This is a genomic window from Terriglobus tenax (assembly GCF_025685395.1).
GTDB classification, from domain to species: domain Bacteria; phylum Acidobacteriota; class Terriglobia; order Terriglobales; family Acidobacteriaceae; genus Terriglobus; species Terriglobus tenax.
Genome location: NZ_JAGSYA010000004.1, coordinates 2177980 through 2292699, shown reverse-complemented (window position 1 = coordinate 2292699; position 114720 = coordinate 2177980). Strand labels below are relative to the sequence as shown.

At 60.2% G+C, this 114720-nt stretch carries 107 protein-coding genes and 1 pseudogene (2 of these 108 cut by a window edge); 67 read left to right on the top strand and 41 right to left on the bottom strand.

All coding sequences use genetic code 11. The features are described from left to right. Together OHL13_RS15170 and OHL13_RS15165 are read right to left on the bottom strand one after the other, a co-directional pair. Nucleotides 1–131 carry the beginning of a DUF2461 domain-containing protein gene (locus OHL13_RS15170; protein WP_263410968.1) on the bottom strand. 565 nt of this gene lie to the left of the window's left edge, so only the first 131 of its 696 coding nucleotides appear in the window; its start codon is at nt 129–131; the stop codon falls past the left edge of the window. A 102-nt stretch (nt 132–233) separates the two neighbouring features. Beyond that, on the bottom strand, nt 234–1238 hold the full coding sequence (locus tag OHL13_RS15165; RefSeq protein WP_263410967.1) for a zinc-binding alcohol dehydrogenase family protein: 1005 nt from the start codon (nt 1236–1238) through the stop codon (nt 234–236). Between the two features lie 104 nt (nt 1239–1342). Here OHL13_RS15165 and OHL13_RS15160 point away from each other — a divergent pair, with 104 nt between their 5' ends. From OHL13_RS15160 to mnmE, 4 genes are read left to right on the top strand one after another with little or no spacing between them, the layout of a single operon-like run. Beyond that, on the top strand, nt 1343–1678 hold the full coding sequence (locus tag OHL13_RS15160) for a winged helix-turn-helix transcriptional regulator (protein WP_263410966.1): 336 nt from the start codon (nt 1343–1345) through the stop codon (nt 1676–1678). 49 nt (nt 1679–1727) lie between these two features. Then, nucleotides 1728–2159: a thioredoxin TrxC gene (gene trxC / locus OHL13_RS15155; protein WP_263410965.1), complete on the top strand. Its 432-nt coding sequence runs from the start codon at nt 1728–1730 to the stop codon at nt 2157–2159. Between the two features lie 49 nt (nt 2160–2208). Further along, nucleotides 2209–3147 carry an SPFH domain-containing protein gene (locus OHL13_RS15150; protein WP_263410964.1) on the top strand — a complete coding sequence of 313 codons (939 nt, stop codon included), beginning with the start codon at nt 2209–2211 and terminating at the stop codon, nt 3145–3147. A gap of 9 nt (nt 3148–3156) precedes the next feature. After that, nucleotides 3157–4494, top strand: coding sequence for a tRNA uridine-5-carboxymethylaminomethyl(34) synthesis GTPase MnmE (gene mnmE / locus OHL13_RS15145; protein ID WP_263410963.1), 1338 nt, complete (start codon nt 3157–3159; stop codon nt 4492–4494). A gap of 128 nt (nt 4495–4622) precedes the next feature. Here mnmE and ruvA read toward each other — a convergent pair whose 3' ends face one another. Genes ruvA through OHL13_RS15130 form a run of 3 tightly spaced genes read right to left on the bottom strand, consistent with a single transcriptional unit; the run spans nt 4623 to nt 6261 of the window. Further along, nucleotides 4623–5219: a Holliday junction branch migration protein RuvA gene (gene ruvA, locus OHL13_RS15140; protein ID WP_263410962.1), complete on the bottom strand. Its 597-nt coding sequence runs from the start codon at nt 5217–5219 to the stop codon at nt 4623–4625. 30 nt (nt 5220–5249) lie between these two features. After that, nucleotides 5250–5507: a hypothetical protein gene (locus tag OHL13_RS15135; protein ID WP_263410961.1), complete on the bottom strand. Its 258-nt coding sequence runs from the start codon at nt 5505–5507 to the stop codon at nt 5250–5252. A 4-nt stretch (nt 5508–5511) separates the two neighbouring features. Continuing rightward, on the bottom strand, nt 5512–6261 hold the full coding sequence (locus OHL13_RS15130) for a hypothetical protein (protein ID WP_263410960.1): 750 nt from the start codon (nt 6259–6261) through the stop codon (nt 5512–5514). Between the two features lie 24 nt (nt 6262–6285). Between OHL13_RS15130 and OHL13_RS15125 the strand changes: the two genes are divergently transcribed. Together OHL13_RS15125 and OHL13_RS15120 are read left to right on the top strand one after the other, a co-directional pair. Then, entirely contained in the window at nt 6286–6585 is a 300-nt protein-coding gene (locus OHL13_RS15125; protein WP_263410959.1) for a hypothetical protein, read from the top strand. 159 nt (nt 6586–6744) lie between these two features. Beyond that, the gene (locus tag OHL13_RS15120; RefSeq protein ID WP_263410958.1) at nt 6745–8502 is read left to right on the top strand and encodes a M20/M25/M40 family metallo-hydrolase; all 1758 of its coding nucleotides are present in this window, start codon (nt 6745–6747) and stop codon (nt 8500–8502) included. A gap of 283 nt (nt 8503–8785) precedes the next feature. On the opposite strand, the gene OHL13_RS15115 is transcribed toward OHL13_RS15120, so the two are convergent. Further along, nucleotides 8786–9238 carry a hypothetical protein gene (locus tag OHL13_RS15115; protein ID WP_263410957.1) on the bottom strand — a complete coding sequence of 151 codons (453 nt, stop codon included), beginning with the start codon at nt 9236–9238 and terminating at the stop codon, nt 8786–8788. A 247-nt stretch (nt 9239–9485) separates the two neighbouring features. Here OHL13_RS15115 and OHL13_RS15110 point away from each other — a divergent pair, with 247 nt between their 5' ends. Beyond that, nucleotides 9486–10334 (top strand): winged helix-turn-helix domain-containing protein, encoded by an 849-nt coding sequence (locus OHL13_RS15110; protein ID WP_399255867.1) that lies wholly within the window; start codon nt 9486–9488, stop codon nt 10332–10334. A gap of 347 nt (nt 10335–10681) precedes the next feature. On the opposite strand, the gene OHL13_RS15105 is transcribed toward OHL13_RS15110, so the two are convergent. Further along, nucleotides 10682–10957 (bottom strand): hypothetical protein, encoded by a 276-nt coding sequence (locus tag OHL13_RS15105; RefSeq protein WP_263410955.1) that lies wholly within the window; start codon nt 10955–10957, stop codon nt 10682–10684. A 166-nt stretch (nt 10958–11123) separates the two neighbouring features. Beyond that, nucleotides 11124–11591, bottom strand: coding sequence for a Cif family virulence factor (locus tag OHL13_RS15100; RefSeq protein ID WP_263410954.1), 468 nt, complete (start codon nt 11589–11591; stop codon nt 11124–11126). A gap of 60 nt (nt 11592–11651) precedes the next feature. Between OHL13_RS15100 and thrS the strand changes: the two genes are divergently transcribed. From thrS to OHL13_RS15080, 4 genes are read left to right on the top strand one after another with little or no spacing between them, the layout of a single operon-like run. Next, nucleotides 11652–13700: a threonine--tRNA ligase gene (gene thrS, locus OHL13_RS15095; protein ID WP_263410953.1), complete on the top strand. Its 2049-nt coding sequence runs from the start codon at nt 11652–11654 to the stop codon at nt 13698–13700. Further along, the gene (locus OHL13_RS15090) at nt 13700–14410 is read left to right on the top strand and encodes a phytanoyl-CoA dioxygenase family protein (RefSeq protein WP_263410952.1); all 711 of its coding nucleotides are present in this window, start codon (nt 13700–13702) and stop codon (nt 14408–14410) included. Before thrS ends, OHL13_RS15090 begins: the two co-directional genes overlap by 1 nt. 12 nt (nt 14411–14422) lie before the next feature. Further along, nucleotides 14423–14902 (top strand): SRPBCC family protein, encoded by a 480-nt coding sequence (locus tag OHL13_RS15085; protein WP_263410951.1) that lies wholly within the window; start codon nt 14423–14425, stop codon nt 14900–14902. 12 nt (nt 14903–14914) lie between these two features. Beyond that, nucleotides 14915–15832 (top strand): NADP-dependent oxidoreductase, encoded by a 918-nt coding sequence (locus OHL13_RS15080; RefSeq protein WP_263410950.1) that lies wholly within the window; start codon nt 14915–14917, stop codon nt 15830–15832. A gap of 79 nt (nt 15833–15911) precedes the next feature. On the opposite strand, the gene OHL13_RS15075 is transcribed toward OHL13_RS15080, so the two are convergent. From OHL13_RS15075 to rpmH, 5 genes are all read right to left on the bottom strand, one after another. After that, on the bottom strand, nt 15912–16508 hold the full coding sequence (locus OHL13_RS15075; protein ID WP_263410949.1) for a Jag family protein: 597 nt from the start codon (nt 16506–16508) through the stop codon (nt 15912–15914). A 26-nt stretch (nt 16509–16534) separates the two neighbouring features. Then, nucleotides 16535–18271 carry a membrane protein insertase YidC gene (yidC, locus tag OHL13_RS15070; protein WP_263410948.1) on the bottom strand — a complete coding sequence of 579 codons (1737 nt, stop codon included), beginning with the start codon at nt 18269–18271 and terminating at the stop codon, nt 16535–16537. Between the two features lie 118 nt (nt 18272–18389). Continuing rightward, a complete protein-coding gene (gene yidD, locus OHL13_RS15065; protein WP_263410947.1) occupies nt 18390–18629 on the bottom strand; it encodes a membrane protein insertion efficiency factor YidD in 240 nt (79 codons plus the stop codon). Further along, entirely contained in the window at nt 18626–18988 is a 363-nt protein-coding gene (gene rnpA / locus OHL13_RS15060; RefSeq protein WP_263410946.1) for a ribonuclease P protein component, read from the bottom strand. The genes yidD and rnpA overlap by 4 nt, the downstream gene beginning before the upstream one ends. A gap of 306 nt (nt 18989–19294) precedes the next feature. Continuing rightward, nucleotides 19295–19450 (bottom strand): 50S ribosomal protein L34, encoded by a 156-nt coding sequence (gene rpmH, locus OHL13_RS15055; RefSeq protein ID WP_263410945.1) that lies wholly within the window; start codon nt 19448–19450, stop codon nt 19295–19297. 432 nt (nt 19451–19882) lie between these two features. Between rpmH and dnaA the strand changes: the two genes are divergently transcribed. Beyond that, nucleotides 19883–21298, top strand: a complete 1416-nt coding sequence (gene dnaA, locus OHL13_RS15050; RefSeq protein WP_263410944.1) for a chromosomal replication initiator protein DnaA — start codon at nt 19883–19885, stop codon at nt 21296–21298. A 255-nt stretch (nt 21299–21553) separates the two neighbouring features. Here the strand turns inward: dnaA and OHL13_RS15045 are convergent, their stop codons facing one another. The 3 genes from OHL13_RS15045 to OHL13_RS15035 form a co-directional block, all read right to left on the bottom strand. Next, nucleotides 21554–22558, bottom strand: coding sequence for a hypothetical protein (locus OHL13_RS15045; protein ID WP_263410943.1), 1005 nt, complete (start codon nt 22556–22558; stop codon nt 21554–21556). A 442-nt stretch (nt 22559–23000) separates the two neighbouring features. After that, the gene (locus OHL13_RS15040) at nt 23001–23432 is read right to left on the bottom strand and encodes a hypothetical protein (protein ID WP_263410942.1); all 432 of its coding nucleotides are present in this window, start codon (nt 23430–23432) and stop codon (nt 23001–23003) included. Between the two features lie 30 nt (nt 23433–23462). Continuing rightward, entirely contained in the window at nt 23463–23840 is a 378-nt protein-coding gene (locus OHL13_RS15035; RefSeq protein ID WP_263410941.1) for a hypothetical protein, read from the bottom strand. Nucleotides 23841–23937: 97 nt separating this feature from the next. Between OHL13_RS15035 and mutM the strand changes: the two genes are divergently transcribed. From mutM to OHL13_RS15005, 6 genes are all read left to right on the top strand, one after another. After that, nucleotides 23938–24732 carry a bifunctional DNA-formamidopyrimidine glycosylase/DNA-(apurinic or apyrimidinic site) lyase gene (gene mutM, locus OHL13_RS15030; protein WP_263411671.1) on the top strand — a complete coding sequence of 265 codons (795 nt, stop codon included), beginning with the start codon at nt 23938–23940 and terminating at the stop codon, nt 24730–24732. A gap of 707 nt (nt 24733–25439) precedes the next feature. Continuing rightward, a complete protein-coding gene (locus tag OHL13_RS15025) occupies nt 25440–26480 on the top strand; it encodes a response regulator (protein WP_263410940.1) in 1041 nt (346 codons plus the stop codon). A 196-nt stretch (nt 26481–26676) separates the two neighbouring features. Beyond that, the gene (locus OHL13_RS15020) at nt 26677–27903 is read left to right on the top strand and encodes an alpha/beta hydrolase family protein (protein WP_263410939.1); all 1227 of its coding nucleotides are present in this window, start codon (nt 26677–26679) and stop codon (nt 27901–27903) included. Between the two features lie 67 nt (nt 27904–27970). Continuing rightward, on the top strand, nt 27971–28771 hold the full coding sequence (locus tag OHL13_RS15015) for a hypothetical protein (RefSeq protein WP_263410938.1): 801 nt from the start codon (nt 27971–27973) through the stop codon (nt 28769–28771). Nucleotides 28772–28876: 105 nt separating this feature from the next. Further along, the gene (locus OHL13_RS15010; RefSeq protein ID WP_263410937.1) at nt 28877–29260 is read left to right on the top strand and encodes a BlaI/MecI/CopY family transcriptional regulator; all 384 of its coding nucleotides are present in this window, start codon (nt 28877–28879) and stop codon (nt 29258–29260) included. Between the two features lie 33 nt (nt 29261–29293). After that, entirely contained in the window at nt 29294–31177 is a 1884-nt protein-coding gene (locus tag OHL13_RS15005; RefSeq protein WP_263410936.1) for a M56 family metallopeptidase, read from the top strand. A 21-nt stretch (nt 31178–31198) separates the two neighbouring features. Here the strand turns inward: OHL13_RS15005 and OHL13_RS15000 are convergent, their stop codons facing one another. From OHL13_RS15000 to OHL13_RS14980, 5 genes are all read right to left on the bottom strand, one after another. Further along, complete coding sequence (locus OHL13_RS15000; RefSeq protein ID WP_263410935.1) at nt 31199–31996, bottom strand: TIGR03435 family protein; 798 nt, start codon at nt 31994–31996, stop codon at nt 31199–31201. A 73-nt stretch (nt 31997–32069) separates the two neighbouring features. Next, on the bottom strand, nt 32070–33206 hold the full coding sequence (locus tag OHL13_RS14995; protein WP_263410934.1) for a TIGR03435 family protein: 1137 nt from the start codon (nt 33204–33206) through the stop codon (nt 32070–32072). A gap of 62 nt (nt 33207–33268) precedes the next feature. Beyond that, the gene (locus OHL13_RS14990) at nt 33269–33772 is read right to left on the bottom strand and encodes a hypothetical protein (RefSeq protein ID WP_263410933.1); all 504 of its coding nucleotides are present in this window, start codon (nt 33770–33772) and stop codon (nt 33269–33271) included. Nucleotides 33773–33784: 12 nt separating this feature from the next. Beyond that, entirely contained in the window at nt 33785–35464 is a 1680-nt protein-coding gene (locus OHL13_RS14985) for a metallopeptidase TldD-related protein (protein ID WP_263410932.1), read from the bottom strand. Then, nucleotides 35465–37162 (bottom strand): TldD/PmbA family protein, encoded by a 1698-nt coding sequence (locus OHL13_RS14980; protein WP_399255857.1) that lies wholly within the window; start codon nt 37160–37162, stop codon nt 35465–35467. A 108-nt stretch (nt 37163–37270) separates the two neighbouring features. Here OHL13_RS14980 and OHL13_RS14975 point away from each other — a divergent pair, with 108 nt between their 5' ends. Further along, on the top strand, nt 37271–38578 hold the full coding sequence (locus OHL13_RS14975) for a M48 family metalloprotease (protein ID WP_263410930.1): 1308 nt from the start codon (nt 37271–37273) through the stop codon (nt 38576–38578). Nucleotides 38579–38673: 95 nt separating this feature from the next. Next, nucleotides 38674–39018, top strand: a complete 345-nt coding sequence (locus OHL13_RS14970; RefSeq protein ID WP_263410929.1) for a histidine triad nucleotide-binding protein — start codon at nt 38674–38676, stop codon at nt 39016–39018. Between the two features lie 6 nt (nt 39019–39024). On the opposite strand, the gene OHL13_RS14965 is transcribed toward OHL13_RS14970, so the two are convergent. Then, a complete protein-coding gene (locus OHL13_RS14965; protein WP_263410928.1) occupies nt 39025–40176 on the bottom strand; it encodes a GGDEF domain-containing protein in 1152 nt (383 codons plus the stop codon). 202 nt (nt 40177–40378) lie between these two features. Beyond that, nucleotides 40379–41356, bottom strand: coding sequence for a GlxA family transcriptional regulator (locus OHL13_RS14960; protein WP_263410927.1), 978 nt, complete (start codon nt 41354–41356; stop codon nt 40379–40381). Between the two features lie 116 nt (nt 41357–41472). Here OHL13_RS14960 and OHL13_RS14955 point away from each other — a divergent pair, with 116 nt between their 5' ends. The 5 genes from OHL13_RS14955 to OHL13_RS14935 all read left to right on the top strand — a co-directional run bounded on the left by OHL13_RS14955 (nt 41473) and on the right by OHL13_RS14935 (nt 46341). After that, nucleotides 41473–41751 (top strand): DUF4242 domain-containing protein, encoded by a 279-nt coding sequence (locus tag OHL13_RS14955; protein ID WP_263410926.1) that lies wholly within the window; start codon nt 41473–41475, stop codon nt 41749–41751. Nucleotides 41752–41799: 48 nt separating this feature from the next. Next, nucleotides 41800–42198, top strand: coding sequence for a ribosomal maturation YjgA family protein (locus OHL13_RS14950; protein WP_263410925.1), 399 nt, complete (start codon nt 41800–41802; stop codon nt 42196–42198). 73 nt (nt 42199–42271) lie between these two features. Next, nucleotides 42272–44842, top strand: a complete 2571-nt coding sequence (locus tag OHL13_RS14945; RefSeq protein WP_263410924.1) for a DUF3536 domain-containing protein — start codon at nt 42272–42274, stop codon at nt 44840–44842. Between the two features lie 186 nt (nt 44843–45028). Beyond that, the gene (sseA, locus tag OHL13_RS14940; protein WP_263410923.1) at nt 45029–45862 is read left to right on the top strand and encodes a 3-mercaptopyruvate sulfurtransferase; all 834 of its coding nucleotides are present in this window, start codon (nt 45029–45031) and stop codon (nt 45860–45862) included. Continuing rightward, complete coding sequence (locus OHL13_RS14935) at nt 45862–46341, top strand: cupin domain-containing protein (RefSeq protein ID WP_263410922.1); 480 nt, start codon at nt 45862–45864, stop codon at nt 46339–46341. The genes sseA and OHL13_RS14935 overlap by 1 nt, the downstream gene beginning before the upstream one ends. Here the strand turns inward: OHL13_RS14935 and OHL13_RS14930 are convergent, their stop codons facing one another. From OHL13_RS14930 to OHL13_RS14910, 5 genes are all read right to left on the bottom strand, one after another. Next, nucleotides 46342–47748, bottom strand: a complete 1407-nt coding sequence (locus OHL13_RS14930) for a hypothetical protein (protein ID WP_263410921.1) — start codon at nt 47746–47748, stop codon at nt 46342–46344. It lies immediately after the preceding gene. A 176-nt stretch (nt 47749–47924) separates the two neighbouring features. Further along, nucleotides 47925–48986, bottom strand: coding sequence for a SurA N-terminal domain-containing protein (locus OHL13_RS14925; RefSeq protein WP_263410920.1), 1062 nt, complete (start codon nt 48984–48986; stop codon nt 47925–47927). 20 nt (nt 48987–49006) lie between these two features. Further along, on the bottom strand, nt 49007–49981 hold the full coding sequence (locus tag OHL13_RS14920) for a DsbA family protein (protein WP_263410919.1): 975 nt from the start codon (nt 49979–49981) through the stop codon (nt 49007–49009). Continuing rightward, entirely contained in the window at nt 49884–50405 is a 522-nt protein-coding gene (locus OHL13_RS14915) for a VOC family protein (RefSeq protein ID WP_263410918.1), read from the bottom strand. Before OHL13_RS14915 ends, OHL13_RS14920 begins: the two co-directional genes overlap by 98 nt. Nucleotides 50406–50444: 39 nt before the next feature. Next, complete coding sequence (locus tag OHL13_RS14910) at nt 50445–51143, bottom strand: hypothetical protein (protein ID WP_263410917.1); 699 nt, start codon at nt 51141–51143, stop codon at nt 50445–50447. Nucleotides 51144–51264: 121 nt separating this feature from the next. On the opposite strand from OHL13_RS14910, the gene OHL13_RS14905 reads away from it, so the two are divergent. From OHL13_RS14905 to OHL13_RS14875, 7 genes are all read left to right on the top strand, one after another. After that, complete coding sequence (locus OHL13_RS14905) at nt 51265–51519, top strand: hypothetical protein (RefSeq protein ID WP_263410916.1); 255 nt, start codon at nt 51265–51267, stop codon at nt 51517–51519. Beyond that, nucleotides 51465–52937: a M48 family metalloprotease gene (locus OHL13_RS14900; protein ID WP_263410915.1), complete on the top strand. Its 1473-nt coding sequence runs from the start codon at nt 51465–51467 to the stop codon at nt 52935–52937. Before OHL13_RS14905 ends, OHL13_RS14900 begins: the two co-directional genes overlap by 55 nt. A gap of 72 nt (nt 52938–53009) precedes the next feature. After that, a complete protein-coding gene (locus tag OHL13_RS14895) occupies nt 53010–53756 on the top strand; it encodes a hypothetical protein (protein ID WP_263410914.1) in 747 nt (248 codons plus the stop codon). A 247-nt stretch (nt 53757–54003) separates the two neighbouring features. After that, nucleotides 54004–55629 (top strand): hypothetical protein, encoded by a 1626-nt coding sequence (locus OHL13_RS14890; protein WP_263410913.1) that lies wholly within the window; start codon nt 54004–54006, stop codon nt 55627–55629. Between the two features lie 330 nt (nt 55630–55959). After that, the gene (locus tag OHL13_RS14885; protein WP_263410912.1) at nt 55960–58056 is read left to right on the top strand and encodes a radical SAM protein; all 2097 of its coding nucleotides are present in this window, start codon (nt 55960–55962) and stop codon (nt 58054–58056) included. A 75-nt stretch (nt 58057–58131) separates the two neighbouring features. After that, nucleotides 58132–58824 (top strand): HNH endonuclease, encoded by a 693-nt coding sequence (locus tag OHL13_RS14880; protein ID WP_263410911.1) that lies wholly within the window; start codon nt 58132–58134, stop codon nt 58822–58824. 121 nt (nt 58825–58945) lie between these two features. Then, entirely contained in the window at nt 58946–59635 is a 690-nt protein-coding gene (locus tag OHL13_RS14875) for an aspartate/glutamate racemase family protein (RefSeq protein WP_263410910.1), read from the top strand. 3 nt (nt 59636–59638) lie between these two features. Here the strand turns inward: OHL13_RS14875 and OHL13_RS14870 are convergent, their stop codons facing one another. Further along, nucleotides 59639–60397, bottom strand: a complete 759-nt coding sequence (locus OHL13_RS14870) for a 3-keto-disaccharide hydrolase (RefSeq protein WP_263410909.1) — start codon at nt 60395–60397, stop codon at nt 59639–59641. Nucleotides 60398–60527: 130 nt separating this feature from the next. On the opposite strand from OHL13_RS14870, the gene OHL13_RS14865 reads away from it, so the two are divergent. Next, entirely contained in the window at nt 60528–61193 is a 666-nt protein-coding gene (locus OHL13_RS14865) for a Type 1 glutamine amidotransferase-like domain-containing protein (protein ID WP_263410908.1), read from the top strand. Nucleotides 61194–61198: 5 nt separating this feature from the next. On the opposite strand, the gene OHL13_RS14860 is transcribed toward OHL13_RS14865, so the two are convergent. Together OHL13_RS14860 and OHL13_RS14855 are read right to left on the bottom strand one after the other, a co-directional pair. Then, nucleotides 61199–61615 carry a secondary thiamine-phosphate synthase enzyme YjbQ gene (locus OHL13_RS14860; RefSeq protein ID WP_263410907.1) on the bottom strand — a complete coding sequence of 139 codons (417 nt, stop codon included), beginning with the start codon at nt 61613–61615 and terminating at the stop codon, nt 61199–61201. A 22-nt stretch (nt 61616–61637) separates the two neighbouring features. Beyond that, a complete protein-coding gene (locus OHL13_RS14855; RefSeq protein ID WP_263410906.1) occupies nt 61638–62498 on the bottom strand; it encodes a TIGR03435 family protein in 861 nt (286 codons plus the stop codon). A 51-nt stretch (nt 62499–62549) separates the two neighbouring features. Here OHL13_RS14855 and OHL13_RS14850 point away from each other — a divergent pair, with 51 nt between their 5' ends. Then, nucleotides 62550–63491 (top strand): 3-keto-disaccharide hydrolase, encoded by a 942-nt coding sequence (locus OHL13_RS14850; protein WP_263410905.1) that lies wholly within the window; start codon nt 62550–62552, stop codon nt 63489–63491. 217 nt (nt 63492–63708) lie between these two features. Continuing rightward, nucleotides 63709–64422, top strand: coding sequence for a hypothetical protein (locus OHL13_RS14845; RefSeq protein WP_263410904.1), 714 nt, complete (start codon nt 63709–63711; stop codon nt 64420–64422). Here OHL13_RS14845 and OHL13_RS14840 read toward each other — a convergent pair whose 3' ends face one another. Both OHL13_RS14840 and OHL13_RS14835 read right to left on the bottom strand, forming a co-directional pair. Then, entirely contained in the window at nt 64423–65211 is a 789-nt protein-coding gene (locus OHL13_RS14840) for a hypothetical protein (protein ID WP_263410903.1), read from the bottom strand. Between the two features lie 143 nt (nt 65212–65354). Continuing rightward, on the bottom strand, nt 65355–65885 hold the full coding sequence (locus OHL13_RS14835; protein ID WP_263410902.1) for a hypothetical protein: 531 nt from the start codon (nt 65883–65885) through the stop codon (nt 65355–65357). 107 nt (nt 65886–65992) lie between these two features. Between OHL13_RS14835 and OHL13_RS14830 the strand changes: the two genes are divergently transcribed. Continuing rightward, nucleotides 65993–66892, top strand: coding sequence for a LysR family transcriptional regulator (locus OHL13_RS14830; protein WP_263410901.1), 900 nt, complete (start codon nt 65993–65995; stop codon nt 66890–66892). 41 nt (nt 66893–66933) lie between these two features. Here OHL13_RS14830 and OHL13_RS14825 read toward each other — a convergent pair whose 3' ends face one another. Beyond that, nucleotides 66934–67344, bottom strand: a complete 411-nt coding sequence (locus OHL13_RS14825; RefSeq protein WP_263410900.1) for an OsmC family protein — start codon at nt 67342–67344, stop codon at nt 66934–66936. Nucleotides 67345–67479: 135 nt separating this feature from the next. Here OHL13_RS14825 and OHL13_RS14820 point away from each other — a divergent pair, with 135 nt between their 5' ends. Next, complete coding sequence (locus tag OHL13_RS14820) at nt 67480–68463, top strand: amidohydrolase family protein (RefSeq protein ID WP_263411670.1); 984 nt, start codon at nt 67480–67482, stop codon at nt 68461–68463. A gap of 56 nt (nt 68464–68519) precedes the next feature. Here the strand turns inward: OHL13_RS14820 and OHL13_RS14815 are convergent, their stop codons facing one another. After that, nucleotides 68520–69293 (bottom strand): M15 family metallopeptidase, encoded by a 774-nt coding sequence (locus tag OHL13_RS14815; RefSeq protein WP_263410899.1) that lies wholly within the window; start codon nt 69291–69293, stop codon nt 68520–68522. Between the two features lie 42 nt (nt 69294–69335). Between OHL13_RS14815 and OHL13_RS14810 the strand changes: the two genes are divergently transcribed. The 3 genes from OHL13_RS14810 (at nt 69336) to OHL13_RS14800 (ending at nt 74931) form a co-directional block, all read left to right on the top strand. Then, the gene (locus OHL13_RS14810) at nt 69336–70118 is read left to right on the top strand and encodes an AAA family ATPase (RefSeq protein ID WP_263410898.1); all 783 of its coding nucleotides are present in this window, start codon (nt 69336–69338) and stop codon (nt 70116–70118) included. A gap of 248 nt (nt 70119–70366) precedes the next feature. After that, nucleotides 70367–73225, top strand: a complete 2859-nt coding sequence (gene bamA, locus OHL13_RS14805) for an outer membrane protein assembly factor BamA (RefSeq protein ID WP_263411669.1) — start codon at nt 70367–70369, stop codon at nt 73223–73225. A 206-nt stretch (nt 73226–73431) separates the two neighbouring features. After that, the gene (locus tag OHL13_RS14800; RefSeq protein WP_263410897.1) at nt 73432–74931 is read left to right on the top strand and encodes a succinate CoA transferase; all 1500 of its coding nucleotides are present in this window, start codon (nt 73432–73434) and stop codon (nt 74929–74931) included. A 75-nt stretch (nt 74932–75006) separates the two neighbouring features. Here the strand turns inward: OHL13_RS14800 and OHL13_RS14795 are convergent, their stop codons facing one another. Continuing rightward, nucleotides 75007–76200 carry an RDD family protein gene (locus tag OHL13_RS14795; RefSeq protein ID WP_263410896.1) on the bottom strand — a complete coding sequence of 398 codons (1194 nt, stop codon included), beginning with the start codon at nt 76198–76200 and terminating at the stop codon, nt 75007–75009. 259 nt (nt 76201–76459) lie between these two features. Here OHL13_RS14795 and OHL13_RS14790 point away from each other — a divergent pair, with 259 nt between their 5' ends. From OHL13_RS14790 to OHL13_RS14780, 3 genes are all read left to right on the top strand, one after another. Continuing rightward, nucleotides 76460–78808: an LPS-assembly protein LptD gene (locus OHL13_RS14790; protein ID WP_263410895.1), complete on the top strand. Its 2349-nt coding sequence runs from the start codon at nt 76460–76462 to the stop codon at nt 78806–78808. A gap of 122 nt (nt 78809–78930) precedes the next feature. Next, nucleotides 78931–79125 carry a hypothetical protein gene (locus OHL13_RS14785; protein ID WP_263410894.1) on the top strand — a complete coding sequence of 65 codons (195 nt, stop codon included), beginning with the start codon at nt 78931–78933 and terminating at the stop codon, nt 79123–79125. Beyond that, nucleotides 79122–79895, top strand: coding sequence for a septal ring lytic transglycosylase RlpA family protein (locus OHL13_RS14780; protein WP_263410893.1), 774 nt, complete (start codon nt 79122–79124; stop codon nt 79893–79895). Before OHL13_RS14785 ends, OHL13_RS14780 begins: the two co-directional genes overlap by 4 nt. Before the next feature lie 16 nt (nt 79896–79911). Here the strand turns inward: OHL13_RS14780 and OHL13_RS14775 are convergent, their stop codons facing one another. Then, on the bottom strand, nt 79912–80499 hold the full coding sequence (locus tag OHL13_RS14775) for a TetR/AcrR family transcriptional regulator (RefSeq protein WP_263410892.1): 588 nt from the start codon (nt 80497–80499) through the stop codon (nt 79912–79914). 119 nt (nt 80500–80618) lie between these two features. Between OHL13_RS14775 and OHL13_RS14770 the strand changes: the two genes are divergently transcribed. From OHL13_RS14770 to OHL13_RS14760, 3 genes and pseudogenes are all read left to right on the top strand, one after another. Further along, on the top strand, nt 80619–81245 hold the full coding sequence (locus tag OHL13_RS14770; protein ID WP_263410891.1) for an FMN-dependent NADH-azoreductase: 627 nt from the start codon (nt 80619–80621) through the stop codon (nt 81243–81245). 12 nt (nt 81246–81257) lie between these two features. Beyond that, nucleotides 81258–81638, top strand: a complete 381-nt coding sequence (locus tag OHL13_RS14765; RefSeq protein WP_263410890.1) for a hypothetical protein — start codon at nt 81258–81260, stop codon at nt 81636–81638. Between the two features lie 211 nt (nt 81639–81849). Next, nucleotides 81850–82278, top strand: a pseudogene (locus tag OHL13_RS14760) (DUF4349 domain-containing protein); the annotation flags it as partial. A 263-nt stretch (nt 82279–82541) separates the two neighbouring features. Here the strand turns inward: OHL13_RS14760 and OHL13_RS14755 are convergent. Continuing rightward, on the bottom strand, nt 82542–83252 hold the full coding sequence (locus OHL13_RS14755; RefSeq protein WP_263410889.1) for a DNA-3-methyladenine glycosylase family protein: 711 nt from the start codon (nt 83250–83252) through the stop codon (nt 82542–82544). 403 nt (nt 83253–83655) lie between these two features. Here OHL13_RS14755 and OHL13_RS14750 point away from each other — a divergent pair, with 403 nt between their 5' ends. From OHL13_RS14750 to OHL13_RS14675, 16 genes are all read left to right on the top strand, one after another. Beyond that, nucleotides 83656–84498 (top strand): cytochrome c3 family protein, encoded by an 843-nt coding sequence (locus OHL13_RS14750; RefSeq protein ID WP_263410888.1) that lies wholly within the window; start codon nt 83656–83658, stop codon nt 84496–84498. 20 nt (nt 84499–84518) lie between these two features. Then, a complete protein-coding gene (locus OHL13_RS14745) occupies nt 84519–87608 on the top strand; it encodes a TAT-variant-translocated molybdopterin oxidoreductase (RefSeq protein WP_263410887.1) in 3090 nt (1029 codons plus the stop codon). Next, entirely contained in the window at nt 87609–89027 is a 1419-nt protein-coding gene (nrfD, locus tag OHL13_RS14740; protein ID WP_263410886.1) for an NrfD/PsrC family molybdoenzyme membrane anchor subunit, read from the top strand. Beyond that, nucleotides 89027–89569, top strand: coding sequence for a DUF3341 domain-containing protein (locus OHL13_RS14735; protein ID WP_263410885.1), 543 nt, complete (start codon nt 89027–89029; stop codon nt 89567–89569). The genes nrfD and OHL13_RS14735 overlap by 1 nt, the downstream gene beginning before the upstream one ends. Further along, a complete protein-coding gene (locus OHL13_RS14730; protein WP_263410884.1) occupies nt 89569–90654 on the top strand; it encodes a c-type cytochrome in 1086 nt (361 codons plus the stop codon). Before OHL13_RS14735 ends, OHL13_RS14730 begins: the two co-directional genes overlap by 1 nt. Nucleotides 90655–90690: 36 nt before the next feature. Then, nucleotides 90691–92013 (top strand): hypothetical protein, encoded by a 1323-nt coding sequence (locus tag OHL13_RS14725; protein WP_263410883.1) that lies wholly within the window; start codon nt 90691–90693, stop codon nt 92011–92013. Beyond that, nucleotides 92003–92662 (top strand): hypothetical protein, encoded by a 660-nt coding sequence (locus OHL13_RS14720; protein ID WP_263410882.1) that lies wholly within the window; start codon nt 92003–92005, stop codon nt 92660–92662. Before OHL13_RS14725 ends, OHL13_RS14720 begins: the two co-directional genes overlap by 11 nt. A 2-nt stretch (nt 92663–92664) precedes the next feature. Further along, entirely contained in the window at nt 92665–93567 is a 903-nt protein-coding gene (locus OHL13_RS14715) for an SCO family protein (RefSeq protein WP_317889930.1), read from the top strand. 10 nt (nt 93568–93577) lie between these two features. Continuing rightward, nucleotides 93578–94621 carry a cytochrome c oxidase subunit II gene (coxB, locus tag OHL13_RS14710; RefSeq protein WP_263410881.1) on the top strand — a complete coding sequence of 348 codons (1044 nt, stop codon included), beginning with the start codon at nt 93578–93580 and terminating at the stop codon, nt 94619–94621. Then, nucleotides 94618–96279: a cytochrome c oxidase subunit I gene (gene ctaD, locus OHL13_RS14705; RefSeq protein WP_263410880.1), complete on the top strand. Its 1662-nt coding sequence runs from the start codon at nt 94618–94620 to the stop codon at nt 96277–96279. Before coxB ends, ctaD begins: the two co-directional genes overlap by 4 nt. Further along, nucleotides 96272–96991 (top strand): cytochrome c oxidase subunit 3 family protein, encoded by a 720-nt coding sequence (locus tag OHL13_RS14700; RefSeq protein WP_263410879.1) that lies wholly within the window; start codon nt 96272–96274, stop codon nt 96989–96991. The genes ctaD and OHL13_RS14700 overlap by 8 nt, the downstream gene beginning before the upstream one ends. Continuing rightward, nucleotides 96991–97332, top strand: a complete 342-nt coding sequence (locus OHL13_RS14695) for a cytochrome C oxidase subunit IV family protein (protein ID WP_263410878.1) — start codon at nt 96991–96993, stop codon at nt 97330–97332. The genes OHL13_RS14700 and OHL13_RS14695 overlap by 1 nt, the downstream gene beginning before the upstream one ends. Before the next feature lie 61 nt (nt 97333–97393). Beyond that, complete coding sequence (locus OHL13_RS14690; RefSeq protein WP_263410877.1) at nt 97394–98836, top strand: deoxyribodipyrimidine photo-lyase; 1443 nt, start codon at nt 97394–97396, stop codon at nt 98834–98836. Between the two features lie 34 nt (nt 98837–98870). Continuing rightward, the gene (locus tag OHL13_RS14685) at nt 98871–99845 is read left to right on the top strand and encodes an SDR family oxidoreductase (RefSeq protein ID WP_263410876.1); all 975 of its coding nucleotides are present in this window, start codon (nt 98871–98873) and stop codon (nt 99843–99845) included. A gap of 29 nt (nt 99846–99874) precedes the next feature. Continuing rightward, nucleotides 99875–101269, top strand: coding sequence for a nucleotide sugar dehydrogenase (locus OHL13_RS14680; RefSeq protein WP_317889947.1), 1395 nt, complete (start codon nt 99875–99877; stop codon nt 101267–101269). A 385-nt stretch (nt 101270–101654) separates the two neighbouring features. After that, nucleotides 101655–105932, top strand: coding sequence for a choice-of-anchor D domain-containing protein (locus OHL13_RS14675; protein WP_263410875.1), 4278 nt, complete (start codon nt 101655–101657; stop codon nt 105930–105932). 1 nt (nt 105933) lies between these two features. Here the strand turns inward: OHL13_RS14675 and OHL13_RS14670 are convergent, their stop codons facing one another. Beyond that, nucleotides 105934–107073, bottom strand: a complete 1140-nt coding sequence (locus OHL13_RS14670) for a BaiN/RdsA family NAD(P)/FAD-dependent oxidoreductase (RefSeq protein ID WP_317889946.1) — start codon at nt 107071–107073, stop codon at nt 105934–105936. 20 nt (nt 107074–107093) lie between these two features. Next, nucleotides 107094–108761: an NAD-dependent malic enzyme gene (locus OHL13_RS14665; RefSeq protein ID WP_263410874.1), complete on the bottom strand. Its 1668-nt coding sequence runs from the start codon at nt 108759–108761 to the stop codon at nt 107094–107096. Nucleotides 108762–108802: 41 nt separating this feature from the next. Between OHL13_RS14665 and OHL13_RS14660 the strand changes: the two genes are divergently transcribed. The 4 genes from OHL13_RS14660 to OHL13_RS14645 all read left to right on the top strand — a co-directional run bounded on the left by OHL13_RS14660 (nt 108803) and on the right by OHL13_RS14645 (nt 113551). After that, the gene (locus OHL13_RS14660; protein ID WP_263410873.1) at nt 108803–109996 is read left to right on the top strand and encodes a class I SAM-dependent rRNA methyltransferase; all 1194 of its coding nucleotides are present in this window, start codon (nt 108803–108805) and stop codon (nt 109994–109996) included. A 125-nt stretch (nt 109997–110121) separates the two neighbouring features. After that, complete coding sequence (locus OHL13_RS14655) at nt 110122–110505, top strand: BlaI/MecI/CopY family transcriptional regulator (RefSeq protein WP_263410872.1); 384 nt, start codon at nt 110122–110124, stop codon at nt 110503–110505. Nucleotides 110506–110532: 27 nt separating this feature from the next. Further along, nucleotides 110533–112773: a M56 family metallopeptidase gene (locus OHL13_RS14650; protein ID WP_263410871.1), complete on the top strand. Its 2241-nt coding sequence runs from the start codon at nt 110533–110535 to the stop codon at nt 112771–112773. Nucleotides 112774–112786: 13 nt separating this feature from the next. Next, complete coding sequence (locus OHL13_RS14645) at nt 112787–113551, top strand: hypothetical protein (protein WP_263410870.1); 765 nt, start codon at nt 112787–112789, stop codon at nt 113549–113551. 55 nt (nt 113552–113606) lie between these two features. On the opposite strand, the gene OHL13_RS14640 is transcribed toward OHL13_RS14645, so the two are convergent. Next, on the bottom strand, nt 113607–114122 hold the full coding sequence (locus tag OHL13_RS14640; protein ID WP_263410869.1) for a GNAT family N-acetyltransferase: 516 nt from the start codon (nt 114120–114122) through the stop codon (nt 113607–113609). Nucleotides 114123–114208: 86 nt separating this feature from the next. On the opposite strand from OHL13_RS14640, the gene OHL13_RS14635 reads away from it, so the two are divergent. Then, nucleotides 114209–114720, top strand: the 5' portion of a protein-coding gene (locus OHL13_RS14635; protein ID WP_263410868.1) for a LysR substrate-binding domain-containing protein. 388 nt of this gene lie beyond the right edge of the window; only the first 512 of its 900 coding nucleotides appear in the window; the start codon lies at nt 114209–114211; its stop codon lies off the right edge, out of view.

Sequence of the window (114720 nt, the reverse complement as noted above, 5' to 3'; positions counted from 1 at the left end):
ATCAGCGCGAGCATGGGCGCCTTGATCTCGCGCTCAAAAATCTCTTTGCGCGGCTGGAACCAGTCCCGGTCGTTGTTGCGCTTCAGGTCGCGGAGAAACTTAAGGGCAGCGGGAGTGAAATGCGTCGCCATGGCTGCTGATGATAGTGCGTTGCTTTGTGGATACGCACCTATCGCCGCGCACATAGAACAAAGGGCACAGCCGAAGCCGTGCCCTTTGTGTGTTCAAACAACTTACTTCTCCCAGCCGCTCAGCACCATCTTGCCGCGCACCTTGCCAGTGGCAATACGCTCATGCGCGGTGCGCAGGTTGGCTGCGTTGATCGGGCCAAGGTTGTCGTCCGCCGTGGTGCGCAACGTGCCGGCATCCACCAGCGCGGCAACGCGCGTCAGCAACTCATGCTGCCGGATCATGTCAGGCGTCTGGAAGATGGAGCGCGCAAACATGAACTCCCAGTGCAGCGAAGCGGACTTACGCTTCAGTGGTTTGGCATCAAGCGTTGCCGGATCATCGATCACGCCAATGGCTCCCTGCGGAGCCAGTGCCTCCACCAGCTGCGCGTAGTGCTCGTCGGTCGCGGTCAGGCTGGCGATCAGCTCCGCCTGCCTGCCTCCAAGCTGCGCCGCAAGCGGTTGCGAGTGGTCAATCACCTGGTGAGCGCCAAGCTCAAGCGCCCACTTCTTCGTCTCTTCACGGGATGCCGTGCCTACAATGGTCAGCCCGGTAAGCTGGCGTGCAAGCTGCACCAGGATGGAGCCAACGCCACCGGCTGCGCCTGTCACCAGCAGTGTGCGCTTGTCGTTCTGGTCATCCGGCATCACGCCCAGGCGGTCAAACAGCAGTTCCCACGCGGTTACGGCGGTCAGTGGCAGCGCCGCCGCATGCGCAAAGTCCAGCGACTTCGGTTTCAACCCGACAATGCGCTCATCGACCAGGTGCAGCTCTGCATTCGTTCCCTGGCGCATCAGCGTGCCGGAGTAGTAGACCTCGTCGCCCGGCTTGAACAGCGTTACCTCTGGTCCTACGGCCTTCACCACGCCGGCAGCATCGTAACCCAATACACGGTATTCATTGCCGTCGACAGGCTTCTGCGATGCGCGCACCTTCATGTCCACCGGGTTGACGGAGACAGCCTTCACCTCCACCAGAAGATCGCGACCGGCCGCCACCGGATCGGGCAGCGTAATGTCGGTCAGTACTTCAGGGGCTCCGGGAACCTTGTATCCAATCGCTTTCATCTCTGTGTCACCTCACAGGAAAAATCATGGCACTATTGTCCTGAAGATACTAGTACGCACATTTTCTGTATGTAGTATCCAAAAGTGAACTATTGGAGCTCTGTATGAAGAAGAACAAGAAATACGACTGTGCCATGGGCTGCCCGGTGGAGGCTACGCTGGACCTGATCGGCGGCAAGTGGAAGGGGGTTGTGCTTTATCACCTGGTGGACGGCACGTTGCGCTTCAACGAGCTGCGGCGCAGGCTGAACGGTGTGACGCAGCGCATGCTGACAAAGCAGCTCCGCGAACTGGAAGAGTGCGGCCTGGTCGTCCGTAAGGTTTACGCAGAGGTTCCGCCACGCGTTGAGTACAGGTTGTCGAAGCAGGGGGAAACGCTGAAGCCGATTATTGCCGCACTGGCAGACTGGGGCAAAAAGCGGCTGGCCGCTGCCGCGTGATTCCCGCAGCGCACTCAACGCATCTAACCGGTAGCAGAAGGAAGAGACCATGATTCGCGCGTGTCACAACTGTGGGCAGAAGAACCGTATTCCGGCAAAGCACCTGGCTGACATTGGCCGTTGCGGCGCCTGCAAGTCGCCGCTGCCGCCGGTGGCTGAGCCTATCAACGTGGGCAGCCTCGAAGAGTTCGACACGCTGGTGAAGGAAGCGCGCGTTCCCGTGCTGGTCGATTTCTGGGCGGCGTGGTGCGGCCCCTGCCGCATGGCAGCTCCGTATGTTGCCGAAACGGCAAGCCACATGGCCGGCAAGGCGATTGTCCTCAAGGTCGATACCGAAGCACTGCCGCAACTGAGCGCGCGCTACAGCATCCGCGGCATTCCTAACTTCATGGTCTTCAAAGACGGCAAGGTACTCGCGCAGCAGGCAGGCGTGGTTCCGGCGGAGCAGATGATGCAGTGGCTGCAGTCGGCGGCGGTTTAACGTTTCCTTTCCCGCGGCACGGAGTATCCTCATTCACGGAGGGCCGCTCATGGACGCTGCCGCTACCTTTCTGCTGTTTATTGCCATCCTTGTTGGTATTGTTCTGCTGGTCACGGTGCTCAAAACGCTCTACACCGTGCGCACCGCATCCGCGGGCGTGGTGGAACGCTTTGGCAAGTTCAACCGCATCACCAAGCCGGGCCTGCACTTCCTTATTCCGTATGCGGAGAAGGTCTTCTTCGTGGACCTGCAGGTACAGCAGGCGCAGTTCTCGGTTGAGACCAAGACGCGCGACAACGTCTTTGTACAGATCCCCGTCAGCGTGCAATACCAGGTGCTGGAAGAGCGGCTGTTCGATGCCTTTTACAAGCTCTCGCGCCCGCAGAAGCAAATTGAGTCTTTCGTCTTCAACTCCATCCTCGGGCACGTTCCCAAGCTCACGCTCGATGAAACCTTTGAGCAGCAGAGCGGCATCTCCGTCGCCGTAAAGGTTGAGCTCGACACCATCATGAGCGGCTTCGGCTTCAACATCCTTACCGCGCTGGTGACGGACATCATCCCCGATGCGAAGGTGAAGACCGCGATGAACGACATCAACGCAGCGCAGCGTTCGCAGGTGGCCGCGCAGGCGCGCGGCGAGGCGGACAAGGTGCTGAAGGTGAAGCAGGCTGAAGCCGAGGCACAGTCGAAAGCTCTGCAGGGCCAGGGCATTGCGGCAGAGCGGCAGGCCATCATTGACGGTCTGCGCAGCTCCATCGAACATTTCCGCGAGGCCGTACCCGGCACCACGGCGGAAGATGTGATGGCGCTCGTGCTGCTGACGCAGTACTTTGACACGTTGAAGGACATCGGCATGAAGGGTGGCAGCAGCACCATCTTCCTGCCCAACAATCCCGGTGCGGCCAATGATTTTCTGCAACAGATCGTTGCTGGGTTGCGTGCCGGCCGTACGCCTGAAGATATCGTCGCAGGCCAGCAGAAGAAGTAAGGACCGCACTTGGAACAGGAGACCATCGTAGCCATTGCAACGCCGCCCGGCCGCGGCGGCATCGGTATTGTGCGCCTCAGCGGGTCACTGGCAAAGCAAATTGCCGAGCCCATGCTGCAGTTGCGCGCGCCGCTTGAAGCCGGCCGCGCACGCTTTGGCGAACTAGTGGACGAGCAGGGCGAAAAGCTGGATGAGGTGGTTGCCACCTTCTTCGCCGCGCCGCATTCTTACACCAGTGATGACGTCGTGGAGATCGCCGCACACGGTGCGCCCGTGGTGCTGGAAGCGATCGTGCGCCGGGCCATTGCCTCCGACGCGCGGCTGGCGCGGCCTGGCGAATTTACAGAGCGGGCCTTTCTCTCCGGGCGTCTTGATTTGACGCAGGCTGAGGCTGTGCGCGACCTGATTGAAGCGCAGACCTTGCACCAGGCACGGGTTGCGGCGCAACAGCTTGGCGGCGCGCTGGCCGAGCGCGTTCGTCCTGCCAAGGAAGCCCTGGTGCAGTTGATCGCTGGTCTTGAAGCAGGCATCGACTTTGCGGAAGACGATGTGGATGTGATGCCGCAGGAAGCCATCCTCATCGCGCTGGCCAACGTGCGTGCACCGCTGGTAGAGCTCGCCGCAAGCTACGCGCAGGGTCGCATGGTGCGCGACGGCATCACCATGGCCATTGTTGGCAGACCGAACGCAGGCAAAAGCTCGCTCTTCAATCGACTGGTGGAACGCGAGCGCGCCATCGTCACCTCCATTGCAGGCACCACGCGCGACCTTGTCACGGAGCGCGTTTCGCTCGGCGGCATTCCCGTGGAACTGGTCGATACGGCCGGCATCCGCGAGAGCAGCGACGAAGCAGAGAGCATCGGCATCCGCAAATCACGCGAGGCCATGGCAGACGCTGACCTGGTGCTGCTGGTGCTCGACGCAACGCAGCCTATCAGCCAAGAAGAACGCACGTGGATGGAAGAGTTATCGGCGCGTGAAGCTGTGGTTGTGTGGAACAAGATTGACATGCAGGGAACAGGCACCAGGGAACAGGCAATAGTGGGTGTCTCTGCTCTTACGGGCGAAGGCATTGTGAAGCTACGTTCGTTGCTGCTCGCAAAGCTGAAGGCCGGAGCCATCACCAGCGAGACAGCGATGCTCACCAACCTGCGCCAGCAGCAGGCGGTACAGCAGGCCATCGATGGACTGGACAACGCCATCACCGCGGTGGGCGCGGCAATTCCGCATGAGATGGTGTTGCTGGATATCTACAGTGCGCTGCGAGGTCTGGATGAATTGACCGGCGCAACCACGGCGGATGATGTGTTGAATTTGATCTTTTCCAGCTTCTGCATCGGGAAGTAAGCAGCACAAAAGAGTAAAAAGCAGATCTCTCCGCTACGCTGCGAGATGACAAACAAGAAGGGTCTTTTTTCTTTGTCACGCTGTAGTGCCAAACTACCGGGTGCCCCACTTGATCTGAAACGAATACCCTATCGGATCGCAGCCAGCGTAGCGCGGAACAGTTGCTCGAAGTCATCCTGAATCCCAGGCTCTTTCTTCAGCGCATTCTCCATCGCCTTCTCGGCCGCGGGCTTCTGGTAGCCAAGGTTCGTCAGAGCAGACAACACATCTTCCGTCGCCGCACCTACGGGCACGTGCGACACATGGGCAGAGCTCAGCGCGAACTCATCCAGCTTGTCCTTCAGCTCCAGCACCACGCGCTCGGCGGTCTTTTTGCCGATGCCCGGAACCTTGGTCAGCGTGGCGTGGTCCTGCGCGCGGATGGTGGCAATCAGCCGATCAGAGCTGATACCACTCAGCACGGTGATAGCCAGCTTCGGTCCAATGCCACTCACGGTCGTCAGCTTCTCGAACAGGCGCTTCTCGTCCTTCTGCGCAAAGCCGAACAGCGCAATGGCGTCCTCGCGCACATGCGTGTGGATGTGCAGCTTCACCTCGCTGCCTTCAGCGGGCAGATGCGTGAAGGTTTCAATCGAGATAGTGACGTCATAGCCAACACCGGCAGCCTCAACAATGGCCTGATTCGGATGCTTGGCAAGCAGGGTTCCGCGAAGGTGAGCAATCATATCGAGTCGTCAGTGCTCTGTTCTCTGTTGTCAGTCTTTATATAGCAGTTGAGACAATGCGTAGCCGAAGAGGCCGTACAGAAGCACATTCGCCACCAGCAGCAAAGGCCACCACGCGGTGTGCGTGTACAGCAGCATCACCGGCGGACACACCGCACCGGTCAGCAGCTTCCAGTTATGGCTCAGCACCACGCCATAGCGAATGGAGTTACCCACGGCCCACAGGCTGAAGGTGCCGGCAAACAGGCCAAAGAAAGCAAAGACTCCGGTTGTGATCTTTGTGCGCATCAGTCTAGCGACGGCGGTACTTGATGACGAACTCGTATCCCGGGTTCGGTGGGAACAGCGATGCCACCAGCTTCAGGCGCTCGGCCAGCGCAGGGGCCGCCAGCAGCGGATACTCGCGTTCGCGCAGCTCGGCATAGTCAAAGTCAATAGAAAGCGAAAGCAGGTAGATGGCGATGGCATCGGCAAAGGCAAACTCGGTGAAGTCCTTGCGTGCCTTTTCATCGTTGTTGGTGCGGGCCAGCTTGCGGCTCTCATGAGCGTCCTGGCTGGTCTCGCCGCGTGTGTCGGCCAGGGCCTGCTTCCACACCAGCTCGCTAAAGCTTTCCGGCACACCGGCCTTGTCCACAAAGGCATGGCCCACGTTGATAAAGAACTCAAAGGCCAGGGCGAAGCGGTCATGCATCAGGCGTGCGGAGATGAAGACGCCTTCGCTGGTGCCAAAGTCCACATTGCGATGACAGGTGGCGCGATCGCCCAGCTCGGTGGTGAACTCGGCGGAGATCATCATGTCGTCCGGTAGCGCCGGGCGGGAGGGCTGGTCGCTGATAGCCAGCGGAACAAAGTAGTACGCCTTGCGCTTCAGGGCGTCGGCCATGCTGAGCGGCACGGCGTTGATGATCTGCTCCAGTTCCGGTTCATTGATCTTGGTTTGCCCATACAGGGCGTAACAGACACCGTTGCCGCCCTGGCGCACAGCGGCCTCCCGGGCCACTTGCGAGGCGGTAATCAACTGCGACTGCACATGTTCGACCATCAGGTTTATTCTAAAGGAGCAGCCATGGCACAGACACAGCAAATCCCGGGTAGTCCGCAGGGCCGGATCTTCGGCGTTCCTTTTGGTGATCTCGGCTGGTTTGCCAGCCTGTTGATGACGCTGGCCTGCGGGTTCATCACCTTCTTCGCGGCCACCTTCCTGGGCATCTTCAGCCTGCTGTTCTACAACGTCTTCACCCATAACCCGGTGAACTACGGCATTACCTACCGCTACTTCGGCCTCCCGGCCGGCCTGTTGGCCCTGCTTATCGTGGGCAGCTTCCTGGGCACCCTGTGGGCCAGGCGCATCTCCCGCAGAGCGTAACCGCAGCACTTCTCCAGCAAAAAGAGCCCTGCGTCGATTGCCGTCCGGCACTCTTCCCGGCGTGGGCCTTTTCCCACCCCATGGGGACTGGTAGCATCCGCATAGCAAAAAATAGATTCCCCTGACAGTCCCTGGCGTTCATTCGTGGAGGTTCAAACCATGCCATTCGTACGTACTGTTGCGCGCTGGAGCATGCCCGTTGTGGCACTCAGCGCCTTTGCGCTGCCGTCTCTGGCGGCAGACAAAAAGCCCGCGGCCGCACCGTCCGCCACCACCAAGCCGTGGGAGGCGGAACAGCCCGCGGTCGAAAAGATCGACCTCGATGCCTACATGCGCATCCGCCAGGAGGGCATGCAGCATGGCCGCGTCATGCAGTTTGCCTCCGCCCTGGTTGACGGTATCGGCCCTCGCCTGACCGGATCGCCCAACATGGCCAAGGCGAACGAATGGACCAGGGAGACCCTGAGCAAGATCGGTCTGGAAAACGCGCACCTTGAAGACTGGGGCGAGTTCGGCATGGGCTGGCAGCAGATCAACAGCTGGGCGCGCCTGGTTTCGCCCGACCCGGAGCCGCTGTGGATTCAGGCCGCTCCCTGGTCGCCGGCCACCAAGGGCTCTGTCAGCGGACAGGCCATCCTGGTGGATGTCAATGAAATGAAGGACATCGAGAAGTACAAAGGCAAGCTGGCCGGCAAAATCGTGCTCTTCGGCGCTCCGCGCGCTGTGCCTGACCTGGATAAGCCGCTCTTCCACCGCTACACCGACGAAGAGCTGAAAGAGATGGAGAGCTATCCCGCCGCCCGTACTGGCGGACCGAACCCACTGGCGGCAGCAGCCGAACGCGCCCGCATCCGCACCGAGGCCCTGAAGCTGATGACCGAAGAGGGCGTTGCGGCGATCATCACCCCCAGCCGCGACGGTTCCAACGGCGGCGGCACCGGCATCATCTTTGACGACAACGGAGCTAACCTTGTCCGCGGCGCGCAGAACGCCGCTACAGCAGTAAAGATTCCCAACGCCGTCATGACCATTGAGAGCTACGGCCGCCTGGCGCGCCTGCTGGGAGCCAGCGTGCCCGTTGAGCTCGAGGTCAATATCGAAACCAGGTTCACCGGCGACCACGAGCACGGCTTCAACACCGTGGCCGAGATTCCCGGCACCGATCCCAAGCTGAAGGACCAGGTCGTCATGGTAGGCGGCCACCTGGATAGCTGGGTCAGCGCCACAGGAGCCACGGACAACGCCGCCGGCTCCGTCGTCGCGATGGAGGCCATGCGCATCCTGAAGGCCATCGGCTACAAGCCCAAACGCACCCTCCGCATCGCCCTGTGGAGCGGTGAGGAGCAGGGCCTCTGCGGCTCGCGTGCCTACGTTCATACGCACTTCGGCGGACCGGAAGGCTCCCCCACGCCGGTCTGCGGCGCAGCGCCCAGCCCGAACGCGGCGCCCGCGGCCATCAAGACCACCAAAGAGTGGGAGACGCTGGATGGCTACTTCAACGTGGATAACGGCACCGGCAAGCTGCGCGGCGTCTACACGCAGGAGAACTACGCCATCGGCAACGTCTTCGCGCAGTGGATCGCTCCGCTGAAGGACCTGGGACTCACCACCATCAGCTACCGCAACACCGGCGGCACTGACCACCAGTCCTACGACGCCGTGGGCCTGCCCGGCTTCCAGTTCATCCAGGACCCCATGGACTACGGCAGCCGCACCCACCACTCCAACATGGATACCTATGAGCGCCTGCATGAGGCCGACCTGGAGCAAGCGGCCATCGTCGAGGCAATCTTCCTCTACAACACCAGCGAGCGCGAAGCCATGCTGCCTCGCAAGACCTTCCCGCACCCTGAGTTGAACAAGCAGAAGGACGCGCCCATCCCGGGCCTGTTCCCCAATGCAGTGGAGAAGAAGTAAGCCGGTTGGTAGTAAGTAACAACGGCGGAGGCCTGAAGAGGCGTCCGCCGTTTTTGTTTGTGAATGTGACGAAGTAAATGCTCTCGAAACTTTTGATAACCGCGTTTATCGTTACGAATCATTCCCTTGCATACTGAGCAGCACTTGCTGAGCGCATTGGCCTGTTCTCGTCAGTTGAGAATCGCACCGCTTCCGCCGACTTTCCGCCGACGTCTACGCGACGATGGCAGCGATCAGCAGTGAACATGATGGAAGTAAATGTAGAGTGCAGCCACTGCTCTACTCATCTTGCGAATCGCCGGACGCTGTAGGCAATCGGCAGCCCCATAACCACCATGTGTACTGCGAGTCCTTGAATAAGGTCACGAAGTTCGTAGGGCCCTTTGGCGTGCAGCGCCGACAGCGGCAAAACAACCAGGTTCATGACCTCTTCAACCGCAGCTCCATAGAACAAGCCACAGATCAGAGGGTATTCCATCATGAAAGGTAGCCTGCGACTTGCCGTGTAGTAAAAGGCTGCAAACGAAAGCGCAATAAAGAAGTGAAGTAGAACACCCAAGGCATAAGTGCCAATCCCCCCATGCTCAGCCTTCGGTCCCAGCAGCCCACCGGCAATCGAAAGCGGAACATCCCATCCGAACAGGATGCAAGCCTGCAAAATATCCAGGGTTCCGGCGATTAAGCCGCCAGCCGCAATCGCCAACAGTGCATTCCCTTTTCCCGACAAACTGGCCACAGCGTTTCCATTCATCCGATTTCTCCCTTTGAGCCGGCTTACCCTTCTCCAGTGCATGGGCCCGGCAAGGGTTTACGATAACCAAGAGAGTGAAGGAAGTCCTGAACTTGATCTGAAGCGCCCTGAATCGTTCTGAAAATCCTGCATGGAACGACCTACAATGCTCCGCATCGGCGATTGGTGTGTGGATCCAGGCTCCGGCCAGATCTCACGCGCCGGCGAGACTGTCCGCCTGGAAGTGCGAAGCATGCGTCTTCTGTTGTGCCTCGCGGACCGTGCGGGTGACGTCGTCAGCATCGATGATCTGCTCGACCAGGTCTGGTCAGGGGTGGCCGTATCGCCCGATTCCGTTTACCAGGCTGTGGCCTCTCTTCGCCGCTCACTCGGCGACGACCCCAGGCAGCCCACGTATATTGCCACGGCGCCGCGTCTTGGTTATCGGCTCGTGGCGGCGGTTGCTCCCTGCGCCAATCAAGACCACCCACAGATTCAGGATGACCCAGTCCCGGAGAGCGGACTGCCGAATCCGGTAACCGAGACGCGCGCCAGAATCAACCCCAGATACGTGGTCATTGCGGCCATGGTCCTTCTTGTTTTCGTGGTTGGGACGGGTGTTTTTCTGGTGTACGGCAGGAGCATGCATCGTGCGGCCGTCCCAGTTATTGTCCCGCAGTCGCAAGAATCGATTGCGGTGCTGCCTTTTCTCGACTTGACCGAAGGGATGAAGGAGGAGGAATTCGCCGATGGCATGACTGAGGAACTGATCGACAGACTCAGCAAGATCCCGGACCTGCGGGTGCCATCGCCCACCTCTTCTTTCTACTTCAAGGGCAAGCAAGTTTCTATTCCGGAGATCGCTAAGGCTCTTGGCGTGGCATACGTGCTCGATGGGAGCGTTCGCAAGTCGGGTTCCCGGCTGAGGATTGCCGCACGTCTCATTCGCGCAGACAGCGGATATGTGATCTGGTCTGAAACCTACGACCGCCCGTCCGGCGATGCATTGATGGTTCAGGATGACATTGCGGGCAAGGTCGCCAAAACGCTCAGTCGGTTGAGTTCGGTTCGACGAGCCACCGATATTCCTCCTCATCGGTAATCTCAATGAGCTCGTCATCGCCAATGCACTCACCGATCCCGGACTAGTAACGAGAAGTCGGCTTCCCGGAATGAATCAATATACCCGCACTTGCCGGTTACCCCATATCTGCACGCCAGATATGGGCATCACGCAAACCGGGTCCAGGTCCACTTGCCGGCTGGGGGTGAAAAGCGCGACCTGTCTCGTTAAGGAGACGGCTTCAAGCCGTGTCGCACACATCTTCCCCAAGAAACACCAACGCTGGCCTCGATGGCCGGCGTCCCTATAGACATCCGCTCTAAACGAAAACAGGCACAGACCCGTGGGGTCTGTGCCTGCCACTCCCTGAGAGAAGTGGGAGAAACTTATGCTGCCTGGAACGCTGCCTTGGGTGCGTTCCCTAACAGAGCCGCGCCGGAGTACCGGGGCGATCCGTTCCATTCCGGTACGTTGAAGCACGCCTTGTGGGCGTCTGTTCCGTGGTTGGAGGTGTGCTGCTCGGCCAGGGCACTCAGAATCTGCTCGCGGGCGGCCTCCCGCTCAGCCGGATTCGTGCGCTCCCAGTACACCTGGAAGTTCTGTCCGCAAACACTGCACTGAATATCACCTGCCGCTGAGGATGCTTTGCAAAGTACCTGCATGGTCCGCTCCTTGAGAAATCCTTGGAAGTGCCTTCCAATTCGTTGAATCTGTAACTGATTGACGAGGTTGAATGTACGCCGCAGGGTGGCTGACTTCCATGCCACAAGAGCGTCGACGAATACATCGTTTGGGGGAGAAGATCCTCGAAAGGGGAGAGCGGATGGTCTAGTCCGCGCCTCCATCCCATATGAAACGCCAGGAACCGTCTTTTTGTTGCCTCCACACGGTTAAATAATGTGTGGTTTTTATAGTGTCCTTCCCCTGGGAATCGGGTTGGTGCCACTCTGCGGTGCCGCTGGTGATTACCAATGTTCCAAACTGTTGCGCTGAAGTGGGCCACCACACCACCCGGAAGCCGGGCTGAGCGTAATTGGGCTTCAGAGCATCGCGCAGTGCCTCCCGGGAGGGTGAGGCCTTCGTAGCAAAGCGCTCGTCGGCAAACTTGTACCACGCCTCCGCGCCGGTTTTCTGGCTGTCGTCGTTGAAGGCGCAGTCGGTTTCAGCCGCCGCTTTCACATCCCCTGTCCAGGTGGCCGGAATGCGGGTCTGGCAGGTGGCAGCGGTCTGTCCGATACAGTGGCTAGACAATACACCCACTGCAAAGATCGCCGCAACTGCAAATTTGGGGTTCATCGGTATCTCTCAGCCTATCAACCTCGACGCTAAGGAGTACAAACAAATATTCTGTTTAACGTGAGTTCCCAAACCAGTTCCAACGTCATTCGCGTCCAGCTTCCCGATGGTTCGGTCCGCGAGGTGCCTCAGGGCACAACGCCGTTCGATGTCGCCAACAGCATCTCGCCCCGTCTTGCCGCCGCCGTGGTGGTCGCCAGGATCAAGCCGCTGACCGCCGCGACCACTGCCACGGAAGCCGAAACGACCGAGACCGCCAGCGAAGACGCCATGTATGCCGCGCACGAAGCCGGCGAGCGCATTGTCGACCTCTCCACGCCGCTGACGGAAGATGTGGCCCTGTGGCTGCTGAAGGAAGATGCGCCCGAGGCGCTGAAGGTCGTTCGCCACTCCGCCGCGCACGTCATGGCCACGGCCGTGCTGGAGCTTTATCCCGAGACCAAGCTGGGTCACGGCCCCGCCACGGACGCAGGCTTCTTCTATGACTTCTACCGCGAGAAGGCCTTCACGCCCGACGACCTCATCCGGATCGAAGAGCGCATGGCGGAAGTCGTCGCACGTGATGAAAAGTTCGTGCGCGAGTACGAGCCGCGCGAGCAGGCTCTGGCCGAGTTCAAAGCCAACGGCGACTTCATGAAGCAGCACTTCGTCGAAAAGTTCACCAAAGACGGGGACCAGGTCTCGCTTTACAAGAACGGCGCGTTTGTCGACTTCTGCCGCGGGCCGCACGTTCCTTCCACCGGCCGCGTCAAGGCCTTCAAAGTCATGAACCTGGCCGGAGCTTACTGGCTTGGCGACGAAAAGAACCCTCAACTGCAGCGCGTCTATGGCACCGCCTTCTTCAATAAGAAGGACCTGGACGCTCACTTCGCGCACCTGGAAGAGATCAAGGCGCGCGACCACCGCGTTCTGGGCAAGCAGCTTGATCTGTACAGCATTCAGGAGGTCGCCGGTTCGGGCCTCATCTTCTGGCATCCGAAGGGCGGCATCGTCCGCAAGACCATGGAAGACTGGATGCGCGAAGAGTGCCTGCGCCGCGGCTACGATCTCGTCTTCACGCCGCACATTATGAAGCGCGAGCTCTGGAAGATCAGCGGCCACGACGGCTACTACTCCAAGGACATGTTCCCCGTCATGGAGCTGGACGACGCAGAGTATCGCGTAAAGCCCATGAACTGCCCGGGCCACATCCTCATCTACAAGTCCACGCCCAAGAGCTACCGCGACCTGCCCGTGCGCTATGCCGAGCTGGGCAACGTCTACCGCTTTGAGCGCAGCGGCACCATGCACGGCCTTCTGCGTGTGCGTGGCTTTACGCAGGACGACGCGCACGTCTTCTGCACCTCTGACCAGATCAAGGGAGAGATCGAGGCCTGCCTCGACTTCGCTGATGCCGTGCTGAAGACGTTTGGCTTCCAGGAGTACCGCCTGGAACTCTCCACCCATGACCCTAACAAGGCAAGCGACTTCGTAGGCACACCCGAAGACTGGGCACACGCTGAGGGCGCCCTGCGCGACGTACTGAACGCACGCGGCATCACCTTCCAGACCTTCCCTGGCGAAGCCGCCTTCTACGGTCCTAAGATCGACGTCAAGCTGGTCGACGTCCTCGGCCGCCTGTGGCAGCTCTCAACCGTCCAGTTCGACTTCAACCTGCCCAAGCGCTTCGAGCTGGAGTACGTCGGCGAAGACGGCGAACGTCACCAACCGGTAATGGTGCACCGCGCGTTGTTCGGTTCGGTTGAACGCTTCTTCGGCGTTCTGATCGAGCACTACGCGGGCGCCTTCCCGCTGTGGCTCTCGCCGGTGCAGGTGGGGCTGGTGCCCATCAGCGAGAAGCACCACGCCTACGCGGAGCAGGTGAAGCAGAAGCTCGAGGCCGCCGGTCTGCGCGTCGAGCTGGACCTGCGCAACGAGAAGATGAACGCGAAGATCCGCGACTTCACGCTGCAGAAGGTACCGTTCGTGCTGATCATGGGCGACAAGGAAGCAGCGGCTGAGGCGGTCAGCGTCCGCACCCGCGGCGCAGGCGACCAGGGAAGTGTCCCCTTGACCGAGTTCATCACCCGCGCGCAGGAGCTGCTGGACTCCAAGTCGCCAACACTCTAATGCATTTCTCAGAACAGGTCCGGGAGCACGGCTTCGCCATCGTCGAAGACGTGCTCTCGCCGTTTCAGGTGGATTCGTTGCTTGCTGCTGTCTCCAGCGGAGCAGTTCCGGATGCGCTACGCGGCGGCGTGCGCAACCTGATGGAGCTTGTACCGGAGGTCCGCACACTCGCCGCATCAGAGACTCTCCGCGCCCTGGTCGCGCCAGTACTTGGAGAGAACTTCTTCGTCGTGCGCGCCATCCTCTTCGACAAAACACCGGACGCGAACTGGAAGGTGCCGTGGCACCAGGATGTCACCATCGCCGTAAAAGAACGCCTCGAGTGCGAGGGTTACGGTCCATGGTCCACCAAGGCAGATGTCCTGCATGTACAGCCGCCCGCAGATGTTCTGGAGAAGATGATCTCCGTGCGACTGCACCTTGATCCGTGCCCTTCTGAAAACGGTGCGCTCAAGGTCATCCCTGGATCTCATCAACATGGCAAGCTCAATGTTGCGCAAATGGAACGCTTTGTCGAACAAGACTCCTTCGTCTGTGAAGTTCGACTTGGCGGAGCGCTGCTTATGCGCCCACTTCTGCTGCACGCATCATCACCATCCACTCTGCCAGGCCATCGGCGCGTTATTCATCTGGACTTTGCTGCGGTCTCACTGCCATGCAATATGGAATGGTTTGAGCAGACAGATAACCCATCTTTGGCATCTCTTTAAATAAGACGCCTCATGCACACTCTCCGCGCCAGCACCCTCATCCACGCACCCATCGATCGGTGCTTCGCGCTCTCCACGCATCTCACGCTTGTGGCGCAGACGCTTGGCATGGAGACCGCCTCCACCGGCATGGTGCAGCTGGACGATCGTGTCGCGTGGCGCGGATGGAAGTTTGGCCTGCCGCAGCGCCATCTCTCGCACATCTCCGCATATCAGCGGCCCACTTACTTTCAGGACACACAGCAGGAAGGCCGCTTCGCTTTCTTTCAGCATGACCACTGGCTCCGTGAGACGGAGCAGGGAACCCTACTGGAAGACGAAGTGCGTTTCAGCCTGCCCTTCGGCGCGCCCGGGCGTATCATCGCCAGGCTGGTGCTTGAGCCGCATATCCGTCGGCTGGTGCGCGAGCGCTATGCATTGCTGAAGTCCGTTGCGGAAAGCGACGCATGGCGCACGTATCTTCCAACGGATTCACGGCATCTTACCCTCTAAAGAGGTGAATCCATGAAGTGCATCCGTTTCCATCAATTCGGTGGCCCTGAGGTTTTAAAGTTCGAAGAAGTCCAGGATCCGGTGCCACAGGCCGGCGAGGTGCTGGTGCGGATGACGGCGACCAGCCTCAATCCCATCGACATGAAGCTGCGCAGCGGAGCCATGCAGGCGTTCATGCCCGTCACGCTGCCCATGATTCCCGGCAACGACGTCAGCGGAGTCGTCGCGGGCATCGGTCCCGGCGTGAACCACTTTGAGCTGGGTCAGAAGGTTATAGGACGCAGCATCAGCACCTACGCCGAACTGGTTCTCGTCAAAGCTTCTGAGCTGACCCACCTGCCCGATGGCGTCGACCCTCTCACAGCCGCGGCGCTTCCCGTTGTCGTCACTACCGGCGACCAGCTTATCCGCGCCTGCGTCGCCTCGGCGCAGCCCACAAGAATTCTCATCGCTGGAGCGTTGGGCAGCGTGGGACGTGCAGCCGTTCATGCCGCCAGAAAGACCACCGGCGTCTATGTCATCGCCGCGGTCCGCAGCAAGCAACTGGACGAAGCGCGTCTGCTGCTGGCCAGTGAAGTGATTGCCCTGGACGATACCGCAGCGATGGCGGCTCTGCCCGCGGTCGATGCCGTGGCGGACACCATCGGCGGCAAGGCCGCCGCAGCCCTTCTGCCCAAGGTCAAGCCTGGCGGCATCTTCGCCACCATCACCGGTCTTCCGGCAAGCGCCGCGGAGTTCCCGCAGGTGCAGGCAAAGATGATCGGCTCCCATGCTGACCCATCCAAGGTGCGCGAGTTCGCCGACGACCTGCGCGACGGCAAATTCCATCTCCCCATCCGTGCGAAGTTCCCCCTGGCGCAGGCAGCAGAGGCCCACACCATGGCCGAGAGCGGCGGCGGCTCGGCAGGGAAGATTCTGCTCTTCGTGTAGTCACACACAGCATCGCGGCAAAAGAAAAAGTGCGGACCTGGTCGGGTCCGCACTTTTTGTAGAGAGAAGCAATCGTTACCTAGCGGCGGTATCCGCGTCCGCCGGAGCGAGAGCCACCAGGGCGTCCACCTGGCCGTCGGCCGCCACCACGATCGTCCCGACGCGGCGGGCGAATCGTGCCCTGGTAATCTCCGGGATACAAAACCACGAAGCGGTCGCGGCCTTCGCCGCTGGACTCCGTGCGAAGGTCGGTGTGCTCGCTCAGCGCCATGTGCAGCATGCGGCGTTCGCGGCTGCTCATGGGGCGGAAGCTATAAGGCTTGCCCGTCTCACGCACGCGCTCCACGGCATCTTCCACCGTGTCCCGCAGCTCGGCGGCACGCTCTGCCTTGAAGCCAAGTGCGTCAAAGGAGATGCGGTCATGGTCTTCCGGTTCAAGCTGCAGTATCTTCGCGGCAATGTGCTCGAGAGCGCGCAGCACTTCGCCGTTGCGCTCGGTCATCAGCTCCGCATCGGGGCCCGCCAGCTCTACGTAGATATCGCGGCGTTCCAGCCCATCCGGGTCCGATGCGCCAGCGCCCGCTGTAATGCGGTACTTCAGGCGCATGCCACCGGTGGTGGTCAGCGTCTGGATAAATGCAGCAATCTTCTTCGCAGCCTGGGAAAGATCTTCCATACTTCCTCGTACTTAAGGGACCGCCGTTACCGGCGGCCCTGAATCGTTGCCGGCTGGCGGCGCTTTGCACGCTTGGCAGCCAGCTCCTTCATTTCACGACCCAGCTTGGTGCGGTTCATCACCTGCTGCTGGATAATGCCGATCAGGTTGCCAATAGTCCAGTACAGCGCCAGGCCCGATGCGTAGTTCCACGTAATGTAGCCGGAGAAGACCGGCATCATGAACGCCATCATCTTCTGCTGCGCCGGATCAATGCCGGGCGACGGCGTGTAGAACTGCATCAGGAACTGCGAGACGATCATGACGATCGGCAGGATGTGATACGGATCGGCCGCCGTCAGGTCATGCAGCCAGAACCAGTGCGCTCCGCGCAGTTCCACGACCTTGGGCAGCATGCCCAGGAAGGCGAACAGCAGCGGAAGCTGGATCAGCGTGGGCAAACAGCCGCCGAAGACATTGACGCCTTCGCGCTTCTGCAGCTCCATCACCTCGGCGTTCATCTCGGCACGCTTCGGGTCCGTAACCTTGTACTTGGCGTAGCGGGCCTTGATGGCATCCATCTGCGGCTGAATGCGCTGCATCTTCAGCGCGGACTGCATGGTCTTGTAGCGCAGCGGCAGCAGGATCAGGTTGATGATGATCGTCAGGATGACGATGGACCATCCCCAGTTCGGTACATAGGTGTGTACCGCCTGCAGAGCCAGAAACAGGTACTTGCCGATCACGCCGAAGAAGCCGAAGTCCAGCAGCGGCTCCAGAGTCGTCTTGCCGTCGGCGGCGTGAATGCTCTTCAGCAGGCTCACAGCCTTGGGTCCAACAAACAGGCGCGTTGAAAGCGCTCCGTTCACGTCGCCCATGGCGGCGCCCAGCGCTGGCACCGGTGTCATGTTCTTGCCGTCGCCGTCCTTGGAGACCTCAATGGGGCGGTTCAGCGTCACCACGCTCGCAGTAGCCGGGTTCTCCGGCAGGAAGATCGCGGCAAAGTAAGCGTCGCTCACGCCGGCCCAGTCAAAGGGTCCGTTGAGCGTGTTGCCGCCGGTCACCTTCTTGGCTGCCGTATGCTCTTCCTTGCCATTCTGCGAGGCATCGAACTGGTCATAATTATGGTGCGTCAGGTTCTCTTGATCACCAAAGGCTCCGGGCCAGGTGAGCAGGGCGCGCACCGGGGCGCCGTTCTGCTTCACGTCCACCTTCGCGCTCAGCACATAGCTGCTGTCAAAGGTGAAGCTCTTGGTCACCTCCAGGCCGCCGGCAGCATAGGTAAAGGTCAACGTCGACGGAGCAGTAACCGTGCCCGTGGCGGAAGCCACGTACAGGCCGCTGTTCAGCTTCGCCATCGCGCTGGTGTCATAGGAGTAGAGCGACAGCGGAAGACCGTACTTTGCGGCGGAGGCCTTGCTCACCAGGTCCAGCGGAGCGCCGTGCGAATCCTTGTGGTCCTTCAGGATCCAGTGCGTTACCTGAGCTCCCTTGTTCGTGAACGTGACACGGTAGACGGGGCTCTCAACCGTGGTCGTCTGCTCGCCCTGCGCGGCCACGCTGGCGGTCGATGCATTGGCAACAGCGGCCGCGGTGGCGGTATTCACCGCCTCCTGGTGCTGCTGGGCCTGCTGTTGCTGCGCCGGGGTCACGGTCGCTGCCGGTTTCTTCGGGCCAAAGTAACGAAGACCGAAGAACACGCCGAGAAAGACCACCATCATGACCAGCATCGTGGTGGTGCTGCCGGTTCCGCCTTGCTGATTGGGATTCTTGATTTCTGCCAAGGAGACTTCGACTCTCTTCCTGAGTAAATCCTGCGAGCGGGTGCGTGATTTAGGCGCGAAAACGCTCGTTTCTATTGTATGGGGGTTGAAGATTGTTTGCTTGTGGCAGCCATCACGCTTACGCGTCCGGACGCGGCGGTGGAACCGGGTCCAGTCCGCCCTTGGTAAAGGGGTTACAGCGCAGGATCCGCCACAACGCCAGCAGGGAACCCTTCACCAGGCCATGACGGTACAGCGCAACCTCCGCATATTCTGAGCAGGTGGGTTGATACTTGCATCCACCCAGGCCAAAACCGTGCAGCAGGGGAGACAGTGTCCAGCGGTACAGCTTGAACAGACCGCGGAACAGGGTGTTCATGCCCGCGCCTTCACCGTCGCACGCTGTACCGCGCGAAACACATCGGCAACATCGGCCTTCAGCTTCTCAAACTCCACCTCGAGCACGGTACGGCGCGGATGCAGAATCACATCCACCGGCATCGTCAGCAGGGCGGCATTGGCCTGCACCGCGGCGCGCATCCGGCGCTTGATGCGGTTACGGTCATGCGCCTTGCCCATCACCTTGCCCACGGTCAGGCCGACGCGCGGCCCGGCAGCGTCCGCATCCTCGCGCGGAGCGAAGAAGTAGGCCATCTGCCGCGCATGCTGCTTGCGGCTGCGGCCATACACGCTCTGGTAGTCGGCGTGCTTGCGAAGGCGAAGATCGGTATGCATCATGGCAGTTCACTCAAGCGGCCCGGACGGATAGACACAACGCCGCGTTTGGCCGGGGTACGGCCAATGCGCAGACATCGGCGGAGGACGAAAACCTCTCGTCCCCACGTTCCTGCCCGTGCCAGGGAAAGACTCCCGGCACGTTCACTCTCTTAATGTGCGTGTCTGAATCCGAAACCACAGTCTCCGGAACCGCTTTCCGTTCCGGAGATACCCGGCCTACAACGCGCGGCGACCGAAATCTGGTCAGCTTCGCGCATGCCTGCTCCAGCGGAATGGGGCCGGGCTGCATGGGAAGGCGGGGAAAAACTAGTCGCGGAAACCAGCGCTGACGGCGATCTTGTGACGGCCCTTGGCGCGGCGGCGGTTCAGAACTGCGCGGCCAGCCTTGGTGGCCATACGGCTCAGGAAGCCGTGAACCTTCGAGCGGCGGCGGCGGTTGGGTTGAAAGGTACGCTTGGGCATGGGATAGCCTCTCCTACATCAAATCCTTGAAGTTGCAACAGCTTTTTATTCTACCCCGATTTCCACCTGCGGCCAAGCATTTCGGACTTCTCCGCCGGGAATTGTTCACTCTTTTTGCACACTTGCCCGGAGTTTCACAATGCATGGTGCAACTCAAAATTAATTGGTAAATGCCGCTTGAATTCGGCCCTGTTCAGCGTGCTACTATCGGCACTGTTCGATAGAGACAAGACACGTCCACTGGCTGTTTTCACACGCAGTAACCTCAAAGAGTAACCCTCTGGCGCCACGCCGCGCAGAGCATTCCAGCAAACGCTTCTCCCCCCTCACTCGCCTGAGATTTCCTCATGCGGGCCTAGACTTTCGTTTGCCGTTGAAGCCCTCTCGCAAGGTACCCGTGGAAACCGGCTCGTAGGACCGAATAGGAAAGACATGTCCTTTGCACCGACTGCTACCGTTGTTTTGAATCACTGGGTCCGTATCCTGGAAGCGTTGCAGAAAAAGGTGAACCGGCAGTCGTATGACACCTGGTTCAAGCCCACCCGCTTCTCGCACGTGAACGGCAAAACCCTGTATGTCCGTATCCCCTCGGCTGAGTTCCAACACGTGGGCGATCGCTACGAAAACCTGATCATGGAGGCCATCGACAACCTCGGTCTCGAGGTCGAGAAGGTTCTCTTCGTCACTCCCCAGGAAGACCCTTCGCTGCCCAAGGTGCGCGAGGACGGCGGCTTTGCGCCGCAGCCTGACCGGTCCCTGCCCAACGGCCGCGGAGCCAATGGCCGCCAGAACGGCAACCTGCCCGAGCAGTCGCGCTTTGACTGGAACACGGCCGCGCAGCTCAACCCGCGCTACGTCTTCGAGGGCTTCGTCATCGGCAGCGGCAACCAGTTCGCCCACGCCGCATCGCTGGCCGTCGCCGAGCGCCCCTCCAAGGCCTACAACCCGCTCTTTCTCTATGGCGGAGTCGGTATGGGCAAAACCCACCTGATGCAGGCCATCGGCCACGAGGTGAAGAAGCGCAACCCGCACGCGGCCATCAGCTATGTCTCCGGTGAAAAGTTCACCAATGAGATGATCAACTCCGTCCGCTACGACAAGATGACCAGCTTCCGCGACAAGTACCGCAACGTGGACGTGCTGCTGATCGACGACATCCAGTTCCTGGCCGGCAAGGAGCGCACGCAGGAGGAGTTCTTCCATACCTTCAACGCGCTGCACGAGTCCATGAAGCAGATCGTCATCGCATCGGACCGTCCGCCCAAAGAGCTGGCCGACTTCGAAGACCGCCTGCGCTCGCGCTTTGAATGGGGTCTGATCGCCGACATCCAGCCGCCCGATCTCGAGACCAAGGTCGCCATCCTGCAGAAGAAGGCCGAGAGCGAGCACACCCCGCTGCCGACCGATGTAGCTCTCTTTATCGCGTCGAACGTCCGCACCAACGTGCGTGAGCTCGAAGGCGCACTCGTCCGCCTCATCGCCTGGTGCTCGCTCCACGGGGTCGAGATCACGCTGCCCACGGCCCAGCAGTGCCTGAAGCAGTTCATTGACACCCAGGTGCGCAAGATCACGATCGAAGCCATCCAGCGCGCCGTCGCCGAACAGTTCGGCATGCGCGTGGCCGAGCTGAAGCAGAAGAACAACTCCCGCCAGATCGTCGTCCCGCGCCAGATCGCCATGTACCTGGCCAAGCAGATGACCGAGGCCAGCCTGCCCGAAATCGGTCGCCAGTTCGGCGGCAAACACCACACCACGGTGATGCACTCCATCGCCAAGATCGACGAACAGCGCCGCACGGATAAAGATCTGAACCGCACCATCAACAAGCTGATGGAAACCTTGAATTAGTTGTTAGTTCTTAGTTATCAGTCAAAGCGAAGAGCCACCGGATACGGTGGCTCTTTTGCTTTTCTTGTCATTGTCATCCCGAAAGGGTCTGCTTCTAACTAACATCTGCAAGTTACAACCACTGGATCCACCTCATTCACTACAAACGATCATGAGACGACAGAAGCACAGGAAAAATCCTTCGCGGCGGCTGTTCCTACCGCGCATATCGTTCGCATTGTAGAGGTCTTTAGCCGGATGAATCGATTTCTCGACTTACTCCCGGACTAAGTCTTCGTCTTTCGGAATAAGGATGCGTATCTTCGCCTTATATAACCGGTACCTGGAATAACGGTGTATCTCGCCGCCGTACTGTCCCTGGATAGTCCAGGTAAGGTCCACGTGTTTGGGTAGCCATAGAAGTTCCTCCAGCCCCGGCAGGCGCACCGCGGAGAACTCTACCGTTGAGCTGATGGATTCGGCCTGGATCTGCGGCACAGGAGCCAGAAGGTCCGTACGGATGCGCAGAATCTGCCCTGTCTGTTCATCGATCCAGACAATACCCTGCTGCAGCATGGGCACAGGCCCCTGGGTCGTCTGGATGACGCCCGGATTCGACACCCGCTCCGGCACCTGCGCAAAGGCAAGCACGTTTGTTACCTGGCCATGAACCTTTTGCGTCCCCAGGTAGCGATAGCGCTGATGATGCAGCTCCTCCCGGGTAAACAACATCCATAGCTGGCTGAATCCCAGCGCCTGTGGCAATTGCTGTCCTTCCGGCTCCTTCTCCGTACGCGGGTCGCGGCGAGACTCCTGCAGAACGGGAATCCCCTCGTCATCCTTCTGGCGACGAATGACAAACTCGTAGCTGTTCTCACGGATCACGGCAAGCTGGCGGTCTCCGACGCCATACACGCCGCCTCCACCCCTGCGGCCAAAGCCGGCGCCCCGCACCATTTGAGACTGCTCGGTCTCAAAGGCAACATCCTCCCGCGCCACCAGGTTCGGAACGCGGGGTAGTTGCTGCAGCACAGCCGCGCTGGCGCTCTCCAGCACGTCCTCCAGCTTCTCCTGGTCCTCGTCCGCCTTCAGCCCATGAAGTTCCTCCACCTGGTGCTCCAGCTTCTGGAGGGGAAGATCGATGTAGGGCTTTGCTTCCGAGAAAAGGCGCACCGCCTGCTCATGAAGAGCACTCGCCGGAGGATCGGCTGCCTGCTGCGCGCGCGGTGCAACCCATGCCGTCAGCAGCACGACAGTCACCGCCCGGAGATGGATGGACATATGCAGATTCTGACGGATACTGCAGCGATTTGGCCGCGCTTTTCCAGTTAAGGAAAACCCTGTGGATATTGAGGAAAATTCCACTTTTCCTAACGCGGTGTGCAAAAGCGGGTGCGAATTAAGCCGCACGAATCGCCTTAAAAAATGGGATTTCCGTTAAATCACACCCGTCTTTCGCACTGTGGATATGAGGGTACCGTGGAAATCTTGGATTTAATAGGACGCAACCTTCCGGGGTCCACGGAACTGTCCGAAACGTTCGTTTTCTTCCGGCGGGTTTTCTAAATCAAGACAAAGGCTCAAGTGACTGATACTGCATCACTTGAGCCTAATATCCACTTTTCCGCGACAAACGGTTAAGACTACGGAATAACTCTTATCTTTCAACCATTGTTCTTAAAGGCATTCTTACCCCAACGGAGTTTGGGGCCTATTTCGCCGCCTAACGGCCGGCGACGGCGGAGCCCTTTGTCCCTACCTTCACTACAGCCCGGTCCACCACGACGTACAGCAACTGGTCCGGATCCTTTTTCGCTTCCTTCTTGATCCAGTCGCCTGCCTTCTGTCCCGCGGTTTCGGTTTCCGGCAGCGTAAGGCCGCGCTTCTGCGCGCTGAACTCGGCCAGTTGTTTCACCATGTCGAAGAAGCGGTCTTCGTTGCGACCGCTCTGCACCCAGGCTTCATGCACGGTCAACGGGAGCAGTTGTTCGCTGGTCCAGTTGCCGGAACTTTCTCCAGCCATCGTGGCGCCGCTCTGTGCGCTTGCGGTGGGTTTTGGCTCCTCACCCTTCATCCGGGTTGTTCCGCTCACGCCTTGGGCCACCAGAGCGCCGGGAATGGCCATCATGACTGCTGCAAGTACCATCGTCTTCATCGTTATCTCTCCTGGGTCACTGTGGCTGGTTTACCGGCGGTTGTAACGGTAGTCGCGATAATCGCGGTTGCGGTCGTTCCGGCGCTTGTTCTGGGCAGCCTTTCCGGCAAGAGCTCCCACACCGGCACCGGCGGCACCGCCGATCAGGGCGCCCTTCATGCCGCCGCCGAACAGCGCTCCAAGAGCAGCACCACCCGCGCCACCGATCAGCGCGCCTTTGCCCGGCCCAATGCCGTTGTCTTTGCGCTGCTGGTAGTAACGCCGGTCGTACTGGTCGTTGTAGCCGTTGCGGGAGTAGCTGCGGTGCGCCCCGTCATAAAAACCGTCGTGGCGCTGCTGAGAAAAGGCGGGAGTGGCCACGGGGGCCAGCATCGCGCCGCAAAGTGCAAGGGTTGCGAGTCTACGCATCGCTTTGTCTCCTTCCGGGGAAAGACCAAAACAGCGTCTATCCGCCGATAGACAGCTTCAGATGCGGAAACCGGCCCAAATGCTGTCTAATCAGGAGGTGCCTGAGCTTCCTGAGGTTGAAACCGTTGCCAATGGCCTGAACGAGCGCGTAGCAGGCGATACGATCGTCTCCGTGTGGCTGGGCGAGAAGCCCGAGCCACTGAAATCGCCCCCGGATTTGATCGCGGAAACGCTGAAAACAAAGAAGATCAGTAAGGTTCACCGCATCGGCAAGACGGTCGTGTTTGAGTTGGCAGGCGGAGATCAGTTCCTGGTGCACCTGGGCATGACGGGGCGCCTGCTGGTGAACGATGCCGATGTCGCTTTGCCGCCGCATACCCACGCGGTTCTGCATCTGAAGTCAGGGCGCGAGGTGCGGTTTATCGACCCGCGGCGGTTTGGCCGGGTCAGCGTGGATCGCGGCTATGCTGGGCCAGGCGCTGAGCCTCTGAAAATTGGAATTGACGAGTTTATTGCGCTCTTCCGGGGCCGCAAAACACCCATTAAAAGCGCACTTTTGAACCAGAAACTGCTGCACGGAGTCGGTAATATCTATGCCGATGAGAGCCTGCACCGCGCCGGGATCCGCCCTACAAAACACGCCGGACGGCTGACAAGGGTGGAGTTGGAACGGCTGCAGAAAGCTCTGAAAGCGGTTCTGCAACACGCCATCAAGCTGGGCGGATCTTCGGTTTCCGACTACGTGGATGCCGACGGCATGCGCGGCTTCTTTCAGTTGGAGCACCGGGTCTACCTGCGGACGGGCGACCCGTGCCTTACCTGCAAAACGCCGGTCAAGCGGGTACTGGTGGCAGGACGGGGAACGCACTACTGCCCGTCCTGCCAGCGCTAGAACAGTCTCGTTCTATGGAAAACCGTAGGTCTGCTGCCTATGGGATTCCAAAGAAAATAGAGACACTGTGAAGCCTGACCGGCAAGTTGTTGATTCTGAATTGAATAGAGTTTGGCACTAGCCTTGCATATAGGAAGGGTGGTTCGCAGATGCGCGAGACGCACGCACCGAACGGACCGGAGAGATATCACAGCCCAAAGAGGCACGTGAACCCCGGTACGGTTTCCGGTTCCTGGTTAGGAACCATTTTATGGGAGGCCAGTGATGGCCATTGTGAAAGGCTACCGACAACGGTAGCCTTTTGCACTTAAGTGGCAGGAATGCTGGCTTGCCAAGCCCCCTGGCCTCGGGTAGTATGGTGTTGCCTATCGGAAGGCTGAGGCCGTGATCGACTCATATGGAGCGATTCGAACGGCCCGCCGGGTTTCCAATTCTTACAGGCATATGGATAAACGGCTTCACCGGTTACACGGGTGTGCCGAAGGGTTGTGGGAAGCGCCTGCACACGGTGCCGGCGAACACAGCCAGAGATAGACGAGAAGAAGCTCCTTTCGAGTAGAACTTGAGACAGTTTTCTCCGACAAAGATGTTCCGGTTTTAGACGCCAAGGTTGCGCAGGATGCGGCTTTCGATGCCGCTGTGCCTGATAAAACGCGACCCGGAGCCATTCGGACCGAAAAGATGCACGTGAATCAGGAAGTGGAAGCATGAATTCAGAGCAGAACGTACCCGAGGCATCCGCGCCTCAGGCACCGCCACCTGTAAGCTCCGAGAACGGACAATCCACCGCCCCAGGTCAGGGGACATCCCGCAGCAGCCGCCGTCGTCGCCGCCGCCGCAAGAGCAAGACCGGAGATGCCGTGGCAGCGCCAGCAGAAGGCCAGATTGTCATCCAGAGTGGTGAGGATAGTGATTTTGTTCCCCAGCCCCGCCAGCCCCAGGCCAGCAGCCCGCAGGGCCAAAGCCAGGGACAGGGACAGAACAGCCCCAGCGCCAAGCGTTGGAAGAAGAAGCAGCGGCGTCGAGAACGCCAGCGCACTGGTGGCGAGTACAGCCCCGGCAACCAGATTGAGCCCGGCAACAGCGTGAATGGCAGCAACGGATTTGCCCGCCGCAAGCAGAAGCCAAAGGGTCCGCGCAGCTTTGTCGGTCCCATGGACCACAGCTACCGCGAGGCCAATGGCAACTACGCGGAGACGTCTCCCTCGACGATGGAGATGAACGGCAACACGCGCGGCGGCCATTCCAAGCAGCGCCGCAATTATGACTTTGAGGGTGGCAACATTGACCGTCTGCCGCCCGAGTTGCGCGCCCCCGTCACCACCACGGTGATTCGTGAAGATGCGCCGACACACATCTACTTCTTCGTCGACGATCTATTCCTGACGGCGAAGATCAACGAAGCGGCCCGCAAGCTGGGTGTGAAGGTGGCCTTCTCGAAGAACGATCCAGAGCAGCTGGCACAGTTGTTCTCTGGCGAGGAGCATACGCGGCCGGCACTGATCGTATTCGACCTGAACAACACCGCCGCCAAGCCGTTGACGCTGATCCCGAAGATCCGCACCAAGCTGAAGCGCAAGGTTTCCATCCTCGGCTTCCTCTCCGTGCTGCAGGGCGACCTGAAGGCCAAGGCTACCGAGGTTGGTTGCGACACGGTAATGCCGAAGGCAGCCTTCAGCCAGAACCTGCCGAACCTGCTGCGCCGCTATGGCGCGGAAGAGGACGAAGAACCAAACTTCAACCAGTAGTGTCCAGGTGGTATGGACCGATGGAAAAGGGACGGCGAGAGCCGTCCCTTTTCTGCGTCTGCAACCCGTGGAGGCACCTGGTGGTTGTGGCATGGCGGTTGGCCGGGAGCGCGTGGTATAACAAGCCCACTTATTCCATCAAGCAAACGCAGTGACGTCTGTTCGAAGGATGTCTCGCAATGATTCCGGGGGACTTGTGGCTCGTCTTGTTCGTTTTCTTGCAGTACTTTTTCTGGCAACCAGCTTTGCATCGCTCGCGGTTCCTGCCACAGCGCAGGATGCTTCGCCGGTGCAGGTGACATCCGGCGTCAGCTACCAGTACATCGGCCGCTGGGATGCGGACAAACTCAACCAGGTATTGAAGACCGACACGCCCAAGTTCTTTGGCGTGAACGTTACGTATACGCCGGCGCGCAATGCCGTAAAGCTTTACCGTGTGACCTACAACTCGGTCGTTCCGGAACAGAACAACAAACCGATTGTTGCTTCCGGACTGCTGGCGATTCCAGAGCTGGCCGGCGCGAGCTTTCCGATGGTTTCGTATCAGCACGGAACCGTGTACGGAAAGCAGCAGGTACCTTCCTACCCGGAACAATCGCCTGAAACCCAGCTGATGCTGGCGCAGTTCGCCGGCCAGGGCTACATCGTCATCGGCGCCGATTACTTCGGCATGGGTATCTCAAAGGAGCCGGAGGGCTACCTGGTGAAGGGAAGCCACCAGCAGGCCACCTATGACATGTTGATGGCCAGCCGCGCCGTGCTGGCCCAGATGAAGATTGCATCGCCAAAGCTGTTTCTCGGCGGCTGGTCGCAGGGCGGCTTTGTGACCATGGCTATGCTGGAAAAGCTGGAGGCCGCTGGTATCACCGTGGATGCGGCAGCGACCGCCAGTGCTCCGGTGGATGGCTATGCGACCTTCAGCGGCGTGCTGGACTTTCCGCGGCCGTTCGATGCGGACTGGCTGACGACGATCTTTATCCTGGCTTCCTTCTCGTTTGAAAACTATTACAACGTGCCGGGCCTGGCGCACGCGCTGATCAACGACGAGTATTACGACGTGTCACGCCGCGCCTATGAACGGCTGCCGTTTGATCCGAAGCAGGTACCAACGGACCTGCACAAGCTTATCCGGCCGGAGTACTTCAATCCGCAGTATTTCGCGAACTCAGCTTTTGGCCGCCTCTCTGCCCAGACGCAGGCCTACCGCTGGGTGATCAAGAGCCCGGTGCATAACTACTATGGCGAAACGGACGAGGCGATCGCGATTGGCATTGGAGAACTTGCCATGAACTATCAGCGCGCCATGGGGAGCGGCAATATGCAGGTGGAGGCTATCTCCACGGGCAAGACGACGCATCGCGGCACCTACGCCACGGCAACCCCAATGTGGAAGATCTGGTTCGACAGCAAGCTGGCGAAGTAACCATCCACCGAAGCGCCCGCTTCTGACGAGGCGGGCGCTTTCTGTTGTTAGCAGCGGAATGAAATCGATGAAGAGTTACTTATTGCCGGTGATGTTGCTGGTGGCGGGGATGACTGTTGTACCGGCGCGTGCCCAGTCCCGACCGCGCTCTACGGATGCTTCTGTTGCGGAGAAACCCGCGGTTTCAAAGAACCCGACGTTTCTTTTTCGAACACTCTCGTTCAGCCAGGAATGGGATCACCTGTCGAATGGTCATGGGTTTACCTCGTCGCTGGGCTACACGGAGCCGTTGCGCAACGCTTCCATGAGCCTGGGCATCTCGGTGCCGTTTGCGACCGCCAGCCCTATGACGCCCGCGCATGGGTCGCTTGTGCTGAGTGATCTTGCGTTGAAGTCGCAGTGGATTCCCCACGTTACGTCCAGTCACGGTGTCCTGCTGACGGGGACGCTCACGTTGCCAACCTCGCAGGACGATGCCGTGGGCACGGGCAAGTGGAGCGTTACTCCAAGTGCGGCGTATGCGCGCTTCTGGGGACCGCGGTTTCTGCTGGCCCAGTTTGTGCAACAGCAGGTTTCCTTGGCCGGGCAGGAGAGCCGTGCGCGGATCAACCGCACCGACCTTGATCTCTACGGGGTGTATAGCGCGCGCAGTCTGCAATGGTGGATCAACGGGGATGTGAATCTCAGGATCGACGAGGCCAATCGCAAGCAGCCTTCCTCCGCCACGCTAAGTTATGGCCGTGGCCTGAAGAAGATCTTTGGAGGAACGCTGAACGGGTCTTTGCAGACGGGTGTGGGTCTCGGGAGAGACCGTCCTTATGACTTCATGCTGACGGGCGGCATTTCGCTGGTGGGCATGCATCGATAAGCCGGGCGGAACAGAGGGCTCCAGGCAGGCAGTCGAAAGAGGCCTTGTTTTTCTACTACAGGTGTAGTATTTAATTCCTACATCTGTAGTAGGTGAGGTGAACCCGTGGGAGAGATCCGGCTCAGCAGGCAGGAGTTTCAGGTGATGGAGGCGCTGTGGTCGCGGCCGGAGGCATCGATCCGCGAGATACATGAGAGCTTTCCGGCACGCAAGCGTCCAGCGTATACCACGGTGCAGACGGTGGTGAACCGCCTTGAAACCAAGGGTGCCTTGAAGCGCACGCGCAAGGTGGGAAACTTCCACATGTATGCCGCAGCCATGACGCGCGACAAGGCGCAGAGTCGTGTCATCGATGAGTTGCTGTCCATGCTGGGCGGCAAGTCGCAGCCGCTGATGGCGCACCTTGTGCGGTCAGGCAAGCTGACCATGGACGATGTAAAAGATGCAGAACAGATGCTGAAAGCGATGGCCAGGGACAAGAAGAAATAGACGCGCACTACCGTAGGAAACAAGGAGGCAGTCATGCTGTGGAGCGATGGGCTGAGTGCTGTTTCAAACCACCTTTGGCAAAGCACGTTGTTTGCCGCGGCCGCGTGGGCGATGACCCTTCTTCTGCGGCGTCAGCAGGCACGTGTGCGCTACGCGGTATGGATGGCGGCTTCGCTGAAGTTCCTGTTACCGCTTGCGCTGCTGGTTTCCTGGGGCAGTTCCATGCGCTCCGCGTCGCGTGTTGTGCCGGCCATGCCGGTCGTGGAACAAAGCATGCAGACCGTTGCGCAACCGTTCACCAGCGACGAGGCAAGCGCAGTGGCGGTAGAGCCGCGTGCGACGGTCAAAGACAAGGGCAAGCACACGTGGCTTGTCGCGTCTCTGCTCGCCGCGTGGGGACTGGGAGCCATGTGCCTTGCTTCTCTCTGGGGGCGGGAGTGGCAACGCCTGCGCGGCGTAGTGCGTCAGGCCGCACCTGTGGAGCTGTGTGGGGAGGTGCCGGTCTATCTTTCGCAAACGCGGATGGAGCCGGGAGTCTTCGGTGTACTACGACCTGTCATTGTTTTGCCGGCGGGTATGCAGGCGCAACTGAGCGGAGCGCAGATGGAAGCGCTGATGATGCATGAGATGGAACATGTACGACGGCGCGACAATCTTACGGCGATGCTGCACATGGCGGTGCAGGCGGTCTTCTGGTTTCACCCGATGGTGTGGTGGATCAGGAACCATCTGCTTGAAGAGCGTGAGCTGGCGTGTGATGAAGCCGTGCTGCGCGCCCAGGCAGACCCGCATCTCTATGCGGAAAGCATTCTTGCGGTGTGCCGTGGCTATGTAGCGATGCCGGTGTTGTATGCGTCGGGCATGACCGGTGCGGAGTTGAAACGCAGACTTGCGCATATCCTGCGGGGCGGACCAGCAGAGCGGCTTGGGTGCATGCGACTGGCAGGGTTGCTGGGTCTACTGCTGGTTGCCGTGTTTGCACCACTGTCGCTCGGTATGTTGCGCGTGCATGCAGCGTCTGTCTTTGCCCATGCAGAAGAGACACAGGCTGCGCAGATGGCTGCGATACCGCACGTGGAGTTTGAAGTGGCCACGGTCAAACTGAATACCCTGGGCGTGCCGCCGTACGGCCCTCCGCCTATGACGAATGTCGATCTTGACCCTGGCGACCTCTACGAGGACACGCATGGGCTGTTTCGCGTGCGGAACAAGTCGTTGCGTACGCTGATTGCGTTTGCCTACAAGATGTCTGGAGACCAGCAGAACTACCTGAAGCACCATGTCCCGGACTTTGTATTGAACGAGCGTTTTGACGTGGATGCGAAGACAGACAAGGTGAATGCAACCAAGGACGAGATGCGTGCCATGGTGCGATCGCTGCTGGAACAGCGCTTCGGCTTGAAGGTCCATACCGAAACCATCGAGACCAACATTTATGCCATGGTGCAAAGCACGGCGGGGAAGTTTGGACCGCAGATGAGGATTCACCCGGCTGACGATGCGACATGCGATCAACCGCCGCCGGAAGGTCGGCTACAAATGCCAAAGGATGGCTATCCGCCGATGTGCGGTGTTGTCGTCGGGTTACCGAACCCGCATCCCCCGACCGAGACGAAGTCCATGATTACGGTGGGCGGACGGAACGTTCCCTTGAGCCTGGTGGCTGCGGCGCTGGTGGCTCCTTACACGGGAGACACGGGGCTGCAACGCACCGTGGTGGACATGACCGGAGTGAATCAGAATGTCGACTTTGTGTTGAACCTGGGCTATGACGAGATGGAGCCAACCTTCACGCCGAACACCGCGCCATGGTTTCCGACGGAGTTGCAGGAGCAACTGGGGCTGAAGCTGAAAGGCCAGAAGGGGCCGATCCATGTGTACATCGTGGACCATGTGGAGCACCTGATCCCCGAGTAGTTTGAACAGAAGACAGAGTGCCTAGTTAGCCGAGGGTTTTTCTGCCTTATCCACGGTCAGCACATTCACTTCGTCTTTTTCAGGGAGCAGACGCAGGCCGAGTTGCTCCTGGAGCGCGGTAAAGAGGTCAGAACGTTGAGAGGCCATGGCGGGGAGTCCTTGCCCGGCTGTGTCGTTCTGCGGCGTGAGCGGCTCGAAGTCCACTGCCAGGTCGTAACGTCCAGTAAGCCCGGTCTTATTGGCAACGGGGCGGTCCAGCAGGCGTTCCTGCATCAGGCTGGCCAACTCATCCATGGTGGCGTTGCGCGCCAGCAGAAGGCCGGGGTCAAGAAATCCCATTGCCGGGATGGGTTCACCGGAGGTGCTCTTGATCAGCCTCAGAGGTCCGCTCATCAGTTCCAGCCGGTAGACGGCCATGGTCTGTTTTTCCATATGAAACTGGAGCTGAAAACGATCCGTGAGCAGTTTACGCATCATCTCGCGGGCCTGTTCCCGGTTGGGAGATCCCGGGACATCGGGTTTTCCTTCGATATCCCATCTCTGGACGAGCGCCCATTCCGGTAAACCCTGGAGTTGCTTGGCCTGGAGGCCGTATGCCCACTTGATGACGTCGAACAGGGTGGCGTGGACGGCGAGCAGGCGTTCCCCGCTCAGGCGAAAGCCCAGACCCTGTTCATTGGGATTGCTTATTTTGATGGTGGCGACTTCAAAAGACGGATGTGCATCCGCGGCCATCTGCGGGACGTTCTGCGCCAAGCCTGATATGCAACACACGAGAAGCAAGGAAAAGCTCAGCGACTTCGCGGCCCGTATGAACATCTTTCCGCCTCCTGCGGACCGGTGTGTGGCCTGCCCTTGTAGCCATACGGCGGGCAGGCCGTTCCATCGGTAACTAATTCTCTGATGGCTTCTCCGTCTTTTCAAATACAAAAACCTGTGCCGGAGCCTTGGCGGGAGTGATCTTCAAACCTGCCTGCTCCTGCACGGCAGTGTAGAGGTCCGGACGTGGGGGATCGAAGACCGGCGCATTGGCAAAACGGCCGCCGAACTGCGTTGCATCTGGCTGCCAGGTCAGCTTGAAGTCGTAATGCGCGGTTCCGAGGCCGGTCTTGTCGAGCACCGGACGATCCAGAAGAGTCTCCTGCAGCAGGCCGGCGAAGTCCGCCATGGTCGCGTTCTGAGCTGTAAAGATGCCAGGGCCACGGAAGAGAAGACCTGCGCCGCGATCCGGACCACTTTCGTTGAGCGACATCTTTTGGCCGCCCTTCGCCTGCTCCAGCAGGTAGACGGGCAGCTCGCGGTCTTCGGTGTGGAACTTGAGCTGAAAGCGTTCGACCAGCAGCTTCTTCAGGGCAGAGCGCCACTGGTCGGCGCTGGGCTGGCCTTCGCCATCGGGGCGGCCATCGACATCCCACTTGATCTCGTTGGCCCAGGAGGGTAGTCCGCTGAGCTGCTTGTCCTGCAGCTTGTAGGCAAACTTCAGCATGTCGACCAGCGTGGTGTTGATGGTCTGGAAGCGGCGGACGCCGAAGCGGAAGTTGATGCCCGGCGTATCGGGGTTGCTTTGCTTGATGGTGGCTACGTCAAAGACCGGATCGTAGCTCTTGTCCATGGGCTTGGGCCGCTCGGGCGGCTTGGGTATCTCCCAGGCGGCCTCGGGGTTGACCTTGGCGAAGTTGAGCGGCGTGGGCCGCTCGGCCTGGGCAAAGGTGCCGGTCATGCTCTTGCCGTCGGGAGCGAGCCTGCCTTCATACTTGGCGGCAAGCGCTGCCTGCTCAAAGGTAAAAGTATCGCCCTTCAGAGACGCAGCGGTGGCGTTCATCGGGGCTCCCCCCTGGTCAATGGAGTAGGCAACGACCTTCAGGACGCCATCGTCTTTTGTGATCTTCAGCAGGATACGCAGTTCACGCGGAGCGCCCTGCGGCTGCATGGTGCCCTGCCATGTTCCGGTTATATCTACGGGAGCCTGTGCCCGCGCACCCGCCACGCCTGCCAGAAAGACCAACATCCACAGCAACAGCTTCTTCATACACAGCTCTCCCTTGTAGAAGCAAGTTACGCAGACCGCGGATAGAAAGTTCGAGGGTCTGTTTACAGCACAGCTTTTTTGCCGGTCCGCAATTCCAGTTCGCTGCGGAAGGCTTCGGCCGCGGAGTGGTTGGGAGTATGCAAAATGGTGACCCGGTTGGAACCCATGACGCGTGTGGCGCGCCCTGCCTGTGAGACGCTGACCGCCATCACTTCGATATAGGGAATCTGCTTTTCCTTGAAGAACCAGAAGCGCTGGACCACAGCAGTCGGAGTCAGCACAATGGTGCCCGGCATGCGCGAGACGACCAGAGCGATGACAGCGACAAGGATGGCGAGCACCCAAACCGGCGGCACCTTGCTGACGTGCATGATGGAAAGAGAAGCGACCAGGCCGATGTACACAATCAGCAGCAGCCAGCGCGAGATGGCGAACAGCGGCTTGATAGGAAAGGCAGGACCTTCCGGTGTCTGCTTTACAGAACCCTTGCTCATACGGCTGGAGAAGACCAGCAGGATGAAGAAGGCGAGGGCGATGGTGCGCATCAGTTGCGGATCAAGGTGCATGGTTCTCTCAGCTTACTTCGGTGGAGCGTAGTAGGGCAGCTTCTGCTGTTCTGCCTGTGCGCGTTTTACGGCGATGTCGCCGAACAGCAGCGAGGGCGCAATGGTGGTTTGCGGCAGCGGAGAGAGCGAGTTCTGCACGAAGGGGTCGTCACCCGCCGCGGTAATATCGCTGCGCAGGCTGCGCTGGTCCAGTTCATCGAAGACCGCGCCACGCACCAGTTCCCGTTTGCCGTCCGGCGTTACGCGATAGAGCACACGGGGTACAAGGTCGCCACCCATCGTCTCCGCGATGTAGACGAAGGGACGGTTCTGCTCCTCCGCCAGGGCGACGATCTTCTTCTCCAGATCTTTAGCCGGAGTCGTCTTTGTCGGCGTGAAGATCATCACGCCGGAGTGCGACTCGGCGCGGCGGCCGATTGCGGCACGGCCGTGGCCGTTCGATTCCGGAAAATCTTTCACCGGCTCGCGGTTGACAAGGTAGTTCTGCAGAATGCCCTTGGACACCAGTTGTACCGGCTGTGCGGGCACGCCTTCGTCGTCCATGTCATAGGCTCCCACCAGGGAGGTTCCCTGGAAGGTCTTCATGGAAGGATCGTCCTTCACGTCAAAGAAATCCGGCAGAACGCGCTGCTTCCAGCTGGAGGAGAAGGCGCCCTGCGTGCGTGCCAGGGTGCCGGCGTCCGGCTTGTCTGCCTCCACGTGCGGAACGAAGAGGCGGTTCAGCACATCGGTTGCCGCATCGCCGCTGAACAGCACCGGGCCGTGATAATCCTCGGCCATGACAACGGGAGCCTTCTGCAGGTCGTGCAGGCTCAGCAGGTCGTCCACCACGCGCTGTTTGAAAGCTGCGGCGGAGTCAAGATCTTTTGCCAACGACGCCACGGGGCCGTTGTCGCGCGAGAGCCGCATGCCGTCCGGCGCCTGCGTGCCCACGCTTATTGCGGCGGAGCAGGCCGTGTATCCGTTGCGTACGGCGGTGCCGTCCGTGTTCACCAGGTAGCGGTTTACGGCCAGTCCGCGGACGCTGGAGTTGGAGTACTGAATCTGCTGCGCGAACTCCTTCACGCGTGCGTCGGTGGCGTATAGCCCGCTGGCTTCGGTGACGCGGCGTTTCCATTCGTCGCGATCGATGTCGAGCTTCACCAGAGGCTCAATCTTTGTCACCGGCTTTGCGGGCGAGAAGTCATCGGCGGTAGGCGGTGTTTCAAATCGCTTCAGGTCGGCCTGCTTGCGCGAGTAGGCATTCAACGCGGCCTTGTAGGCTTCATCGGTGGCGAACCAGAGCGCGTAGCGCAGCGCCTCAGGGTTCTCATCCATCGGTGCAATCTGCACCACGCCCTCGCCGCGCGCGCTGGAGTTGTCTGACTTGTAGCTGCCCACGCGAATCTGCACGCGTACATAGCGCTGGTGGTTTTCCGATTGGTTGGTCAACGCTCCAAAGCTGGCGTCGGCCTGGAACTCTGCTACGTCTTCCAGGCGGTACTCCATGAAGTAAGGCCGCAGCATGCCGGGAAGCATCAGCTTCTGCTGGCTGCGCTGCATCTCTTTCTGCATGGCCGTGAGCATGGGATCGGCCTGCTGCGCGTATGCGGAGGCAGAGCCGGCAACAACGCACACCGCCCACGTCAGCGATGCGAGGGTGGGGCACCCGGAATTAGAAAACATTTTGAAGAACATGGTGCGCATCGTCATTTACTTTGCCTCCTCGTCGAAGCCCGGAGGCGGAAGGATGGGTGGCCGCGCGGTGCCCTGCTGCTGGCGCTGTGTTTCAATCTCGCTGACCAGCATGGCCGGAGCGACGGCAGAGACGGGAACCGAGCCTGACTCCGCGCCGCACTCGCCGTTGAAGATCTCCTGGTGGTCACCGGTGGCGAGAATGCGGTTCAGAGCGGCCTGCGGGGTGCCAACGATGGAAACACCGCGTACCAGTTCGTCCGGGCGTCCGTCGACATACACGCGATAGACCACCAGTGGAATGACCTGGAAGGCCTGCGGAGAGCGGCGTGTGGTGACGGCGAAGCCGGAGGAGATGTCTTCAAAGAAGAGACCGTAAGGCTTGCCCTGTTTCTTGGCTTCGGCAATCAGCATCTGGCGCAGCTCGGCGTCCTTTACGGTCTTCGTGGAGGTGACGATCAGGTTGCCCTGTCGACCGGCAGGCATGCGGCCCGTCTGCGCGCGGCCGTGGCCGTTGCTGGTGGCGACCGAGGCAATCGGGAGCCGCGACATCAGGAAGGTCTTCAGCACACCTGCCTGAATCAGATCGACACGTTGCGCCGGCTGGCCTTCGTCATCGAAGTTGTAATGCCCGTTCAGCGGAACGCCATTCAACTGCGCAATGGTTGGGTCATCGGCAACGGAAAGGAAGCTGGGAAGGATGGGCTTGCCGAGCGACTTGGTAAAGGTCTGTCCTTCTTCATCGCCGCGCTGACGCTGGCCTTCCAGCCGGTGCCCGAGCACCTCGTGAAAGAAGACCGCGGAGGCGCGTCCCGAGAGAATGGCGGGTCCATTGAATGGCTGCGTGACAGGGGCTGTGCGCAGGGCCTCGAGGTTTTTCGCCAGGGCGGTCAGCTTCTCCAGCACAGCCTTCTGGTCAGGCAAATGCGCGAGCGAGTCGGCCTCAAAGGTCTCCACACGGAACAGGTCCATGCCGTCGTCGGCGCGGGCACGCGCGACCACCACAAGCCGTGCCGTGGTGTAGGGGTTTGCGATGCGCGTGCCTTCGCTGGAGGTGAAGTAGTCGGTCTCGCTTGATGCCGAGAGGGCGGCATAGTTGAAGAAGATGTTCCGGTAAGGTTTGAAGCCGGCAGAGATCTCGCGCAGGCGCGCCTTCCACGCTTCCATGTCGGCGGTGAGCGCGGGCGCCGCCTTTGCCTCGGCATCGGTGGACTTCTCCACGGAGAAGTCGGGCGATGCATCCTCCTCCTTGGCACGCACCTGTGTCTCGGTCTTCACCTTCAGGTAGCCGTCGAGGGCCTTGCCGTAGCCGCGGTTGGTGGCAAACCAGAGTGAGCGCGCAAGGGCTTCCTTGTCGTCGGTCAGCGGCAGGGTGATCGTCGTCAGAGCCGAGATGCGGTGCTCGCCGTGCGTATTGTCCAGCTCCGGTGTGCCAATGCGTACCTGTACATCGGCAATGCGGCGGTGGCCCTGTCCGGCGGTGACAATGGCGCCGTATTGCGCCACCAGGTTCAGCGAGGAGGCATCCGCGACTTCATACGAGATGAAGTACGGTGCGGGCTGCTGCTCGCCTTTGCCCAGTGAGTGCATGGCGCGGTCCAGCTCCGCATGCATGGTGTCCAGCAGAACGGAGGGCTGCGGTGCTGCAGCCAGGGCATAGGGAGGAGCGACCGCCGATGCGGTTGCCAGGAGCGTGCAAATTGACTTCAAGAGCATAGATGGCCGTGTGAAAAGCGAGTGTATCGGAATTCGCGGCCCGCCGCTTGCGCCGTGTTGGCCACGGTGCAACAATCGCAACACCCTGACGGACAGGCAAAACCCCTGATGACTCTTCGACGTCTGAGCTGGCTCTTTGTTGCGCTGTTCGCGCTTTCCCTTGTTCCTGCCCATGCGGCGACACCCACCGTCCTTGCCGCTGAGCAGGCTGCCCGCTCCGGCACCCTGCGCTATACCTTGCCGCCGGCCACGATGCAGAAGGCGATAGCGCTGCATCGCCAGGGCATCGTGTTGTACCTGCTGTCGCCTGCGCTGAGTCTTGCGATTCTGCTGCTTCTGCTGTCGACCGGCTACTTCCGCAGAGTTCGCGGCCTGGCTGCCGGGGTACGCACACGGTGGCTGCAGGGCGTGTTCTTCCTGGTGGGCATGCAGGTCAGCGTGTCCGTTCTCAAGCTGCCGCTGAGCCTGTATGGGCATCACCTGGGCCTGTATTACGGCCTCTCCGTACAGGGCTGGGCGAGCTGGTTTGCGGACTGGGCGAAGAGCCTGGGGCTGACCACGGCGCTCGTCGTCCTGGTAGGGCTGGGCGTGTACGCCCTGATCCGTCGTTTTCCGCGCACGTGGTGGCTGTGGCTGTGGGTTGCCATGCTGCCGTGCATCGTCTTCCTGGTCTTTGTCGCGCCGGTCTTTCTTGACCCCATCTTCAATGAGTTTGAGCCATTGCAAAACTCGAATCCCGCGCTTGTGGCCCAGCTTGAAAAAGTGGTGCAGCGCAGCGGTGTGGCGATTCCACCGGAGCGCATGTTCCTGATGAAGGCCAGCGCCAAGGTGACCGGTCTGAATGCGTATGTCACCGGCGTCGGTGCGTCCAAGCGCGTCGTCGTGTGGGATACCACCATTGCCCGCGCCACGCCGGACGAGATTGCATTCATCTTTGGCCATGAGACGGGCCACTACGTCATGCAGCACCTGTGGCTGGGCATGGCCGCCACGGCGCTGATCACGCTTCTGCTGCTGCCTGTGGGCGTATGGGCGGAGCGCGCCCTGCTGCGGCGCTATGGAGTGCGCTGGGGGATTGCTTCCGAAGCGGACTGGGGCTCTGCGCCGGTGCTGCTGCTGGTCACAGTCGTGCTTATGTTTCTTTCTGACCCGGCTGGCAACAGCATCAGCCGCCGGATGGAGCACAACGCGGATATCTATGGACAGGAGGTTGTGCATGGCATTGTTGCCGACCCGCAGCAGGTGGGTGTGCATAGCTTCCAGGTACTGGGGGAGACGTCGCTCGATGATCCGCGGCCGCATCCGTTGGAGGAGTTCTGGATCGACGGTCACCCGCCTATCTGGTTCCGCACCAACTTTGCCGCGGTGTACGACCCGTGGAAGCCCGGAGAAACGCCGCAGTATTTCAAGAAATAGTTGGATGATGGGATGGTCCCTGGGGGGAGAGTGCAAGGTTATCGGCCGCCTCCACGCGCTCAAACATTCAAGCAGGAACCATCTACAATCCCTCCATGGCATCCGATTGCATCTTTTGCAAGATCGCCGCAGGCGAGATTCCTGCGAAGAAGGCCTACGAGGACGAACACCTCTTCGCTTTCCACGATATTGACCCAAAGGCTCCCACGCACGTCCTCGTGATTCCCAGGCAGCACATCGCTTCACTGGCGCATGCCAGTGACAAGGACGCCGCAACGCTTTCGCAGCTGCTGAATGCCGTGCCGGCTATCGCCGCGCAGTTAGGGCTTACGAACGGTTTCCGCACCGTCATCAACACCGGCGCCGACGGCGGCCAAACGGTCAGCCATCTGCACCTGCACATCCTGGGCGGACGCGCCATGCACTGGCCTCCGGGCTAATTTGTTTCAGCTCATTACGTATACAAAGTTGCCGCCTACACGTTTGGCGGTATAGAGCGCGCGGTCGCACTCCATCAGCAGCATCTCGGCGCTGATGTGCGATTGTTCCAGCGTGGCAACGCCAAAGCTGGCTTTCATGGCGACGCTCTGGTGGCCCATCGTCAGGGTCTTCATCTCAATGGCGGCGCGCAGACGTTCGGCGATCTCGTGGGCGCCGTTGCGCGGGCAGTTGGGCAGCAGGATCACGAACTCGTCGCCGCCAACCCTGGCCACAGTGTCAGAGTCTCGCAGGGTGACCCGCAGGCACTGCGTTACAGACACCAGGGCACGGTCGCCGGCGCGGTGGCCGAGCGTGTCGTTGATCGTCTTGAAGTTGTCCAGGTCCATCATGATCATGGAGAGCGGCTGGCCGGTCTGCCGGCAGCGCTGGACAGCACTCTCCAGAGCGGTCTCCAGCGAGCGGCGGTTCATCACGCCAGTCAACGGATCGGTCATCGCCTGTACCTGCATGTCGCTGCGCAGGGAGGTGGCGATGAGCCAGAGATAGGCCAGGTCAATCGCCACAAAGATCGTGGTGTTCAGCATGACGGTCGTGGTCTGGATATCGTCGGCCTGCAGGTAGGGTTGCGTGGTGCCCCACAGCAGCGTGAGAAGGGGCCGCAGCAGGTTCAGCGCAGCTGAGAAGAGCAGTACCGAAGCCAGGCTGAGCACGGGGCTGCGCAGGCGCGAATGCCGTCCATGCAACACAGCCATGGCCGCAATGACGAATTGCAGACCGGTTGCAAGGCCAATGCCCGCCAGCCGCAGGCGGATATCCGGAACAATCAGCGTGAAGGTTGTGCACAGCGTCAGGGACAACGCCACGGCTATGCATTGTGCCCACCAGGTCCATCGGCGGGCGCCGGTAAATGCCGTCAGGCTGCGATGCAGCATGGCATAACCAAGGCTGTAGAGCAGGTTGGCCAGTACCACGGCAACCCATACCGGCAGATACGCACGGCTTGCGATCAGAACCCCGCCGACAAGGTAGCCAACATTGCTGGCGGCAAACCACAGCAGGCCACGGGTTCCGCGGTGTCCTCGCAGGTTCACCAGGACCAGCAACGTGCAGAAAGCGAGCAGGCACGTCCGTTCCAGCAACAGTGTCCGCATGTCCATTCCGCCAGCTTTCTCCTTTGCCGTTAAAAATGCTTAAGCCTCTCCCGCTGAGCAGCGGAACGCAAGAGCAGCAAGGCAATGCGAAGAGGGGAGGGCTTCCGCAATCCTCTCATCTGACCGGCAGGAAAGGCCACTAAAATTCCGAAAGATTATGGGCATCCGCCCCGTGGAGGGAGCTATAGGTGGTTGTTTTCCGTACGCTTCACGACGCAATCGCCAACCGCTTACGGTAAGCCGCAGGCGAGCAGCCGGCATAGCGATGAAAGACGGTGCGGAAGAAGGACGGGTCGCCGTAGCCCACGGCGTGGCCGACCTCTTCCATCGTCAGAGAAGGGTTCTCCAGCAGACGTTTGGCGGCGGAGACGCGCAGCTTCTGCTGGTACTCCAGCGGAGAGTCGCCGGTAGCCAGTTTGAAGCGGCGGGCGAAGTTTCGCTCGCTCATGCCGGCGTGACGTGCGGCTTCCATGGCAGACCCGCGATGGAAGTTCGCGTGCATCCATTCCTGCGCGCGATGCACACTGGCGTCCGTGTGCTCCAGCTTCAGCGGAGCGATGGCGAAGCCCGCCTGCCAGGCGCGCGTGGTTTCAATCAGCATGGCGCGTGCGCTTTGCAGGGCAATTTCATGTCCGCAGAAACGCTCCACCAGGTACAGGCTCAGGTCCAGCGAGGCGTGTACGCCTCCACCGCAGAACAGGTTGTCGTCCTCGGTGACCATGCATTCCGGCGTCCAGCGCACCTGCGGGTACAGCTCGCGGAATCTGGCGGCGAGTCCCCAGTGCGTGGTGGCACGCTTGCCGTCCAGCATGCCGGTGGCTGCCAGCAGTCCCGTGCCGGAGCAGACAGCGGCAATGGCCGTACCGCGCTGCCGCCATGCGTGCAGCCAGGGCACAACATCGCGGTTCCGCTCGGCCACATCCTCCAGCGCCAGGCCGGTGGAGGGGATCAGGATCAGGTCGGAGTTTGTAATGTCGTGGATTGATGCGTTGGGGTGAATCTGCAGGGCTCCATCGCATTCCACGGGGCCGCCGTCGAGCGATGCGGTGGTGACGCGGAACAGCGTCTCTGCCGGTTGGCCATGGCAGATGTTCCACAGACTGCCGCTGTGGCGAAAGACCTCCATCGGCCCAATGGCCGTGGAAGCAAACATGCCTTGCGGGAAGTAAAGGGTGATATCAATCATTGGCTGTTTCACCGTGCTACTTTGGCCCGTTTGCCTCTTCCTATGCCGTGCTCGGTTTCCTTAGGATTGGGTTCGATCAGGAAACACCAACGCAGTAAGAATCAGGAGCAGCAACGATGAAGCGCTATGTCATTGAACGTGAAATTCCCGGTGTCGGTTCCATGAATGAAGGTCAGCTCTGCAACGCGTCGGCACAATCGAATGCGGCGCTGGCACAGCTTGGTCCGGACATTCAATGGGTACACTCCTATGTTGCCGCTGACAAGACCTTTTGTATCTATCTGGCAAAGGATGAAGCGGTGATTCGTCGCCATGCGGAGCTGAGCGGATTTCCCGCGACGAAGATCACGGAAATTACCACCATCATTGACCCCACAACGGCCACGCCGAAATAACGGTCAGCCCCCATCCCAAATGGGGGTCTGCGGTAGAGTAGCCACACGATGCAACGTGTGACCGCATGCCTGCTGTTGTTGCTGCTCACCATTCCGGTGGGCCTTGCCGTGCGGTATGCGCCGCTGCATCTGCCGTGGTTCTGGAGCAAGTATCTGGGCTCCGCTTTTTGGGCGGTGGCGCTGTACTGGTTTGTGGCGATGCTGCTGCCGCGGCTGCGTCCTGTTGCCCTGGCGTGCATTGCAGGCATTGCCGCAACGCTGGTGGAGCTGTCGCGGCTGGTGCCGGAGCCGCATGTGGATGCCTTCCGGCTGACGCTGGCGGGCAAGCTGCTGTTGGGACGTTATTTCTCCATCAAAAACATCGTTGTATATCTGCTTGCGATTGCACTTACGGCTGCGGCTGACTCTGCCTGGTGTTTTGGCGCATCCAATCGTCAGGCAAACTAGTAAAAACGGTGCCGTACGCCCGCGCCACGACTTGCACGTCCACCCCGAGATGTAACCGCAGGAACCGGAGAGCATGGCCAAAATCAAGAAAACAGTTACCCCCCCCGAGACCGTTGTGACCCCTGTCTCGCCTTCGCCCGAGGAGCACCAGCGCTACGTCTGCGTGCATGGGCACTTTTATCAGCCACCGCGGGAGAACCCATGGCTGGAGACGGTGGAGGTGCAGGAGTCCGCACACCCGTACCACGACTGGAATGAGCGCATTACGGCCGAGTGCTACTCCACCAACGGAGCCTCGCGCATTGTGAACTCCGCCAACCAGATCGTGCGCATCACCAACAATTATTCGCGCATGAGCTTCAACTTCGGTCCAACGCTGCTGAGCTGGCTGGCCGATTTTGCGCCGCTTACCTATCGCACGATTCTGGATGCGGACCGTATCTCGGCAGATCGCTTCAGCGGCCACGGTTCGGCCATGGCGCAGGTCTACAACCACATCATCATGCCGCTGGCGAACGATCGCGACTGCCTGACGCAGATCCGCTGGGGCAAGACCGACTTCCGCTTCCGTTTTGGCCGCGACCCGGAGGGCATGTGGCTGGCGGAAACCGCCGCCAACCGTCGCGTGCTGGACATGCTGGCGCAGGAGGGCATCAAGTTCACGGTGCTGGCTCCGGCGCAGTGCGCGCGCGTCCGCGTCATGACCAGGGAGGGCGATCCCGAAGCAGAGTGGTTCGATACGAAGGACGCGAAGGTCGATCCGACACGGCCGTATCTGGTGAAGCTCGACGAAGGCCGCACCATCACGGTCTTCTTCTACGATGGGCCTGTCTCTCGCGCGGTGGCGTTTGAGGGACTGCTGAACTCCGGCGAGACCTTTGCCAACCGCGTGGTTGGTTCGCTGCCGCAGCTCGGCGAGGACGATCGCCGTCCGCAACTGGCGCATATTGCCACCGACGGTGAAAGCTACGGACATCACCACCGCCATGGCGAGATGGCGCTGACCTATGCCTTTCACTACATCGAGCAGCAGGGCCTGGCGAAGCTGACCAACTACGGGGAGTTCCTGGAGAAGTTTCCGCCGACGTGGGAAGCGGAGATCTTCGACAACACCTCCTGGAGCTGCGCGCATGGGGTGGAGCGCTGGCGCTCCAACTGCGGCTGCAACACCGGCCGCGCCGGCTGGAACCAGGAGTGGCGCGCTCCGCTGCGCGATGCGCTGGACTACGTACGCGACAACGTGAACCCGCTTGCAGAGGAGTACGCGAAGCCGTACCTGAAAGACCTGTGGGCGGCGCGCGATGCGTATGTTCACGTTGTGTTGAACCGCAGTCCGGAGAACATCCACGCCTTCTTCCACGAGCACGCCACGCGGGAGCTGACCGCCGAAGAACGCATCCGCATGATTGAACTGCTGGAACTGCAGCGCCACACGCAGCTGATGTATACCAGCTGCGGCTGGTTCTTCGATGAGATCTCCGGCATTGAGACGGTGCAGATCATCGCCTACGCAGGCCGCGTGCTGCAGCTTGCCTACCAGCTCTTCGGGGAGAAGGGGAAGGCGCTGGAAGGCAACTTCCTCGAGATCCTGAAGCTGGCCAAATCGAACATCGCGGAGATGGGCGACGGTGCGCAGGTCTACCGCCGCTGGGTGCTGGGCATGCGTGTCGGGCTGGAACAGGTGGGAGCGCACTATGCGATTTCGTCCATCTTCCGCAGCTATCCGGAAGAAGGTTCCATCTTCTGCTACGACATTCGCCGGCAGCAGTACCGTATCTTCTCCTCAGGCCGCGGTAAGGTGGCGGTGGGCACGGCCAACGTGCGTTCCCGTGTGACCGGCGAGTGCGAGACGGTGGCTTTCGCCGTGCTGCACCTGGGCGGAGACCAGAACCTCTCCGCCGCCGTGCGTGCGTTCGCGCCGGACGAGCAGCCTGAGTTCGATGCCTTTACCACGGCTGTCTCCGGGGCGATGGCGCAGGCCAACCTGCCGGATGTCATCCGCAACATCGATTCGTTCTTTGATAACGACCGTTCGTTGACCAGCTACTCGCTGCGTTCGCTGTTCTCGGATGAACAGCACCGCATCCTGCAGTCGATTCTGACGACGACGTTGTCTGAGGTGGAAGAGAGCCTGCGCCGCATCTACCAGGACCACGCCTCGCTGCTGCACTTCATCCGGCAGAGCAACATGCCCACGCCGCCCGCTCTGGCGTTGACGGCAAACTTCGCCCTCAATGCTGCCATCCGCAACGCCGTGGAGGCGGAGCCGTTCAATTCGGCGATCCTGTCAGCCCTGCTGGAACAGGCGCTGACCGACGAGATTCAACTGGACTCGCAGGTGATTGGCTACTCCGCCGGCAAACGGATGCATGCGGCTATGGAACAACTGCGCGACACGCTGATCTCAGAGGCACCTTCGCTGGAGATATTGCAGCTTGTCACCACCATGGCCGAGTGCTTCCGTCAGCTTCCCTTCGAGGTACGTTTCTGGGATAGCCAGAATGTGTGGAACTACCTTCTGGACCAGGTACGAAACGATCCGCGCCTGACAGAGGCATGGCAGGAGGGTTACGGGCGCCTGGGAGTTGCCCTGGGCATCGCCGTCGACGAACTGGTGGTGGAAGAGGGCGTCGGCAAGCCTTAGGCAGAATCGTCGAATGTCAGAAACCCTTGTCTCACCACTCCGCGCGATGCGATTCGGTGGAGAGGACAAAGTGCTGCTGTGACAAGAAAAGCCCGCTCAAGGGAGTTTTTGAATACAAGCCCTGGGCGGGCACCGGAAGAGAAATCATCGATCCACCCCCTTGTTGCATCTAAGATGGGAATCGCTATGAGCCTTCTGATTACGCCGCAGCAGTTGAACTCGCGCCTGAAAGATCCCGGCACCATCGTGCTGGATGCAACGCTTCCGCCGGTCGGTGTGACACCGCCGGTCGACACGCACGCGCGCTACCTGGCCAAGCACATTCCGGGTGCGGCTTTCTTTGACATTGACGAGATCTCAGACCACACCACTACGCTGCCGCACATGCTGCCCAACGAGCGGGAGTTTGCCAAGTATGTCTCGTTCCTCGGCGCCGGCTCGGATATGACCATCGTGGTCTATGAGCAGGAAGGCGTCTTCTCCGCGCCGCGTGCGTGGTGGATGCTGAAGACCTTCGGAGCGGAGGATGTTGTCATCCTCGATGGTGGCCTGAAGGCGTGGGAGGAGGCCGGTTACGCGACCCACTCCGGTTACGTCACCTGCAAGCCCGCAAAGTTTACGCCGCGTTTTGACGCCGGCGCCGTGGTCGGTTTTGATGAGCTGCAGCAGGCCATTGCCGCGGGAGAGACGATCCTGGACGCACGCTCGAAGGGCCGCTTTGACGGTACCGCGCCGGAGCCGCGCCCCATCTCCTCCGGCCACATGCCGGGCGCGACCAACATCCCCTTCCTTGAGCTGACGGAGAATGGCCGCTTCAAGTCCAAGGACGCGTTGAAGGACCTGTTTGAGTCTAAGGGTGTCGACAAGAAGAAGCCCGTCATCACCAGCTGCGGCTCCGGCGTGACGGCGGCGGTGCTTGCCTTCGGGCTGGAGCTGATCGGCGCCAAGCATGTGGCCCTTTATGACGGCTCGTGGTGCGAGTACGCGCAGCACCCCGAGGCGAAAATCGAGAAGCTGTAATGACCGCCGAGGAACTGGTTACGAATCTGAAGCTGGAGCGCCATCCCGAAGGCGGGTGGTTCCGGCAGACCTACGCGGCAGCCGCGAAGGTGGCCACACCGCACGGCCAGCGTGCCGCCTCCACGGCCATCTACTTCCTGCTCAGCGGCAATGAGTTCTCGGCGCTGCATCGCATCCAGTCCGACGAGGTGTGGCACTTCTACGCCGGCGACACGCTGGTGGTCAGTGTGATTCACCCGGACGGACGCCACGAAGACCTGTACCTGGGCCAGAGCCTGCCTGCCGGAGAAATGCTGCAGGGCTGGGTTCCTGCCGGGTGCTGGTTCGGAGCACGGCTGAAGTGGCCCGGAACCTATGCGCTGGTCGGGTGCACGGTAGCTCCGGGCTTTGATTTCGCGGACTTCGAGATGGGCAGCCGGGAGGCTCTGCTACGGGCTTTTCCGCAGCATACGGAGCTGATCCAGCGGCTGACGCGATAGCTAGAGCAGACTGAAGAGCGTCGACCGCAGAAGCTTGCCCTCCCAATACTGCGTGTGCGCGGCGATCGGGATCCAGGCCGAGGGGTCCTGGATGTTCTGCACGGTCACGGGGCCGCGATCGTAGTAAGACAGCGAGCCGCTGATGATGTCCATCTTCGACCACAGGTTGATCCACGGAAAGATGCGGTTGCTGTAGTCCACGATCATGGGCTGCATGGCCGCGGCGATCTTTTCCCGTACCCAGGCATCGGGCCTCCTGGCCTGGTTGCGGAACAGGAACGCTGTCTTGTTCAGTGGCGATCCAAAGGTGATCAGGCCACGTGTCCGGTTCAGCACATCCTGCTGGTTGGCAGGGTCCAGCACGTCCAGGTTCATGGCGGAGTTCAGCGTGTCGTACGCGACCACTGAGCCAAGCGAGTGCCCGACGAACAGTACGTTGGGATAGTAGGGAACCACGCTCGGCGGCTGCGCGGTAAAGCCATAGATGGTCTTCGCAACATCGATTCCGGTCTTGCGGATCTGGTTTCGAATCTCGTTGAACTTGCTCACCTTGTAGGGCGAGATGTAGGCGGCCACATCTCCGGCATACTGCACGATAAGATTCTTCAGCCAGGCGGCGACTCCCGCGCCACCCAGTAGAAACGCGAGTTGCGCGAACCCTTTGCCGGATTTTGGCAGCATAGGCTGCAGCCAGGCCCAGAACTGATGCGGACGCAGCGGTGGAAAGCCGCTGAGTGGCAAACTCTTGATCCAGCCTGCCGCGGCCGCCAGGGCCACGGTGATGAACAGGCAGACAATGCCGAGCAGGAAGAGGATCAAAAGGAGCCAGAGCCATGTCCACGGAGTTGCTTTCAGGTTGACGCGGTCGCCAAACATCCAGCGCTGAAAGGTGCGGCGAAAACCAAAGCGGGTGGCCATGAGGCCGCCGAGGCCGGCTTCGGTAAGAAAGGTGATGGTCTCCCAGAAGCTGATGCGGCCCTCGGTCAGGGGAGCCCAGTAGGCCTCATAGACATGCACCTCATGCACGGTGTTGGCCGCCGCATCCAGCCAGCGGAACTCGGCGCGGGCAAGGGTTTCTTCCTCCTGCCGGAACAGGCGCACCTGGATATTTGTCGTGTTGTGACCGCTGGTTTCGGCTTCCTGTTGCAGGCACTGGGCAACGCTGCTGATGGTTTCATAGCGTACCTGCTGGCCCATGCCGTGGCAGACCAGGATGGCCGAAAGCTTCAGCTCCGGCTGGTCCTCCGGCTTCTCTTTACCCTGGGGCTGCAGGGACTGGAACAGGTGCGTGTCAGGTTGCGGGGGGCTTGGCCAGGGAAGAATGGGAACGCCTTTGTCGAGCTCCCCGGGAGCCATTTCCTCTTCGGTGCGAGCCCCGTAACGAATGAAGTCCTGTCCTGCCTTCATGGAAGCCTCCAGTCAGAATGCTGCCGCCCGGGCATAGGAAGGAATGCGATCGCGCAACGGGCGACCGTCGGAAGCCGGAGTGGCAAGGTAGGCGAACTGTAGCAAAAGAAAATGCGCCCCGCACCTGGAAAAAAGGGCGGAGCGCAATTTGTTTCCCTGCCGCGTTGCGGCTGCAGTTACTTGGCTTCGTTCTTGAAGACCGTTTCGGCGAAGTAGTTTTTGACCTTCGCTTCGTCGCGCAGCATTTCAAAATAGGCGTTTTTCAGCAACTGCGAGCGGCCGTCCTTCAACTGCTGACGGATGGCCTGCTGCACAGCGGGGTCGTTCAGGCTGCGCTGGCCGGCGGGTTCGCGCGATACCAGCTTGAAGATGGCGTAGCCGACGGCGCGCTTCGAACCCGGGCCTTCCGGCACCGGAATGACGGCCGTCACCTGGCCTGGCTTCAGCTTGGAGATGGAGTTGAACAGCTCCGTGTCCGAACGCAGCTGCGACTCGGAGAAGAAGCCCATGTCGCCGCCATTGGGCGCCGTCTGCGGGCTTTCAGAGAAGTTCATGGCCAGTGTGCCGAAGTCTTCGCCGGAGTCCAGGCGGTTCTTCAGCGCCTGGATCTTCTTCTGCGCCTCGCCGTCGTTATTCGCCTTGCTGGCCTGCAGGTTTGAGATCTGCTGAGGCTGCTGGGCCGGCTGCGAGGTCACGATGATCTGCGCAAGGTGGTACTGCGTCTCGATCAGGTTGTACTCGTTCTTGTGCTGGTTGTAGTAGCTGGAGACGTCGCCATCGGTGACATTGATGCGCGAGTTGATCTCCTTATTCAGCAGCTTTTCGGTTGTCAGGGAGCGGCGCACATCACGCTTCAGGTCGTCCAGCGTCAGGCCGGAGTCCTTCAGGTGCTGGTTGAACTGCTCCTCGGTGACCGGGGCTTTCATCTCCGCCACCTTCGCGTCCACCTCTTCATTGGTGGCGGTCAGGTTCATCTTGGCGGCGCGCTGCTGCAGAATCTCCTCGTCGATAAGGCTGCGAAGCACGTTCAGGCGCATGGAGTCGGCCTGTTCCTGCGATGGCGTCTGCTGCTGATCGCCGAGCTGGCCCTTGTAATACTTCTCCAGGTCCGACTTGGCAATCGGTTTGCCATTCACGGTGGCCACCACATCGGCAGCGGGCTGGCGATTGCAGCCAGCCACGGTCAGCGACAACAAAAGCAGCCCGGTAAGCGTATGTTGCTTGGTAAGTCCTGGCACGTTGACCTTTAATCTCCAGCTTAGTTGCCGGCCGGCTTCTGGGCGGCGGGCGGTTCGACGTACGGTGGCGGCGGCTGAACACCCGCGGCCAACAGAGCGCCATCGATCATTTTATAGACATACTTGAGCGGAAGCGCACCTGCAAGCCGCTCTCCGTTAATGAATAGTTGTGGCGTTGCGTCCACACCCAGGGCGTCAGCCTCTTTAACGGAGGCGGTAATGGCGGAGCTATCCTGTCCGGCGATGCAGGCATTCAACTTACCCAGGTCGGCTTTCTGCTTTACCGCTTCGTCGCGCGTCCACTTGTCCAGCAGGTCGGTGGCGGGCTTCAGGGCTTCCTCGGGCTTGATGTCCTTGTCGATGGTGGGCTTGACCGGCGGTACATCCGCATAACGGGCGTGAATGTTGTCCACCAGTGCCCAGTAAGCGGGCGCGGACTGCGCTGCCAGGCAGTTGGCGTCTACTGCGGCGTGGACGGCCCAGGGATGCTGGCCCAGCGGGAAGTCCTTGTACACCACATGAACCTTGTCGCCGTAGCGCTCCAGCAGGGCGGGGAACAACTGCTCATGCATGCGGGCGCAGAAGGGGCACTGCAGGTCGTCGTAGATGACGATATGCACCGGGGCGGTTGCCGGGCCGCCGCGCGAGGGGCGGTTGCCGTCGTTGACGATCGCGCTGGGGTCCTGCGGAACGTCCATGCGCGTCAGCTGCGCCAGGGTCTTTCCGTCGGTGGAAAGCAGAAAATCAGCGCTCTTGGCGGCGGCAGCGGACGGATCTCCTTCCAGGTTGGTGAAGGTCACCGTCAGGGAGTCGAAACCCGGAGTATCCGACTTCTTCCGCTCACCCACCGTCACGTCGTAATAGGCAGGTACGTTGAACTTGTTGCGGAGGAGCACCTCAACGCGGCGCGACTCCGCCGGCGAGAGCTTCTGCCCATGGCACCCCAGGGCGCCGGCAAGCAGGACGAGACTGGAAACGAGATGAAGACGGTTCATAGAAAACACTGAGTATCAGTGTATGGGACGCACGGCGGATGCGTCCGGCGAGCTTATCGCAGCCGGGTCGGCCATCCATGCGTACCAGGTGTTCATCCGGGTCCGACAGCGCAAACTCGTACATGCCCCACGGCTTGTCCTCCGGCGCTCCCGTGGGTCCAAGAATCTCATCCGGAAAGCGTGTGGCGTATTCGTCGACATCGGGCGTGTAGAGATAGAGTCCGAAGGGACTCTGGTGCGGCACCAGCCAGCCTTCCACGGCCTGGGTCAGGTGGAGATGGCCGCCTTTGCCGTCGGCCAGGATGCGGTAGCCCGGATACGGCTGGCCCGGTTGATGAAACCCCAGCCGCGCGTAGAAAGCCTCTGAAGCATCCAGGTTGTTGCAGGGCAGGATCGTGGTCAGTGTGTGTGCCGGGTTCTCCATCTCTCTGACTCCTCGCTACAGCAACGATTGTGAACCATCTTACGAAGAGAGGTGTTGTCTGGAGAACGCATCCTCAGCCTGTTTCCGGATAGCGCGAAGAGCGAACCAGCGGATGAGGTAGGTTCCGGGCATGACGAGGGCCCAGTATGTGCGGAAATGGGCGCGGGAAGCCTCGTCGTTGGAAGTAACCCGGGTCTCCGTGACCACCCTTGCGCCATGTTGCGCTGGCTGGACGCGAAGCGTCCAGGCAATCTTCACAAAGCCCGGTTGCTGGAAGCCGGCAAATGACTCCGCTGGCAGCGCACGGAAGACAGGATTGGCCTCCCAGGGCTGGGTTACCGCACCGAAGATGATCTCCTCTCCCGGTTTCTCAGATAAAACACCCCAACCCCATGCCCGTGCCTGTTCCACCAGAGAAAGCATGGATTGTGGCGAAGGCTCGGCGCTCAACGCCAGCTCCCGGGTGCGAAAAACGGCCCGGACAGCAGGGATCTGGCGCAGCCGCAGAAAGCAGGCCGCGCGGAATACGATTTCGGGGGGAGCCGCAACCTCAAGACTCAGCCGCTCGCGCACATCCCAGGCAGGGAACAGGGTATCCAGAGAGTCTGTTGCTTCGTTAGGAAGATCAGGGTGTCCGTAGTGGGTCCATGTCCATGCAGCCAGACCGGCATACGCTAAACCCGCGACGGCGACTCCTCCGCCGATGCCCAAAGCCGCCAGCTTGAACAAGCGCTTCATGAAGAAGATTCTCCGCGAAGGCGCTTGAGAAGTCGGTGATGCGCCTCACACGATGAAAACCTGCGGACAACCCAGCAAGGACACGCTACACTCCTCGCACAGACGCACATTGAGGAGTCGTATGAAGTTTCTGAGCTACTCGCTTCTTGTCCTGCTTGCCTTGTACGGTCTCATCTTTGCCATTGGAGATGTGGCGTTGCTGCACCATGCCGCTCCGCTGTGGGTTGGCATTCTGTTTGCCGTCTTCATGGTGCTGGTGCAGTACCTTATCTCGCCCTGGCTGCTGCAACGTGTGCTCAATATTGACTGGAGCCGGAGGCCATGCCCGCTGCCCAGCGCGATTTCCTCGAAACCCTGTGCCGGGAGCGTGGGCTGAAGCTGCCGCGCCTTGGTGTGATTTACAGCGGAACGCCGAACGCCTTTGCCTTCGGCCATCACCGCGGGCGTGCATCCATCGTCGTGACTGAAGGCCTGCTGCAGATGCTGACCACGGAAGAGGCCAATGCCGTGTTGGCGCACGAGATGGGCCACGTGGAACACAACGACTTTATCGTGATGACGCTGGCTGCTGTCGCGCCGATGATCCTTTACCAGATTTACGCCTGGACTGATCGGATTGAAAACACCCGCGTGATTGCCTGGTGTGCGTACGCCGCCTACTGGGTGGGTCAGTTTCTGGTGCTGCAGATCAACCGCCTGCGCGAATATTATGCCGACCATTACTCGGCCTGCGTTACCAAAGCTCCGGCACAGCTTGCTTCGGCGCTGGTCAAGATCGCCTATGGGATGGTGAAGGCCGACGGCGAATACCGGCAGTCCAGGCAGAAGGGCTATTCGGGTGACAAGTCCTATGCCAAGGCGCAACATCACCTGGGCCGCCGCATGGGGCTGATGGGAATTTCGAGTGCCCAGCCGGGAGGCGCCTTCGGCCTGATGCAGGCTGCTGACCCGCAGCTTGCATCGGCGATTATGGAGTGGGACCTTTCAAGTCCCTGGGCGCGCGTCTACCAGATCAACTCGACCCATCCGCTGACTGCGATGCGCATCCGCGCGCTGAACCAGTATTCGGAGCAAAACCACCTCGGCTCCGAGTACCCCATGCCGCTGGGAAAGGCGGTCCGCTGGTCCGGTTTTCCTGTGGAGTTCTTCTTCTGGGCAACGCCTGTGGTCTGCGGAGCACTGGCGATCTGGGGATCGCTTCGTACGACGATTTTTTCTCTGTTTCATATCCACCAGCCAAGAGCACTGGGTGCCCTGTTGTTGATTGCCTGTGGCACCACCTGGATGGGGCGCATTGCCTTCCGCTATCGCGGGAGCTTTGCAGACCGCAAGATCGGCGACCTGTTGGGAGATCTGGGAGTCAACGAGATGCGTCCGCGAGCCGTACGTATCCAGGGCGAGATCATCGGTCGCGGCATTCCGGGCAGCTTCTGGAGCCCAGACCTCGTCGTTCGCGATGAGACCGGCTTCCTGTTCATGCTCAACCGGCAGTCCATCCCCTTTGCCCGATTTCTTTTTGGTATCAAGGACGCGGACCTGCTGATCGGCGAACAGGTCACGCTTGAAGGCTGGTACCGGCGTGGACTGGCTCCGTATATCGAGATGTCGTCGCTGCGGGCGGAGATCACACCTGCCGCGAACGAGAGTGGCAGTGTCTTCGGGAAGGAATCGATCGCGGCCTCGGCAAAACGGGTGTCGTATCTGCGACGGTCCTATTCACGCTGGATCCAGTTGTTATTGGCCGCGGCGGCCACGGGAGCAGGTATTGTGGGCTATCTTGGACTGGCTGCTTGAGAAAGTTAGGAAGGCAGCTCTCTCACCGATAGAATCTGCATCACACTCCACAGGGATCCTTTGCCCATCTAAATGCTTACCTTCCGTCGCCTGTTGCGCCTTGCAGTTGTTATCACCGTCGCCTCCGCCTGCTTGTGCCGTGCGGAAGAGCCTGCTGCATCGCTGCCGGATTCTCCGGGCCAGTCGCAGACGAACCTGAATCAGCCGCAGCCCGCGGCTACGGGGGCTGCGATCTATGGTCCGCCGCGGCAGGCGCCCTTCGCAAACGCCAACATTCTTCCGAATGAGACGCCGGTGCCGTTCTCCGAGGGACAGAAGCCACTCTTTGCTCTGCTCCAGGTCGCGGACCCGGAGAACCTGCCTTCGGCGCTGGCCTCGGCTGCCTGGTCGCACCTGATCAACTCGTCGCCGCACTACGGCACCAATTCAACCGCTTTTGCGCAGAGATTCGGCGCTTCAGTGGCCAACAACGCTTCGCAAACGCTGCTGACGGCGGGGCTCTTCTCCCCTATCTTTCATGACGATCCCCGCTATTTTGTGATGGGCCGGGGGCACAGTATTCCCAGGCGGGCCATCTACGCGGCCACGCGCGTTCTTTTCACGCGTTCGAATGATGGCCGCCAGGTCATCAATCTGCCACTGATCTGCGGTTATATGGGAGCGGCGGCGATGAACAATCTTTACTTCCCGGACAAAGATCGCGGTGTGAAGAACACCTTCCAGAACTATCCCACCTCCCTGGTGGGCGCGGCCGTGGGGTTTGAGACGCACGAGTTTATCAACGACGCGATGCGGCTGTTCCACCGCCATAAGAAGTAGGCCTTCGCCGATCGATTTCAGCCCTGATTGTTGAGTGTTCTGAAATTTCTTCAGGCTATCTGTTGTGATTATCAAAATTTCGCTACACTTCCAGTCAATTCAACAAGACCTCGGAATGTAGCTGGGAGCGATCACATATCGCTTCATACGCATTCCCCTGCGAGAACGGTGGAATGCGGAGACCTACTCCCCCCTCGCGGTGTGACCTGGGATTCCGCCACAACCGAGCACGCGGAGAGATAGAGCTATGGCACTTCAAGCAGCAGTCGGACCCCTACTGACCTATGTGGTCAAACCCCTTGCAATTTCGCAGGCTAAAAAACTGGTCGATGAGTTCTTCGACCCCGCTACGGCGAAAGTCCTGAAGAAGATGATGGGCGAGGAAGCGAACCTTGCAGCCACGCTGGAAGACATCAGCGCATCGCTGGAACAGGTGAAGGCACTCGTCAAAGAGACCTCCTGGATGGCGGCCTGGGGCAACACCCATACGCAGCTTTCCAAGCTGGGATCTCTGCTGGCCGAGCACGAGTATCAGCGTGACAAGTTCCTGGAAGCGCAGAAGAAGCTGGCCGGAAAAGAGAACTCGCGGGCGATCCAGACCGAGTTCGAAGAAGCGATAGCGGCGTATTACACCTCCTGCATCAAGAGCCTGGGCGCATCCGGATTGGCCGCAAAGAGCCGCAACCTGGTGTCCGAACTGGTTACACCCCTGCCGCAGGCGAAGAACAAGTCGCTGCTGGAGTATTCGGCCGAACTGTTGAACCGCGAGCATACGGAGGTCTTCACCTATGCAAATGCGATCGACAACATCCTGGAGTATCCGTTCAAGTATCTGATCAATGCGATCTCAGCCTTCGACGAGGCCAGGCAGTTCCAGCAGGCAGCGAAAGAGGTTGAGTACGAGGGCAAGCCGAAGTTCACGCTCGACAATGCCTTCAAGCTCGAGTCGCCCGAAGGGAAGAAGCTGCTGAAAAAGTACAAGGACATTGTGGGCGATGCACACGAGATGAAGGCGCGCCTGGAAGAGCTGGCCAAGTCCAAGGACGCGGTGGGTGTGCGGTCGCTGCGCTGGCCGCTGGCGCAGCGTGCCGACTATGACTGCTACCTGACCGCATGCGTCGATGGCACACCTCACAGCGCATCGAACGCCATTGAAGAAAGAAAGGTTCCCGCCGGCAATGGAGTCCCCATCGGCTCCTACGAACTCGGCATCACGGAGAATCGTCTGCGTCACGGCTTCCCGCAGGTCTTCGCTTTCCGGGCGGCGAAGGGCTCCACGCGCTTCCAGATTGAAGAGATCAACGACAAGCACGAGCTTATAGGTGGTACATCGGGCCTGGTGGACTCAGCTTTCTCCAAGCTCAGCAAACTGGGGAGCCGGACCGAAGTCTCTTACGAGCTTGAGGATGACGCGAACCGTGCACGACTGGTGGGGAAGCGGATCTCCAAGTTCAACTGGCTCGATCTGTATCCGCCGAGCCTGCTTACCGGGGGAGGCGTGATTCGCACCGTCCGCACCTTCGTGTTCACGCATGACCGCGACAGCCAGAGCTGGAAGATCGAGAAGGAGAGCGAGAACGGAAAGACCTATATCCTGCTGCGCCATGTAGCGTCTGGCAAGTTCCTGGGCGCGATGCGTCTGAACCGCGTGTATCTCACCATGGACAAGACCCAGAGCCGCTGGGAGCTTGTGATGACGGAGAAGGGCGAGGCGGTCGAAGGTGGGAATCCGGCAGACAAGCTCGGCTTCATCCTGAGAAGCGCCCACGACGAGCGTCACGCGCTGAATTGCGATTTTTCCCGGGTCGATGCGGAGTCCGGCATCAAGGACACGGCGAAGGGGCAGCGCCTGCAGTTGTTTACCTGGAGCTAAACGGAGCGGCCGCGGAGGAATCCGCGGCCCTCTTTCCGGCTGGGACGGGGTTCCCATTCAGCCCCCCTGATCCCCATTCGCTGCACAAAATTCGCCGTTCGGGGCAGAAACCTGTTCTTACGGTTCCACAGCCCGTAGCCTGACTGTGCTGTAAACCGTTCTTCGATCAGGCCTTTCGGCCGGGAATGGAACCAGCTGACGCACTCGCGCTGCGGTGCCCGTTGCGTCTAGAGTTAAAGGATTCGCGTCAACCTGGGTGCAACACCCCATTGTGATGCAGCGATTTTGAGCCGTACAAGACCACACCGACCCAATCCGAGAGGGAACGAAATGGCAAAAGCCACCAAACTGGCAGAGAAAACAATCACCATCGCCGCCAAAGGCGCATGGGCGATCTTCGATAAGCTGAACAGCTTCAGCCCCAACGCATCCTTCACCCCCAAGTGGAGCGACAAGCCGCTGCTGAAGAGCTACCAGAAGGAGAAGCCCCCTCTCGGCTGGCCGCGCACCACTGATTCGCTCTGCCCGAAGTGCGTTCCTGAGATTCGCCAGCAGATCCTGGACGGCAAGCTGCCGCACGAAATCCTTCTGAATGAGAAGGTTGGCGAGATCAAGGCACAGATTATCGAGCGCGATGGCAAGATCCTGATGGTGAAGGATTGTCCGAAGCACGGTCACTTTGAAGACGTCATGTCCATTGACCCGGCCATGATGAAGCACCTTGAAGACGTCTTCCCGGGCCGCGACATCCGCGCCCACAATGACGAGAAGCTGCACAATCACGGCACCTCGACCGTGACGCACGGCCGCGGATCGGTTCTGACCATCGATCTGACCAACCGTTGCAACATGATGTGCGACCCCTGCTTCATGGACGCCAACCAGGTGGGCTTCGTTCACGAACTGACGTGGGACGAGATCAAGACCATGCTGGACAACGCGATCACCATCAAGCCGCGCCGCCAGATGTCGGTCCAGTTCTCCGGTGGTGAGCCGACGCTGTCGCCGTACTTCCTGGACGCTGTCGCCTATGCCCGCAAGGTTGGTTACAACTCCGTGCAGGCCGCGACCAACGGTATCGAGTTCGCCAAGAGCAAGGAATTCGCCAAGGCCGCCGCGGAAGCCGGTCTGCGTTACGCTTACCTGCAGTTTGACGGTATCGGCAACGCGCCGAACTCGCACCGCAAGGTCGGCAACGCGTTCGACGTAAAGCTCCAGGCCATTCACAACCTGCATGAGGCGGGCGTGGACATCGTCCCCGTAACCTGCATCATCAACGGCATCAACAACGAGCAGGTTGGCCGTATCATCGAGTTCGCTCTCGATAACCCGAAGAAGATCAACTTCCTGTCGTTCCAGCCCGTGTCCTTCACCGGCCGTGACGAAGAGGTTTCGGACGAGCGCCGCCATGCACAGCGCTACACCCTGTCGCACCTGGCGCACGACATCCGCAACCAGACCGGTCTGGGTGAGAGCACCCGCGACTGGTTCCCGATCAGCTTCATGTCGACCTTCTCGGACTGGGCCGACCTGGTGCACGGACCGGACCACGAGTGGGGCCAGCTCTCCTGCGGCTGCCACCCGAACTGCGGTATCGGTATGGCGCTGATGATCGACAAGGAAACGAAGGAAGCCGTTCCGGTCACCTCGTTCCTGGATGCGGTTCAGCTGGCCAAGGACGTTGCGAAGGTGAACGACGCCGCCCGCGGCAAGTTCCTGTCCATCGTTGGCGTGTCGCTGGCTCTGCTGCGCAACTACGATCCCACCAAGGCTCCTACCCACTTCAAGATCCTTGACCTGCTGCAGAAGTTCGACAAGTGCTTCGGCGCCACCGGCCGCAACTACGGCAAGGTGACCGGCGACCGCACCATGGCCGACATCGAGAAGCGCCGCGCCGACCGCTGGAACTTCCTGTTCATCGCCGGTATGTGGTTCCAGGACCTGTTCAACTACGACTTCCGCCGCACCGAGCAGTGCATCATCCCGTACGCCACGCAGGAAGGCGAGATCAGCTTCTGCGCGTACAACACGGGCATCGGCTGGCGCAACATCATCGAGAAGATGCACATGACGTCGACCCTCACCAAGTGGTACGAGGAGCACGGCCGTCACGAGATCTTCGCCGGTGGTAAGAAGGTTGGCCTGGAGCGTCAGGACAAGTACGACCTGGTCCTGAACCAGGCGCACGTTGACTCGGCTGCCAACGATACCTTCGAGAAGTCCGGTATCGCCAAGAACGCCCGCGAAGAGAAGATCCGCGCCCGCGACGCCAAGCTGAAGCAGGACGCTGTGAATGCTCAGATGGCCAAGCTGTACCGCAAGGAAATTCTCAAGGAGCAGGAGCAGCCCGGCTTCATCTCGCTCGGCGAGATCAAGGCCGCTGCTCCGGTCAAGGTCAACGATGAAGAAACTGTTGCCGGGGACTAACTGTCCAGGCAGACGCGCTTCGCGCAAACAGAAAGGCCGCCCGAATGGGCGGCCTTTCTGTTTAAATAGCTATTTATGAAGTCGAACGAAATCATTTCCTACACAGAGATGTGCTTGCGAGAGAATCAATCCTTACAACGTGGAATGAATTTCAATGTGCATGGAGGACACTCAGTACTTCTTTCGTCTCATCGTCCAGGAGCCCCTTACGAGGATGTCCTAGAAGAGAATGAAACGGTTTTGATTTATGAAGGACATGATGAGTCGCGATCATCTACAGTTCCTTATCCAAAGCTTGTCGATCAGCCCTTAACTACCCGAACGGGGAGGCTAACTCAGAATGGATTGTTCCACGAAGCTGCTCAAAGATTCGTACGCGGAGAAGCTCAACCTTCGCTAGTCCGTGTTTATGAAAAAATTAAAGATGGAATCTGGTCGTACAACGGACAATTTCAATTGCTCGATAGTTGGTCAGTAACTGTTCGCGAACGGCGCGTCATGAAATTCCGATTGAAGATCGTCGAAGATAATTCCCTCGAACTAGACAGTAGCCTAATTAAGTCGGACCCCCGACGGATTATTCCTTCTCACATTAAGCTTGCGGTATGGAAACGTGACCGAGGAATGTGCGTGAAATGCGGCACGACAAAAGACTTGCACTTTGATCACATTCTGCCTTTCTCCAAAGGAGGAACTTCTGATTCGGTCGAGAACATCCAGCTTCTCTGCATGAAACACAATATAGGTAAGGGTGCAAAGATCGAGTAGATAGGTAACCTTCCTCATCCTGCAAACTCACGCCCGACTTCAGTCGTATCTTAAGGCCCATCAAAGAAACCAGCGCCGGCCTCGATGGCCGACGTCCCTACCATCCAGTAGCATCAAACCCATGCGAACCATCGGCTTAATCGGCGGCATGAGCTTTGAGGCGACCTCCCTCTACTACCGTGTCATCAACGAAGACGTTCGCAAGCGCCTCGGCGGTCTGCACTCAGCCGAGATCATCCTGCACTCCTTGGACTTTCAGCCCATCGCCGAGATGCAGCGCGCGAACCAGTGGGAACAGGCCGGAGCAAAGCTCGCAGATGCAGCCCGCGGGCTGGAGAAGGCCGGTGCCGAGTGCGTCCTGATCTGCGCCAACACCATGCACCTGGTGGCCGAGGCAGTAAAAGCAGCTGTCCTCATCCCACTCATCCACATCATCGACGAGACCGCGCGCACGCTCCTGAAGGCCGGCTGCAATAAGCCTCTGCTGCTGGCCACGCGCTACACCATGGAGCATGGCTTCTACACCGAGCGGATGCATGACCTTGGCCTCTCCGTCGTGGTGCCCAACGAAGCCGGACGCGCGACGACCCACACCATCATCTATGAGGAGCTCTGCGCCGGTAAGATACTCGACCACTCCCGCACGATCCTGCTCGACCTGATCGAAGCCGCAAAGCGCGAAGGCGCTGACTCGGTCATCCTGGGCTGCACGGAACTGGGCCTGATCCTCAACCCCAACAATCTCCCTCTGCCAGGCTTCGACTCGATGCTGATTCATTGCAACGCAGCAGTCGAGTTTGCATTGAGTTAGCGCCTACTTCAATTCCCGAATCTTGATATTGCGGAACCACACCGGAAATCCGTGATCCTGCAGAAGGATGTACCCGCTTGCTGCCTGGCCATACGTGGGGAAGGCTTTGTATTTACTGCCTGCAAGAATCGCTTTGAACTCCGGTGAGTCGCGGTCGTACTCCAGGACTTTGACACCGTTCAGCCAGTGCTCCGCGTGTTTGCCGCGGACAACGATGCGGGCGGTGTTCCATTCGCCGACGGGCTTGATGGGTTTGTCTTTGGCGGCAGGGATCATGTCGTAGAGTGAGGCGACGGTGCGGTCGCCGTTGACGCCGCGCTTTGCGTCGGGGTGCAGGTTGTCGTCCAGCACCTGGTATTCAAAGCCGATGGCCGAGCCCTTCCCGTTCTTCCAGGGCATCAGGTCGAGGTCGACGAAGTACATGATGCCGGAGTTTGCTCCGGGCGAGGTCTTGAAGTCGACTGACAGCTCGAAGTTGGAGTAGGTACGTGTGGTGACGATGTCACCGCCGTTGCCTGCCTCTTCGCCACCGGTTTCGGTGACGGTGAGAGTACCGTCTTTCACGGCCCATCCGGTTGTGGGGAAGCCTCCGCCGCGTGCGCTGCGCCAGCCGTTGGTGGTCTTGCCGTCGAAGAGGAGATGCCAGCCCTCGGCCTTTTCTTTTGCGGTAAGTGTGTTGGGCTTCTGTGCGGAAGCCGCGGTGGCCAGCAGAAGGAGACACAAGGCAACAAGAGCATGGGCGTTTTTCATACGCAACAGCATAGCCCTTGTTCCATTGGTTTGTGGCTCATTCTCCTTCGACACGTCCACTGAAATTCCTATAGCTTGTTTGTCAATGCGGATCGGCATTGTTACTACATGACTTCGTATCAGCATGAAGGGAGAGACCCGCATGAAACTTCTTCTTACTTCCGCCGGTATGAGCAACCCCAGCATCCACAACGCGCTGGTTGAACTGCTGGGCAAACCGGTTGCCGAGTCCAACGCACTCTTCATTCCCACCTCGGCCTACGCGTTGCCCATCGGGCCAGATATTCTCTACAAGGTCATCCGAGGCACAATTGGCGATCCGTTCTGCGAGATGGGATGGAAGTCGCTTGGCCTGTTGGAACTGACTGCGCTGCCGAGTCTTAAGAAAGAGCTTTGGACAGGCTGGCTGGAGCAGGCCGACGTGCTTCTGGTGGGTGGAGGCGATTGCCAGTATCTGACCTACTGGATGAAGCAGTCCGGACTGGCGGAGATGCTGCCGTCGCTGTTCGACAGAATCGTCTACGTGGGGCTAAGCGCCGGCAGCGTGGTGATGACGCGCTACGGGACGACCTTTGGACTGCATACGTTGCCGCCGGAGACTCCCCGGTATCTTGGTCTGCTGGAGATGGCGATTCTGCCGCATATGGACCACGAGATGTTTCCGGAATGGACGCAGGCCAAGCTGGAGAAGATTGCAGCGACGCTGACGGTGCCGTCGTACCTGATCGACGACCAGACCGCGATCAAGGTGACGGAGGAGGGAATGGAAGTGATCTCCGAAGGGCGATGGAAGCTGTTTACCCCCTAGCGTTGTTATTCCCCGATCAGGTGCAGCACAATCTCGCGCCGGTGCGGGCGCACGCGGTGTTCGAAAAGATACACGCCCTGCCACGTGCCTAACGCGAGACGTCCGTTCACCACCGGGATGGACAACTGCACCTGTGTGAGTGCGGTCTTCAGATGCGCGGGCATATCGTCCGCCCCTTCGTAGTCATGTTCGTACGGCCCATTGTCGGGAGCGATGCGGTCGAAGTAGGCCTTTAGGTCCGTCTGCACGGTGGGGTCGGCGTTCTCCTGAATGAGAAGCGAAGCCGAGGTGTGGCGGCAGAAGACGGTCAGCAGCCCGGTCTGTATCTCCTGGTGGCGCATCCATTCGGTGATGGTCGAGGTGAACTCGTAAAGTCCCTTGCCGCGCGTGGCGATCTGCAGTGTATGTACGGCCTGCTTCAATTTTATCTCCTTTACTCCCTCTTCAGTTTGCCGTAGGACGCTCAATGCGGTCGACAACAAGCACCTTTACAGGAGCTTTTGTGCTCTCCAGTTTCAATCCGAGCTGCTCCTCTACAGCAGTGAAAATGGAAGGAGCGGAATCCGCTTCCAATGCACTGCCTGCTTGCGTCGTTGTCTGGTCCGGCGTCCATCGCAGAGTGAAGTTGTAATAGCCGGTAAGGCTGGTTCTATCAACGACGGTTCGTCCTAGAACGATGGCGAGCTGATTGACCAGGGGCTTCATGGGTTGGCCCATGCTCTTGATCAGGCCGTGGCCCAGCTGCCTTCCACCGCCCTCCTTCATCCCATTCGGGCCAATGGCGGGCTGTATCTCGGTCATACGGCTGCCACCCTTACCGACCACGAGTGCATACACGGGAAGTTCCTTCGTCTCGTAATGAAACCTGAGGCTGAAACGATCAGTAAGTATCTTTTGCAGCATCGGCATGCGTTGAATCGGGTCAGTCACTTGATGGAAGGCTGCCGAATCCGCATCGCTCACTTTGGCTGTGACATCGTAGCCTTCCTGCGTGGCCCAGCCCGGAAGTCCGGCAATTTGGTCGCTTAGAAAGATTCCGAAGGCCCAGTGCAGAATCTCTTCAGCAGGCATATTGGTGATCGTTACACCGTCACTCATCGGTGGAGAAATAATGTTCTTCGCGCCAGCGGTGTGGTTTTGTTTTACCGACACAACTTCGAATTCAAGCGGCTTGCCATCCGCAGTCGTGAGTCTTGGTGTGGTCTCCTGTGCAGACGAAACGGGCGCTCCAATCAGGAGCAGCAGTCCGATACCGTGCATGAATTTGCAAGCAAATCCCATGGCAATCTCCGTCGCATTCGACATGGCACCTATAAACCCGGCTATCATCATGGACGCAACACACAAAGGGTGACAATGAAGATTCTGTTTGTACCTGTTCTGGCAGCCGCACTCGCCTTCACCGCCAACGCGCAGGACAGCAAGGCGTTTCTGGGACGCTGGGATATGACGGTGATTCCGGACGGAGGCAAGCCGTATCCGCAGTGGATTGAGCTGACCGAGACCGGCGGCAAGCTGGGCGGCCGCGTTCAGCCGCGCGGCGGCGCCTGGCATGAGATCACCGAGGCTCATGTGGACGGCAAGAAACTGGTGGTCACCGTAGGTGAGGACACCGCATGGGAGCTGATCTCGCCCAGCGCAGGAAAGCTAACCGGCGTGCAGAAACATGCAGGCGTAACCGGGCCCACGCTGACCGGTGTAAAGGCGCCCACGCTGGACCGTCCTATGCCGAAGCAGTGGACAGCGCCGCGCGCCATCTTCAACGGCAAAGACCTTACCGGGTGGGAGCCAATCGGCAACGTCGACAACAACAGGTGGGTGGCGCGCAACGGAGAGCTGGTGAACGACAACCCCGAGGTAGTTGGGCAAAAGCCGCGTCCTGCCGCTAACATCAAGACCACGGAGAAGTTCCAGGACTTCAAGCTGCACATCGAAGTGAACTGCCCGGAGGGTGGCAACAGCGGCATCTACATGCGCGGCCGCTACGAGCTGCAGGTCGGCACCGAAGGCGGCAAGCTGCCCTCGCACGAAATGGGAGCCATCTACAGCTACTACCCGCCACCAGCAGGCTCTGAACTCGGACTCGGCAAGTGGACCACCTTCGACGTCACGCTGGTGGGCAGGCATGTAACGGTTCTGCGCGACGGCAAAATGTATCACGACAACGTCGAGCTCCCCGGCATCACCGGCGGCGCTCTGGACAGCAATGAGGCCGAGCCGGGGCCGTTCTACCTGCAGGGAGACCACCACGGCGTCATCGCCTACCGCAACATCACCATCTCGGTACCGAAGAAGTAGGGTCTGTTTCCTGATGCGCTTGTGGTCTGCTGAAACAGCCTGACGAAGAAAGTGGCTTTAGCCCGGGACTTTCGCAAAGAAACCCCAGGGCTAAAGCCCTTCTCTCTTGCTCGTCATTTCATCCTGAAGACCACGGCTCCCTCCGAGAGACATGTCCCTGACGCTCATTCAGGAAGAAGCTCTCTGTGAATACGGGCTAGACTGGCGATGTCCGCTTATGGAGCCTCTTCGTGAGAGTCCGCCGTCGCACAGCACGCCGCGTTTCTACGTGAGTGAGCGGCAACCGCTGCGGCGTGGGTCCATCCTGATGGCGATGGTCGCGGCGGCAGTAGCACTCTTCGCGGTCTCCTATGCGCTGAGCCATAACGGGCATATCCCTTTCAGCGCAGACAAGGATGAGGTCAGCCGCTCCTCCGCCGGAGCCTCTGCGTCCAGGCCTCCTGCCAACGACGAGGACGATGATCCCAACCAGATCGATACCATCGTGCTTGCCGATCCGGCGGACGCTCCCGTGCCGGCGCGCAAAGGCAACCACGTCAGCCCGGTGCATCCCACTCTCCTCATCAGGCTGCCGCGATCCGGCAGCCAGGCCGGCATGATTCCTGACAGCCAGGCGGGCCACCTGCTCTACAACTGGCTGGCTGCTTTCAATCAGGAAAGCGGTCCGGCGCTGGCGCAGGCCATTCCTACGCTTGCCGGCGATGAGGTGGTCGCGGCGCAGCTTGCGGTCCGCAAACAGAGCGGCGGTTTTGCGCTGCTCTCCGCGAAAGAGATCGAGCCCGGCCTCATCGTATTTCGCGTGCACAGCCAGATTCCGCCAACGTATGAGGTGCTGGGCACGCTGCAGATGCGCAAGGACTCGAACCCCGCTGAGGTTGCCAGCTTCAGCCTGCGCGCCATTCCGCCAACGCATCCGGTAAAGTCCGAATAGCTATATCTTTTCGAAGACCTGTATGTTGGTCTCGGTCTCGCCGGCAATGTGGCGCGTCAACGTCATCGTTCTTAAATCGGGAGAGAGTTGAATCTGCTGTTTGTAGATCAGCCTGCCCTCAACCTTGAATGTCAGTTCCAGCGTCCGTTCATCGACTCTCCGCAACGAGGAGGTTGATTCTGGAATGGCATTAGGACCGAGGTTGGGGTAGTCCTTGTCATCAAACTTTGCAGCCCGTGTTGTTTGTGTCGAAGAGTCGGAAAATGCGAGGCCGTCTTCCTGGTATGCGGTTACCTGCATGGAAACGGAAGAGTTCAGTGCCTCACTGATGCTGACCCACTCGCCGGCAAATCCGGTTCCCGACCCCTTGCGGGTGTAACGATAATCCAGTTCATAGGTCGACCCATCAGGTTTGTAACCTGTGAAGTGATCAGTCAAAATCCTGGCATCGTTGGAGAGAGTCCACACGGCGATCAGGGTGATGCGGCCATTCTTCTTGCGGACGACCTTCAAGCTGTCGGCTGCGAGCCGGGTGAGCGATAAGGTGCTTCCAAAATTACCTGGTTGGTCGGTTCCGTCCAGTGTGACGTTTTCAGCTCCACTTCCAAAGTTGACGGTATATCGTCGTGCGTCGATGGCTTCGACCTTCATTACATCCGTCAACTTGCTTCGGGATGGATTAAGCCGCCACTGGCCAATGAAGGGACTGTCAGCCGCACGTGCGATGGGAGCGGCCAGGCCAGTGAGCAGCAGCAAAAAGGCAGGTCGTAAACTCCGCATTTTCGGCATCGCGAAAGAGCTCCTGGAAGTGAGACGCTGGCGCCGATGTTTCGGTAATCGCGCACCAGCCTGTCACGCGGAGTTTTCGCAAAGAGGTCCTGGCGCCTGCGCCCATATCTTCCTGAACCTGATGTTCAGGATCGGCATGATGGCTATGCCGTCCTGCGCGCGTGCCGCTCAATGCTGGCTGCGAAGTTGGGCGTTTCTTCGTGATTGTGCGAGTCGGAAGCAGCCTGGCGTGCGGCGGCAGCCTGTTCCAGTGTGACGCCGTGTTCCTGGATAAAGGCGAGGAACTCGTCTGTGGCCGAGGCGTGAATGTGGTTGGTGTACTCCGAAGTCTGGTCGTCGATTTTGCGCGCGCTCAGGGTCCACTCCACCTTCACCTTGGTGCGGCCATTCTTGGTGATCGCGTCAGAGATGGACACCATGCGGCACAGGGTGGGTTCCCTGGTTTCGGCTACGTAGTGCTGCACCACCAGGGCGTCGCCAATGGTTTCCACGTTGATCGACATGGGACGGCCATCATCAGTGGTGGTGGTGCCGGCGGCGATATGGGCGGTGGAGCAGCGTTGGTATTCGGCGTCAGGAAGTGTAAACAGCCAGTCGGCGATGTTCACCTTCTCGATGGGCACGTTCATGATGGCGGTTACGGTGGAGTTGGATAAGCTGCGGTTGTCAGACATGATTTCCTCTCATGGAACCCGCTCTCATGGAGCGTTTCCCTTTGCCTACTAAGACCCTCGTCCGGCAGATGTCGATTCCTGGAAACACTTGTGCTTAAAATGCATAAATGGCTGGCTACTCGTCTCACCATCTCGAAGCGTTCGTCGATGTTGTGCGGCGCAAGAGCTTCTCCTCGGTAGCGCGGAACCGGGGGTTGACGCCTTCCTCGATTGCGCGGCAGATCAATGCATTGGAAGAAGAGCTGGGGGTCACGCTCTTTATTCGTTCGACGCGCACCCTGGTTCCGACGGAGGCCGGAAGATTGCTCTATGAGCGGTCTGAGCAGATTCTGGATGACCTGGAGCAGGCCAAGAACGCTGCAAAGTCCTTACGCGATGATGTGCGCGGATGTGTCCGCCTGAGCTGCTGGCCAACCTTCGCAAAACGATGTGTGCTTCCGCACCTTCCTCAACTGCTGAAGCAGTATCCGGAACTGCGCGTTGATCTGGATTTGAGTGAGCGTCTCCATGCTCCCGCGCTTGGCCGCACGGATCTTGTCGTGCGCATGGGAGAGCTGACGAGCAGCTCTCTTCGGGCATCGCCGCTCGGTGTGCAACGAAGCGCCATTGCAGCCAGCCCGACGTATGTGAACCAGCATGGGATGCCTGCCACACTTGCGGACTTCTCCAGTCACAGGCTGATTGATAAACGCCACACCGCGCGCTTTATGGGATGGCGAACGTTACTGGGAGACAGTCGCGCGACCCTGGAACAAACGGTGCTGCAAACCGATGATCTGGAAGCCCAGGTGGAAGCCTGCAAGGCTGGGCTCGGTCTCATCTTTCTGCCCACGTGGGCCTTTCAGGAGAATGCGCGCCGTGGGGAACTGCTTCTCATTCCCGTGGACGGCCTTGAGCAGCACAGTTCGGCCGAGATTCATCTGCTGCGCAATCCCGGAAAACTCACGGCGTCGATCGACGCGTTCTCAAGATTTCTTCGCATGTGCGTTGCACCGCATCTTGCTTGAGCGGCAGGCGGGAAGAAGGAAGCTGCATCATCGTGAGCCGTTCACAGCACGCGGCACTCGGTCATCGTCACCGGCATGCCTTGCCGCAGCGTGTTGTGTATCTCCGCGACAGAGTCGGTGTGATGCATCAACGCCAGGGCTTCTTCCTCGCTTGCGGTGGATCGCATCGCGGCGCGGTAGGTGATCTGCTGCGCGGGTTCTCCCTTGCCGCCGAATCTGCCAGTGACCTCCACCTCAATGGACTGGACATCGATGCCGCGCTCGGCGGCTTCGCGATAGATGTCGTTGCAGTAGCAGGTGGCAAGCGCCAGGAACAGCAGCTCGCCGCCGTTGACGCTGGAGCCAGAACCCGCTGCTTTGGCCGCAATTGCAACCGCCTGTTCGTTGCCGCCCGTCCGTACGACCGTATGGTGTCGGCCACCTTCATTGGTCACTCTGGCTGAGATGATCATTGTGGTTGCTTTCCCTTTGTCCTTCCTTATAACAAAGCGCGTAGCGTGCGCTCTGTTGCGGAAAATATCGTGCCCGGTGAATCGTCCTATAGAGGTTGGGTATCGAAACTAAACGGCTTGGGAGAGCGCATCGTGATGAAGCTGATCGCCATTGAGGAACATTTTCTAACGCCTGAGATCCGCGCAGCATGGGCGGCCTCTGCCATCGGAGCCGAAGGGACGGCCGGCTTCGACCGTGGTGAGATGGAGCAGCGGCTGGACGATCTTGGTGAAAATCGTATTGCGTTGATGGATGAGAGCGGCGTCGATGTACAGGTGCTCTCCGTCACGACGCCTGCTCTGCATAATCTTGAGCCGGAGGAGAGTGTGCTGCTGGCGCACCGCACCAACGACCTGGTTGCGGCCACGATTGCGAAGCATCCTGAGCGGTTTCAGGGTTTCGCCACACTGCCCATGGCGGCGCCTGCTGAGGCCGCGCTGGAGCTGGAGCGTTGTGTGCAGCAGTTCGGCTTTCGAGGAACGATGCTCTGTGGACGTACGCGCGACAGGAACCTTGACCATCCGGATTTCCGTCCGGTCCTCAGCACCGCAGCGCGGCTCGGCGTTCCGGTCTTTATTCACCCGCAGATTCCGCAGCGCGCTGTCAGGGATGTGTACTACTCCGGCTTTGGCGAACCAGTCGACACGGCCTTTGCCGCCTTCGGCCTGGGATGGCACTACGAGGCCGGTATCCAGTTTCTTCGGCTGATGCTTGCGGGTGTCTTCGACGAGCACCCCAACCTGCAGATCATCCTGGGGCACTGGGGTGAGGTGGTCCTGTTTTACCTGGAGCGGCTGGCCTCGCTGGCGCGTGTGGCCACGCTGCAGCGGCCGGTGGTGGAGTACTTCCAGAAGAACCTCTACGTCACTCCCAGCGGCATGTGGAGCGAGCCTTATCTGCAGCGCACGCTGGAGGTCGTCGGCCCGGAACGAATTCTGTTCTCGACAGACTTTCCGTACCAGTACCGCCCTGGCCGTCAGGCGAGTTCATTTCTGGAGCGGATCAGTCTCTCCCCGGAAGAGAAAGAGTTGTTTGCCCATGCAAACTGGGAACGGCTGACACAGGCGGCGAAGCGATAGGTCAAAAGCAGGGCGCTGGAGAGCGCCGTGCTTTGCCGAATGGCAGTGTCTCAACGTTACTTCTTCCCCAGGTCCTCAAAGCGCACATTCAGAATCGGATACTCTTTCCAGTCCTTGTAGTCGAAGTGCCACCACTCCTTGGGGATGACGTGGAAGCCCTGCTTCTCCATCGCCTGCCGCAGCAGTTCGCGGCGCTGGCGTTCGTCGTCGGTACCGCCGGGGTAGTCGGCGTAGGCGCGTTCGGTCATCTCGTCGTAGCCGCTGGGCATGGCGACCTCCTGGCCGGTCTTCAGGTCATAGAGGGAGAGGTCGATGGCGCAGCCGCGGTTATGTTTTGATCCGGACTGAGGGTCGGCAACAAAGATATGCTGGGCTGGCGGCACGGCATCCCAGAAGATGCGCGTGATGTACCAGGGCCGGTAGCCGTCGTGCAGGATGAGTCCATAACCCAGCGGACGCAGCTCGGCGCTGGCGCGGGCCACGGCCTCCGCTGCCGGACGCTGCAAAAACGCCCGGGCCTGGGTGTAGACCGGGGTTCCCAGGAAGTTGTTCGTGGTGGCGTAGCGGATATCGAGCTTGATGGTGGGGTCCAGCGTGACCACCTCGACCAGGTCCGGCTGGCGGAAGGAGCCCTCCTCTTCTGGCGGATGGGCGGCCAGGGCCTCGGGGCGCAGCTCCTCCACCGGGCGTACCGGGGTGATATGGAAGCTGACGGCCGGGTTTACGTCGGAGACGGTGGTTTGGGCGGCGAGCGGGGTGCAGGCCGTAAAAGCACCCCAGAGGCAGAGCATCAGGAACTTTTGTGGTGTCACCCTCTGATTGTGGCTCACGGCAACTCTCTCTTCCATACTCCGTGAAAGAATCACCTCACTATGCTGAAGCGGCTCATCCTCCGGCAGGATCGTATTCTTTCGCCGCAGGTGTATCCATTCACGGTTCCGGCGATAGGGTCTCTGACGGAGCTGCGGTTTTCGCCCGCACGTGTCACCTTCTTTACGGGCGAAAACGGCTCCGGCAAGTCGACCTTGTTGGAGGCCATCGCCGCGCACTATGGCTTTGGCCGCGAGGGCGGTACAAGGAACTTCCAGTTCAGCACTACCGAGAGCAACCACACCGTGGAACCTCTGGTACAGGCCATGCAGATGGCCTTCGACAACCGTACCGGGGAGGGGTTCTTTTTGCGGGCGGAGAGTCTGTTCAATGTGGCGACGCACATTGATGAACTGGATGCGGACGGCTTTGGTCCGCGAATCGTTGATTCTTACGGCGGTGTGAGTCTCCACACCCGCTCCCATGGAGAGACATTTTTTACCGTCCTGAAGGCCAAGTTCCGGCGGAACGGGCTTTTTCTGCTGGACGAACCGGAGGCGGCACTCTCGCCGCATAGGCAGTTGGCTTTTCTGTCGCTGATGTACGAGACGGTAACCCGCTTTCCCAATGCTCAGTTCCTCGTCTCCACCCATTCGCCCATCCTTTTGGGGTATCCGGGGGCGCAGATCTTCAGCTTTGACGGGGATACGATCCACGAAATCGGCTGTGAAGAGAGTATGCCCTGGCAGGTTTACCGCAGGTTTCTGGCTGACCCGGGGGCTGCCTTTGAAGATGCGACGGCACAGATGCTGCCGTTGTTTCGCGGTCTGGATGGGGACGCGTGAGAGTAGAGCACCATATATGGTGCAAGGTGTTTGCCCTGTAGCTTCTCAAACAGGTTCGGCTCGCTTCGGGACGGGCATTCCGTCCCATATAATGAAGCTTTCCCCTACACGATTTCGGGGAGGTATTTCCAGGCAGTGAGGACGCGCGTATTTTTTCCGCTAGGTTTCTGAATCAAGCTTCTTCGGACGTGCGTTCGCACTCTGGCCGGAACCGCGCGATTGCCTTTGGCAGCCGCGTCCGTACCGGTATGGTTCTGTTGGGTCTCGGGGCCGTGGCCGCAGGTTCGGCCGTGGCACAGAACAACGCTTCCACGTTTACGACAGGGCCCGCTGCACAGGGCAATCCGAAGGCACTCTGCTCCATCCAGGTCATCGGCAACCGCCGTATTCCGAAGGAGTCCGTGCTTGCGCGCCTGTTCTCGCACGAAGGCGATATCTATGACGAGTCCATGGTCGAGCGTGACTATAACTCGCTGTGGAACACCGGCTACTTCGAAGACATCCGTACCGAACGGCAGGACAAACCGAACTGCACCCAGTTGATCATCTACGTGCGCGAGAAGCCCACGGTCAATGACATCAACTACAAGGGCGTCAACGCGGTCACCACGTCGGACATTCTGGAGCGCTTCAAGAAGGCCAAGGTCGGCCTGACGGTGGAAAGCCAGTACGATCCCACCAAGGTTAAGCGCGCCGAAGTCGTCCTGAAGGAGCTGCTGGCCGAGCATGGCCACCAGTTCGCCACCATTAAGACGGTGATCAAGAACCTGCCTCCGGCCCGCATCTCCCTTACCTTTGAGGTGAAGGAAGGTCCTACTGTGAAGGTGGGCCACATCGACTTTGTCGGCAACGACAACGTGAGCAGCCGTACCCTGCGCCAGGCGATGCGTAACCTGCGCCCGGTCGGTGTGCCGAAATCGATCATTCTGGAGAACATCTTCGCCCGCACCTTCGACGCCTCCAAGCTGGATGAAGATGCGCAGCGCGTGCAGCAGGCTTACCGCGATCGCGGCTACTTCAAGGCCCTGACCTCTGAGCCGAAGACCCGCGTCCGCGATGCCGGCGGCATCAACATCTTCACCCTGCGCCCCTCCAAGGGCAAGCGCATCGACATCCTGATGCCGGTGGAAGAGGGAAAGCGCTACCGCCTGGGCGGCGTCAACTTTACAGGCAACAAGGCCATCACCAATGTGAAGGCGCTGCGCGCCCAGTTTGCGCAGAAGGACGGCGAGTGGTTCTCGTCCACGCTCTTCGGCAAGGGCCTGGAGAACCTGCGCAAGGCTTACGGCGGCCTGGGCTACATCAACTTTGTCGGCTCGCCCACCCCGCGCTTTGACGAAGCCAAGAACCTGATCTTCCTGGACATCGATATTGATGAGGGCAAGCAGTTCAAGGTCTCGCGTATCGAGTTCTCCGGCAACAGCATCACCCGCGACCGTGTTATCCGCCGCGAACTGATGCTGGAAGAAGGCGCCGTGTACAACGCGCAGGCATGGGAACTCTCGCTGCTGCGTTTGAACCAGCTGAACTACTTCGAAACGCTGAAGGTCGAACAGGATTCCGAGACCCGTACCAATAATGACGCGGGCACCGTGGATCTGCTGCTGAAGCTGAAGGAAAAGGGCAAGAACTCCATCGGCCTGAACGGCGGTATCTCTGGCGCATCAGGCAGCTTCCTTGGCCTGAACTACGAGACCAACAACTTCCTCGGCCTTGGCGAAACGCTCTCGGTGCAGGCCAACGCCGGCAACCTGTCGCGTAACCTGAGCTTCGGCTTCACGGAGCCTTACTTCCGCAACAAGCCGCTCTCGCTGGGCCTGCAGGTCTTCTCCTCGAAGTTTGACTACAACCCGACGAAGGCCTATGCCGCTTCGGGCAGCGTCTCTGACAACCTGTCTCAGGCGCAGCAGTCGCTGCTGACCAACTACAACCAGGCTTCCACCGGCCTGACGGTTTCCGCCAGCTATCCTCTGCGTAAGCTGTTCAACCGTACCGGTGTTACGCGTATCGGTATCTCGTACGCCCTGTCGCGGTCCTCGGTTTCCACGTTCAACGACAACACGCGTAACCTGTTCCAGTCGCTGGCCTTCCGTTCCGGCATCCAGGGTTCCAACCAGCTGGACGGCATCATCTCGTCGGTGATCACTCCGAGCTTCAGCTTCTCGTCGATTGATCGCGCCGTCGGTCCTCACTCCGGTAAGGACTTCAACGTCGCCGTCCAGGTGGCTGGCGCGGGCGGTAATGTGAAGTACTTCTCGCCGATTGCAACCTGGCGTCAGTTCTTCCCGATGAAGGGTCTGCGCGTCAATCGCGAAGGCCACAACGTCCTTGGCTACCGCCTGCAGTTCTCGCACGTTGAGGGCTTTGGCGGTCAGGTGGCTCCGCCGTTCAACCGCGTCTATGGCGGTGGCGAGTCGGACGTTCGCGGCTTCGACATCCGTTCTTCGTCGCCCTACACCTATATTCCGACCCGTGTGATGTTCAACCTCACCAACCCGGACGGAACCACGGTGCCGCGTGATCCGACCAACCAGGACCTGGGTTCCATCCAGATCCCGTTGCCGATCTACCGCCTCGTCTCCGTCGGCGCCGACACGGGCATCACGGGCAACGTCGAGTACCGTATTCCGATTGTCAACCAGGTGGTCTTCGCCTTCTTCACGGACTTTGGCTATAACGGCAATCTCCGCGAGTCGCAGCTCCGCCAGTCGGTTCTTGGTCAGGCTACCTTCAACAGCGCGTTGTTCGGTTGCCCCACCATCATCAACGGCTCCTGCTTTGGTGGCCAGAAAGTTACGGCACCGCAGATCCTGAAGGCTGTTCCGGGCACCAACTTTGTTCCGCGCATGTCCACCGGCGCCGAACTGCAGGTGGTGCTGCCCATCGTCAACGCGCCGATGCGTATCTACTACGCCTACAACCCTCTGCGCCTTTACAAGACGCTTCCGCAGGAGCTGACTGTTGACAGTGCCGCATTCCGCGGGATGTTCCCCGACAACGGAGCCGGACAGTACAGCTACGCGCAGGCTATCCAGTTCTACGGCGGCTCCTACCAGCTCCGCGAACCGAGAAAGACCTTCCGCCTGAGCGTCTCCACGACCTTCTAACCGGAAGCAGAAAACTGCGAGGGGCTGGCTGAAAAGCCGGCCCCTTTGCTTTGTCCGCGAAGCTGTTGCGAGACGCGACACTGTGGCTCGACCATGGGTTTTCCGGGTGATTTCGCTCCAACGCCAATGTCGCGGACGATATAACGCTAGTAGCGGCTGTCTTTGGGCTTGCAGTGTGGCCTGGAAGCGGCGGCAGGGAAGAACGAATGACCGACCGGATCCGCTATGCTCCACTGCTGAAGCGCATCGTTTCAGCCGAAGAGGCTTCGCTTCATATTCAGGATGGAATGGTCGTCGGCATGAGCGGGTTTACCCGCGCCGGCGATGCCAAGGCCGTGCCGCATGCACTGGCTCACCGTGCGAAGCTGCAGCCGCTGAAAATCACCCTGATCACCGGCGCGTCCCTGGGCCACGATACGGATAAAATCCTCGCGGAAGCAGGTGTTCTGGCACGCAGGCTGCCCTTCCAGGTGGACACGGCCCTGCGCCGCAGAATCAACGCGGGCGAGGTCCTGTTCCTGGATCAGCACCTCGGTGAGACCGTGGAGCAGCTCCGTTCCGGTAGTCTGCCCCCGGTGGATGTCGCCATCATCGAGGTGGCCGCCATCACGGAGCAGGGCCACCTGGTGCCCACGACCTCGGTAGGGAACTCGGTGGTGCTGGCGCAGCAGGCGAAGAAGATCGTCGTCGAGCTTAACCGCTCCGTCCCCGCGGCTATCGAGGGTTTCCACGACATCTACCAGACCACCGACCGGCCCGGCCGAGCTCCCATCTCGCTCATCCATCCCGGCGACCGTCTTGGAACCACGGCCATCACCGTCGATCCGGAGAGAATTGTCGCGGTGGTGGAGACAGGCCTGGAAGACAGTCCGGCAAAGATCGATCCTCCGGATGAAGACACGAAGAGCATCAGCCGCCACCTCAGCCACTTCCTGGAGAGCGAAGTCGCGCGTGGCAACCTGACCCGCTCGCTGCTGCCGCTGCAGGCGGGCATCGGGTCAGTGGCTAACGCCGTTCTGATGGGTCTGATCCATTGCCCGTTCGAGAACCTGACCATGTACTCGGAGGTGCTGCAGGACAGCGCGTTTCACCTGATCGACGCGGGCAAGCTTCTGGTCGCCTCCGCCAGCTCCATTACCGTCTCTGAGGGCTGCTACGCGCGATTCATGCAGAACCTGGACCATTACCGCAATCGCATTGTGCTGCGCCCGCAGGAGATCAGCAATTCGGCTGAGGTGATCCGGCGGCTTGGCGTCATCGGCGTCAATACGGCGCTGGAAGCCGACATCTACGGCAACGTGAACTCCACGCATGTGAATGGCACGCACATGATGAACGGCATCGGCGGGTCCAACGATTTTGCGCACAACGCGCAGTTGGCCATCTTCGTGACTAAGTCGCTGGCCAAGGACGGCCACCTGTCGAGCATTGTTCCGATGGTGCCGCACGTGGACAGCAACGAGCACGACGTAGACGTGCTGGTGACGGAGCAGGGATACGCCGATCTGCGCGGGCTTGCGCCACGGGAACGAGCTCCGCTGATCATCGAGCGTTGCGCACACCCTGATTACCGTGAGGCGCTGCACACCTACCTGCGGGAAGCGTTGCAGAGGGGTGGTCATACGCCGCATGTGCTGGAGAAGGCTCTTAGCTGGCATCTCGCAGCGCGCGAGACGGGTTCCATGCGCAGTGTGATCGGTGTTTGAAAACAGGGAAGCAGTTTCAAAAATAAAATGACCCGGGCAATTTGCCCGGGTCGATGTCCTTCACGAGTCATCCAGCTAGTAAGCCCGCATATACATGCGCGAGATGCGGTCGTGCCAGCCCATGTGGTCTTCGTCAAAGATGGCCCACAGGTAGCCCAGTCCCAGCGGAGCCATCGAGAGTGCCATGGCCCACATGCGGCGGCGCATCTGGCGGCGCGTCGGGTTCTCGTCGGAGAAGCTGCACAGGCCGATGCGGGCATACTTCATGCCTGGCGTCTGGTCGCCGAAGGTGAAGAACAGCATACGGTATCCCACAAACAGCGTCAGCAGCACGCCACCGGCCCAAAGGGCCAGCGATCGGTCCAGCACGACAGACTTCGCCGTCAGGGCGAAGACGATGGTGAACAGGGCAAAGCTGCCCAGCACGGCCATGCTGTCCACCAGGCCGGCCATGATCCGAAACTGCAGCGGAGCCACCTGCGGCGGCAGGGCGAAGCTGATCTCGGGCGTTGCCGGGTGATCCAGAAGGGGCTGGGTCAGCACGGAGGCGTCCAGACGAATATCGCTCCACTCCGGCTGCACGTGGACCGGCTCGGGTGTGGTGGCAATCTGCTCGGCGGTTACCTCGAAGATGCGGAGTTGCGGTTCAGAGGCTTCATCGCGCAGCGGGCCTTCGGCCAGCCGCGGACGCGCCTTTTTCGGAGCAACGAGCTGCCGGGGAAAGGCGATCAGGTTGGCGCTCAGCGGAGCGATTGGTTCGGTGGAGGGCTCGGGAACAAACTCCACCACCATGGGTTCCGGCTCGGGCTCCGGTTCAGGAGCGGGCAGCGGAGCTACCTCCAGCGGCACCAGCTCCAGCACGGGGATTTCGACGATCTCAGCCCGCTGCGGCGCAGCCGGGGCTTCATCCTCCGCGGGGGTGTTCCACTGCTCCAGCTCTTCCAGCAGCTGCTGCTGCGCCTGGGCAATGGCGGCGGCATTGCGTGCGGCAACCTCGGCCTCGGCTCGCGCCTTCTGCAGGGCGGCTTCGGCTTCGGCCTCCAGGTATTCGCGGTAGCTCTGCTGGCGCGCAAAGCGGTCTGCCACCGCGGCGGCTACGCGGCGCTGGCGGGGCTTGGCTTCCTGCAGGCCTTCTATCGGCAGCGACTGCTGCTGCTGATCCGCCTGTTGCTTCTTCTGCCGGTGCGCCGCAATACGTGCGGCCACCTGGTCTTTCCACGCTTCTGAGTCGTGGACCGGTTCCACGGGGACGGGACTGGTCAAGCTCACAATTCACTTCCGTTTCTCTTCAGGCCGTTTTTTAACGGCCGTCCAGGGCAGGGGTCCATGGAATCTGAACACCATACGCTCCCGTCTACATACAATGAAGAGGCGAGGGGGCGCGGAGCCGGATTCCGCATAGCAGTTGCAGCCATCGAACGAGTACGGACTTACCAGAGCCGCAAAGCGCAACCGGGGCCGGTCTTCACTGCTCCGGTGGGCCTGCGTCTTTTTAATTACCACTGTGGCAGGGCCAATACACCCTAAGATGCATGCGCAGCAGGTTCCTACTTCGGCACCCCTGCCAGACAACCCCACGCCGCAACTCAGTTTTCCCGTCGCGCAGCCGGTCGCTCCGGCCGCGGATGCCTCGCGCAAGCTGACCGTGGAAGCCGACACCATGACCCGGACCGGCGATGAATACACGCTGGTGGGTAACGTGGAAATTCACTACAACGGCTACATCGTCACCGCCGAAAAGCTCAGCTTCAACCAGGAGACGGGTGTCGTTCTCTCTGACGGCCACATCCGCATTACCGGCGGGCCGGACGACGAATACATTGCCGCATCGCACGGCGAGGCAAACCTGAAGCAGGAGACGGGGCGCTTTTACGATGTGACCGGGTCGCTCGGCGTACGCAGCTCCGCCAAGGGCACCACCTACACCACCGCCAATCCGTTTCTGTTCACCGGCCGCGAGATCATCAAGCACGGCCCGAATAATTACGAGGTCCTGAACGGCACGGTGACCAGCTGCCAACTCCCCAATCCGGACTGGCGGCTGGCCTCCAAACGCTTTGTGGTGGAGAACGGCCAGGCGCGCGGCTACAACAGCGTCTTCAAGCTGCTGAACCTGCCGGTGCTCTTTCTGCCGTACGTCACGCACCCCACTTCGCCGGAAGAGCGCACCAGCGGCTTCCTGATTCCCACGCTCAGCAAGGCAGGCAGCCGCAAGGGCTACATCATCGGCGAACAGATCTACCTGAAGCTGTCGCGCAGCGCAGACCTGACCGTGGGCTCGGAGTACTTCTCCGTGCGCGGTTTCTCGCAGCTTGTGGCCTTCCGCTACAAGGGTGCGGGGCAGAACTTTCTGACGGCGCACTATACCGGCCTGCTGGATCGCGGTTATCACGACAACAACGGCAACTACGTCAACCAGGGCGGACAGGACTTCCTGCTCTCCGGTCGCAGGGACCTGGACGAGCACACGCGCATGGTGGCCAACGTGGAGTACCTCAGCTCGTATGTCTACCGCGAGGCCTTCAACGACAGCTTCAACCAGGCCGTTTCCACCGACGTTGTTTCGCAGGCCTTTATCGCGCACCAGAAGAACGGCGTCTCCATGGCCCTGTTCGGCGACCGCTACCAGGGTTTGAAGAACGTGACTACGGGCACGCAGGTCCGCATTATCCGCGCTCCGTCGCTGGATGTGGACCTGATCGAGCGACACATCGGTACCTCGCCCCTGGTGTGGTCCTTCTCGGCCTCAGCCGCGGGGTTAAAGCGCGCGCAGCAGAACTTCACCACCGGCGGTGTGGTGGAACGGCTTGACCTGCACCCGCAACTCTCTCTCCCAGTTCATTTCGCCGGCTGGACGGTGCGGCCGGTGCTCGGTTTCCGGAACACCTCCTACACCCGCAGCCGACTGTCTTCCGTTATCCCCGGTCCAACGCCGGTGCAGATCGACGATCCGCTGAGCCGGTCCGTATTTGAAGCCGGACTGGAGTTCCGTCCGCCGGTGCTGACGCGTTCGTTCGCGGCCAAGGACTTCATCTTTGGTCGTGAGATGAAGCACACCGTCGAGCCGTTCTTCAATTACCGCTACGTCAGTGGCGTCAATGACTACACGCGAACGCTGCGTTTTGATGTGACTGACGTTGTCACCAACACCAACGAGTTCGAGTACGGCGTCACGCAGCGGCTTTTCTTCCGCAAGAAGGATGCTCCGGTCTGCGACGAAGAGCTTGCCGGCAACACGCGTTTGACCTCCGGCTGCGGTGGCATGGCGGAGTCCGTGCGCTGGCGCCTGGCACAGAAACACTTCTTCGACCCCGGCTTTGGCGGCGCTGTCTCCAATGGTCGGCGCAATATCTTTGAGAGCACGCTGGACTTTTCCGGTATCGCCTTCATCACCCAGCCGCGCGAGATCTCACCGCTGGTCTCAGAACTGCGTGTGCGCATCTCCGACAAGACCGATGTCGAGTGGGACGTGAACTACGACTTCGGACAGCATCGTTTTACGGCCTCCAACGTCTTTATCGACGAACACATTGGCCAGTACTTTGGTGGTCTGTCCTTCGCTCGTTTGAACGCACCGGGCCGCTTCCTTACCTCGCCGATCTCTGATTTCACCCAGCTTCGCGTGCTGCTGGGCTATGGAGCGCCCAACAAGAAGGGCTTCTCCGCCGCGGTGAACTCCGGCATTGACCTGAACGTGGGCCAGCCCCAGTACGGCGCCATCCAGGTCAGCTACTTCTGGGACTGCTGCGGTTTCTCCGCCGAATATCGCAAATTTGAGCTGGGTACGGTGCGTAACGACAACATCTACCGCTTCAACTTCTCTCTGGCCAACATCGGCTCAGCCGGTAACCTGCGCCGCGCCGAGCGGCTGTTCTAAACGCCCTGCTCGGGCTGCTGTTGACTCTCCGGGCACCTTGACCGATCAGGTTCCCCATTGCAAATGTACGTTGCCGCGCACTTCTCCACTTTCCTCTAATGAAAGAAGGGAGATTCTGCGCCGTGGCTGTTGACTGGAACGAACGCATTCGCGAAGCCGTAGAACGGATGGAAGACGAGGTTCGTCATGCCGTCGACTACGTCAACGACGAGCTTGTTCCGGAAGCCCGCGTGCAAAGCGCCGAGGCTCTGCGCAAGGCCGCGCAGAAGCTCCATGAGTTGGCGCAGAAGCTGGATGAGAGGTCGCAGGGCCGTTGATCCAGACCCGCTCCATTGCCGTTGCAGGTGCCCTTCTGGCGGTGCTGGTGTTGACCGGCTGCCACCACAAGAAGTCGCATGTGGCTCGACGTCCGCCGCCGCCACCGGCTCGCCGCGGCAGCGGTAGCAGCACCTCCACCCGGAATGTTCCGCCGGTGCGCCCGGTCCCGGGCCTTGGCTCCAGCCAGCCGGAGGAGATGCCGGATACGGGCGGCAAGGTGTACTCCTCTGAAGTTGGCATGGCGAGCTGGTACGGCCCGCCGTATCACAATCGCAACGCGGCGAATGGACAGCCATATGACCAGAACGCCATGACTGCGGCGCACCGCACGCTGCCCATGGGAACCGTCGTCCGCGTCACCAACGTGCAGACCGGGCAGCAGGCTACTGTCAAAATCACGGACCGCGGACCCTTTGTCCAGGGACGCGTACTCGATCTCTCCATGGCCGCAGCCAAGGCTACTGGCGTCTATCGCGCGGGTGTGGCCAAGGTAAAGATTGAGGTTATGCAGCAGACCGAGCATGCAGCGGTCTCCGGCAAGTGGTGCGTCCAGGTGGGGGCATTCTCTGACGCGAAGAACTCACTGAAGCTGAAAGACCAGATGCAGCGCCGCTATCACACTGCCAAGGTGATTGAGTTCCCCGGCCCTACGGGGCACTGGGTGCGCATCAATCCGTCTGTGATGGACAAGGCTCATGCGACGGAGGTGGCGGAAAGCATTCGCCCGGCAGAGTCCGGAGCGCAGGCGTACCTGGTGCGGCTCGATTAGCACCCGTACGTAATGCCTACGCAGCGTGCATGGCGGCGAGCATGGGCTTCACCAGTTGCTCCACCTGGAGAGCCATCGCTTCCGCGGGAATGCGATCCGGAGTCTGGAACCACTGCCGCGCCGCGCCGTACATGGCCCAGGCGACGGTAGCCGCTACCAGTGCGGGCGAGGCTCCATCCGGTGCCGGATGCTTCTCAAGGCCCTCCCGCAGAATTCCTTCCACGACAGGAATTACTGCAGCCTCCAAGGGCAGCTTGATCAGCTGGTCAGGGCACCCGGTCGTCTCCGACAGGTAGTCGCACACACCCAGGGCCAGCGAACGCAAAACGCCTTCGCAGGAAAAAACGATGCCGCGCCGCTCCAGCAATTCCCGAAAACGGGTGGCTGCCATGGCCTGCAAAAGCGCGTTTTTGTCGGTGTAATGCAGGTAGAACGTAGCCCTGTTCAGTCCCGCCTCAGCCGCAATGTCGCTGATCGAAATCGCGTCAAAGTGTTTTTTCCCCAACAGCTTACGCAAGGCTTCCTGCAGCATCAGGCGGCTTCGCCGGATGCGCGGGTCGGTCGGCTCCGTACACTCATGAGTCGATTGTGAGACGGCTTCCATCGGCCCCTCCAGCATAGTCCCTTTCAGAGTTCGATGTTGCTTTTACGACAAATGTCGCTTATTTATGAATCGACATATGTTGATTAACCATCATTTGTCGTAAAGGAGAATCTCCCGCCATGCCCACCCTCTTGCGTATTGATTCCAGCCCGCTTTCAGGGCACTCCGTCTCCCGCGAGATGACGGATACCTTTGTTGCCTCGTGGAAGGCGAGCCATGCCGACGGGCAGGTAGTGACGCGCGACCTGGCGACGACAGCACTGGCGCCGATCGACGCGGCATGGATCCGCGCCATTCACACCCCGGCAGACAGCCAGAGCGTGGAGCAGAAGGCGTTGCTGACGCTGTCAGAGGAACTGATCGCGGAGCTGTACCAGGCCGAGGAGTATGTGATCGGCGTGCCGATGCATAACTTCGGGATCCCCTCGACGTTGAAGCTGTGGATTGACCTGGTCTCTCGCGCGGGCAAGACCTTTGCGGTGGAGAATGGTGCGCCGGTGGGATTGCTGAAGGGCAAGAAAGTCACGTTTCTGGTAGCGACGGGCTTCGAGTACGGAACGGGATCGCCCATGGCCGCCATGAACAACATTGACTCATACCTGAGGACGCTGTTCAGCTTTTTCGGAGTCACGGAGCTGACCTTCCTGACCGCGGGTGGAACCATTGCTCTGAACTATGGACAGGATCGCGCAACCTTCCTGCAGCCGCACCTGGAAGCCGTGCAGTCGCACGCGCAGCACGCGTAAACGGAGACTGACATGAAGATTACATCGACAATTGCGCGCTACCTGCTGGGACTGATGTTTACCGTCTTCGGCCTGAATGGTTTCTTCCACTTCATCCCGCAGCCTCCGCCGGCGAACCCGCTGGCGCTGCAGTTCTTCGGCGCGGTGGCGGTTTCACACTTTGCCGCGTTCTTCTTCGCAGTGCAGTTGCTGGGCGGGCTGCTGTTGCTGTCGGGTTACTTCGTACCGCTGGCGCTCACGCTGCTGGCGGCGGAGCTGTACAACATCCTGGCCTTCCACCTGACGCTGGAGCCGGGCATCGCTCCCGGGCTGGTGGCCGCTGTACTGTGGCTGCTGGTCTTTGCACAGTACCGGCACAGCTTCCGGGGTGTGCTGGCGGCGAAGCCGGAGTAAGCCAAAAAGAAAAATAGCAAGGAAGGAACTTTCCTTACTCCCCAGGCAATTACAGAGATACTGGCCATGCGAAGCAGCGCATGGCCAGTATCTGGTTGGGGGAGAGGGACGAATGATGGCACCAGGGCCGGATGCAGGCAGCGATGAGCAGTGGATGACCGCCTTCGCAGGCTGGGGCAGGTAACCCACGAGAGCGAATCCGGCGAGGGATGTAAGCGCGCAGAATGCCGATCTGGAGCAGCGTCTTAAGACCGCGCACGACACGGAAGAGCGCTTCCGCGAGATTCTGAAGCAGCGCACCGGCAACGTCCGCGATGTGCTGGAGGTGGAAGAGAGCGCGGCGCGCATTCGTGGCGAAATTGAAGCCATGGAGGCCGAACAGAAGCACCTGCTGCAGCGGGTCAGCTATGCCGCGATTACGTTGCAGGCCACGGAGACATGGGAGCAGGCGCCATCCGGATTTGGCATGACACTGCACCAGGCATGGCGTACCGGTTGGACGAATGCCTCGGATGCGGCGAAGGGACTGGTGCTCTTCGTTGCGGAGTACATACTTAGCCTGCTCTTCTGGATGTTGCTTCTATCCGTGCCGGTGGCGTTTGTGTGGAGGCGGTACCGTCGCTTCCATTCCAAGCTTTAGTTTTTCTGCGCAGCCGTCTGCACCGCATGCAGAAGTTCAGGGCGCGCTCCATCTGTGCGTGCGCGGAGAGCCTTAGGCCACTGAGCGCAATGACAACGAACGCATTGCGGAACAGGCTGAATTTCATGGCAACAAAGCTATGCCCAGCTCTGTGGGCGGCAATGAGTTTTCGAGGGCGGTAGAGTACATGCCGCGACAAAAATGCAGACCCCTCAACTTCGCTGCGCTCCGGTCGGGATGACACATCCATCGTGCTTGCGTTGCTAGTCTTCCGCCTTTTTCGCGGCCAGGTCGCAGGCGCGCCACATGTACCAGCTTGCAATGGAGCACCAGGGGTGCCACTTCTTTGCGCGGCGCAGCATTTGTTCCTTGGTGGCCAGCAGGTCGGGAGTCACTTTCTGCGTTGGCTTCAGGCCGAGAAAGGTGAGGGAGAAGCCTTTGCGTATGCCGTAGTCGTCCAGGGGGAGAACATCCGGGCGGCCGAGGCGGAAGATGAGCATCATCTCGACGGTCCACTTGCCGATGCCTCGTACCTGGGTCAGGTGCGCGATGATCTCGTCGTCGGACATGCGGCGGATCTTCTGCAGGGTGGGCACGGTGCCGTCGATGGTCTTGGCGGCCAGGTCGCGCAGGGCCAGCATCTTGTTGTGGGACAGGCCGGCGGCGCGCAACTGCTCATTGGGGCAGTCGAGAATGTGCTCGGGTGAGGGGTGGTTGCCCAGTCCGCAGACCGGGTGAAAGCTCTCGAGCATCCGGCGGTGGATGGTGGCGGCGGCCTTGCCGTGGAGCTGCTGGTAGATGATGGCCTCGGTCAGCGCCTCAAAGGGCGACTGCTGGTGGGCCAGCCGCATGGTGAACGGCCCGCAGCGCTCAATCAGCTTTCCCAGCCTGGGATCAGCCGCCGAGAGGGCCGCAATCGCGGCATTTGTGTCATAGGAAGGCTTACGGGTGCGCGCAGGATGGGGCGAAGACATGGGAGCAAGTGTATTCGCTGTGGCAGGGAGAGCAGTTAGCGAAACGGTGTTCGGATATCGAAAAGCTATGGCCGAATATCAAACTAAGACTGTTCTGGTGCGAATTTATGCGGTTAATTCCACAGGGACGACTTAGATGTTGTGTCTTTTCTGCGGGTTTACCCACAGCGTGCACGAGATGTTGTGCAGGCACCTGTCCCGGAATGGGGTCGATTATCGAAGTTGTAGAAAGAAATGACTGTTGCAGTGATGCGGGTCACTTGAAGGGGGGTGGACAGGCTGCTTATACTCAAACTTTCCGAGGCAAGAGTTTCCGGGACAAGCACGAACCCCAGTTCCGGAAGGTCTACTTCAAACTTCAGCAGCGACTTCTCTTTGACGCAGAGGAAACAGGAACGCACTCATGGCGCAAGTTTTTGACCGCAGTTCGAACGCGCTGGCCCGGGCAGCACTCGTTGTTACAGGCCTGATCGTGATCGCGCTGGGCGTTGCGCTGAACCAGTTGCAGCGCTCCCCGTGGGTAACACGGCAGGGGCAGCGGCCGGATCAGCCCGTCCCGTTCAGTCACAGGCACCACGTCGAAGGTCTCGGCGTGCAGTGTCAGTACTGTCACACCAGCGTGGAGAAGTCGATGTACGCCGGCATCCCGCCGACGAAGACTTGCATGAACTGCCACGCGCAGATCTGGACCAACGCCGAGATGCTCGAGCCGGTCCGTCAGAGCTGGGCGACGGGTGAGTCCATCAAGTGGACGCGTGTCCACGATCTTCCGGATTATGTGTACTTCAACCACGAAATTCACGTGAACAAGGGCATTGGCTGCGCCAGCTGCCACGGTCGTGTGGACGAGATGCCGTTGATGTACCAGGAAAATACCCTCCAGATGGAGTGGTGCCTGAACTGCCATCGCAATCCGGGTAAGAACCTTCGCCCCACCAGCGAGATCTACAACATGGCCTGGACGGGCCCGTCGGAGAAGAAGCCGGTCTATTGCGCTGACACCGGCGTAAGCGGACCGACCTCGCAGGGCGTCGTCTGCTCGACGGAGAAGCCAGAAGGTCCGAAGCTTGCCATGCTGCAGGAGTCCGCTGCCGGCAAGTCTGAGGGTGGATCCGCCGCGGGCATCAAGCTTCCGCTCAACTACGTCAAGTTCACAAGCCAGGAAGACCTGGGCAAGTACCTGACGGACAAGTACCACATTCGCACCCCGAATGAGCTTTCCAGCTGCGAGGTGTGCCACAGATGAGCACGGAGATGAACCAATCCATGCCTGAAGTTGTTAGCACCATTGCTCCGGCCAAGCCGAAGCGTATGACGATCGCTGAAGTTCAGGAGAAGCTGTCGAAGAAGACTGGCCGCCGCTTCTGGACCAGCCTCGACGAGCTGGCGGAACAGCCTGGTTTTGAGGAGATGCTCCGCGAGGAGTTCCCGCGCCAGGCCAGCGAGATGACCTCCGGTGTTTCGCGCCGCGGCTTCATGAAGGTGATGGGCGCCTCGTTCGCTCTTGCCGGACTGACCGGCTGCACCAAGCAGCCCGACGAACCGATCTATCCGTACGTCAAGGCTCCTGAGGACCTGGTTCTCGGCAAGCCGATGTACTTCGCGACGGCTCATCCCTTCCCGACCGGCGCTGTTCCGGTGCTGGTGAAGTCGGATGCCTTCCGCCCGATCAAGGTGGACGGTAACCCGGAGCACCCGGCATCGAAGGGTAAGTCGGACGGCTTTACCCAGGCCACGGTTCTGGACCTGTACGATCCGGACCGCTCGCAGCACATTTTGTTTGAAGGCAACACCAAGAGCTGGGGAGATTTCCAGGACGCCATCGCGAAGGGCCTTGACGGCCTGCGCCAGGGTGCCGGACTGTACATCCTGAGCGAAACGGTGACCTCGCCCACGCTGGCGGCGCAGTGGAAGGCCACGCAGGCCAAGTATCCCGCGGCGAAGCTCATCCAGTGGGATCCGGTCAACCGCGATGCGGCCCGCGCCGGTTCGCTGGCTGCTTTTGGCGAGTATGTCGATGCACAGTACAAGCTGGAAGAGGCGGACGTTATCCTCTCGCTGGACGCTGACTTCCTGGGCGGAGCCGCTTTCCCGGGCTTCCTTCCGCTGTCGGCTGCGTATGCTGAGCGTCATCGCTACGAAGAGAGCAAGGAGCAGAACCGCCTTTACGTAGCGGAGTCCATGCCCAGCGTTACCGGTTTCAAGGCAGAGCATCGCCTGGCGCTGAAGCCTTCTGACCTTGAGAAGTTTGCGCTCGCGCTGGCCGGACAGGGTTCCGCCCCGGCCGATGCGGCCAAGTTCCTGGAAGTGGTCAAGGCTGACCTGACCAAGGCCGGTGGCAAGGCTGTGGTGATTCCGGGTGAGTACACCTCTCCGGCAGTTCACGCCGCCGCTGCCCTGATCAACGCACAGATCGGCGCCGTGGGCAAGACGGTGGTTTACACCGAGACGGTCAACCCGGTACCGAGCCAGCAGACCTCTGATCTGAAGGCCCTGGTTGCTGACCTGAATGCCGGCAAGGTGCAGTGGCTGGTGATTCTGGGTGTCAACCCTGTTTACGCGGCACCTGGCGACCTGAACTTCGCCAAGGCTGCGGAGAAGGCCAAGGTGATCGTTCACCTGGGTCAGCAGGTGGATGAGACGGCCCTGATCGCGCACTGGCACATCAACCAGGCTCACTATCTTGAGAGCTGGTCTGACGCCCGCTCGTATGACGGCACCATCTCCATCATTCAGCCGATGATTGATCCGCTGTATGGCGGCAAGACGGCGCATGATGTTCTGGCCCAGCTCAGCGGCAACCCGCAGACCTCGGCGTATGATGCCGTGACGGCCAATGCCAAGACCTATATCAAGGGAAGCTTTGAGGCAGGCTGGCGCAAGGCGTTGCATGACGGCTGGGTGGCAGATACCGCATTCGCTCCGAAGACGGTGACGGCCAAGGCCGGCAGCATTCCGACGAGCACGGTACCCTCCGGCGAGTTTGAAATCTCGTTCAAGCCGGATGCCTCGCTCTATGACGGCCGCTTCGCAAATAACGGCTGGCTGCAGGAAGTTCCCAAGCAGGTCACGCACCTGAGCTGGGACAACGCCGCGCTGATGTCGATGGAGAGCATGAAGAAGCTCGGCGTCGAAGAGACCGACATCATCGAACTGACGGTTGGCGGAAACAAGGTCAAGGCTCCGGTCCTGATGGTTCCGGGCCACCCGCAGGGCTCGATCACCGTGCATGTCGGCTTCGGCCGCACCACGGGCCGCGTTGCCACGGGCCACGGCTTTAACGCCTACACCATCAGCACTTCGACTCCGGCTTCCTGGACGGGCGGCTCGGCGAAGAAGACGGAAGGCACGTACGACCTCTGCGTGACCAGCGTTCACTCGCTCGACAACCGCGGTAACTTCGCGCAGTCGACGATTGAGAGCCTGGGCTACAAAAAGGACTTCTCCAACTCGCGCTCCCTGGCGGGTAACGAAGAGCAGGTCCGCGGCATTATCCGCTACGCCACGGCAGAAGAGGCGAAGAAGAACCCCGGCTTCGCGCACGAAGGTCCTGGCCTGCGCGAGACTCCGGAAGAGGACATGAGCTTCTTCCCGGATGCCTGGAGCTACAAGAATACGGACAAGTCCAGCGGCAAGATCCAGAACGCCTGGGGCATGTCGATCGATCTGAACTCCTGCGTTGGCTGCAACGCCTGCGTCATCAGCTGCTACTCGGAGAACAACATTCCGGTGGTTGGCCGCGAGCAGGTCAAGGTTGGCCGCAACATGCAGTGGATCCGCATCGACACCTACTTCGAGGGCGATCTGCATGCTCCGAAGGCGCACTTCCAGCCGATGCTGTGCCAGCACTGCGAGAACGCGGGCTGCGAGCAGGTCTGCCCGGTCGGAGCAACGGTTCACACTCCGGAAGGCCTGAACCAGATGGTGTACAACCGTTGCGTTGGAACGCGTTACTGCTCCAACAACTGCCCGTACAAGGTTCGCCGCTTCAACTTCCTGCTGTACTCAGACTATGAGACTGAGAGCCTGAAGCTGGGCCGCAACCCGGATGTTTCGGTTCGCTCGCGTGGTGTGATGGAAAAGTGCACCTACTGCGTGCAGCGTATCCAGGCCGCGAAGATCGAGGCCGACAAGGAAAACCGCGAGGTTCGCGACGGCGATATCGTGACGGCTTGCCAGCAGGCCTGCCCGACCGACGCCATCGTCTTCGGCAACATCAACGACAAGGCGAGCAAGGTGGCCAAGCGCAAGGCAGAAGAGCGCAACTACGCCGTGCTCGGTGACCTGAACTACCGTCCGCGTACCACCTACACGGCCGGAGTCATCAACCCGAATCCTGAGCTGGAGCTGGCATAAATGGCGACCAAGGGACAAATTAGCGATCCGATGATCGACCCGAAGACTGGCGAATATGCAGTCATCGCGCCGGGCCATAATTTCAAGTCGGTCACAGAGAAGATTGCCGGTGTGGTTCTGACCTCGAACACTCCCCTGGGATGGTTCTTCGGTCTGATCGTGGCGGCGGGTGTGGCAACCTTCCTGGTAATCGCCATCACCTGGCTCTTCCTGAAGGGTGTGGGTATCTGGGGTGTCACCATCCCGGGCGCCTGGGGTTTCGCCATCATCAACTTCGTCTGGTGGATCGGTATCGGTCACGCCGGAACGCTGATCTCGGCGATTCTGCTGCTCTTCAAGCAGACCTGGCGTAACTCGATCAACCGCTTCGCAGAGGCGATGACGATCTTCGCTGTATGCTGCGCCGGCCTGTTCCCGGTCCTGCACGTTGGCCGTCCGTGGCTCGGTTACTGGCTGTTCCCGTATCCGAACACGATGAACGTCTGGCCGCAGTTCCGTTCGCCGCTTTGCTGGGACGTATTCGCTGTCTCGACGTATGCGACGATCTCGGTGGTCTTCTGGTACATCGGCATGATTCCCGACTTCGGCACCCTGCGCGACAAGGCAGAGCTGCCGCTGGCCAAGTACATCTACGGCCTGCTCTCGCTCGGCTGGCGCGGTTCCACCCGCCACTGGATGCGGTATGAGACGGCTTCGCTGCTTCTGGCCGGTCTGTCCACTCCGCTGGTGCTCTCGGTACACACGGTCATCAGCTTCGACTTCGCGGTCGCGGCTCTGCCCGGCTGGCACACGACGGTCTTCCCACCGTACTTCGTTGCCGGCGCTATCTATTCCGGTTTCGCCATGGTGCTAACGCTGGCCATTCCGATCCGCAAGTTCTACCACATGGAAGACCTGGTCACCCTGCGCCACCTGGACAACATGGCTAAGGTCATGCTCGGCACCGGTCTGATTGTGGCGTACGGTTACGGCCTGGAAGTCTTCATGGCCTGGTACTCGGCCAGCCACTGGGAGTTCTTCATGATGTGGAACCGTATGTTCGGCCCGATGGGCTGGGGCTACTGGATCCTTATCCTGACGAACATCGCGATTCCGCTGACCACGCTGTGGTCGCGCAAGCTTCGTGTCAATGTGACCTACCTGTTCCTGCTGTCGCTGGTCATCAACACGGGTATGTGGTTTGAGCGCTTCGTCATCGTCGTCACCTCGCTGTACCGTGACTTCCTGCCATCGAGCTGGGGCACGTACAAGGCGACGAAGTGGGATTACATGCTCTACGTCGGCACGATGGGAATGTTCGCCTTCCTGTTCCTGCTGTTCGTGCGCCTGGCTCCGATGATTCCGATGAACGAAATCAAGATGATGCTGCCGCAGACCAAGATCAAGCCTTCAGAAAACACCGTAGAGGAGACCGCCTAATGCCGGTACAAGAAGGAATCTACGGATTGCTGGCGGAGTTTGATACTCCTGGCGCGCTGGTGCACGCGACCGAGGCTGCCTCGGCTGCGGGCTACCGCCGGATGGAGTGCTACACGCCGTATCCGGTGGAAGAGGCCGCAGAGGCGCTGGGCGTGGTGAAGAACCGCGTTCCGCTGCTGACGCTGATGGGCGGCATCATGGGCCTGACGACGGCTTTCCTGATGCAGACCTGGATCTCGCGCTGGGGCTATCCGCTGAACATCGCAGGCCGCCCAATGTTCAGCTGGCCGGCGTTCATTATTCCGACCTACGAGTGGACCATTCTGTTTGCCGGTCTGTCGGCTGCCTTTGGCATGCTGGCTCTGAACGGTCTGCCGCAGCCGTATCACCCGCTGTTCAACGCCCCGAACTTCCGTCAGGGCGCGACCGACCATAAGTTCTTCCTGTGCCTGGAGGCGATCGATCCGAAGTTCGATGCGAACGAGACGCGCGCCTTCCTCGAGCAGTTCCACGCGGTAAGTGTGGTGGAGGTGGATCTCTAATGCAGGGCGCATGGATTAAGGTACAAGGCGCACGCATCATCCTTGCGGCAGGTCTGGCCAGCGTAGCTGTGCTGACCGGTTGCCGGCAGGACATGCATGATCAGCCGAAGATGTTCCCGCAGCGTTCGACGCCGATGTTTGCTGACGGCCGCTCGGCCCGTCCCCAGGTGGAGAACACCGTGGGCCGTGGCCAGCTGCACGAGGACAGCTACTTCTACACCGGTCTGGTGGACGGTAAGGAAGGCGACGGCATGCCGTTCGAGGCGACTGCCGCCGTGCTCAAGCGCGGCCAGGAGCGTTACAACATTTACTGCACACCGTGCCACTCGCGTGTAGGCAATGGCGCCGGAGAGATTGTCGAGCGTGGCTATAAGCTGGCCGGCAACTTCCATACGGAGCGCCTGCGTTCGGCGCCGCTCGGTCACTTCTTCAGTGTGATGACCAACGGCTACGGCGCGATGCCGGACTACTCGGCGCAGCTGACCCCGGCCGACCGCTGGGCGGTAGCAGCCTATGTCCGCGCCCTGCAGCTGAGCCAGAATGCCAAGCCGGCCGATGTGCCGACGGGCGTGGAGGTCAAGCCGCTGTCGAAGCTTGCTGAAGAGCAGGGAATGCCTCCCGGCTACGCGGCTGACTGGTCTGTGCCGAACACGGCTGCACCGGTTGCCCCCGAGGTGCCGAAGGCAGCTGAGCCGGCAACCCCGGCGGCGAGCGGAACCTCTTCGGTGGCTCCGGCTACCGGTGAGAACCAGAAGGCTCCCGCTCCGGCTGTGACCAAGGACGCTGCTCCGGCAACCGCGAAGACCGCGGCGCTGACCAAGCCCAAGGGTCCTTCACCTGAGGACATTGCTGCGGGTAAGGGTGTGTATATGGCCAACTGCGTGCCCTGCCACCAGGCAACGCGCACGGGTCTTCCGCCCAACATCCCCTCGCTGGTTGGAATCGTGAGCCGGGTTGGACCGGACCGCATTCGCCAGGTAGTGACGCAGGGCATCGCGACGGGCAAGATTCAGATGCCGTCCTTCGCATCGAAGCTGAACTCCACCGATATCGATCACCTGATCGCTTACCTCGGAACCGACTGATTTTTGAGACCTGAAGAAGGATTAAGGCCGTAGAGAATGGCACACGGACAAGAACATCACGGACACGGAGCTCACCACGGGCCGAAGACCCTGCCGGCGTCGCTGGCAGCGCCTGAGGTGGTTGGCGCATGGCGTACGCGCGCTCTACTTGTGGCGGCGGTCGCGGCAATCGCTTCGCTGCTCTTCCTTTTCAGCGGCGGTGCGGACCACGTTCTGCGCGGTTACCTGCTTGGCTGGATACTGACCTTCTCCGTCGCCGGCGGCGGTCTCTGCCTGCTGATGCTGCAGTATGTCTCGGGTGGTAAGTGGGGCCTTCTGCTCCGCCGTCCGCTGGAGGCCATGAGCCGCACGCTTCCCCTGGTCGCTGTCCTGGTCATCCCGATCCTGGTCTGGGGCGGCCGTCTCTATCAGTGGGCGAAGTACACCACGGTTGAAGCGACGGAAGAGGCTCTGCACAGCAAGCTCATCACCGAGGCGCAGGCCCATTCGCTGAACTTCAAGCGTCCCATGCTGAGCCCGACCAGTGTTGCCGTGCAGATGGTCGTTGTCTTCGGCATCCTGATCCTGTTCGCCACGCTGCTGAACAAGTGGTCTTTGCAGCGCGATGCTGACCCGGAAAAGGGTTCGCAGGGCAGCTACGATCGCTGGCGCATCAAGTTTGAAAACCTGTCGGGCATCGGCGTTCTGATCTACGTCATCCTGCTGACTGTGGTTGCCATTGACCTGGTAATGGCGCTGGACGTGACCTGGTACTCCTCAGTCTGGGGCCTGCTCTTCCTGGTTGGCCAGGGCTATATCGTTCTGGCTCTGGCGGTACACACGGTTATCCGCCTGTCGAGCTACGAGCCGATGGCGACGATCCTGCGCAAGACCGAGCAGTACGACCTGGGCAAGTTCATGCTGGGTTTCGTCATGCTCAACATCTATCTCTCCTTCGCGCAGTTCCTGATCATTTGGTCGGGCAACCAGCCTGAAGAGATTCCCTGGTACCTGAACCGCATCAATGGCGGATGGTGGGTGATCTGCACCTGCGACTTCATCTTCCACTGGGTCATTCCGTTCTGCGCCCTGCTGTCGCGCGATCTGAAGCGCTCGAAGTCGAAGATGCTGGCCCTGACCGGCTGGATGATCTTCGCCCGCGCCTTCGATCTGTTCTGGCTGATTGAGCCGAACTTCCCGGATGCGGCACGGAACCTGCACCTCAGCGGCAATTTCAGCATCCTGGCCTACATCACGGTGCCGGTCGCTGTCTTCGCTCTCTGGGTGGCTTACTACCTGACGACCCTGATGTCGCGTCCGATCGTGGTCGAGAACGACCCGCATACCGAAGAGATTCTGGAGCCCGAACATGCTCACTAATCCGAACGAACGCAGCGGCGATACGCTGAATCCGAATCCGCATCCTCAGGTCAACGATCCTGAGAATCCGGGCTATGAAGTTACGGACGTCAATGTCAGCGGCGTCGTGGTCTTCATCGCCGGCCTGACTGGCTTCGTCGCCGTCTTCTTCGTGGTCTGCTTCTTTATCGGCAAGCTGGTCAACGGCCAGCTGTCGAAGGATGACGGCCCGATGGACAAGTGGCACGCTGCCTATGCTGCTCCCAAGGTGGGTAACGGTCTGACCTCAAACCCGGTGTTCGAGCAGAACTCGGCAGCCCAGATCGTGAAGACCTTCCCTGGTCCGCGCCTGGATCCGGATGATGGCAACGAGGGTTCGACCTCGCTGCACGCCAAGGAAGATCTGCTCCTGGAGAACTACTCCCAGGTGCAGGGCATGCCGAACTCGGTTCGTATTCCGATTGAGCGTGCGATGGAGCTGACGGTCGAGCGTGGTCTGCCCCTGGCAGCTGATGCCAAGGCCGCCGAGACCACCGCCCATATGACCGGCGATGTGGCTCCGAAGGTACAGGCTCCGCTGACCAACGGTTTTGCCCGCAGTGGATACGAGCAGGACAAGATTGCTGAACGCGAGCAGAAGCTCGAGTTTGCCAAGGAAGAGAAGAAGTAACCATGACGACGATGCGGCCAATCCGGAAGTCTCGCCTCGCTGCCCTGCTGGGTTGCGCGCTGGCGTGCGCCTCCGCGATGGGGCAGGTGTCGGGTTATGGGGACAAGCAGTCTGGCGAGAACAGCGGCGGACAGTTGCCGACGGTTCTGCAGCGCGTGGGCGTGGAGCAGCATCTGAATGCTCCTCTGCCGCTCGATGCGCCCTTTACGGATGAGACCGGAAAGGCCGTCAAGCTGGGCGATTACTTCAACGGGAAACAGGCCGGGTTGTTTGCCCTGGTCTACTACCGCTGCCCGATGCTTTGCTCTGAGGAGATGGATGGCATGGCCTCTGCTCTGCAGATGGTGAAGCTGAAGCCGGGCAAGGACTTCCAGATCGTCATGGTCTCGATTGACCCGCGGGAGACCCCGCAGGATGCGGCCGAGAAGAAGGCGATGTATGTAAAGCGTTACGGTCACCCCGAGACAGCCGATGGCTGGCACTTCCTGGTGGGACCGAAGTCTTCGATCGACGCGGCTTCCAAGGCCTCTGGCTATGGCTATGTCGAGGTGAAGAGCGCCGATGGCAAGACCTCGCAGTTCGCGCACGCATCGGCGTTGGAAGTGGTAACGCCGGAGGGCCGGCTGGCACAGTACTACATGGGTGTGGAGTACTCGCCGAAGGACCTGCTGCTCGGTTTGATTGAGGCATCTGGCAACAAGATCGGTTCGCCGGTCGCAAACATTTTGACGTACTGCTATCACTACGACCCGCAGCAGAACAAGCACAGCCTGATTGTGGCTCGCGTGGTGCAACTAGGCGGCATGATCACCGTGGCTGGCCTGGGTGGGTTCATGTTCTTGATGTTCCGGCGGGATATGAAGCTGGGACGTGATCATTCTTTGACGAAGCGACAGAACGGATAAAAGGGAAACGATGGGAATCAGTCCGGTACTTTGGCAATTTCTAAACAAGTGGCTCACCTCTTCGGCGTTGTTCCCGAAGGAGGCGTCGACCATTGCTCCCTACACCGACGCACTCTACTTCTTCCTGCTGGCAATGACGCTTGTCGGCGTGGTTATCGTCGGCGCACTGGTCTTTGGTTTTTCGATCCGCTACCGCAAGGACCGCAATCCTGAGGCGACGCAGATCGAGGGTTCGACGCTGCTGGAAGCGACCTGGACAATCATCCCCCTGGTCATCTTCCTGGTGGCGTTTGTGTGGGGCGCTCTGCTGTACTTCCGCATCTATAACCCGCCGACCAACTCGATGAACATCTACATCGTCGGCAAGCAGTGGATGTGGAAGGCCGAGCATCCGGGTGGCCAGCATGAGATCAACGCGCTCCACGTGCCGACCGGCCGTCCGGTGCAGCTGACCATGATCTCGCAGGACGTCTTCCACTCGTACTCGATCCCCGAGTTCCGCGTGAAGCGTGAAGTGATCCCCGGCCGTTACACGACGGTGTGGTTCAACGCCACCGAGCCGGGTGTCTATCACCTGTTCTGCACCCAGTACTGCGGCACGCTGCACTCTGGCATGATCGGCACGGTCACCGCACTGACGCCCGATGATTACCAGAAGTGGACTGAGGCCTCGACCAGCGGCATGAGCCTGGCGCAGAACGGCGAGCGCCTGTTTGCCAGCCTGGGCTGCAACCAGTGCCACACCGGTGAAGCGGGTGCACGCGGACCGAACCTTCCTGGCCTATATGGCAGCAAGGTCCAGATGGAAGACGGATCGACGCAGATTGCCAACGAGGCTTACCTGCGCGACACGATCCTGAACCCGTCCTCGCACATTCCGGCCGGCTATAAGCCGATTATGCCGACCTACCAGGGCCAGATCAGCGAAGAAGGCCTGATCGACCTGGTGGAATACATCAAGTCCCTGAAGACCAACTACCGTGTCCAGCAGACACTGACCACGTCAACGTCCACAGAAACGGCGCCGACCACGCCGGGGATGGTGAAGCCATGAGCACTATCGTTAGCCTTCCGGATCAGAGCACAGCCGCTCTGCCGAAGCGGAATTACATCAATAACGAGCACGGCCTGCTGAGCTGGCTGCTGACCGGGGACCATAAGCGGATCGGTATGCTGTACCTGCTCTCGATTACCGCCTTCTTCTTCCTGGGCGGAGCGTTTGCCGGTCTGGTGCGTCTTGAGCTGCTGACTCCGGCGGGTGACCTGCTGGCTGCCGACACCTACAACAAGATGTTCACGATGCACGGCATCGTGATGATCTTCCTGTTCCTGGTGCCCTCGGTTCCTGCAACGCTCGGCAACTTCTTTATCCCGATCATGATCGGGGCCAAGGATCTTGCCTTCCCGCGCATCAACCTGCTGAGCTGGTACCTGTACATGGCTGGCGGCGTCTTCACCCTGTCGGCCCTGGTGCTGGGTGGTGTGGATACCGGCTGGACCTTTACCACGCCGCTGTCGACGCATTATCTGAATACGCACGTAGTGACGACCGGCCTGGCCATCTTCATCGCGGGCTTCAGCTCAATCTTCACGGGTCTGAACTTCATCGTGACGATCCACCGCATGCGCGCTCCGGGTATGACCTGGTTCCGTATGCCGCTGTTTGTCTGGTCCAACTACGCGGCCTCTATCCTGATGGTGCTCGGCACCCCGGTTCTGGCCATCGCGGTTGTGCTGGTTGCTCTTGAGCGCACGGTCGGCATCGGCGTCTTCGATCCAGCCCGTGGCGGCGATCCGCTGCTGTTCCAGCATCTCTTCTGGTTCTACTCGCACCCTGCCGTGTACATCATGATTCTGCCGGGTATGGGCGTGATCTCTGAGGTAATCGCCACCTTCAGCCGCAAGCGTCCCTTCGGCTACACGGCGGTCGCGTTCTCCTCGGTAGCCATCGCGGTCTTCGGCTTCTTCGTGTGGGAGCACCACATGTTCATTATGGGTGTGTCCAACTACTCGGCGCTGGTCTTCTCGCTGCTGACGATGCTGGTCGCCGTTCCCTCGGCCATCAAGATCTTCAACTGGTCGGCGACCCTGTATAAGGGCTCGATCACCTTTGAGACGCCGATGCTCTATGCCTTCGGCTTCATCGGTCTGTTCACCATCGGTGGTCTGACGGGTGTGTTTCTTGGCTCGCTGGGCATGGACATCCACCTGACCGAGACCTACTTCATCGTGGCGCACTTCCACTTCGTCATGGTGGGCGGCATGCTGATGGCCTTCCTCGCGGGTGTCCACTTCTGGTGGCCGAAGATGACGGGCCGTATGTACCCCGAGTCGATCTCGAAGCTGGCCGCGGTTACGACCTTCATTGGCTTTATCCTGACCTTCTTCCCGCAGTTCATCCTTGGCTACCTGGGTATGCCGCGCCGTTACCACGCGTATCCGGCCGACTACCAGGTGCTGAATGTTCTGTCGACGGCAGGCGCTACTGTTCTGGGCGTCGGCTACCTGCTCCCGATTATTTACCTGGCGTGGTCGCTGAAGTATGGCGAGATCGCGGGTTCGAATCCGTGGCAGGCTACCGGCCTGGAGTGGCAGCTGCAGTCCCCGCCGCTGACGGAGAACTTTACGGAAATTCCGTACGTGGATCACGAAGCGTACGACTTTGAGTGGCTGGCCCACAAGCAGAAACAAGAGGTGACGACCGTTGGATAACGCGATCGCAGCAACGCATCACGGCGACCTGCACGACGAGCACGAACACGTGCATCTGCCGCAGCACCGGCATCATTTTGAGACGGAGGAGCAGCAGCGCGAGGCAGCCAGCTTCGGCATGTGGCTCTTCCTCCTGACCGAAATCATGTTCTTCGGTGGCCTGTTCATGGCCTACCTGTTGTACCGCAACTGGTACAACCCGGCCTTTGTTGCGGCAAGCCACACGCTTTCCATCAAGCTGGGCGCCATCAACACGGGCATCCTGATCACGTCGGGCTTCTTCATGGCCATGGCGGTGTGGGCAGCAGAGACGCGTCAGCGCGAGAAGCTGGTTGCTTTTCTGGGTCTGACCAACGTGGCCGGTATCGCCTTCCTCGTGGTCAAGTACTTTGAGTACGCCGAGAAGTGGCATGACAGCCACGTCCCCGGCCTGCGCTTCTCCATCGCTGACTTCGCTCACCTGGGCGTAGACATGGCGCAGAAGACACAGATCTACTACTCGCTGTACTTCGCCATGACCGGCATGCACGCCCTGCACATGATCATCGGCATTGTGCTGATCTTCTGGTACATGGTGCGCGCCAACCGTGGCGAATTTACCGAAGGCTATGTCGCGCCGATCGAGAACTTCGGCCTGTACTGGCACTTTGTTGATATCGTCTGGATCTTCCTCTTCCCGCTGCTGTATCTCATCGACCTGGGAGCCAAGTAATGTCGGACCATCACTATCACGACCCTTCCAACGTAACTAATCCGGAGCACAACGAGCACCACATCGTTGGACCGTCGACGTACATCACCATTTACGTCTCGCTGCTGATCCTTACGGCGGTAACGGTGGGCGCTGCTTTCGTGGAGATGGGCTTCCTGAACCCGATCGTTGCGGTGGCTATCGCCGTGGTCAAGGCGACGGTCGTTATCCTGTGGTTCATGCACATGAAGTATCAGACCAAGCTGCTGAAGCTGACTATCAGCGCCGGAGTGTTCACTTTCCTCATCCTGATTGCGATGACGTTGAGCGATTACTTCAGCCGTTCGTGGGGACTTTGGTAAGACGAAAGTCATCTGATTCTGTACGACAAGAATGCGGCCTGCGGGCCGCATTCTTATTGATATGAACCATCCGCATCTGCCCGAACCGCTCCGTACCGTTGCCGAAGACCCCCGCGTAACCATTCGCCGCGACGGTCTGCCAGACAGCGAAGGGAAGTGCGTTGTGTACTGGATGCAGCGAGCCGAGCGCGGTATCGACAATCACGCGCTCGACATCGCTATTGACCTGGGCAATGAGCTTGGCCTGCCAGTGGTGGTGTATTTCGCGGCAATCTCAAACTTTCCCCATGCCAACCTGCGCCATTACACCTTCCTCCGGCAGGGTCTGCGTGATGTGGAGCAGGATCTTGCAGAGCGCAATGTCAGCTTCGTGGTACGACGGCCTCCGCACGAGGACCACCTGGCATTCTTCGCCGAGGTGAAGGCCGCCCTTGTTGTTGGCGACGAGAATCCGATGCGCGTTCCGGAGAGCTGGCGCAAGCATATCGCGCAACATATCCATGTTCCGTTCTGGACCGTGGATGCGGATGTCGTGGTTCCTTCCAGGCTTCTGGAAAAGGCTCAGTATGGCGCCTATACGCTGCGCCCCCGGGTGCAAAGGCTATGGCCGCAGTTCCTGAAGCCATATGAGAACCCGACGGCGCGCTACGAGTGGGAACGATCAAAATCGTTGCACGCTGAAGACCTGAAGCTCGACATAACGCGTGGGTGGAGCGAGCTGGACCGCAGCGTTCTTCCAGTGGAAGAGTGGGCCGGCGGGACGCACGCGGCGCAAAAACGGCTGAAGTTTTTCGTTCACTCCATCCTGAAGGGCTATGAGAAAGACCGCAATCATCCGGAGATGGATGGCAGCTCACGCATGTCGCCATATCTGCATTTTGGCCACATCGGTCCGCTGACGATCGCGCTTGCCGTGGATAAGGCGGCGAAGGAGCAGCCGGCATTGAAGTCAACGCGCGACAGCTATTTCAATGAGCTGCTGGTCTGGCGCGAGCTGGCTATTAACTACTGCTGGTTCCAGCATGGGGTGTACGACTCCGATGCAGCGGCGGAGAACTGGGCAAAGCAGAGCATCGCCGAGCATGCCAAAGATGAGCGGCCCCATCTTTATTCGCTGGCGCAGCTGGAAGCAGCCGAGACGCACGACGACATGTGGAACGCCGCGCAGCGCCAGATGCTGGACTTCGGCTGGATGCACAACGTGATGCGCATGTACTGGGCGAAGAAGATCCTGGAGTGGTCGCCGTCGGTCAAAGTGGCCGTCAAGCGCGGTATCCACTTGAACGACAAGTACTTCCTTGACGGTCGCGATCCGAACGGATACGCCGGGATTGCCTGGGCCATGCTGGGCAAGTTTGATCGGCCATGGAACGAGCGGCCTATCTTTGGGAAGATCCGGTACATGTCGCGCGAATCGACGGGCCGCAAGTTCGACTCCAAGGGATATATCCGTCAGATGGGTACCGGAAATGTTAAGCAAATGACATTTCTTACCGAGTCTTAGAGTCGAAAACTGCGTCTAAGCTTCTATTGGTTTTATGGCGAAATACTTGGTAACAGGCGCAGCTGGATTTATCGGATCGCATCTGACGGAGGCGCTTGTCGCCCGCGGAGAGCAGGTTCGGGCGCTGGATAATTTTGCGACGGGCCGCCGCGAGAACCTTGCAGCGGTGATGGGCAGGATCGACTTCCACGAAGCCGACCTGTGTGATGCGGATGCGGTTCTGCGCGCCTGCGAAGGCGTGGACTACATCTTTCACGAGGGCGCGCTGCCCTCGGTGCCGCGTTCGGTGAAGAAGCCGCGGCCCAGCCACGAGACCAACATCGATGGCACCTTCAACCTGCTGGAGGGTGCGCGTGCCAATGGTGTGAAGCGCGTGGTGTATGCCGCTTCGTCGTCGGCGTATGGCAACCAGCCCGGGTTTCCGCGCGTGGAGACGATGACGCCGCAGCCCATTGCTCCGTATCCGGTGCAGAAGCTGGCCGGCGAGCTCTACATGCAGAGCTACTGGCAGGTGTATGGGCTTGAGACGGTGAGCCTGCGCTACTTCAACATCTTTGGTCCGCGCCAGGTGCCGGACTCCCCCTACTCCGGCGTGATGGCAAAGTTCACGCTGCAGATGATGCAGGGCGAGCGTCCCATGATCTTTGGAGACGGCGAGCAGGGACGCGACTTCACCTACATTGACAATGCCGTGCATGCCAATCTGCTGGCCATGGCTGCTCCTGCAGAAAAGGTGGCTGGCCGTGTATTCAACGTTGCCTGTGGAGAACGCCACACTCTGAACGAAACGTATGAGGTGATCGCGCATCTATTGAAGTATGCTGAGCGCCCGCAGTATGGGCCTGAGCGGACAGGCGATGTGCGCAACTCTCAGGCAGATATCTCTGCCGCGCAGCAAGCGTTTGGTTATATCCCCGTAGTTGGCTTTGAAGAGGGCCTGAGGCGCACTGTCGATTGGTACTTGAGCAGTGCGTACTCCGATACAACACAAGAAGCCCTTAGCCGTTAGAAAAAGGAGACTCTGGCATCGTGACTCCCCTGCATCTTGTACGTAAGTCCGTTGAATCGAAGGTTGGTACGCTCAACGCCTGGAAGGCGCGTGTTGCGAATCGTGAGGCGAAGGTCGGCATTGTCGGCCTTGGCTATGTTGGCCTGCCACTTGCATTGCTGCTCAGCGATGAGCACTTTGCCGTTACTGGTTTTGATGTCGATCCGCTGAAGGTGGAGTTCCTGAACAGCGGCAAGTCCTACATTCACCGTATCGAGCCGGAGAGCATCCAGGCCGCGCAGAAGAGTGGCTTCAATGCGACGGCGGATTTCTCCCGCGCACGGGATCTGGATGCGATCCTGATCTGCGTTCCGACGCCGATTGACGATCACAGCGCGCCGGACATGAGCTATGTGGTGAATACGATTGAGGCCCTTGCGCCGCATCTGCGGAGCGGTCAGCTTGTCGTGCTGGAGAGCACAACGTATCCCGGCACCACGGAAGAGATTATTGCCACCACGATTGACCGCATCGGAGAAGAGACCGGTGTTTCCGTGCTGCGTGAGCATCCGTCGGAGGAGATCGAAACGCCGCAGTCCTTGAATGGCGTGATGGTGGCTTTCTCGCCTGAGCGCGAAGACCCGGGTAATACCGATGTGGAGCGTCACGATATTCCGAAGGTTGTCGGAGGGATTGACCGTCGTGCATCGGAGGCCGCCGAGATGCTATACGGCAGCATCTTCCGCCGCACGGTGCGTGTCTCTTCCCCGGCCACGGCGGAGATGACCAAGCTGCTCGAGAACATCTACCGCTGCGTGAACATCGCCATGGTCAATGAACTGAAGCAGCTGTGCATGCGCATGGGCATTGATATCTGGGAGGTGATCGACGCGGCGGCCACCAAGCCCTTCGGCTTCCAGGCGTTCTATCCCGGCCCCGGCATTGGCGGCCACTGCATCCCGGTCGACCCCTTCTATCTTTCGTGGAAGGCCAAGGAGTACCACTTCTCCACGCGCTTTATTGAGCTTGCCGGCGAGGTGAACCGCAGCATGCCGGAGCACGTGATCCGCAGTGTGGTGAATGCGCTGAACGACCAGGGTAAGTCCATCAAGGGCGCCAAGGTGCTGCTGCTGGGCCTGGCCTACAAGAAGGATATCGACGACCTGCGCGAGTCGCCGTCGCTGCCCATCTACGAGATGCTGGAGAAGAAGGGCGCCGATGTTCGTTACAACGACCCCTACTTCCCGCGGGTCGGCTCCGGCCGCAAATACTGGCTGCATACGGAGAGTGCGCCGCTTGAAAATCTGGACCAGTATGACTGCGTTCTCATCGTCACCGACCACTCCTGCTACGACTTCGAAAAAATCGTGGCGGAGTCGAAGTTGGTGGTAGATTCGAGGAACGCCACGCGCAACATCCGCTCGCCGAAGATCTATCACTGCTAACGGCTAACGGTTCTGCGCGCTAAGGTTTCCAGCGGACGCAGAGCCGTATTTCCCTGGAAAGGCGTCGAGTTTTCGACGCTTTTCCCTTTTTGGTCGTTAGAGATTTCTTACCAGGTCAATGCCACGCGCGGGCACGCTGCGCGCGCGAAGATGGGGATGGAACCCTGTCTTTGGACGGATGCGCTTGACCTGTTCTGTAAGAATCCGAGGCTGCCTGCTGCATCTGCTTGCTGCTGCGAGCATTTTGCTTCCGCCTGCCTTTTCCCAGACAAAACAATGGCAGCCGGACGGCCCTCTGCAACGCGCGCGGCAGCACACACTGCGTACACAGCGCTTCGCTGCCGATCGTTCCGTGGCAGGCGATGCGCAAAGTCCCGCTGAAGCCATGATGCAGGCGCGGCAGCAGCACCTGGCCCTGTTGCATGCGCAGCCACTGGCCACCAGCCTCTCCATGCCATGGACAGCCGTTGGCCCCATGCAGGTGAACAGCCCAGCGTATGGCAATGTAACCGGTCGCGTGAATGCCATTGCCATGGATCCCTCAGACACAAGCGGGAACACCGTGTACCTGGGCACGCTAGGCGGAGGTATCTGGAAATCGACCAACGCTGGTGGTTCCGCAGCCAGCGTAAGCTTTGCACCGCTGACTGACACTCTCCCCGTCTTCAACGCCAATGCCGGTTCATCGCAGGTACCGTCGCTGAGTATCGGGGCCATCAGCGTGCAGCCCGGCGGGACTGGCGTCATTCTTGCCGGCACAGGAGATCCGAATGATGCGCTCGATTCGTACTATGGCTCGGGTATTCTGCGCTCCGCGGACAATGGCCTTACCTGGAGCGTGGTTGCGAACTCGCAGGATGGTGTTGCGGGTAACCACACCTTCCTGGGTATGGGTTTTGCCGGTTTCGCATGGAACGCCACCTCCCCTAATATCGTTGTCGCTGCGACGGGTACAGCGGCACAGTCTGCGCTGGTCGGTGCGTCACCATCAAACTACGTTCTGCAGGGTCTGTACTACTCCACGGACGCGGGTGTGACATGGAAGGCCGCTACGATCAAAGACGGCAGCGCGATTGTGCAGCAGCCATCCACCACCTCCGTCGGCAATGCGGCCACTTCTGTTGTGTGGAACCCGCTGCGAGGCAGGTTCTATGCGGCGATCCGCTTCCATGGCTACTATGAGTCGGCGGACGGGCAGACGTGGACGCGGCTTACAAACCAGCCCGGCAGCGGATTGAGTACGGCTGCGTGCCCTGCGCTTGCGGGTAACATCGGCAGCTCGGCATGCCCCATCTTTCGTGGCACGCTTGCGGTGGAACCAGTGACCGGCGACATGTACGCGCTGACGACGAACAGCAACAACATTGACCAGGGGCTGTGGCGCGATCTCTGTTCCGTGTCCGGTTCCACCTGCGGCAACACCACTGTCAGTTTCGCGCAGCAGATCAACACCGCCGTGATGGAGACCACCGGGCAGGTGATTCCATCCGCCGATTACAACGTCGCGCTGGCTGCGGTTCCATCCGGCGGCGACACGTTGTTGTATGTCGGCACGCAGGATATCTTCCGCTGCGGCATTGCCGCCGGGTGCACACTGCGAAACACCACCAACACCAGCAACGGCTGCGGTTCTCCGGCGCGGGTCGCTGCGTTTCAACACAGCATTGCGTGGCAGGGGTCTGTACTGTACTTCGCGAATGATTCGGGCCTGTGGCGATCGACCGATGGCATTGCACTCAGCCCGTCCATCTGCAGCGCGGATGATGCGAACCACTTTCAGAACTTGAACAGCGGTCTCGGATCGCTGGCCGAAGTCGTCGGTTTTGCGCAACACCCTACAGACGCGAACACATTGCTGATAGGCATGGGTGCGAATGGTTCTGCCGCAACCAGCAACGCTTCGGCCATGACAGCGTGGCCGCAACTCAGTGCGGGCGAAGGTGGCATGGTGGCGATGGACCAGGCATCGCCCAGCCGTTGGATGGTGTCCACCGGGGCAGGCGTGAACCTTGTTTACTGCAACAAGGGAAGCGCCTGCGCCGCATCCGACTTTGCGACCATACCCACGATTGGAGCAGCGCAAACTCTGAATGATGGCGCGTTGATTCACGCACCCTTCTTCTTCGATCCGCAGACGCCAGCCAACCTGATTGTTGGCACCTGCCGCGTGTGGCGCGGGCCTGCCGACAGTGGGGCCTTATGGAGCAGCAGCAACGCCCTCAGCAGCACCCTCGGTGGAAACGCGAGCACGTGTGGAGCAGCCAATGCCTACCTGCGCACGCTGTCTGCGGGTGGAGCAAACGTCGTTGCAACCTCCGCTGCGAATACAGGATCGCAGGTGCTGTATGCGGGCATGGCAAGCCAGTTGGATGGAGGCGGCATCACGCTGGGTGGCCACATATTTACTACTGCCAGCGCCAATACCGCCGGCAGCAGCACTGTGTGGACGGATATCACCAACGGCATCAATGCTCCGGGCTTTGCGATCTCGCGTGTGTATGTCGATAGCCACGATGCGACTGGCAAGACGGTCTATGTCACCGTTGCCGGATTCTCTTCTCCGCTGCTGCCAACAGGTCATGTCTATCGTTCGACCGATGGAGGAGCGCACTGGAGCAACCTTACCGCGAACCTACCCAATGCTCCGGCGAACGACATCCTTGTCGATCCGAACGACGCGCGCACGCTTTACGTTGCCCTGGATACCGGCGTGTACATTGCTCCGGACAGCACAACCTGCACCTCCACGAACTGCTGGAGCGTCTACGGTGCGGGCCTTCCGAATGCTCCCGCGATGGCCCTGGCAGCAGCAACGCAAATGCCCACCGGCAGCGGCGGAAATGTTGGCATGCTGCGTGTGGCGACCTATGGCCGCGGCATTTGGCAAACCCCATTGCGTACCGCACTGCCGCCCGCGGTGCGCGGCATGCAGGTGGCTCCTGGATCGCTGAGCTTTGCAGATACGCAGGTCACCCTGCGTAGCGCTGATCAAAGCGTGGTCGTGACCAACACCGGCAACGTTGCATTGAACATCAGCGCCGTTGCCATGCAGGGTGACTTCGTCGAAACCGATAACTGCACCACAGCTCCAATTGCTGTAGCAGGGAGCTGCAGCCTGCAGGTCCTTTTCGCTCCCACCGTGATGGGGGCGCGCTCTGGCCTGATGACTCTTTACGCTGATATCCCAGGTGGCCAGGCTACTGTCTCGCTCAGTGGTAACGGTCTTGCTCCACCCGCGGTGGTACTCAGTCCTGTGGCTGCTGCCTTTGCGGCAACGAACATCGGTTCCAGCAGCGCGGTCACAAACTTCACCGTCTCCAATACGGGAGGTGTATCCGTCAGCCTGCAAACGCCGGTTGTTACGAGGGACTTCGCCATCGTTGCAAATACGTGTGGCAGTTCGCTTTCTCCGCAGACTGGATGCACGGTCTCGGTTGTCTTCAGACCCACATCGTCAGGCACACGCAGCGGAGTGCTGACCGTTGTCAATGGCATTGGCACGCAGACGGCGAGTCTAAGCGGCATTGGTGTGTCTCCGGCGACGGACGCACTCTCGCCGCTTTCGCTGACCTTTGCCGCGCAGCAGATGAATACCGCCAGCGCCGCACAGACGGTTCAGTTGACCAACGATGGCGATGCAGCACTCACGCTGATCACGGCGCAGATCACACGTGGCGACTTCACCGCGGTGAACAGCTGTGGCAACTCGCTGGCCGGTCATAGCAGTTGCAGCATCCAGGTCTCGTTTGTTCCTAGGTCTATTGGCGCACAGACCGGTGTGCTGACGGTAAGCGATCTCTCCCGGACCCAAACCGTGGCATTGAATGGCACAGGCATTGCCCCGCCAGGTGTATCGCTTGCCCCGGCCAGTCCGCTGGCCTTTGGGGCCATCGGTGTTGGGCTGGCTTCCTCTGCACAGACCATTACGCTCACGAACAATGGTGGAGTTCCGCTGTTGATCAACGGCACGACGCTGAGCGGAGATTTCGCAATCCTGGCAGGCAGCAACACCTGCCCCGCGGCTGGAGCCACACTGGCGGCGGGCGCGGCCTGTACGATGAATCTCGTTTTCGCGCCGAAAGCAGTGGGTACGCGCACCGGCGCGCTGAGCATTGCAGACAATGCCACTGGCGCACCGCATGTACTGCAGCTTACCGGCACGGGTGTAGATTTTTCGCTTTCGGCAAGCGGCAGCACTACGGCCACACTCAGCAGTGGAGGTACAGCTACCTATGCCACGCTGCTCAGCTCAGACAGCGCACTCAGCGGCGCGGTGACGCTGACCTGCAGTGGACAACCCAGCAACTCCACCTGTGTCCTTTCGCCATCCAATGCAACGCTCGGCAACAGCACGCTGATCACCATCACCATCGCCACCGGAGTAAAGGCGATGCTTGCACCGCCCTTCGCGAAGCAGCTCCTATGGCTGGCCCTGCTGGTTCCCGCATGGAGACTGCGTCGCCGCGTCGCTGCCATGTCCTTGCTGCTGTGCCTGTGTGCGGTGATGCTGAATGGCTGCGGCTGGGGGCGCAAGTTGCCGGACACGACCAGCAATCCGCCCACATCGACGAATCCCACGCCTTCCGGCACCTACACCATTGCGGTAACGGCGACAGCCGCGGGCCTTAGCCGCACGGTGAACTACACGCTCACCGTGAAATAAGCTACAGAGCGCGGCCCGCCGCGGCGCCCGAGGCCCACGCCCACTGGAAGTTATAGCCGCCCAGCCATCCGGTTACATCCACCACTTCGCCAATAAAGAAGAGCCCCGGCACATTGCGTGCCTGCAATGTTTTGGCATCCAGGTCATCGGTATCAACACCCCCCGCAGTTACCTCGGCCTTCTCATAGCCCTCAGTGCCTGCCGGCGTAATGCCCCACTGATGCAAAGCGTTCTCGCTCGCTTCCAGCGCCGCGTTGGTCCACTTCGTCTGCGGGAAGAGCCGCATCCAGCGGTCGGCAAAACGCTGTGGGAGCGCGGCGTACATCATCTGCCGCAACGCTGTGCTGTCACGGTCATACGGAGAAGCCAGCAGTGCATCCAGCACCTTGGCTCCTGGAGAAAGATCGAACCGCAGCGCCGTGCCGGGCTGCCAGTAGCTGCTGATCTGCAGTACCGCCGGGCCGCTGATGCCGCGATGCGTAATCAGCAGCTTCTCGCGGAAGCTGCGTTTGCCCGCATACGCAATCACCTCGGTGGAAAGTCCGCTCAGGTCGCACCATTGCTTCGTGTTCTCCGGGTTGAATACCAGCGGCACCAGTGCCGGACGAAGGTCACGTACACGCAAGCCAAACTGGCGAGCCACGTCATAACCGAATCCGGTTGCGCCAATCTTCGGAATCGACAGGCCGCCGCAGGCAATTACCAGCGCGGGCGCGCGAAAATCGCCGCGAGTGGTCCGCACCGTAAAGCCATCGCTGTGCACAATCTCGTGCACGCCGGTGTTTGCCTGTACGGTTACATTGGCCTCGGCGGCTTCGCGTTCCAGCATGGTCACAATCTGCTGCGCCGATCCATCGCAGAACAACTGTCCCAGCGTCTTCTCGTGATACGCAATGCCATGCTTCTCCACCAGCGCGATGAAGTCCTTCGGCGTGTAGCGTGCCAATGCGGACTTCGCGAAGTGGGGGTTGGCGGAGAGATAGTTCTCCGCGCGCGCACCTACGTTGGTGAAGTTACAGCGACCACCGCCGCTGATCAGGATCTTGCGTCCGATGCGCGGCGAATGGTCCAGCACCAGTACACGGCGGCCGCGCTTGCCGGCTTCCATGGCGGCCATCATGCCGGCGGCTCCGGCTCCTATAACAATTGCGTCAACGGTAGTTATTTGCGCCTCCTATAAGGCACGTACTCCGGCTCCCATACATCTTTCACCAGCGCATCTTCAAAGGCCTGGCCGGAGACACGCGCCAGCCCTTCCTGCTCCGCCTGCATGGCTACGGCGCGTGCAATCGTGAGGGAGACCTCGCGAATACTGCTCATCTCCGGCAGCAGGGCATCGGGCTGGGTCAGGGAGGCAAGAGCCTTGGCAGAGGCCATGATCATGCCGTCGCTTACCTGCTTCGCACGCGACAGAAGAATGCCCAGCGCCAGCCCGGGGAAGATATACGAGTTGTTGGTCTGTGCCACGCGATAGGGCGCACCGTTGAACTCAATGGTGCCCCACGGACTTCCGGTGCCAATCACAGCGCGGCCATCGGTCCAGTGCAGCAGATCGTGCGGCGTAGCTTCCGCGCGGGATGTCGGGTTCGACAGCGGGAAGATCGCCGGCCGCGCTACATGCGTTGCCATCTCACGCACAATGGTTTCGTTGAAGACACCGGGTTGCCCCGAAACACCGATCAGCACCGTTGGCTTCGCATTGTGGACAACATCTTCCAGGCCGATAAAGCTGGGGTCGGTAAGCCGCCAATGTGCAATGCCGGCGCGCGATTGCGCAAACGCCTTCTGGTCTTCACGCAGGTTTGGAGTATCTTCCAGCACCAGGCCGCCAATGTCGATGGGGAAGAAGCGTGCGCGAGCCTCGGCTTCGCTCAGTCCCTGGTCCTGCATTGCTTTCACCAGCAACTGCGCAATGCCTGTACCCGCGGAGCCAAATCCGAAGATGGCAATGCGCTGGTCGCGCAACGGAATTCCAGTGATGGAAGCGCTGGCAAGAATGGTCGCCGTCGATACAGCGGCCGTGCCCTGGATATCGTCGTTGAAGCTGCACACCTTCGAGCGATAACGCTCCAGCAGGCGGCCTGCGTTGTTTCCGGCAAAGTCTTCCCACTGCAGCAGCACGTGCGGCCAGCGGCGGCGCACGGCCTTCACAAACTCGTCGACAAACTCGTCGTACTCCGGTCCGCGAATACGGCCGTTGCGCCAGCCAATGTACAGCGGATTGTCCAGACGTTCCTGGTTGTCGGTGCCTACATCCAGAAACACCGGCAGGCACCACATGGGTTGAATACCGGCCAGCGCCGTATAGAGAGCAAGCTTGCCGATGGGAATGCCCATGCCGCCCGCGCCCTGGTCGCCCAGGCCAAGAATGCGTTCCCCGTCCGAGACCACGATGCAGCGAATGTGGTCATAGCGCGGGTGCGACAGAATCTGTGCGATGCGGTCCTTGTTCGGATAGCTCAGGTACACACCGCGCGGTGTGTGATAGTGCTCGCTGAACCGCTGGCAGCCTTCGCCCACGGTAGGGGTGTAGACGACTGGCAACATCTCTTCGATGTAGCGCGAGACCAGCGCATAGAAAATCGTCTCGCTGTGGTCCTGCAGGTCGCGCATGAACACGTACTTTTCCAGGTTGCTGCCCAGCGCGCGGAACGCCTTGATGCGGCGCTCTACCTGGCCGTCCAGCGTACCGATCTGCGGAGGCAGCAGGCCATGCAGAAAGAACTCGTCGCGCTCCCGCTCAGTAAACGCGGTGCCTTTATTTAAGAGGGGACTGCTCAGCAAACCAAAGCCGGTGAGAGAGGTATAGATGGTTTTGTCCTGCGCCATAGGTGCTGCTTGATTCTATTCCTGTGTGCGACGATTAAGGGGTGAAGCAGCAACCGTTTGTCGCCATCTCCCGCCGCGCCGCAGATCGCCTGCGTGCTGGCCACGTCTGGGTCTACAGCTCGGACGTGCAGTCTCTCCCTGATCAGCTCGCGCCAGGAGCCATCGTCGCCGTGGCCGATAATCGCGGCATTCCGCTGGGTGCGGCCATCTACAGCGCCGCCTCGCAGATCACTCTGCGCATGGTCTCAAGCGATCCCGCGCTTGACCGCACCGGATACCTTGCACTCGTGCGGGAACGTGTCCAGGCCTCGGTAGCACGCCGCGAAGGACAGGCGGCATGCCGCCTGATCTTCAGTGAAGCGGATGAGCTGCCGGGTATCGTGCTGGACCGTTACAACGACCTTGCCGTGCTGCAACTGCTGACGCAGGGCACAGCGCAGTCTGACGTGCGCGATGCCGTTGTCGAGGCTCTCCGATCGGTCGAGGGCATCAACACCATCGTCGAGCGGCCCGATCCGCGTGTGCGCGAGCTCGAACAGCTTGCACCCGCTCCTGCGGAGGCCATCTTCAGCAAAGGAGAGCCGAAGCTCGCAACCGAGTTTGATCTGAATGGCCTTGTGTATCACTACGATGCTAACTCCGGTCAGAAGACCGGAGCCTTCCTTGATCAGCGTCTGAACTACGCCGCTGCGGCCAGCTACGCCCGCGGGCGAGCGCTGGACGTATGCACCTACCAGGGGGGCTTCGCTCTGCACCTTGCGCGTGTGTGCGACGAGGTCACAGCGGTTGATCAGAGTCGCGCCGCGCTTGAAGTGGCCGATCGCAATGCGGAGCGTAACGCGTCGCAGCTCAAGCGGCCCGTGGACTGGGTTGAAGGCGATGCTTTTGCCCTGCTGCGTGAGTATGACGCGAACAACGAACGCTTTGACACCATCGTGCTTGACCCGCCCGCATTTGCGAAGACACGCCGCGCGGCGGAAGGCGCGATGCGCGGCTACAAGGAACTGAACCTCCGTGCCCTGCGCATGCTTAAGCCCGGCGGCATCCTGGTTACCTGCTCGTGCTCGCATCATGTGCCTCTTGAGGACTTCATCGCCACGGTCACAGCCGCCTCCGCCGACGCAAAGCGGCGCGTCCGCCTGCTGGAGACCCGGGCCGCGGCTCCCGATCATCCCGAGGTGCTCACCCTGCCGGAGACGCGTTACCTGAAGTGCCTGATCACGCGCGTGGATTAGCAGCTGCGGGAAACAGAAGCAGGCCTCTGCTTCTGTTTCCCGGGGTGCACTCTTTCTGTTGCACTTTTCTTTCGTACGAAGTTTTTCGTTGACACGTACGAATTGATTCGTATAACGTCCTTTCTATGAGGACGAACCTGGAAAATCCCAAACCAACCGAAGGCGAGCTTGAACTGCTCACGATCCTGTGGGATCGTGGTCAGGCCACGGTGCGCGAGATCTTTGAAGCTGTGAACGCGCAGCGTCCCGTTGTCTACACGGGCGTGCTGAAGCTGCTGCAGATCATGACCGAGAAGGGGCTGGTCAAGCGCGACGAGAGCGAGCGGGCACACGTGTACCGCGCCGCGATTCAACGGCAGGACGCGCAGCGCCGCTTCATGCAGGAGCTGAGTAACCGCTTCTTCGCCGGCAGCGCCGCGCAGCTTGCCCTGCACGCGCTCGAAATGGAACAGGCCAGTGAAGAAGAGCTGGATGAGATTCGCAAGCTTCTGAAGCGCCGCAAAAAATAAACGTTGAGCAACGCGGAGGAACCGCACATGAGAGTGCTTGATAACGGAACCATGGTGGCGCTGGGCTGGACCCTGCTGCACTTCTGCTGGCAGGGAACGGCCATCGCCATGTTCTACGGCATCGCCGACCAATTGACGCAGCGCGCCAGCGCAAACGCGCGCTACCTGATTGCACTGACCGCGGTGCTTCTGATGCCGCTTGCGGCGATTGTCACTTATGTCGATCAGTCGCGGCTCGTCGTGCATGTCTCGCACGATGGGGAAACCGTTACCGCATCGCAACTCGGTGCATTGCACCAGGCCATCGTGAAAGAGATTCCCGTTGCCGCTCCGGTCGTGCAGCAAAGCGAATTATGGATCTCCTGGAACAGCGACCGCCTGCTGCCCTGGGTCGATGGTATCTGGTTGATAGGAGTGTTGATGCTGGCGCTGCGAGCCGCCGGTGGATGGTGGCAGCTTGAAGCCGTACGCCGCCGCGCGACCGGCATTGTTCCGGCGGAACTGCAGCAGAGCTTTCAGCGCATCAACCAGCAGCTACGCACAGGCCGCAACGTCGCTCTGCGTTTTTCCGGGGAAGTCATCTCGCCGCTCGCCATGGGGGTGTGGCGCACGGCCGTCATCCTTCCTGCAAGCATCGCAACGCAGCTGACGCCGGAAGAGATCGAGTCGGTACTTGCGCATGAGCTGGCGCATATCCGCCGGTGGGATTACATCACCAACCTGCTTCAGACGGCCATTGAGAGCCTTCTCTTCTTTCATCCGGCAGTGTGGTGGCTCAGCCACCGTACGCGTCATCTGCGCGAAATCTGCTGCGATGCCGTGGCGGCACGCACGTGTGACGATCCGGTGATCTATGCACAGGCGCTGCTGCGCCTGGAAGAAGAGCGGACACAGCGGCTGCGGCTGGCAGTGGCACTCAACAACGGACAAACACCGCTGCTCGGCAGGGTGAAACAGATTCTCGGGGAGGGATGGCAAATGGAAACAGGGATGAAGAGTGGTGTGCAGGCGGCGGTGGCAGGTGCAGTCGTCGTTTGCCTGATGCTTACGCCGAAGATGGCGGAAGGTCTGAAACAGCGCGCGCAGGTCAAGCCGATCCCTTCGCCTATGATGGCGGAGAGCATCGACGTGCCCCAGGTCATGCCGGAACCGGCGGCTGCTCCATCCACCGGCCGGTCCGTGGCGGCTTCGCTGCCCGCAGCCGATCCCATGCCCACGCCGCAACCTGAGCCGGATCCGTCGCCCCTGGCAATCGCATCTCCGTCGCCCGTGGCATTGCCTGCTCCGGTTGCAGTGGTGGCGAACGTGGCTCCCGTAGCCCAGGTTGCACCCATTGCCCGTACGGCGGTGCGCACAGCCATGATGCAGGATGCGAAGAGTGGCGCCGCATATCTGCAGCAGATGAAGGACGCAGGCTATCCGCTTGACCTCGATAAGGACCTCGACCAGATCATCGCCCTGCGTTCGGTGGGTGTAACACCCGAGTATGCAAAGACGATGTCGCAGGCCGGCTACGGAACGCCGACACCGAAAGATCTCATCAGCCTTAAGTCGGTCGGTGTTACGCCGGAGTATGCCAAGTCCATGGCGCAGGCTGGCTACGGTACTCCCTCGATGCACGACCTTGTCGGTCTCAAGTCCGTGGGGGTTACGCCGGATTACGCAAAGTCCATCGCACAGCTGGGCATCGGAACGCCTAGCCTGCATGACCTTGTGGGCCTTCGTTCCGTAGGGGTGACACCGGAGTATGTTGCCAGTCTCAAGAACTCGGGCATCGCTCCCGCATCGCTGCACGAGGTTATCTCGGAAAAGAGCATGGGCATTACCAGCGACTACGCCAGGCAGATCGCCGCGCTCGGCTATGGCACGCCTACCGTGCATGACCTTGTCAGCCTCAAGTCCATGGGCATTACGCCGGAATATGCGGCTGGCCTGAAGAGTTCCGGCATCCCTGTACAGAACCTGCACGAGCTTGTCTCCATCAAGTCGGTCGGCGTTACACCGGAGTATGCAAAGAACATGGCCGCTGCCGGCTTCACGAACCTGAGCACGCATGACCTCGTCTCGCTGAAAGCCATGGGCCTTACGCCGGAGTACACGCGCTGGGTCAAGCAGACCTTCCCGGATGCCGATGCCCATGCCGTTCGCCAGGCCGTTACCTTCCACATCGATGAAGCATTCATCGCAAAGGCGAAGGCCCATGGCTTCACCAGCACGTCGCTGGACAAGCTGGTAAAGCTGAAGATCGCCGGCCTGCTCGAAGACTAAAGGAGACACCCCAATGAAGAAGTTATCCCTCGCGCTCCTGGCGCTGAGCCTGGCGGCGCACGCTCAAAATCGCACCGGCCTGTGCATGCTCACCGCATCCACCAACCAGCCCAACACGGCATCCTTTGTCATCAACCACAGCGACTGTGAAGGCGACGGTCCATGCGGCACATCGAACTCCAACATGAGCTGGCAGCGCTGGAGCATCACCAGCGACATGCTGACCCACGAAGGCGCCCAGGTCGACGCTCGCGTCGATGCCGACGCCGGAGAGATGCGATGCAATGGCATCGTGCATGACGGCGTGTTGTCCGGCCGCTATACCTTCACGCCAAACCTGGATTACGCCCGGCAGGTACGCGCGCTCGGTCTCGAAGATGGCATCGCGGACCGCAAGTTTGAAGGCCTCGCCATGCTCGATGTCTCCATCGCCTGGATCAAACGGATACAGGCCACGGGAGTCACGGGTCTGTCGGCAAACCGCTTGCTCGGCCTGCGTGCGCTGCATGTTGAGCCCGAGTACATCCATGCTCTTGCCGCCGCGGGGTATCCGGAGCTGCGTGCCAACAAGCTCACGGAGATGAAAGCGGTTGGTGTCACGCCAGACCGCATCCGCGAGATCAAGGCGATGGGCTTCAACCCGAGCGACAGGGAACTGATCCAGATATGCGTCTTTCACATCGACAAGGCCTTTGTGGATCGTATGAAGGCAAGGGGAATGACCGATCTCACCGTGGCGAAGCTGGTGAAGATCAAGACCTTCAAGCTCGACGAATAAAAAAGAAGGCCCACTCCAGGGAGAGTGGGCCTTTCTGTACCCGGCATGTTCAGGGCTAGAAAATCAGTTCCATGTGGACATCCGCGCGCTCATAGGGTGTTGGCTGTACGCGCTCCGGTGGAAGATGGCGGAAGCCCACTGCTTCGTACAAGTGCACGGCGTTCTTCAGCTTCTTGTTGCTGTCCAGGTACAGTGCGCGAGCCTTCAGCACCTCGCGGGCATAGCGTACGGCAGCGGTCAGCAGCTTGCGTCCCATGCCGCGGCCCTGCCAGGTTTCATCCACGGCCATCTTTGCCAGTTCGTAGGTCTGCGGCTCCTGTGCAGGGACCAGGGCCACGCAGCCAAAGACAGCGCCGTCTTCTTCCACGCATAGAATCTGCCCGCCCGGATTCAGAATGTGGGTGTGCGGATCGTCCAGCGTCTCGTAGTCGTGCGGTTCCATCCTGAAATGCTTGCTGATCCAGCTCTCGTTCAGTGAGCGGAAGGCAGCTTCATCTCCGGGTTGGAAGGTACGTATAGTCACGCGCCCGTTCTCCACGGGCAGGTCGGCCAGCAGCAATGCGCCCTGCATGGGTTCCACCTCCAGATGGTTTGAGTCTCCGTCTCCACGCGCGATATGTCCAATATCTTGTTTGTCCGCATTAGTATGTCAAAAGTATGGATATCGAGCTGCGTCATCTGCGCTACTTCATCGCCGTTGCGGAGGAACTACACTTCGGCCGCGCAGCGCGCCGTTTGCACCTGGCCCAGCCACCGCTCTCGCAGCAGATCCGCAAGCTGGAGGAGATCCTCGGCTGCCAGCTCATTCTGCGGACTTCGCGCGCCGTGCGATTGACCGCCGCCGGGGAAGCCTTTCTGGAGCGCGCCCGCCGCACGCTGCGCAACGTGAAGGACGACATGGAAGAGGCCCGCGGTATCGGCCGCGGCGAGCAGGGCCTTCTGCGCGTCGGCTTCATCAGCTCCGCCATGCTCACCGCCATACCGCGCACCTTTGGCGTATATCACGGTCGATTTCCCAAGGTGCAGCTTCAATTGTTTGAGAGTTACACGGCGTCCGTCATGCGGTCGCTGCTCAGCGGGGAGATCGATGTGGGCATCCTGCGTGACGGCGGCCCGTCGAATGGCCTGCAGGTAGAGCCGATCTACAGTGAGCCGTACGTGGCTGTACT

Coding starts and splice junctions, on each gene's coding strand:
- OHL13_RS15165 (WP_263410967.1), bottom strand. CDS start 1,238: ATGAAAGCGATTGGATACAAGGTTCCCGGAGCCCCTGAAGTACTGACC.
- OHL13_RS15160 (WP_263410966.1), top strand. CDS start 1,343: ATGAAGAAGAACAAGAAATACGACTGTGCCATGGGCTGCCCGGTGGAG.
- trxC (WP_263410965.1), top strand. CDS start 1,728: ATGATTCGCGCGTGTCACAACTGTGGGCAGAAGAACCGTATTCCGGCA.
- OHL13_RS15150 (WP_263410964.1), top strand. CDS start 2,209: ATGGACGCTGCCGCTACCTTTCTGCTGTTTATTGCCATCCTTGTTGGT.
- ruvA (WP_263410962.1), bottom strand. CDS start 5,219: ATGATTGCTCACCTTCGCGGAACCCTGCTTGCCAAGCATCCGAATCAG.
- OHL13_RS15135 (WP_263410961.1), bottom strand. CDS start 5,507: ATGCGCACAAAGATCACAACCGGAGTCTTTGCTTTCTTTGGCCTGTTT.
- OHL13_RS15130 (WP_263410960.1), bottom strand. CDS start 6,261: ATGGTCGAACATGTGCAGTCGCAGTTGATTACCGCCTCGCAAGTGGCC.
- OHL13_RS15125 (WP_263410959.1), top strand. CDS start 6,286: ATGGCACAGACACAGCAAATCCCGGGTAGTCCGCAGGGCCGGATCTTC.
- OHL13_RS15120 (WP_263410958.1), top strand. CDS start 6,745: ATGCCATTCGTACGTACTGTTGCGCGCTGGAGCATGCCCGTTGTGGCA.
- OHL13_RS15110 (WP_399255867.1), top strand. CDS start 9,486: ATGCGTCTTCTGTTGTGCCTCGCGGACCGTGCGGGTGACGTCGTCAGC.
- OHL13_RS15105 (WP_263410955.1), bottom strand. CDS start 10,957: ATGCAGGTACTTTGCAAAGCATCCTCAGCGGCAGGTGATATTCAGTGC.
- OHL13_RS15100 (WP_263410954.1), bottom strand. CDS start 11,591: ATGAACCCCAAATTTGCAGTTGCGGCGATCTTTGCAGTGGGTGTATTG.
- OHL13_RS15090 (WP_263410952.1), top strand. CDS start 13,700: ATGCATTTCTCAGAACAGGTCCGGGAGCACGGCTTCGCCATCGTCGAA.
- OHL13_RS15085 (WP_263410951.1), top strand. CDS start 14,423: ATGCACACTCTCCGCGCCAGCACCCTCATCCACGCACCCATCGATCGG.
- OHL13_RS15080 (WP_263410950.1), top strand. CDS start 14,915: ATGAAGTGCATCCGTTTCCATCAATTCGGTGGCCCTGAGGTTTTAAAG.
- OHL13_RS15075 (WP_263410949.1), bottom strand. CDS start 16,508: ATGGAAGATCTTTCCCAGGCTGCGAAGAAGATTGCTGCATTTATCCAG.
- yidD (WP_263410947.1), bottom strand. CDS start 18,629: ATGAACACCCTGTTCCGCGGTCTGTTCAAGCTGTACCGCTGGACACTG.
- rnpA (WP_263410946.1), bottom strand. CDS start 18,988: ATGATGCATACCGATCTTCGCCTTCGCAAGCACGCCGACTACCAGAGC.
- rpmH (WP_263410945.1), bottom strand. CDS start 19,450: ATGCCCAAGCGTACCTTTCAACCCAACCGCCGCCGCCGCTCGAAGGTT.
- dnaA (WP_263410944.1), top strand. CDS start 19,883: ATGTCCTTTGCACCGACTGCTACCGTTGTTTTGAATCACTGGGTCCGT.
- OHL13_RS15045 (WP_263410943.1), bottom strand. CDS start 22,558: ATGTCCATCCATCTCCGGGCGGTGACTGTCGTGCTGCTGACGGCATGG.
- OHL13_RS15040 (WP_263410942.1), bottom strand. CDS start 23,432: ATGAAGACGATGGTACTTGCAGCAGTCATGATGGCCATTCCCGGCGCT.
- OHL13_RS15035 (WP_263410941.1), bottom strand. CDS start 23,840: ATGCGTAGACTCGCAACCCTTGCACTTTGCGGCGCGATGCTGGCCCCC.
- OHL13_RS15025 (WP_263410940.1), top strand. CDS start 25,440: ATGAATTCAGAGCAGAACGTACCCGAGGCATCCGCGCCTCAGGCACCG.
- OHL13_RS15015 (WP_263410938.1), top strand. CDS start 27,971: ATGAAGAGTTACTTATTGCCGGTGATGTTGCTGGTGGCGGGGATGACT.
- OHL13_RS15005 (WP_263410936.1), top strand. CDS start 29,294: ATGCTGTGGAGCGATGGGCTGAGTGCTGTTTCAAACCACCTTTGGCAA.
- OHL13_RS15000 (WP_263410935.1), bottom strand. CDS start 31,996: ATGTTCATACGGGCCGCGAAGTCGCTGAGCTTTTCCTTGCTTCTCGTG.
- OHL13_RS14995 (WP_263410934.1), bottom strand. CDS start 33,206: ATGAAGAAGCTGTTGCTGTGGATGTTGGTCTTTCTGGCAGGCGTGGCG.
- OHL13_RS14990 (WP_263410933.1), bottom strand. CDS start 33,772: ATGCACCTTGATCCGCAACTGATGCGCACCATCGCCCTCGCCTTCTTC.
- OHL13_RS14985 (WP_263410932.1), bottom strand. CDS start 35,464: ATGACGATGCGCACCATGTTCTTCAAAATGTTTTCTAATTCCGGGTGC.
- OHL13_RS14980 (WP_399255857.1), bottom strand. CDS start 37,162: ATGCTCTTGAAGTCAATTTGCACGCTCCTGGCAACCGCATCGGCGGTC.
- OHL13_RS14975 (WP_263410930.1), top strand. CDS start 37,271: ATGACTCTTCGACGTCTGAGCTGGCTCTTTGTTGCGCTGTTCGCGCTT.
- OHL13_RS14970 (WP_263410929.1), top strand. CDS start 38,674: ATGGCATCCGATTGCATCTTTTGCAAGATCGCCGCAGGCGAGATTCCT.
- OHL13_RS14965 (WP_263410928.1), bottom strand. CDS start 40,176: ATGGACATGCGGACACTGTTGCTGGAACGGACGTGCCTGCTCGCTTTC.
- OHL13_RS14960 (WP_263410927.1), bottom strand. CDS start 41,356: ATGATTGATATCACCCTTTACTTCCCGCAAGGCATGTTTGCTTCCACG.
- OHL13_RS14955 (WP_263410926.1), top strand. CDS start 41,473: ATGAAGCGCTATGTCATTGAACGTGAAATTCCCGGTGTCGGTTCCATG.
- OHL13_RS14950 (WP_263410925.1), top strand. CDS start 41,800: ATGCAACGTGTGACCGCATGCCTGCTGTTGTTGCTGCTCACCATTCCG.
- OHL13_RS14945 (WP_263410924.1), top strand. CDS start 42,272: ATGGCCAAAATCAAGAAAACAGTTACCCCCCCCGAGACCGTTGTGACC.
- sseA (WP_263410923.1), top strand. CDS start 45,029: ATGAGCCTTCTGATTACGCCGCAGCAGTTGAACTCGCGCCTGAAAGAT.
- OHL13_RS14935 (WP_263410922.1), top strand. CDS start 45,862: ATGACCGCCGAGGAACTGGTTACGAATCTGAAGCTGGAGCGCCATCCC.
- OHL13_RS14930 (WP_263410921.1), bottom strand. CDS start 47,748: ATGAAGGCAGGACAGGACTTCATTCGTTACGGGGCTCGCACCGAAGAG.
- OHL13_RS14920 (WP_263410919.1), bottom strand. CDS start 49,981: ATGAACCGTCTTCATCTCGTTTCCAGTCTCGTCCTGCTTGCCGGCGCC.
- OHL13_RS14915 (WP_263410918.1), bottom strand. CDS start 50,405: ATGGAGAACCCGGCACACACACTGACCACGATCCTGCCCTGCAACAAC.
- OHL13_RS14910 (WP_263410917.1), bottom strand. CDS start 51,143: ATGAAGCGCTTGTTCAAGCTGGCGGCTTTGGGCATCGGCGGAGGAGTC.
- OHL13_RS14905 (WP_263410916.1), top strand. CDS start 51,265: ATGAAGTTTCTGAGCTACTCGCTTCTTGTCCTGCTTGCCTTGTACGGT.
- OHL13_RS14900 (WP_263410915.1), top strand. CDS start 51,465: ATGCCCGCTGCCCAGCGCGATTTCCTCGAAACCCTGTGCCGGGAGCGT.
- OHL13_RS14895 (WP_263410914.1), top strand. CDS start 53,010: ATGCTTACCTTCCGTCGCCTGTTGCGCCTTGCAGTTGTTATCACCGTC.
- OHL13_RS14890 (WP_263410913.1), top strand. CDS start 54,004: ATGGCACTTCAAGCAGCAGTCGGACCCCTACTGACCTATGTGGTCAAA.
- OHL13_RS14885 (WP_263410912.1), top strand. CDS start 55,960: ATGGCAAAAGCCACCAAACTGGCAGAGAAAACAATCACCATCGCCGCC.
- OHL13_RS14880 (WP_263410911.1), top strand. CDS start 58,132: ATGAAGTCGAACGAAATCATTTCCTACACAGAGATGTGCTTGCGAGAG.
- OHL13_RS14875 (WP_263410910.1), top strand. CDS start 58,946: ATGCGAACCATCGGCTTAATCGGCGGCATGAGCTTTGAGGCGACCTCC.
- OHL13_RS14870 (WP_263410909.1), bottom strand. CDS start 60,397: ATGCTGTTGCGTATGAAAAACGCCCATGCTCTTGTTGCCTTGTGTCTC.
- OHL13_RS14865 (WP_263410908.1), top strand. CDS start 60,528: ATGAAACTTCTTCTTACTTCCGCCGGTATGAGCAACCCCAGCATCCAC.
- OHL13_RS14855 (WP_263410906.1), bottom strand. CDS start 62,498: ATGTCGAATGCGACGGAGATTGCCATGGGATTTGCTTGCAAATTCATG.
- OHL13_RS14850 (WP_263410905.1), top strand. CDS start 62,550: ATGAAGATTCTGTTTGTACCTGTTCTGGCAGCCGCACTCGCCTTCACC.
- OHL13_RS14845 (WP_263410904.1), top strand. CDS start 63,709: ATGGAGCCTCTTCGTGAGAGTCCGCCGTCGCACAGCACGCCGCGTTTC.
- OHL13_RS14840 (WP_263410903.1), bottom strand. CDS start 65,211: ATGCCGAAAATGCGGAGTTTACGACCTGCCTTTTTGCTGCTGCTCACT.
- OHL13_RS14835 (WP_263410902.1), bottom strand. CDS start 65,885: ATGTCTGACAACCGCAGCTTATCCAACTCCACCGTAACCGCCATCATG.
- OHL13_RS14830 (WP_263410901.1), top strand. CDS start 65,993: ATGGCTGGCTACTCGTCTCACCATCTCGAAGCGTTCGTCGATGTTGTG.
- OHL13_RS14825 (WP_263410900.1), bottom strand. CDS start 67,344: ATGATCATCTCAGCCAGAGTGACCAATGAAGGTGGCCGACACCATACG.
- OHL13_RS14820 (WP_263411670.1), top strand. CDS start 67,480: ATGAAGCTGATCGCCATTGAGGAACATTTTCTAACGCCTGAGATCCGC.
- OHL13_RS14810 (WP_263410898.1), top strand. CDS start 69,336: ATGCTGAAGCGGCTCATCCTCCGGCAGGATCGTATTCTTTCGCCGCAG.
- bamA (WP_263411669.1), top strand. CDS start 70,367: ATGGTTCTGTTGGGTCTCGGGGCCGTGGCCGCAGGTTCGGCCGTGGCA.
- OHL13_RS14800 (WP_263410897.1), top strand. CDS start 73,432: ATGACCGACCGGATCCGCTATGCTCCACTGCTGAAGCGCATCGTTTCA.
- OHL13_RS14790 (WP_263410895.1), top strand. CDS start 76,460: ATGCATGCGCAGCAGGTTCCTACTTCGGCACCCCTGCCAGACAACCCC.
- OHL13_RS14775 (WP_263410892.1), bottom strand. CDS start 80,499: ATGGAAGCCGTCTCACAATCGACTCATGAGTGTACGGAGCCGACCGAC.
- OHL13_RS14770 (WP_263410891.1), top strand. CDS start 80,619: ATGCCCACCCTCTTGCGTATTGATTCCAGCCCGCTTTCAGGGCACTCC.
- OHL13_RS14765 (WP_263410890.1), top strand. CDS start 81,258: ATGAAGATTACATCGACAATTGCGCGCTACCTGCTGGGACTGATGTTT.
- OHL13_RS14755 (WP_263410889.1), bottom strand. CDS start 83,252: ATGTCTTCGCCCCATCCTGCGCGCACCCGTAAGCCTTCCTATGACACA.
- OHL13_RS14750 (WP_263410888.1), top strand. CDS start 83,656: ATGGCGCAAGTTTTTGACCGCAGTTCGAACGCGCTGGCCCGGGCAGCA.
- OHL13_RS14745 (WP_263410887.1), top strand. CDS start 84,519: ATGCCTGAAGTTGTTAGCACCATTGCTCCGGCCAAGCCGAAGCGTATG.
- nrfD (WP_263410886.1), top strand. CDS start 87,609: ATGGCGACCAAGGGACAAATTAGCGATCCGATGATCGACCCGAAGACT.
- OHL13_RS14735 (WP_263410885.1), top strand. CDS start 89,027: ATGCCGGTACAAGAAGGAATCTACGGATTGCTGGCGGAGTTTGATACT.
- OHL13_RS14730 (WP_263410884.1), top strand. CDS start 89,569: ATGCAGGGCGCATGGATTAAGGTACAAGGCGCACGCATCATCCTTGCG.
- OHL13_RS14725 (WP_263410883.1), top strand. CDS start 90,691: ATGGCACACGGACAAGAACATCACGGACACGGAGCTCACCACGGGCCG.
- OHL13_RS14720 (WP_263410882.1), top strand. CDS start 92,003: ATGCTCACTAATCCGAACGAACGCAGCGGCGATACGCTGAATCCGAAT.
- OHL13_RS14715 (WP_317889930.1), top strand. CDS start 92,665: ATGACGACGATGCGGCCAATCCGGAAGTCTCGCCTCGCTGCCCTGCTG.
- coxB (WP_263410881.1), top strand. CDS start 93,578: ATGGGAATCAGTCCGGTACTTTGGCAATTTCTAAACAAGTGGCTCACC.
- ctaD (WP_263410880.1), top strand. CDS start 94,618: ATGAGCACTATCGTTAGCCTTCCGGATCAGAGCACAGCCGCTCTGCCG.
- OHL13_RS14695 (WP_263410878.1), top strand. CDS start 96,991: ATGTCGGACCATCACTATCACGACCCTTCCAACGTAACTAATCCGGAG.
- OHL13_RS14690 (WP_263410877.1), top strand. CDS start 97,394: ATGAACCATCCGCATCTGCCCGAACCGCTCCGTACCGTTGCCGAAGAC.
- OHL13_RS14685 (WP_263410876.1), top strand. CDS start 98,871: ATGGCGAAATACTTGGTAACAGGCGCAGCTGGATTTATCGGATCGCAT.
- OHL13_RS14675 (WP_263410875.1), top strand. CDS start 101,655: ATGATGCAGGCGCGGCAGCAGCACCTGGCCCTGTTGCATGCGCAGCCA.
- OHL13_RS14665 (WP_263410874.1), bottom strand. CDS start 108,761: ATGGCGCAGGACAAAACCATCTATACCTCTCTCACCGGCTTTGGTTTG.
- OHL13_RS14655 (WP_263410872.1), top strand. CDS start 110,122: ATGAGGACGAACCTGGAAAATCCCAAACCAACCGAAGGCGAGCTTGAA.
- OHL13_RS14650 (WP_263410871.1), top strand. CDS start 110,533: ATGAGAGTGCTTGATAACGGAACCATGGTGGCGCTGGGCTGGACCCTG.
- OHL13_RS14645 (WP_263410870.1), top strand. CDS start 112,787: ATGAAGAAGTTATCCCTCGCGCTCCTGGCGCTGAGCCTGGCGGCGCAC.
- OHL13_RS14640 (WP_263410869.1), bottom strand. CDS start 114,122: ATGCAGGGCGCATTGCTGCTGGCCGACCTGCCCGTGGAGAACGGGCGC.